The organism is Cupriavidus sp. FW306-1B-F12B (assembly GCF_058781795.1).
The window spans coordinates 112140-222589 of record NZ_JBYSXC010000010.1; the positions used below are offsets into that span (position 1 = coordinate 112140).

The 110450-nt window shown below is 67.2% G+C and carries 105 protein-coding genes, 1 tRNA gene and 4 pseudogenes (2 of these 110 cut by a window edge); 71 read left to right on the forward strand and 39 right to left on the reverse strand.

The features are described from left to right. From dapA to AC3WLE_RS18105, 3 genes are all read left to right on the forward strand, one after another. Positions 1-319: the 3' portion of a 4-hydroxy-tetrahydrodipicolinate synthase gene (gene dapA, locus AC3WLE_RS18095; protein ID WP_010808980.1), read on the forward strand. Its footprint begins 566 nt before the window's first position; the window shows 319 of its 885 coding nt (coding positions 567-885); the start codon falls outside the window, past its left edge; its stop codon occupies positions 317-319. Between the two features lie 48 nt (positions 320-367). Continuing rightward, positions 368-1600 (forward strand): NlpB/DapX family lipoprotein, encoded by a 1233-nt coding sequence (gene bamC, locus AC3WLE_RS18100; RefSeq protein ID WP_492320820.1) that lies wholly within the window; start codon positions 368-370, stop codon positions 1598-1600. A 67-nt stretch (positions 1601-1667) separates the two neighbouring features. Further along, positions 1668-2456 carry an MBL fold metallo-hydrolase gene (locus AC3WLE_RS18105; protein WP_492320819.1) on the forward strand — a complete coding sequence of 263 codons (789 nt, stop codon included), beginning with the start codon at positions 1668-1670 and terminating at the stop codon, positions 2454-2456. Positions 2457-2549: 93 nt separating this feature from the next. Here AC3WLE_RS18105 and AC3WLE_RS18110 read toward each other — a convergent pair whose 3' ends face one another. Together AC3WLE_RS18110 and AC3WLE_RS18115 are read right to left on the reverse strand one after the other, a co-directional pair. Continuing rightward, a complete protein-coding gene (locus AC3WLE_RS18110; RefSeq protein WP_037024358.1) occupies positions 2550-2786 on the reverse strand; it encodes a hypothetical protein in 237 nt (78 codons plus the stop codon). Positions 2787-2985: 199 nt separating this feature from the next. Next, on the reverse strand, positions 2986-4191 hold the full coding sequence (locus tag AC3WLE_RS18115; protein ID WP_492320818.1) for a JmjC domain-containing protein: 1206 nt from the start codon (positions 4189-4191) through the stop codon (positions 2986-2988). An 11-nt stretch (positions 4192-4202) separates the two neighbouring features. Between AC3WLE_RS18115 and AC3WLE_RS18120 the strand changes: the two genes are divergently transcribed. Further along, positions 4203-4730: an FKBP-type peptidyl-prolyl cis-trans isomerase gene (locus AC3WLE_RS18120; RefSeq protein WP_026201125.1), complete on the forward strand. Its 528-nt coding sequence runs from the start codon at positions 4203-4205 to the stop codon at positions 4728-4730. 68 nt (positions 4731-4798) lie between these two features. Here AC3WLE_RS18120 and AC3WLE_RS18125 read toward each other — a convergent pair whose 3' ends face one another. The 6 genes from AC3WLE_RS18125 to AC3WLE_RS18150 all read right to left on the reverse strand — a co-directional run bounded on the left by AC3WLE_RS18125 (position 4799) and on the right by AC3WLE_RS18150 (position 11650). Continuing rightward, positions 4799-5848: a hypothetical protein gene (locus tag AC3WLE_RS18125; protein WP_492320976.1), complete on the reverse strand. Its 1050-nt coding sequence runs from the start codon at positions 5846-5848 to the stop codon at positions 4799-4801. Further along, a complete protein-coding gene (gene mutS, locus AC3WLE_RS18130; protein ID WP_492320977.1) occupies positions 5845-8544 on the reverse strand; it encodes a DNA mismatch repair protein MutS in 2700 nt (899 codons plus the stop codon). The genes AC3WLE_RS18125 and mutS overlap by 4 nt, the downstream gene beginning before the upstream one ends. Before the next feature lie 234 nt (positions 8545-8778). After that, on the reverse strand, positions 8779-9213 hold the full coding sequence (locus AC3WLE_RS18135; protein WP_010808973.1) for a universal stress protein: 435 nt from the start codon (positions 9211-9213) through the stop codon (positions 8779-8781). A 53-nt stretch (positions 9214-9266) separates the two neighbouring features. Then, on the reverse strand, positions 9267-10379 hold the full coding sequence (gene ppk2, locus AC3WLE_RS18140; RefSeq protein ID WP_492353406.1) for a polyphosphate kinase 2: 1113 nt from the start codon (positions 10377-10379) through the stop codon (positions 9267-9269). 13 nt (positions 10380-10392) lie between these two features. Beyond that, entirely contained in the window at positions 10393-10608 is a 216-nt protein-coding gene (locus tag AC3WLE_RS18145) for an HP1242/YdcH family protein (RefSeq protein ID WP_492320979.1), read from the reverse strand. Between the two features lie 223 nt (positions 10609-10831). Next, entirely contained in the window at positions 10832-11650 is an 819-nt protein-coding gene (locus AC3WLE_RS18150) for an inositol monophosphatase family protein (protein WP_010808970.1), read from the reverse strand. 191 nt (positions 11651-11841) lie between these two features. Here AC3WLE_RS18150 and AC3WLE_RS18155 point away from each other — a divergent pair, with 191 nt between their 5' ends. Both AC3WLE_RS18155 and cysE read left to right on the forward strand, forming a co-directional pair. After that, a complete protein-coding gene (locus AC3WLE_RS18155; protein WP_492353325.1) occupies positions 11842-12672 on the forward strand; it encodes an RNA methyltransferase in 831 nt (276 codons plus the stop codon). Positions 12673-12977: 305 nt separating this feature from the next. Then, on the forward strand, positions 12978-13721 hold the full coding sequence (gene cysE, locus AC3WLE_RS18160) for a serine O-acetyltransferase (protein WP_492353324.1): 744 nt from the start codon (positions 12978-12980) through the stop codon (positions 13719-13721). Between the two features lie 30 nt (positions 13722-13751). On the opposite strand, the gene AC3WLE_RS18165 is transcribed toward cysE, so the two are convergent. From AC3WLE_RS18165 to AC3WLE_RS18180, 4 genes are all read right to left on the reverse strand, one after another. Next, positions 13752-14549 carry a UDP-2,3-diacylglucosamine diphosphatase gene (locus AC3WLE_RS18165; protein ID WP_492320981.1) on the reverse strand — a complete coding sequence of 266 codons (798 nt, stop codon included), beginning with the start codon at positions 14547-14549 and terminating at the stop codon, positions 13752-13754. A gap of 66 nt (positions 14550-14615) precedes the next feature. Next, complete coding sequence (locus tag AC3WLE_RS18170; RefSeq protein WP_010808966.1) at positions 14616-15116, reverse strand: peptidylprolyl isomerase; 501 nt, start codon at positions 15114-15116, stop codon at positions 14616-14618. 23 nt (positions 15117-15139) lie between these two features. After that, the gene (locus AC3WLE_RS18175) at positions 15140-15724 is read right to left on the reverse strand and encodes a peptidylprolyl isomerase (RefSeq protein WP_492353323.1); all 585 of its coding nucleotides are present in this window, start codon (positions 15722-15724) and stop codon (positions 15140-15142) included. A gap of 74 nt (positions 15725-15798) precedes the next feature. Then, positions 15799-16509, reverse strand: coding sequence for a tetratricopeptide repeat protein (locus tag AC3WLE_RS18180; protein WP_492357057.1), 711 nt, complete (start codon positions 16507-16509; stop codon positions 15799-15801). Between the two features lie 285 nt (positions 16510-16794). On the opposite strand from AC3WLE_RS18180, the gene cysS reads away from it, so the two are divergent. From cysS to AC3WLE_RS18210, 6 genes are all read left to right on the forward strand, one after another. Then, positions 16795-18183 (forward strand): cysteine--tRNA ligase, encoded by a 1389-nt coding sequence (gene cysS / locus AC3WLE_RS18185; RefSeq protein ID WP_492357056.1) that lies wholly within the window; start codon positions 16795-16797, stop codon positions 18181-18183. Continuing rightward, complete coding sequence (locus tag AC3WLE_RS18190) at positions 18180-19007, forward strand: DNA-3-methyladenine glycosylase family protein (protein ID WP_492320984.1); 828 nt, start codon at positions 18180-18182, stop codon at positions 19005-19007. The genes cysS and AC3WLE_RS18190 overlap by 4 nt, the downstream gene beginning before the upstream one ends. A 115-nt stretch (positions 19008-19122) precedes the next feature. Further along, entirely contained in the window at positions 19123-20094 is a 972-nt protein-coding gene (locus AC3WLE_RS18195) for an acetyl-CoA carboxylase carboxyltransferase subunit alpha (RefSeq protein ID WP_492357055.1), read from the forward strand. Next, positions 20060-21511 (forward strand): tRNA lysidine(34) synthetase TilS, encoded by a 1452-nt coding sequence (tilS, locus tag AC3WLE_RS18200; RefSeq protein ID WP_492357054.1) that lies wholly within the window; start codon positions 20060-20062, stop codon positions 21509-21511. Before AC3WLE_RS18195 ends, tilS begins: the two co-directional genes overlap by 35 nt. A 123-nt stretch (positions 21512-21634) precedes the next feature. Next, on the forward strand, positions 21635-22885 hold the full coding sequence (locus tag AC3WLE_RS18205) for an aspartate kinase (RefSeq protein WP_492320986.1): 1251 nt from the start codon (positions 21635-21637) through the stop codon (positions 22883-22885). A gap of 129 nt (positions 22886-23014) precedes the next feature. After that, positions 23015-23108, forward strand: a tRNA-Ser gene (locus tag AC3WLE_RS18210). A 139-nt stretch (positions 23109-23247) separates the two neighbouring features. Here AC3WLE_RS18210 and AC3WLE_RS18215 read toward each other — a convergent pair. Further along, complete coding sequence (locus tag AC3WLE_RS18215) at positions 23248-23898, reverse strand: TetR/AcrR family transcriptional regulator (RefSeq protein ID WP_492357053.1); 651 nt, start codon at positions 23896-23898, stop codon at positions 23248-23250. A 256-nt stretch (positions 23899-24154) separates the two neighbouring features. On the opposite strand from AC3WLE_RS18215, the gene AC3WLE_RS18220 reads away from it, so the two are divergent. The 4 genes from AC3WLE_RS18220 (at position 24155) to AC3WLE_RS18235 (ending at position 27888) form a co-directional block, all read left to right on the forward strand. After that, positions 24155-24448, forward strand: coding sequence for a hypothetical protein (locus AC3WLE_RS18220; RefSeq protein ID WP_492320988.1), 294 nt, complete (start codon positions 24155-24157; stop codon positions 24446-24448). A gap of 140 nt (positions 24449-24588) precedes the next feature. After that, positions 24589-25377 (forward strand): citryl-CoA lyase, encoded by a 789-nt coding sequence (locus tag AC3WLE_RS18225; RefSeq protein WP_492320989.1) that lies wholly within the window; start codon positions 24589-24591, stop codon positions 25375-25377. Next, the gene (locus AC3WLE_RS18230; RefSeq protein ID WP_492320990.1) at positions 25374-27026 is read left to right on the forward strand and encodes a class I adenylate-forming enzyme family protein; all 1653 of its coding nucleotides are present in this window, start codon (positions 25374-25376) and stop codon (positions 27024-27026) included. The genes AC3WLE_RS18225 and AC3WLE_RS18230 overlap by 4 nt, the downstream gene beginning before the upstream one ends. 22 nt (positions 27027-27048) lie before the next feature. Further along, positions 27049-27888 carry a dioxygenase family protein gene (locus tag AC3WLE_RS18235; protein WP_492357052.1) on the forward strand — a complete coding sequence of 280 codons (840 nt, stop codon included), beginning with the start codon at positions 27049-27051 and terminating at the stop codon, positions 27886-27888. A gap of 18 nt (positions 27889-27906) precedes the next feature. Here AC3WLE_RS18235 and AC3WLE_RS18240 read toward each other — a convergent pair whose 3' ends face one another. Beyond that, the gene (locus tag AC3WLE_RS18240; protein ID WP_492320992.1) at positions 27907-28761 is read right to left on the reverse strand and encodes an IclR family transcriptional regulator domain-containing protein; all 855 of its coding nucleotides are present in this window, start codon (positions 28759-28761) and stop codon (positions 27907-27909) included. An 83-nt stretch (positions 28762-28844) separates the two neighbouring features. On the opposite strand from AC3WLE_RS18240, the gene AC3WLE_RS18245 reads away from it, so the two are divergent. The 15 genes from AC3WLE_RS18245 to AC3WLE_RS18315 all read left to right on the forward strand — a co-directional run bounded on the left by AC3WLE_RS18245 (position 28845) and on the right by AC3WLE_RS18315 (position 41711). Continuing rightward, complete coding sequence (locus AC3WLE_RS18245) at positions 28845-29732, forward strand: LysR family transcriptional regulator (RefSeq protein ID WP_010808952.1); 888 nt, start codon at positions 28845-28847, stop codon at positions 29730-29732. 121 nt (positions 29733-29853) lie between these two features. Continuing rightward, complete coding sequence (locus AC3WLE_RS18250) at positions 29854-31065, forward strand: CaiB/BaiF CoA transferase family protein (RefSeq protein WP_492320994.1); 1212 nt, start codon at positions 29854-29856, stop codon at positions 31063-31065. Positions 31066-31103: 38 nt separating this feature from the next. Next, entirely contained in the window at positions 31104-32048 is a 945-nt protein-coding gene (locus AC3WLE_RS18255) for a hydroxymethylglutaryl-CoA lyase (RefSeq protein WP_492357051.1), read from the forward strand. Positions 32049-32085: 37 nt separating this feature from the next. Then, entirely contained in the window at positions 32086-33501 is a 1416-nt protein-coding gene (gene leuC / locus AC3WLE_RS18260) for a 3-isopropylmalate dehydratase large subunit (RefSeq protein ID WP_492320996.1), read from the forward strand. Between the two features lie 21 nt (positions 33502-33522). After that, positions 33523-34161: a 3-isopropylmalate dehydratase small subunit gene (gene leuD, locus AC3WLE_RS18265; RefSeq protein WP_011614948.1), complete on the forward strand. Its 639-nt coding sequence runs from the start codon at positions 33523-33525 to the stop codon at positions 34159-34161. A gap of 67 nt (positions 34162-34228) precedes the next feature. After that, positions 34229-35221 (forward strand): Bug family tripartite tricarboxylate transporter substrate binding protein, encoded by a 993-nt coding sequence (locus AC3WLE_RS18270; RefSeq protein WP_492320998.1) that lies wholly within the window; start codon positions 34229-34231, stop codon positions 35219-35221. 10 nt (positions 35222-35231) lie between these two features. Beyond that, entirely contained in the window at positions 35232-36149 is a 918-nt protein-coding gene (locus AC3WLE_RS18275) for an NAD(P)-dependent oxidoreductase (RefSeq protein ID WP_492351775.1), read from the forward strand. A gap of 37 nt (positions 36150-36186) precedes the next feature. After that, positions 36187-37341 carry an ABC transporter substrate-binding protein gene (locus AC3WLE_RS18280; protein ID WP_492357050.1) on the forward strand — a complete coding sequence of 385 codons (1155 nt, stop codon included), beginning with the start codon at positions 36187-36189 and terminating at the stop codon, positions 37339-37341. A 29-nt stretch (positions 37342-37370) separates the two neighbouring features. Continuing rightward, positions 37371-38258 carry a branched-chain amino acid ABC transporter permease gene (locus AC3WLE_RS18285; protein ID WP_492357049.1) on the forward strand — a complete coding sequence of 296 codons (888 nt, stop codon included), beginning with the start codon at positions 37371-37373 and terminating at the stop codon, positions 38256-38258. Positions 38259-38260: 2 nt separating this feature from the next. Further along, complete coding sequence (locus AC3WLE_RS18290) at positions 38261-39208, forward strand: branched-chain amino acid ABC transporter permease (protein ID WP_492321002.1); 948 nt, start codon at positions 38261-38263, stop codon at positions 39206-39208. Beyond that, positions 39205-40011: an ABC transporter ATP-binding protein gene (locus tag AC3WLE_RS18295; protein ID WP_492321003.1), complete on the forward strand. Its 807-nt coding sequence runs from the start codon at positions 39205-39207 to the stop codon at positions 40009-40011. The genes AC3WLE_RS18290 and AC3WLE_RS18295 overlap by 4 nt, the downstream gene beginning before the upstream one ends. 2 nt (positions 40012-40013) lie before the next feature. Further along, positions 40014-40733: an ABC transporter ATP-binding protein gene (locus AC3WLE_RS18300; RefSeq protein ID WP_492321004.1), complete on the forward strand. Its 720-nt coding sequence runs from the start codon at positions 40014-40016 to the stop codon at positions 40731-40733. Then, positions 40726-41166, forward strand: coding sequence for a nuclear transport factor 2 family protein (locus AC3WLE_RS18305; protein ID WP_492357048.1), 441 nt, complete (start codon positions 40726-40728; stop codon positions 41164-41166). The genes AC3WLE_RS18300 and AC3WLE_RS18305 overlap by 8 nt, the downstream gene beginning before the upstream one ends. 23 nt (positions 41167-41189) lie before the next feature. Next, positions 41190-41498: a YciI family protein gene (locus AC3WLE_RS18310; protein WP_492321006.1), complete on the forward strand. Its 309-nt coding sequence runs from the start codon at positions 41190-41192 to the stop codon at positions 41496-41498. Positions 41499-41528: 30 nt separating this feature from the next. Next, positions 41529-41711 (forward strand): hypothetical protein, encoded by a 183-nt coding sequence (locus AC3WLE_RS18315; protein ID WP_492321054.1) that lies wholly within the window; start codon positions 41529-41531, stop codon positions 41709-41711. Positions 41712-42031: 320 nt separating this feature from the next. Here the strand turns inward: AC3WLE_RS18315 and AC3WLE_RS18320 are convergent, their stop codons facing one another. Next, on the reverse strand, positions 42032-42961 hold the full coding sequence (locus tag AC3WLE_RS18320; protein WP_492351777.1) for a LysR family transcriptional regulator: 930 nt from the start codon (positions 42959-42961) through the stop codon (positions 42032-42034). Positions 42962-43187: 226 nt separating this feature from the next. Here AC3WLE_RS18320 and AC3WLE_RS18325 point away from each other — a divergent pair, with 226 nt between their 5' ends. The 12 genes from AC3WLE_RS18325 (at position 43188) to AC3WLE_RS18380 (ending at position 53093) form a co-directional block, all read left to right on the forward strand. Further along, positions 43188-43583, forward strand: coding sequence for a nuclear transport factor 2 family protein (locus AC3WLE_RS18325; protein ID WP_492351778.1), 396 nt, complete (start codon positions 43188-43190; stop codon positions 43581-43583). 78 nt (positions 43584-43661) lie between these two features. Beyond that, on the forward strand, positions 43662-43961 hold the full coding sequence (locus AC3WLE_RS18330) for a putative quinol monooxygenase (protein WP_492351779.1): 300 nt from the start codon (positions 43662-43664) through the stop codon (positions 43959-43961). A gap of 90 nt (positions 43962-44051) precedes the next feature. Continuing rightward, positions 44052-44354 (forward strand): putative quinol monooxygenase, encoded by a 303-nt coding sequence (locus tag AC3WLE_RS18335; protein ID WP_492351780.1) that lies wholly within the window; start codon positions 44052-44054, stop codon positions 44352-44354. A gap of 147 nt (positions 44355-44501) precedes the next feature. Continuing rightward, positions 44502-45860, forward strand: coding sequence for an MFS transporter (locus AC3WLE_RS18340; protein ID WP_492357047.1), 1359 nt, complete (start codon positions 44502-44504; stop codon positions 45858-45860). Between the two features lie 101 nt (positions 45861-45961). Continuing rightward, positions 45962-46357: a nuclear transport factor 2 family protein gene (locus AC3WLE_RS18345; protein ID WP_492351782.1), complete on the forward strand. Its 396-nt coding sequence runs from the start codon at positions 45962-45964 to the stop codon at positions 46355-46357. A gap of 12 nt (positions 46358-46369) precedes the next feature. Next, complete coding sequence (locus tag AC3WLE_RS18350; protein ID WP_492351783.1) at positions 46370-47326, forward strand: fumarylacetoacetate hydrolase family protein; 957 nt, start codon at positions 46370-46372, stop codon at positions 47324-47326. 72 nt (positions 47327-47398) lie between these two features. After that, positions 47399-47797, forward strand: coding sequence for a cupin domain-containing protein (locus AC3WLE_RS18355; RefSeq protein WP_436226092.1), 399 nt, complete (start codon positions 47399-47401; stop codon positions 47795-47797). A 55-nt stretch (positions 47798-47852) separates the two neighbouring features. Beyond that, on the forward strand, positions 47853-48791 hold the full coding sequence (locus AC3WLE_RS18360) for a VOC family protein (protein WP_492351784.1): 939 nt from the start codon (positions 47853-47855) through the stop codon (positions 48789-48791). 67 nt (positions 48792-48858) lie between these two features. Further along, the gene (locus tag AC3WLE_RS18365; RefSeq protein WP_492357045.1) at positions 48859-49530 is read left to right on the forward strand and encodes a fumarylacetoacetate hydrolase family protein; all 672 of its coding nucleotides are present in this window, start codon (positions 48859-48861) and stop codon (positions 49528-49530) included. A gap of 84 nt (positions 49531-49614) precedes the next feature. Further along, the gene (locus AC3WLE_RS18370; RefSeq protein ID WP_492357044.1) at positions 49615-51414 is read left to right on the forward strand and encodes an amidohydrolase family protein; all 1800 of its coding nucleotides are present in this window, start codon (positions 49615-49617) and stop codon (positions 51412-51414) included. A gap of 225 nt (positions 51415-51639) precedes the next feature. Continuing rightward, positions 51640-52065: a hypothetical protein gene (locus AC3WLE_RS18375; protein WP_492357043.1), complete on the forward strand. Its 426-nt coding sequence runs from the start codon at positions 51640-51642 to the stop codon at positions 52063-52065. 110 nt (positions 52066-52175) lie between these two features. Beyond that, positions 52176-53093 (forward strand): porin, encoded by a 918-nt coding sequence (locus AC3WLE_RS18380; protein WP_492351787.1) that lies wholly within the window; start codon positions 52176-52178, stop codon positions 53091-53093. Positions 53094-53125: 32 nt separating this feature from the next. Here the strand turns inward: AC3WLE_RS18380 and AC3WLE_RS18385 are convergent, their stop codons facing one another. Next, positions 53126-53857 (reverse strand): GntR family transcriptional regulator, encoded by a 732-nt coding sequence (locus tag AC3WLE_RS18385; protein ID WP_492351788.1) that lies wholly within the window; start codon positions 53855-53857, stop codon positions 53126-53128. 297 nt (positions 53858-54154) lie between these two features. Between AC3WLE_RS18385 and AC3WLE_RS18390 the strand changes: the two genes are divergently transcribed. From AC3WLE_RS18390 to AC3WLE_RS18405, 4 genes are all read left to right on the forward strand, one after another. Then, positions 54155-54457: a putative quinol monooxygenase gene (locus AC3WLE_RS18390; protein ID WP_492351789.1), complete on the forward strand. Its 303-nt coding sequence runs from the start codon at positions 54155-54157 to the stop codon at positions 54455-54457. 206 nt (positions 54458-54663) lie between these two features. Beyond that, positions 54664-57126 (forward strand): SagB family peptide dehydrogenase, encoded by a 2463-nt coding sequence (locus AC3WLE_RS18395; protein WP_492357042.1) that lies wholly within the window; start codon positions 54664-54666, stop codon positions 57124-57126. A gap of 180 nt (positions 57127-57306) precedes the next feature. Next, positions 57307-60714, forward strand: a complete 3408-nt coding sequence (locus AC3WLE_RS18400; RefSeq protein ID WP_492357041.1) for a bifunctional diguanylate cyclase/phosphodiesterase — start codon at positions 57307-57309, stop codon at positions 60712-60714. Between the two features lie 53 nt (positions 60715-60767). After that, on the forward strand, positions 60768-61559 hold the full coding sequence (locus AC3WLE_RS18405; protein ID WP_492357040.1) for a glycine-rich domain-containing protein: 792 nt from the start codon (positions 60768-60770) through the stop codon (positions 61557-61559). Between the two features lie 127 nt (positions 61560-61686). Here the strand turns inward: AC3WLE_RS18405 and AC3WLE_RS18410 are convergent, their stop codons facing one another. Further along, the gene (locus AC3WLE_RS18410) at positions 61687-61983 is read right to left on the reverse strand and encodes a hypothetical protein (protein ID WP_492321011.1); all 297 of its coding nucleotides are present in this window, start codon (positions 61981-61983) and stop codon (positions 61687-61689) included. Between the two features lie 200 nt (positions 61984-62183). On the opposite strand from AC3WLE_RS18410, the gene AC3WLE_RS18415 reads away from it, so the two are divergent. Further along, entirely contained in the window at positions 62184-65687 is a 3504-nt protein-coding gene (locus tag AC3WLE_RS18415; RefSeq protein WP_492357039.1) for a pyruvate carboxylase, read from the forward strand. An 85-nt stretch (positions 65688-65772) separates the two neighbouring features. Here the strand turns inward: AC3WLE_RS18415 and AC3WLE_RS18420 are convergent, their stop codons facing one another. Continuing rightward, the gene (locus tag AC3WLE_RS18420; RefSeq protein WP_010808933.1) at positions 65773-66120 is read right to left on the reverse strand and encodes a hypothetical protein; all 348 of its coding nucleotides are present in this window, start codon (positions 66118-66120) and stop codon (positions 65773-65775) included. A 295-nt stretch (positions 66121-66415) separates the two neighbouring features. On the opposite strand from AC3WLE_RS18420, the gene AC3WLE_RS18425 reads away from it, so the two are divergent. Then, entirely contained in the window at positions 66416-68146 is a 1731-nt protein-coding gene (locus tag AC3WLE_RS18425) for a SulP family inorganic anion transporter (protein ID WP_492321013.1), read from the forward strand. A 36-nt stretch (positions 68147-68182) separates the two neighbouring features. Here AC3WLE_RS18425 and AC3WLE_RS18430 read toward each other — a convergent pair whose 3' ends face one another. Next, a complete protein-coding gene (locus AC3WLE_RS18430; protein WP_492357038.1) occupies positions 68183-68794 on the reverse strand; it encodes a tripartite tricarboxylate transporter substrate-binding protein in 612 nt (203 codons plus the stop codon). Positions 68795-68796: 2 nt separating this feature from the next. Between AC3WLE_RS18430 and AC3WLE_RS18435 the strand changes: the two are divergent. The 5 genes and pseudogenes from AC3WLE_RS18435 to AC3WLE_RS18455 form a co-directional block, all read left to right on the forward strand. Next, positions 68797-69303: pseudogene (locus AC3WLE_RS18435) on the forward strand (zinc-binding dehydrogenase); the annotation flags it as partial. Between the two features lie 38 nt (positions 69304-69341). After that, positions 69342-69757 (forward strand): annotated as a pseudogene (locus AC3WLE_RS18440) (TauD/TfdA dioxygenase family protein); the annotation flags it as partial. A gap of 10 nt (positions 69758-69767) precedes the next feature. Beyond that, positions 69768-70049, forward strand: a pseudogene (locus AC3WLE_RS18445) (phosphotransferase family protein); the annotation flags it as partial. 193 nt (positions 70050-70242) lie between these two features. After that, a complete protein-coding gene (locus tag AC3WLE_RS18450) occupies positions 70243-70497 on the forward strand; it encodes a hypothetical protein (protein ID WP_010808930.1) in 255 nt (84 codons plus the stop codon). Positions 70498-70580: 83 nt separating this feature from the next. Next, positions 70581-70982, forward strand: coding sequence for a hypothetical protein (locus AC3WLE_RS18455; RefSeq protein WP_492321015.1), 402 nt, complete (start codon positions 70581-70583; stop codon positions 70980-70982). Here AC3WLE_RS18455 and ppk2 (AC3WLE_RS18460) read toward each other — a convergent pair whose 3' ends face one another. After that, complete coding sequence (ppk2, locus tag AC3WLE_RS18460; protein WP_492321016.1) at positions 70983-71867, reverse strand: polyphosphate kinase 2; 885 nt, start codon at positions 71865-71867, stop codon at positions 70983-70985. Between the two features lie 340 nt (positions 71868-72207). Between ppk2 (AC3WLE_RS18460) and AC3WLE_RS18465 the strand changes: the two genes are divergently transcribed. From AC3WLE_RS18465 to AC3WLE_RS18475, 3 genes are read left to right on the forward strand one after another with little or no spacing between them, the layout of a single operon-like run. After that, positions 72208-73614, forward strand: a complete 1407-nt coding sequence (locus AC3WLE_RS18465) for a DUF3300 domain-containing protein (protein WP_492357037.1) — start codon at positions 72208-72210, stop codon at positions 73612-73614. A 20-nt stretch (positions 73615-73634) separates the two neighbouring features. Further along, positions 73635-74552 carry a DUF2950 domain-containing protein gene (locus AC3WLE_RS18470; protein ID WP_492321018.1) on the forward strand — a complete coding sequence of 306 codons (918 nt, stop codon included), beginning with the start codon at positions 73635-73637 and terminating at the stop codon, positions 74550-74552. Next, positions 74549-74917, forward strand: coding sequence for a hypothetical protein (locus AC3WLE_RS18475; protein WP_018315177.1), 369 nt, complete (start codon positions 74549-74551; stop codon positions 74915-74917). The genes AC3WLE_RS18470 and AC3WLE_RS18475 overlap by 4 nt, the downstream gene beginning before the upstream one ends. Before the next feature lie 48 nt (positions 74918-74965). Here the strand turns inward: AC3WLE_RS18475 and AC3WLE_RS18480 are convergent. From AC3WLE_RS18480 to AC3WLE_RS18505, 6 genes and pseudogenes are all read right to left on the reverse strand, one after another. After that, a pseudogene (locus AC3WLE_RS18480) lies at positions 74966-75208 on the reverse strand (DUF255 domain-containing protein); the annotation flags it as partial. 21 nt (positions 75209-75229) lie between these two features. After that, positions 75230-75523: a hypothetical protein gene (locus AC3WLE_RS18485; RefSeq protein WP_492351822.1), complete on the reverse strand. Its 294-nt coding sequence runs from the start codon at positions 75521-75523 to the stop codon at positions 75230-75232. A 400-nt stretch (positions 75524-75923) separates the two neighbouring features. Then, positions 75924-76211 (reverse strand): GYD domain-containing protein, encoded by a 288-nt coding sequence (locus tag AC3WLE_RS18490; protein WP_492321031.1) that lies wholly within the window; start codon positions 76209-76211, stop codon positions 75924-75926. A 111-nt stretch (positions 76212-76322) separates the two neighbouring features. Continuing rightward, positions 76323-77351, reverse strand: coding sequence for a TGS domain-containing protein (locus tag AC3WLE_RS18495; protein WP_492321032.1), 1029 nt, complete (start codon positions 77349-77351; stop codon positions 76323-76325). An 87-nt stretch (positions 77352-77438) separates the two neighbouring features. Beyond that, complete coding sequence (locus AC3WLE_RS18500; RefSeq protein ID WP_492363586.1) at positions 77439-78794, reverse strand: MFS transporter; 1356 nt, start codon at positions 78792-78794, stop codon at positions 77439-77441. A gap of 38 nt (positions 78795-78832) precedes the next feature. Continuing rightward, a complete protein-coding gene (locus tag AC3WLE_RS18505) occupies positions 78833-79627 on the reverse strand; it encodes a hypothetical protein (RefSeq protein ID WP_492357035.1) in 795 nt (264 codons plus the stop codon). A 235-nt stretch (positions 79628-79862) separates the two neighbouring features. On the opposite strand from AC3WLE_RS18505, the gene AC3WLE_RS18510 reads away from it, so the two are divergent. Both AC3WLE_RS18510 and AC3WLE_RS18515 read left to right on the forward strand, forming a co-directional pair. After that, positions 79863-80441 carry an acyloxyacyl hydrolase gene (locus AC3WLE_RS18510; protein ID WP_492357034.1) on the forward strand — a complete coding sequence of 193 codons (579 nt, stop codon included), beginning with the start codon at positions 79863-79865 and terminating at the stop codon, positions 80439-80441. Positions 80442-80581: 140 nt separating this feature from the next. Next, positions 80582-81457: a pirin family protein gene (locus AC3WLE_RS18515; protein WP_492321036.1), complete on the forward strand. Its 876-nt coding sequence runs from the start codon at positions 80582-80584 to the stop codon at positions 81455-81457. Between the two features lie 50 nt (positions 81458-81507). Here the strand turns inward: AC3WLE_RS18515 and AC3WLE_RS18520 are convergent, their stop codons facing one another. The 7 genes from AC3WLE_RS18520 to AC3WLE_RS18550 form a co-directional block, all read right to left on the reverse strand. Further along, positions 81508-82656 carry a porin gene (locus AC3WLE_RS18520; protein WP_492357033.1) on the reverse strand — a complete coding sequence of 383 codons (1149 nt, stop codon included), beginning with the start codon at positions 82654-82656 and terminating at the stop codon, positions 81508-81510. Positions 82657-82954: 298 nt separating this feature from the next. After that, positions 82955-83779, reverse strand: coding sequence for an SDR family NAD(P)-dependent oxidoreductase (locus tag AC3WLE_RS18525; protein WP_492321038.1), 825 nt, complete (start codon positions 83777-83779; stop codon positions 82955-82957). Positions 83780-83805: 26 nt separating this feature from the next. Then, a complete protein-coding gene (locus AC3WLE_RS18530; protein WP_492357032.1) occupies positions 83806-84222 on the reverse strand; it encodes a MaoC family dehydratase in 417 nt (138 codons plus the stop codon). 14 nt (positions 84223-84236) lie between these two features. After that, entirely contained in the window at positions 84237-84677 is a 441-nt protein-coding gene (locus tag AC3WLE_RS18535; protein ID WP_492357031.1) for a MaoC family dehydratase N-terminal domain-containing protein, read from the reverse strand. A gap of 26 nt (positions 84678-84703) precedes the next feature. Beyond that, entirely contained in the window at positions 84704-85891 is a 1188-nt protein-coding gene (locus tag AC3WLE_RS18540) for a lipid-transfer protein (RefSeq protein WP_492357030.1), read from the reverse strand. Between the two features lie 37 nt (positions 85892-85928). Next, positions 85929-87068 carry an acyl-CoA dehydrogenase family protein gene (locus AC3WLE_RS18545; protein WP_492321042.1) on the reverse strand — a complete coding sequence of 380 codons (1140 nt, stop codon included), beginning with the start codon at positions 87066-87068 and terminating at the stop codon, positions 85929-85931. A 204-nt stretch (positions 87069-87272) separates the two neighbouring features. Continuing rightward, positions 87273-90140: a winged helix-turn-helix domain-containing protein gene (locus AC3WLE_RS18550; protein ID WP_492357299.1), complete on the reverse strand. Its 2868-nt coding sequence runs from the start codon at positions 90138-90140 to the stop codon at positions 87273-87275. A 313-nt stretch (positions 90141-90453) separates the two neighbouring features. On the opposite strand from AC3WLE_RS18550, the gene AC3WLE_RS18555 reads away from it, so the two are divergent. After that, the gene (locus tag AC3WLE_RS18555) at positions 90454-93222 is read left to right on the forward strand and encodes a winged helix-turn-helix domain-containing protein (protein ID WP_492357300.1); all 2769 of its coding nucleotides are present in this window, start codon (positions 90454-90456) and stop codon (positions 93220-93222) included. Positions 93223-93252: 30 nt separating this feature from the next. On the opposite strand, the gene AC3WLE_RS18560 is transcribed toward AC3WLE_RS18555, so the two are convergent. Both AC3WLE_RS18560 and AC3WLE_RS18565 read right to left on the reverse strand, forming a co-directional pair. Continuing rightward, positions 93253-94221, reverse strand: coding sequence for a Bug family tripartite tricarboxylate transporter substrate binding protein (locus tag AC3WLE_RS18560; protein ID WP_492357301.1), 969 nt, complete (start codon positions 94219-94221; stop codon positions 93253-93255). A gap of 251 nt (positions 94222-94472) precedes the next feature. Next, positions 94473-95636 (reverse strand): CaiB/BaiF CoA transferase family protein, encoded by a 1164-nt coding sequence (locus AC3WLE_RS18565; RefSeq protein WP_492357302.1) that lies wholly within the window; start codon positions 95634-95636, stop codon positions 94473-94475. A gap of 220 nt (positions 95637-95856) precedes the next feature. Here AC3WLE_RS18565 and AC3WLE_RS18570 point away from each other — a divergent pair, with 220 nt between their 5' ends. Continuing rightward, entirely contained in the window at positions 95857-96576 is a 720-nt protein-coding gene (locus AC3WLE_RS18570) for a hypothetical protein (protein ID WP_492321047.1), read from the forward strand. A 92-nt stretch (positions 96577-96668) separates the two neighbouring features. Here the strand turns inward: AC3WLE_RS18570 and AC3WLE_RS18575 are convergent, their stop codons facing one another. The 3 genes from AC3WLE_RS18575 to AC3WLE_RS18585 form a co-directional block, all read right to left on the reverse strand. After that, on the reverse strand, positions 96669-98408 hold the full coding sequence (locus AC3WLE_RS18575; protein ID WP_492357303.1) for a long-chain fatty acid--CoA ligase: 1740 nt from the start codon (positions 98406-98408) through the stop codon (positions 96669-96671). Between the two features lie 65 nt (positions 98409-98473). Further along, complete coding sequence (locus AC3WLE_RS18580; protein ID WP_492357304.1) at positions 98474-98872, reverse strand: Zn-ribbon domain-containing OB-fold protein; 399 nt, start codon at positions 98870-98872, stop codon at positions 98474-98476. Between the two features lie 17 nt (positions 98873-98889). Continuing rightward, positions 98890-100056: a thiolase family protein gene (locus AC3WLE_RS18585; protein WP_492357305.1), complete on the reverse strand. Its 1167-nt coding sequence runs from the start codon at positions 100054-100056 to the stop codon at positions 98890-98892. Here AC3WLE_RS18585 and AC3WLE_RS18590 point away from each other — a divergent pair. The 10 genes from AC3WLE_RS18590 (at position 100046) to AC3WLE_RS18635 (ending at position 110315) form a co-directional block, all read left to right on the forward strand. After that, positions 100046-100519 carry a hypothetical protein gene (locus tag AC3WLE_RS18590; protein ID WP_492363587.1) on the forward strand — a complete coding sequence of 158 codons (474 nt, stop codon included), beginning with the start codon at positions 100046-100048 and terminating at the stop codon, positions 100517-100519. The genes AC3WLE_RS18585 and AC3WLE_RS18590 overlap by 11 nt on opposite strands. Before the next feature lie 85 nt (positions 100520-100604). Next, positions 100605-101396 (forward strand): GntR family transcriptional regulator, encoded by a 792-nt coding sequence (locus AC3WLE_RS18595; RefSeq protein ID WP_492357307.1) that lies wholly within the window; start codon positions 100605-100607, stop codon positions 101394-101396. 346 nt (positions 101397-101742) lie between these two features. Continuing rightward, positions 101743-102501, forward strand: coding sequence for an IclR family transcriptional regulator (locus AC3WLE_RS18600; protein ID WP_492320458.1), 759 nt, complete (start codon positions 101743-101745; stop codon positions 102499-102501). Between the two features lie 192 nt (positions 102502-102693). Then, a complete protein-coding gene (locus tag AC3WLE_RS18605) occupies positions 102694-104319 on the forward strand; it encodes an ABC transporter substrate-binding protein (RefSeq protein WP_492357308.1) in 1626 nt (541 codons plus the stop codon). A 33-nt stretch (positions 104320-104352) separates the two neighbouring features. Further along, positions 104353-105324, forward strand: a complete 972-nt coding sequence (locus AC3WLE_RS18610; protein WP_492320460.1) for an ABC transporter permease — start codon at positions 104353-104355, stop codon at positions 105322-105324. A 51-nt stretch (positions 105325-105375) separates the two neighbouring features. Beyond that, complete coding sequence (locus AC3WLE_RS18615; RefSeq protein WP_492351689.1) at positions 105376-106332, forward strand: ABC transporter permease; 957 nt, start codon at positions 105376-105378, stop codon at positions 106330-106332. A 10-nt stretch (positions 106333-106342) separates the two neighbouring features. Further along, positions 106343-107305 carry an ABC transporter ATP-binding protein gene (locus tag AC3WLE_RS18620; RefSeq protein ID WP_492320462.1) on the forward strand — a complete coding sequence of 321 codons (963 nt, stop codon included), beginning with the start codon at positions 106343-106345 and terminating at the stop codon, positions 107303-107305. Then, positions 107302-108261 carry an ABC transporter ATP-binding protein gene (locus AC3WLE_RS18625; protein WP_492320463.1) on the forward strand — a complete coding sequence of 320 codons (960 nt, stop codon included), beginning with the start codon at positions 107302-107304 and terminating at the stop codon, positions 108259-108261. Before AC3WLE_RS18620 ends, AC3WLE_RS18625 begins: the two co-directional genes overlap by 4 nt. Positions 108262-108426: 165 nt before the next feature. Then, positions 108427-109464, forward strand: a complete 1038-nt coding sequence (locus tag AC3WLE_RS18630) for a porin (protein WP_492320464.1) — start codon at positions 108427-108429, stop codon at positions 109462-109464. A gap of 2 nt (positions 109465-109466) precedes the next feature. Then, a complete protein-coding gene (locus tag AC3WLE_RS18635; protein ID WP_492320465.1) occupies positions 109467-110315 on the forward strand; it encodes an N-formylglutamate amidohydrolase in 849 nt (282 codons plus the stop codon). A 13-nt stretch (positions 110316-110328) separates the two neighbouring features. On the opposite strand, the gene AC3WLE_RS18640 is transcribed toward AC3WLE_RS18635, so the two are convergent. Beyond that, positions 110329-110450: the end of an FAD-binding oxidoreductase gene (locus AC3WLE_RS18640; protein ID WP_492320466.1), read on the reverse strand. It continues 1297 nt past the right edge of the window; the window shows 122 of its 1419 coding nt (coding positions 1298-1419); its start codon lies beyond the right edge, outside the window — the gene reads right to left on this strand; its stop codon occupies positions 110329-110331.

A 110450-nucleotide genomic window follows, 5' to 3' on the forward strand; every position in this document is an offset into this window, starting at 1 on the left:
CGACCCCACCGCGGTTGCGCTGATCCTGCTGGGCGGCCACGGTAATATCTCGGTCACCGCCAACGTGGCACCGCGCAAGATGCACGAGATGTGCGTTGCGGCGCTCAAGGGCGACGTCGTCACCGCGCGCCGCCTGCACATGGAGCTGATCGGGCTGAACAAGGCCATGTTCATCGAGGCCAACCCGATCCCGGTCAAGTGGGCGCTCCAGCAGATGGGCAGGATGGAAGGCGGTATCCGCCTGCCGCTGACCCCTCTGTCCGAGGCCAACCACGACTATGTACGCAAGGCACTGGCCGCCGCCGGCCTGCTGGCCTGATCTTTCGCGGCGTCCTGCTGTCGCACCACCTACTAGGATTGCGTGTCAATGAAACTGAAGCTTAACCGCCGCGGCGCGACGCAAGTCCGCCGCGCCGCCCTGGTTGTGCCCGTGCTCGCCGCTGGCGTGATCACCGGCTGCAGCAGCATCAACGAAGCGATGCAGCCGGACAAGATCGACTACAAGTCGTCGGCCTCGAAGCGCACGCCTACGCTGGATATCCCGCCCGACCTGACCAAGCTGGAGGGCGATCGCCGCTATTCGGTGCCCGATGCGAACGGCACCTCGACGCTGTCGACGTACAGCCAGGCCACCAAGGTGCGCGAGCAATCCCCGAGCGAGAACGTGCTGCCCTCCGCCCAGGGCATCCGCATGGAGCGCGACGGCAACCAGCGCTGGCTGGTGATCAGCAACGGCATGCGCGGCGACCAGCTGTGGCAGCAGCTGCGCGGCTTCTGGCAGGAAAGCGGTTTCCTGCTGGTGCAGGACTCGCCCGAGACCGGCATCATGGAAACCGACTGGGCCGAGAACCGCGCCAAGATCCCGCAGGACATCATCCGCAACACCATCGGCAAGGTCTTCGACGGCCTGTACTCGACCTCGGAGCGCGACAAGTTCCGCACCCGCGTCGAGCGTTCGCAGAACGGCACGCTGGAGGTCTTCATCAGCCACCGCGGTGCGCAGGAGCAGCTGACCGGCATCGACAAGTCGAGCACGGTCTGGACTCCGCGTCCGGCCGATCCAGAGCTGGAAGCCGAATTCCTGTCGCGCCTGGCCCAGCGGCTGGGCGTGCAGAAGGAACAGGCCGACCGCATGGCCAAGAACCCGGCGGCGGCGGGCAATACCGCAGCCGCTTCGGGCACGGCCGCCGCTGCCGGCACCGCGGCCGCCGCTGGTGCCGATGGCGCCGCGCCGGCCAAGTCGTACCTGGCCCAGGTCAACGGCGCCCCGGCGCTGCAGCTGCCCGAGCCGTTCGACCGCGCCTGGCGCTCGGTCGGCCTGTCGCTGGACCGCGTGAACTTCACGGTTGAAGACCGCGACCGCGGCCAGGGCCTGTACTACGTGCGCTATGTCGACCCGCGCACCGTTGCCGACAGCCGTGGCTTCTTCTCCAAGCTGTTCACCAAGCCGGAAGATTCCAAGACCGCCAAGAAGTATCGCGTGTCGCTCAAGGGCACGGGCAGCGGCACGCTGGTGACGGTGCTCAACGATGCCGGCCAGCCTGAGAACGGCGAAATCGGCAAGCGCATCCTGTCGCTGATCGACGAGCAACTGCACTGAGCCGGCGCATGACTGCTGGCATGCCAGCCGGCCGTCCTGGCCGGTGCCTGGCGGGGAGGGCGCGGCCATGATGCGCTTCGCCTTCCTCGGCAGCGGCAGCGAGGGCAACTCGCTGCTGATCGAATCCCGCGAAGGCACCACCACCACGCGCGTGCTGCTCGACTGCGGCTTCGGCATCCGCGAGACCGCCCGGCGCCTGGAGCGCCTGGGCGTCGCGCCGGACCAGCTCGACGCCGTGCTGGTGACGCACGAGCATGGCGACCACGTCGGCTCGGCCTACGCCTTTGCTGCCCGCCACCGCCTGGCGGTGTACACCAGCCACGGCACCTGGCTGGCGACCTCGCACCTGCGCGGCGCCGATGCGGCCGACGTGCGCGTCTGCGGCGCCGACCATGCCTTTGCCATCGCCGGACTGCAGGTGCTGCCGTACACCGTGCCGCACGATGCGCGCGAGCCGCTGCAGTTCGTCTTGTCGGACGGGCAGGCAAGGCTAGGCGTGTTGACCGATGCAGGCATGGAGACGCCTTACGTGACGGCGCGCCTGGCAGGCGTGGATGCGCTGGTGCTGGAATGCAACCATGACCGCGAGATGCTGCGCAATTCGGTCTATCCGGCTTCGCTGAAGCGGCGCATCGGCGGGGACTTCGGCCACCTGGCCAATGAAGTGGCGGCCAGTATCCTGGCGCAAGTTGCCCATACCGGCCTGAACCGCGTGGTCGCGGCCCACCTCAGCAAGCAGAACAATACGCGTGACCTGGCAACGGGGGCGCTGGCAATGGCATTGGGTGCGTTGCCGTCCGAGGTGCTGGTGGCAGACCAGGACGAGGGCCTGGACTGGCAGGCGGTGCGCGCCTGAGGGATGCGTGGATTCAGCAGGGCGCAGTGCGGTAGCGGCGCCCAAATAAAAAAACCGGCCCGAAGGCCGGTTTTTTCATCGGTCAGGAACCGATTACTGCTTGGCAGCCGGAGCCGAAGCGTCAGCAGCCGGAGCCGAAGCGTCAGCAGCCGGAGCGGCAGCAGCCGGAGCGGCCGGGGCTTCAGCAGCGGGAGCCGAAGCTTCAGCAGCCGGAGCGGCAGCGGCCGGAGCAGCCGTGTCAGCGGCCGGAGCGGCAGCTTCTTCCTTCTTGCCGCAAGCGGCGAGAGCAACAGCGGCCAGCAGCGATGCGATCAGGAGAGACTTCTTCATTTTTCGTCCTTTAACTTGTAATAACGGAAAACAGGCGATGAATAATTACCGGTAATTATCGCTCTTGAACTGCAAAATAGAGGCCCTCCCGGGTCCCGACATATGCAATGGTCCACAGTACTAGCCAGCCAACGATTATATCCGCGTTTTCCCGGCTTGTGTAGCGCCGAAATTTACTGATTCGCAATGTTACGCATTATTACAGCCGCGGACCCAATTGCAGCCATCCTTCCAGCGTCCAGTGATGGAAAGTTTCCATCAGATCGGGTAGGCCCGCGCAAGCCGCAACATCTTCGCTACTAAGCTGCCGATAATCGGCCAACTTTTTCAGCCACTGCATCAGTTCGGCCGGCGGCTCGTAGGCTTCTCCATTGAGGAAGAAATTCGCGCGGTCGTAAAGCGCAATCGATGCCGATGGCAGTACTACACCATGGCGGGCCGCCAGTGTCGCATAACGGCGCAACGGCATGTCAGGTATCTCTGCAAATTCAACGCCAGGTTTGGGTTCGGACAGATGGCTGCCGAGGAATTCAGACACCATCTGGCTATTCCATTGCAACGCCTTGAGCCGCTCGGCGACTGCCTTGGTCATGCCGGCCGGCAACTGCGCGGGCCGCGTGGCGGCGCGCTCGCCGGCGTCGGCATAACGGCCGCCGAGGTCTTCGTTGTCTTCAACCGTTTCAGACAGCCAGGCCAGGAAATGCCCGGCCAGCTCGCGGTAGGCCGGCGCGCGGAAGCCGATCGAGCAGGTCATGCATTCACCCTCGGCAATGCCATCGTGCGCATATTGCGGCGGCAGGTAGAGCATGTCGCCGGGTTCGAGCACCCATTCCTGTTCCGCGTTGAAGTCGGCGAGGATCTTCAGCGGCATGTCCGGGATCAGCTCAAGGCTGGTCTGCGACGAAATGCGCCAGCGGCGCCGGCCCGAGACTTGCAGCAGGAACACATCGTAGGAGTCGAAATGCGGGCCCACGCCGCCGCCGTCGGTGGCGTAGCTGATCATCAGGTCGTCCAGGCGCGCGTCGGGCACGAAACGGAAGCGGCCCATCAGTTCCGCCGCGGCGGCGTCGTGCAGATTTACCCCTTGCACCAGCAGGGTCCACTGGCGGGCCTTGACGCCGGGCAGGTTTTCGCGCGCAAATGGGCCATGCGCGAGTTTCCAGCGGTTACGGAAGTGCGTCACCAGGCGCGATTCGACGTCATCGCTGTCGGCCAGGTCGAAAAGAGCCTCGCGCGACACAGGCGGCACGATTCCGGGTACTGCCTGTCGAATCAGCAGGGGCTTGCGATGCCAGATATCCCGCATGAATGCAGCAGGCGTCATGCCACCAAGCAGGTCGAGCGGAGTGTCTGGATCGACGGGGCCAGGGGGCAGGGCCTGCGCGTATAATGCGGAATCGTTCATGGAGTCAAGAATTGAAAATCGCTAAGAATACTGTGGTGTCCGTGATGTACAAGCTGTCGGACGCGCAAGGCAATCTGATCGAGGAGTCAGATGAAGCCATGGTTTATTTGCACGGCGGGTATGATGGCACGTTCCCCAAGATCGAGGAAGCGCTCGACGGTCATGACGCGGGCTTCGAGACCCAACTGCAGCTGGAGCCGGAAGACGCGTTCGGCGACTATGACGCCGATATGGTGAAGGTCGAGCCGCGCAACCGCTTCCCCGAGCCGCTGGAAGTCGGCATGCAGTTCGAAGGCATGCCCGAAGATGGCGACGAAGAGGACTCCGTCATCTACACCGTGACCGACGTGGCCGAGGACAAGGTCGTGCTGGATGGCAACCATCCGCTGGCCGGCATGGCGCTGCGCTTCTGGCTGAAGGTCTCCGAAGTCCGCGAGGCCACCGCCGAGGAAATCGAGCACGGCCACGCCCATGGCGCCTCGGGCGTTGAAGTCGTCGATGAGGACGAGGACGACGACACGCCGCGCACGCTGCACTGATCGTATTTCCGCACCCGAAGAAAAAGCCGGCCGCAGCCGGCTTTTTCGTTGTCGGCCGGCAAGCGGTCTCAGCGCGGTGCCGGTGCGTCCCTGAGCATGACCGCGAACGGTGAGGCCGCGCCAGGCGTGATCACCAGCTCGGCCCATTGCGAGACCGTGTTGGCGGGCAGTGACACGCGCGTGAAGTTCTGCATGACCTTGCCGGCCGCATCGCGCAGCGGCTTGTCGATGCCGAAGCCGTTGTCGGCCCCGTTGGCCCCGTTTCCGCCCGCATGCACCAGCAGCACCTGGCCGCGGAAACGACCGGCCAGCTCGCGCAGCTGGCGCTTGAATTCCAGGTAGCCATCGCGGGTGCGGTGGCGCATGAAGCCGTCCAGCAGCGTCGGGCGGCCTTTCTTCTCCCAGCCGTTGGCAAAATGCGGGTCGGCGTGGACCACCACCACGATGCCGTTCAGGTCGCGTTGCCGCGCCACCGAGAACGCGCGCGCCAGCCACTGGCGGTTGGCTTCGCGCCGGTCCTCGAACTCGCCGTTGCGCCCGCCTTCGTTGCGGTAGTGGTTGTTGTCGCCAGGCAGGTTCATGCCGACGAGCAGGATATCGCCCACCTCCATGCGCATGTTCTCGCGGAAGCTGCGGAACAGCGCCTGGTCCGATTGCCGCAGCAGCGGCCGCGGATGCCGGCCGAGCGTGGCGTCCTCGGGGAAGAACAGCTCACGCAGCCGGTTCAGGCGCTCGACCGCGTCAAAGCCGCCGTTGACCGGCAGCCGGCATTCGGACCAGTCGGTCTCGCCGGGCACGTAGACCAGCGGCAGCGGCGACTGGTCCAGCAGTTGCTGGCGGTTGCCCAGCACCACATCGCTGCACGATTCCGTATCGCCCTTGATGCCGCCGGCATGAATGACCAGGTCCAGCTTGCGCTCGCCGAAGTAGTCGAGCAGCGCTGCCGCGTTGGCCTCCGCGGCCGGCCACTGGGGCAGGTCGGCGATCAGCGCGATGCGCGTCAGCTTTGGCCTGGCCGGTGTCTTGCTGGCGCGGCCCGCGGGCGCGGCCGATGCCATGCCGGCCGTGCAAAGCAGCGGCAGCAGCATGGCAAGCAGGGCACGGCGTGCAGCGTTCATGCGGCGTCGAGCGCCTCGCCTGCCAGTGCCTTGAGCCGGTACAGCGCCTCCAGCGCGGCGCGCGGCGTCAGGGTGTCGGGGTCCAGGTCGGCCAGCGCATCGACCAGCGCGGCCTGTTCGGGTGCCAGCGCGGGCGCCAGCGGCGCGGGCACGGCCGCCGGGGCGGCGCCGAAGTCGTCCTCGTCGTCCTCCGGCGTTGGCGGTGCCGCGAACAGGTCCAGCTGCGGCGTCGGCGTGGCGTCGGCCGATTGCTGCTCCAGCCAGGCCAGGTGCTTGCGCGCGGCGCGGATCACCGGCTGCGGCACGCCGGCCAGCTGCGCTACCTGCAGGCCGTAGCTCTGGCTGGCGGGGCCGTCCTGCACCGCGTGCAGGAAGACAATGCCATCGCCATGCTCGACCGCCGACAGGTGCACGTTGGCTGCCTGCGGGAACTCTTGCGGCAGTTGCGTCAGCTCGAAGTAATGCGTGGCGAAGAGGGTGTGGCTGCGGTTGTGCGACAGCAGGTGGCGCGCGATCGCCCAGGCCAGCGCCAGCCCGTCGAAGGTCGACGTGCCGCGCCCGATCTCGTCCATCAGCACCAGTGAAGCCGGGGTCGCGTGGTGCAGGATGCCGGCGGCCTCGGTCATCTCGACCATGAAGGTGGAGCGGCCGCCCGCGAGGTCATCGGCGGCGCCGATGCGGGTAAAGATGCGGTCGATCGGCCCGATCACCGCGCGCCGCGCCGGCACGTAGGCGCCCACGCAGGCCAGCAGCACGATCAGCGCGGTCTGGCGCATGAAGGTCGACTTGCCGCCCATGTTCGGGCCGGTGATCAGCAAGAGCTTGCGCGCTTCATTGAGCTGGCAGTCGTTGGCGATGAAAGCCACCGACTCGGCCGCGAGCTGGCCTTCGACCACCGGGTGGCGGCCCTGCACGATGTCGACCACGTTCTCGGCGACGCGCTCAGGCGCGGACCAGTCCAGCGTCTGCGCGCGCTCGGCCAGCGCCGTCAGCACGTCCAGGCGCGCCAGCGCGGCGGCCACCCGCTGCAGCTCGCCGATATGCGGCAGCAGCGCCTGCAGCAGGCCGTCGTAGAGCTGCTTTTCGCGCGCGAGCGCGCGATCCTGTGCCGACAGCGCCTTGTCCTCGAAGGCCTTCAGCTCAGGCGTGATGTAGCGCTCGGCATTCTTCAGCGTCTGGCGGCGGCGGTAGTCGTCGGGCACCTTGTCGGCCTGGCCGTTGGTGACCTCGATATAGAAGCCATGCACGCGGTTGAACTCGACGCGCAGGTTGGCAATGCCGGTGCGGGCGCGTTCGCGCGTTTCGAGGTCGATCAGGAACTGGCCGCAGTTCTCGGAGATGTCGCGCAGTTCATCCAGTCCGGCATCGTAGCCGCGCGCGATCACGCCGCCGTCGCGCACCACGGTGGCCGGCTCTTCGGCCACGGCGCGCACCAGCAGGTCCAGGCAGTCCTGCGGCACGGCCAGGTCGTGCAGGGTCTGCGCCAGCAAGGTGCTGCCCTGGTCATCGCGGATGCAGGCCTGCACGTCCGGCAGCGCGCGCAAGGTGTCGCGCAGCGAGGACAGGTCGCGCGGCCGCGCATTGAGCAGCGCCAGCCGCGAGGTGATGCGCTCGACGTCGGCCAGCCGGCGCAGCGCCGTGCGCAGGGCATCGGTGCCCTGGTCGATCAGCACGCCGATGGCCTGCTGGCGTGCCTGCGGCAGCGCCGGGTCGCGCAGCGGGTGGTGCAGCCAGTGGCGCAGCGCGCGGCTGCCCATCGCCGTGCAGCAGGTGTCCAGCAGCGAGAACAGTGTCGGCGACTCGCCGCCGCGCAGGGTCTCGGTCAGTTCCAGGTTGCGCCGCGTGGCGGAATCCAGGCCGACGTACTCCGATTCGCGCTCGACCTTCACGCCCTGCACATGGCGCAGCGACTGGCCCTGCGTGGTCGCGGCGTAGTTCAGCAGCGCGCCGGCCGCGCCCAGCGCGGCACCCAGCCCGGCACAGCCGAACGGGTCCAGGCTGGCCACGCCCAGCTGCTCGCGCAGCCGGCGCGTGCCGGCGTCCTGGTCGAAATGCCATTCGGGCAGGCGGGTCCGCGCGCACGCCAGCGCGGGCAACTCGATGCCATCGGCATACAGCAGCTCGGCCGGGCGGATGCGCTCCAGCTCGCGACCCAGTTGTGCCGCTTCGCATTCCATCAGGCGCAGCTCGCCGCTGGCCAGGTTCAGCCACGCCAGCCCGGTCTTGCTGACGCCGCGGCGCGTGGTCTGCTGGTGCACCGCCATCAGGAAGGTATCGGCCTTGTCCGGCAGCAGCGCGGCATCGGTCAGCGTGCCCGGGGTGACGATGCGCACCACCTTGCGTTCCACCGGCCCCTTGCTGGTGGCCGGGTCGCCGATCTGCTCGCAGATCGCCACGGATTCGCCCAGCTTCACCAGGCGCGCCAGGTACTGGTCCGCGGAATGGAAGGGAATGCCGGCCATGCGGATCGGCACCCCGTTGGAGGCGCCGCGCGCGGTCAGCGTGATGTCGAGCAGGCGCGCGGCCTTTTCGGCATCGTCGTGGAAGAGTTCGTAGAAGTCACCCATGCGGTAGAACAGCAGGGTGTCGGGGTGGTCTGCCTTGATGCGGAGATATTGTTGCATCATGGGCGTGTGGCGGCTCGCGGACGAATCTGCCTGTGCCTGTTCCGGGTCGGTTTTTTTCTGCAATCCCATTGCCATTTAGCCTGTCTGGCGGTGGGCCTGCGTGATGCCGCCCGCTCCGCTCGGATCGCCGCCTTGCGCAAGCCGGATGGCGGCCGCGCGGGGCGTCCGGGCGGTCATCCGGCGGCCTGGGGCCGGGGCGCGAAGGGGCGTTTTCGAATATGGGCGATATGGTACAGCACGGGGCAGCGGTTGCCGCGCCGCGCGGGCCGGATCTGGCCCGGCGGCGGGGTCAGCGGCGTGCCGTCAGCGGAACACCAGCACCGGCACGTCGCTGTGGGTCAGCACCTTCTGCGTCTCGCTGCCCAGCAGCAGGCCGCTGATGCCCTTGCGGCCGTGCGAGGCCATGAAGATGACATCGCAACCGAGGTCCCGGGCAGCGTTGATGATGCCGTGATACGGGGCGCTGGCGGCCGAGACGTGGCCCGCGCACGGGACGCCGGCCATTGCCGCCGCGGCCTCGATCTTGACCAGTTCCTGGCGCGCCAGTGCTTCCACGCGTTGCTGGAATACCTCGCGCCTCTCATGGGTGCTGTCGCTGCCCACCATGTAGGGATAGGTCTCCACGCACATGTAGGGCGTCAGGCGCGCGGAGGCGGTGCGGGCAAACTGGATGGCGGCGGACACGGCCTTGTGGGAAAGCTCGGAACCGTCGACGGGCAGCAGGATGTGCTTGAACATAGGGGCCTTGGTAAAGGGGAAAACGGAAGAAGTGCGGGAGTAGGGGGCGAGGTTCAGTTGGCCAGCGCGCGTCCCACGATCAGCGGGTCGGGCTGCCCGATGGCAGTGGTGTCCCGGTTGCCGTAGGGGAAGCGCGACAGGATGGCACGCAGCGCATTGAGCCGCGCGCGCTTCTTGCAGTCCGAGCGGATGACCGTCCACGGCGCATCGGCGGTGTCGGTGTGGGCGAACATGGCCTCCTTGGCCTGGGTGTATTCGTCCCATTTGTCCAGCGAGGCAAGGTCGACCGGGCTCAGCTTCCATTGCTTGAGCGGGTGGATCTCGCGCTCGCGGAAGCGCCGGCGCTGTTCCTTCTGGCTGACCGAGAACCAGAACTTGAACAGGTGGATGCCGCTGCGCACCAGATGCCGCTCGAAGTCCGGCGCCTGCTGCAGGAAGTCCTGGTATTCGCGCTGCGAGCAGAAGCCCATCACGTGCTCCACGCCGGCGCGGTTGTACCAGGAGCGGTCGAACAGCACGATCTCGCCGGCCGACGGCAGGTGCTGCACATAGCGCTGGAAGTACCATTGCCCGCGCTCGGCCTCGGTGGGTTTTTCCAGCGCCACCACGCGCGCGCCGCGCGGGTTCATGTGTTCCATGAAGCGTTTGATGGTGCCGCCCTTGCCGGCGGCGTCGCGCCCTTCGAATACGATTACCACGCGCTGGCCGGTCTCGCGCACCCAGGCCTGGAACTTGAGCAGCTCCACCTGCAGGCGGTACTTCTGCTTTTCATAATTGCGCCGCGACATCAGGTTCTGGTACGGGTACGCGCCTTCGCGCCAGCCCGCGGACAGCTCGTCGTCCGGATGGCGCTTGCGGCCGGCCTGCCACGCGGCGGGATCGCCTTCGAGGATCAGGCTGCGCAGCTGCGCAGCCTCGTCGGGCGCCAGGCCGTCAAGCAGCGTGCGCATGGCGTCGAGCATGTCGGCGCCGTTGCCTGCGCGGCTGGCCAGGATGTCCTGCATGCTGCTGGCCGCCAGCTGCACCGAGGCGTCGACGGCGCTCTCGACCTCATTGCGCTGGGCTGACAGCGCCGAGTTGGTGGGCAGCACGTCGCCCCTGGCCGTGGCGCGGGCACGTGGCGCGGTGGCGGTGTGGGAGGATTGGATGGTGTCGCGATCTGTCATCTGCGGTCCTCCGTCAGGCTGGGGTGTTGCGCAGGATCGCGTAGAGCTGGTCCTTGAGCAGGAGTTTCTCTTTCTTCAGCCGCTCGATCTCGAAGGTGGAGGCCGGCACCAGCCCCGACTCCATGTTGTGGATTTCCTGGTCCAGCGCGTTGTGGCGGTGGAACAGGCGCGCGAAGCGGGCATCCTGGGTCTTCAGGGTGGTGATCTGGTCGCGGTATTCGGGAAACATGCTGGCTCTCCTGCTGGATCCGCGCGCACGGGGCGTGGCGCATGGTTTCATTTTGGGGAGGGCAGGGTGGGGCGACCTTGACGAGGATCATGGCCGTCCGGGGAATGAGAAAGGTCTGCAGTGCAGGGCGCGCTGGCAGGCGCGGCGCACCATGCAAAACGCCCGCCGGGGTGCGGCGGGCGTCGGGGTGTGGCTGATCTGGCCGTCAGGCCATGTGCCGGTGTCAGGCGGCGGGCTTGGCGTTGTCCAGCGAGAACGGCGACAGCAGGCGCACCATCTGGGCGAATGCCTTGGGGTTGCCGGCCAGCACTTCGCCCTGTTCCATCTGGCGCGGTTCGCCGGCGTAGTTGCCGACCAGGCCGCCCGATTCGGTGATCAGCAGCATGCCTGCAGCCATGTCCCAAGGCTGCAGGCCGCGCTCGAAGAAGCCGTCCAGGCGGCCGCAGGCCACATAGGCCAGGTCCAGCGCGGCGGCGCCCGGCCGGCGCAGGCCGGCGCAGTTGCGGGTCATCAGCGCGAACAATTCCATGTATTCGTCCAGGCCTTCCAGGTCGCGGAACGGGAAGCCGGTGCCGATCAGGCAGTCGGCCAGCTTGTCGCGGCGCGTGACGCGGATGCGGCGGTTGTTCAGGAAGGCGCCGGCGCCCTTGCTGGCGGTGAAGAGCTCGTCGCGGGTCGGGTCGTAGACCACGGCCTGCACGGGCGTGCCGCGGTGCAACTGGGCGATCGAGACCGCGTATTGCGGGAAGCCGTGGATGAAGTTGGTGGTGCCGTCCAGCGGGTCGATGACCCAGGTGTACTCGTGGGAGTCTTCACCCTCGGCCCAGGACTGGCCGGATTCTTCCGCTAGAATGCCGTGTTCCGGGTAGGCCGTGCGCAGGATCTCGATGACCGCGGCTTCGGCGGCGCGGTCCACCTCGGTGACAAAATCGTTGTGTTGCTTGCGCGAGACGCGCACCAGATCGACGTCGAGCGACGCGCGGTTGATGATGGATCCCGCTTTGCGGGCCGCCTTGATGGCGATATTGAGCATCGGATGCATGAATCTCTCCAGGCCGGCCACGACGAGGCGGCGGGGCGCAAAAGCGCCGCACGCCCGCTCATGGGCAGCTGACAACACAACGGATTGTAGAAGAACGTCGGGCGTCGCCGGTTCTGCTGCAAATGTGCCGCGAGAGTCTCGCGAGCAAGCAAAAACCTGGCGCCGCGCCAAAGAAGAACCCCGAATTGTATATGAACCCGGCAATTGATACGAGCCAGCCCGCTGCCGATGGCAACAGCGGTGATACCGGCGGCAACGCTTTCGGCCGCGTGCGCTTCGTGCTGGTCGAAACCAGCCACCCGGGCAACGTGGGCTCGGTGGCGCGCGCGATCAAGACCATGGGCTTCGGCAGCCTGGTGCTGGTCTCGCCACGCGAGCCGGATGTGCTGCGGCACCCCGACGCCATCGCCATGGCCAGCGGTGCCGACGATGTGCTGGCGGGCGCGCTCATCGTCGACCAGGTCGACGCGGCGCTGGCCGGCGCCGCGCTGACCGTGGCGATGACCGCGCGCCACCGCGAATTCGGCCCGCCGCGGCTGCTGCCGCGCGCCGCCGCGGAACGCGCGCGCCAGACGCTGTCTGGCAGCGGCGGCGTTGCCTTCGTGTTCGGCAACGAGCGCTATGGTTTGCCCAATGAAGTGGTCGAGCGCTGCAACACAGTCACCCATATCCCCGCCAATCCCGCCTATACCTCGCTCAACCTGGCGCAGGCGGTGCAGCTCATCGCCTACGAGATGCGGCTGTCGCTGCTGGAGGCGGCCCCGGACGCCGGCGCCAATATCGGCTATGCTGGTGAGCCGGCCACGGCCGAGCAGGTCGAGGCCATGTTCGGCCATCTGCAGACGGGCCTGGAGGCAATCGGCTTTCTCGATCCGTCCAACCCGCGCAGGCTGATGACCCGGCTGCGCCGGCTGCTGGCGCGCAGCGGCCTGGAGCGCGAGGAAGTGAATATCCTGCGCGGCATCGCCAAGCATATGCTGATCGCCGCGCAGAACCAGCCGGGCCCGCGCAAGGACCGGTGACAGGAGCGAGGACAGTGGCAGCAAACCGGAGCGATTCGATGCAGGGCGACGCAGGCACGCGCGGCAATCGCGCGCGCTGTCGCCTTGCGGCTGCGGGTTTGCGCAGGCCCGGGCGATGTTGACCGCAGCATCGCCGCAATGTCCCTGACGGATCAGGGGCCAAACACCGGCACCCCAAGCGGGTCCGGCAAATCACTTACACTCCCTGATCCCGTCCCCACCGGCCACTGACCTCGCCGGCGACCCTGCCCCGGGCACCAGCCCGCGTGGCGCGGCGCACGGCGCGGCAACACGACACGACCAAGATGTTCTCTCGCCTGAAGGAAGATATCGACACCATCATGCTGCGCGATCCCGCCGCGCGCAGCCGCCTGGAAGTGCTGACCTGCTACCCCGGCCTGCATGCCGTGATGTTCCACCGCTTTGCGCATCGATGCTGGAACGCGGGCTTCCACTGGCTGGGGCGCTGGATCTCGCACTGGGCGCGGTTTTTTACCGGCATCGAAATCCATCCGGCGGTCAAGCTGGGCCGGCGCGTCTTCATCGACCACGGCATGGGTGTGGTGATCGGCGAGACCGCCGAGATCGGCGATGACTGCACCATCTACCAGGGCGTGACGCTGGGTGGCACCTCGCTGTACAAGGGCCAGAAGCGGCATCCCACGCTGGGCGCCAACGTGGTGGTGAGCGCGGGCGCCAAGGTGCTGGGCGGATTCGTGGTGGGCGACGGCGCGCGCGTGGGCTCCAACGCGGTGGTGCTAAAGCCGGTGCCGCCGGGCGCGACCGCCGTGGGCATCCCCGCCCGCATCATCCTGCCGGATGCGCCATCGGCGCAGCAGGGTGCCAAGCAGGAGTTCTCGGCCTATGGCATCACGCCCAATGCGGACGATCCGGTGTCGCTGGCGCTCAAGAGCCTGATCGACAATGCGGGGCGCCAGCACGACCGCATCGAGGCGGTGCTGGCCGCGCTCGACCGGCTTGGCGAACACCTGGAGAACACGCCGAACGATCCCTTCGACGCGAGCGAACTGCGCAGGCTGATGAAGTGAGCGGGGCAGGGGCCGGGCCGGCGCTGCCGCTCAGTCGGTCTGCGGCAACAGGCGGAAGCCGTCGCGATCCAGTTGCAGCACCGCGGCGCGCGGATGGGCGCCGTCCAGGTCCCAGTCAGTAAGCACCCAGCGCACGCCGGCGGCGTCTTCATGCCGTGCCGGGCGGTGCGTGTGTCCATGCACCAGCAGCGACGCACCGGCGGCGCCGAGCAACTCGGCCGCGGCCGCGGGCGCCACATCACCATAAATCACCGGCACGGCCGCTCCCGCGCTCAATTGCCTGGCACGGTTGCCTTCACTGTCTGCCCGCAGCTTGCGGGCGATCGACAGACGCGCGCTCAGCGGCAGTGCCAGGAACACGCGTTGCACCCAGCGCTTGCGGGTCCAGCGGCGGAAGCGGTTATAGCGTTCATCGTCGATGCACAGCATGTCGCCGTGGCTCAGCACCACGCGCTGGCCGGCACAGTGGATCACGGCGGGGTCGGGCAGCAGGCGGGCACCGGCCGCGCTGGCGAAGCGCTGGCCCAGCAGGAAGTCGCGGTTGCCGTGCATCAGGTACACGGCCACGCCGCGCGCGGCCAGTGCGCGCAGGGCGCCGGTCACGCGCTGCGCGAAGGGCGAGTCGGTTTCTTCGTCGCCGATCCAGAATTCAAAGAAGTCGCCCAGGATGAACAGCGTGCGCGCGTGCTGTGCGGCGCGCTCGAGCGTGCGCTCGAAGGCCGCCAGCGTGCGGGGCATGCCGGGCGTCAGGTGCAGGTCTGAAATGAACCACGCCGGCGCCTGTGCCTCGAAGGGACCGGCCACCGGCGTGTGGGGGATCGCGGTCATGCGCGGTGTCGGAAGGGGAATGCCGGCACGTGGATGCGCACGGAACCGCAATCGTCAGGCATCGGCTTACTCGACGATGACGGCCTTCTCGATCACCACGTCTTCCAGCGGCACGTCCTGGTGGAAGCCCGAGCTGCCGGTGCGCACGCCCTTGATCTGGTCGACCACGTCGGTGCCTTCCACGACCTTGCCGAACACGGCATAGCCGAAGCCCTGCGGCGTGGGCGAGGAGAAGTTCAGGAAGTCGTTGTCGACCACGTTGATGAAGAACTGCGCGGTGGCCGAGTGCGGGGCGTTGGTGCGCGCCATGGCCACGGTGTAGCGGTCATTCTTCAGGCCGTTGCCGGCTTCGTTCTCGATCGGGGCGTCGGTGCCCTTTTGCTTCATGCCGGGCTCGAAGCCGCCGCCCTGGATCATGAAGTTCTTGATCACGCGGTGGAAGATGGTGTTGTCGTAGTGGCCCTTGCGCACGTATGACAGGAAGTTCTCGACCGACTTCGGGGCCTTCTCGGCGTCGAGTTCAATGGTGATGACACCCTGGTTGGTGTGGAGCTGGACCTTGGACATGGGATTTCCTCTGTTCGGTAGTGTTATTTGACGACGGTGGCCGACTCGATCACGATCGGCGCGGCCGGCACATTGCGCATGGGGCCGTAGGCCGTGGTCGGCACGCTCTTGATCTTGTCGATCGTCTCCATGCCTTCCACCACCTTGCCGAACACTGCGTAGCCGTTGCCGTCCGGCTGCGGGTAGTCGAGATTCGGATTATCCACCACATTGACGAAGAACTGCGCGGTGGCCGAGTTGGGGTCGCTGGTGCGTGCCATGGCCACCATGCCGGCCTTGTTCTTCAGACCGCCGCGGGCTTCCAGCGGGATCGGCGCACGGGTGGGCTTTTCCTTCATGTCGCGGTCGAAGCCGCCGCCCTGCACCATGAAGCCATTGATTACGCGATGGAAGATGGTGCCACTGTAGAAGCCGCTTTTCACATATTCCAGGAAGTTCGCGACGGTCTTGGGCGCGGCCTCGGGGTAGAGCTCGACGGTGAACTTGCCGGCACTGGTGATGAACTGGACGCGCTCGGCGGCCTTTTGCTGAGCCATTGCGTTGAACGAGGACAGTGCCAGGGCGCCTGCGGTCAGGCCGGCCAGGACGATGCGACGGGAACGGATCATGAAGGAACTCCGGTAAGTCTGGATGATGCACATGGTCCGGGCGCGCCGCGCCCGGGCCTTGGGATGGGTGGCCGTCAGTTCGCGGCAGGGGCGCTGGCAGGTGCCTGGCGCTGCGCTGGCGTTGCCTTGCGGCCGGTGCCGGCGGGCGCCGCCGGCTTGACCGGCGCCGCGGCATCAGGGTTCAGCTGGCGCAGGCCGGCGCTGGCGCGGGCATCGCCCGGATTGCGGCGCAGCGCTTCGGCGTAGGCCTGCTCGGCCAGGCGGCGGTAGACGTCGCCCAGGTTGGTATAGCCGATGGCAAAGCCCGGCTTGACTTCGGTGGCCAGCAGCAACTCGGCCTCGGCGCGCTTCAGGTCGCCGCGCTTGGCGTAGAGCAGCGCCAGGTTGTTGTGGGGCTCGGGCAGTTCCGGGAACTCCTGCGCCATTTCGGCAAAGGCCTGGATGGCGGCGTCTTCGCGGCCGGACTGGGCCAGGGCCCAGGCGCGCTGGAAGCGTGCCTGCGCATTGCGCGGGTTGGCGGTCAGCACGCGGTCGAAGCCCTTGATGGCTTCGTCGTAGCGGCGCGCGTTGGCGGCCTGCTGGGCCTCGCTCATGCCAGGATCGGTCGACTGGATGCCGCCGACCGGCGTCGTCGGCGCGGCCAGCGACAGCGGGCCGTTCTGCGCGTAGGCAGGGGCCGCCAGCGCGGCGGCCAGGGCCAGCAGGGGCAGTACGGCGCGATGGCCGCGTCGGCGCGCGGGGGCGGCGAACATGGCAGAAGACGGGGAGGGCAGCGGCAGGCTCATTGAGGACAGGTCCGTTATACTCCGCGGCATTCTAGCAAAGCGGCAAGTCCGGCACGAAGGGCGATGACATCGGGGCAGCGGGCGCGGCATCTCGCGCGGCGCTGGCGGCGCCGTGCCGGAGGCAACCAGCGCAGCGCCTTCCGGTAAGATATGGGGCGCGACGGAATTGCGCCAGTGGCCCGCGTTGCCACCGGCGGCCTGCCAGGCGCCGGGCAACCGGCGCCACGGCCCGCGCTGCCTGCTGTGCGAACCGCGGCAGTCTCCTCTCACCACTCACTTCGTTTCATGCAGCTTCTGAACATCTACAACACGCTCGCGCGTGAGAAACAGCCATTCGTGCCAATCGAACCCGGCAAGGTCCGCATGTATGTGTGCGGCATGACGGTGTACGACTATTGTCACGTTGGCCACGCTCGCGTGATGGTGGTGTTCGACATGGTGCACCGCTGGCTGCGTGCCGCCGGCTACGAGGTGACGTATGTGCAGAACATCACCGACATCGACGACAAGATCATCCGCCGCGCGGCCGAGAACGGCGAGACCATCGGCGAGCTGACCGCGCGCTTCATCCAGTACATGCACGAGGATGCCGCCGCGCTGGGCGTGATCCGCCCCGACCACGAGCCGCGCGCCACCGACTACGTGCCGCAGATGCTCGACATGATCGGCAAGCTGGAAGCCAAGGGCCTGGCCTACCAGGCCAGCGACGGCGACGTGAACTATTCGGTGCGCAAGTTCGCCGGCTACGGCAAGCTCTCGGGCAAGTCGCTGGAAGACCTGCGCGCCGGCGAGCGTGTCAGCGCCAACGACGCCAAGCAGGACCCGCTCGACTTCGTGCTTTGGAAGTCCGCCAAGGCCAGCGAGCCGCCCGAGAGCAAGTGGGACTCGAAGTGGGGCGCCGGCCGCCCGGGCTGGCACATTGAATGCTCCGCCATGAGCTGCACGCTGCTGGGCGAGCATTTCGACATCCATGGCGGCGGGGCTGACCTGCAGTTCCCGCACCACGAGAACGAGATTGCGCAGTCTGAAGGCGCCAGCGGCAAGCCCTTCGTCAACATGTGGATGCACAACGGCTTCGTGCGCATCAACGACGAAAAAATGTCCAAGTCGCTTGGCAATTTCTTCACCATCCGCGAGGTCCTGAAGTCGTACGACGCCGAGGTCGTGCGCTTCTTCATCCTGCGCGCGCACTACCGCAGCCCGCTGAACTACAGCGACGCGCACCTGGACGATGCGCGCCACGCCCTGACACGCCTGTACACGGCGCTCAAGGACAGCCAGCCGGGCGGCTGCGCGGTGGACTGGGACGAGCCGCACGCCAGGCGCTTTGCCGAGGCCATGGGCGACGACTTCAACACGCCGATCGCGATGTCGGTACTGTTCGACCTGGCCAGCGAGATCAACCGCACCGGCTCGACCGCGGCCGCGCGCCAGCTCAAGGGGCTGGCGGGCACGCTGGGCCTGCTCGAGCGCGACCCACATACTTTCCTGCAAGGCGGCAGGTCCGACGACGGCATCTCGCCGGAACAGATCGAGACCCTGATCGCCGCGCGCAAGACCGCCAAGGTGGAGCGCAACTTTGCCGAAGCGGACCGCATCCGCGCGCAACTGCTGGAAGCTGGCATCGTGCTGGAAGACAAGCCGGGCGGTGCCACCGAGTGGAGGCGTGCTTGAACGCTGCCGCGCGCAAGCCAGCCATCGCCACGCCTCCCGCCACGAGGGGCCGGGTGAAGGCGGCCGGTCCGCGCCCGGGCAAGGCTGGCGCCAAGGAGGCGCCGCTGCCTGACGGCAAGGACACGGCCAGGGGCACGCGCAATGCCAAGGCCGTGCTGCCCGAGGCGGATGCGGTGCCGCTGCCGGTCGAAACCGTCATCGACGCGGTGCGCCCCGCCTACTGGGACGAGGCCTGCGCCGACCTGATGAAGCGCGACCGCATCCTGCGCAAGATGATCCCGACCTACGGCCCGGCGCACCTGGTGTCGCGCGGGGATCCGTTCGTCACGCTGGCGCGCGCGGTGGTGGGCCAGCAGATCTCGGTCAAGGCGGCACAGTCGGTGTGGGAGCGGCTGCATGCCCTGTGCCCCAGGCTGACCCCGGCACAGTTCCTGCGCGCCGGTCCCGAGAAGCTGGCCGGTTGCGGCCTGTCCAAGCGCAAGGGGGAATACCTGGTCGACCTGGCCGACCACTTCAAGGCGGGCACGGTGCATGTCGGCGAATGGGCGCAGATGGACGACGAAGCAGTAATTGCGGAGCTGACGCAGATCCGCGGCATCGGCCGCTGGACCGCCGAGATGTTCCTGATGTTCAACCTGATGCGGCCCAACGTGCTGCCGCTCGATGACATCGGCCTGATCAACGCGATCTCCGCCAATTACTTCAGTGGCGAGCCGGTCACGCGCAGCGAGGCGCGCGAGGTGGCGGCCAACTGGGAGCCATGGCGAACTGTGGCCACGTGGTATATGTGGCGCAGTCTCGACCCGCTGCCAGTGACGTATTAGGCATCACAGCAAGAAAATTTAGTGGCAGGTGCAGTCCGGGCTATCTGGCAGGCGCTAAGATAGCGACCAAATTCCGGTAGAATGCGCCCCTTCACAGACAGGTACGTGTGATTTTATGAAAACCACCTTCCTGGATTTTGAGCAGCCCATTGCCGAACTCGAGGCAAAGATCGAAGAACTGCGCTTTGTGCAGGACGATTCGGCTGTTGATATTTCCGAAGAAATTTCGCGGCTGGCCGGCAAGAGCCAGCAGCTGACCAAAGACATCTACGCCAACCTGACCCCGTGGCAGGTTGCGCAAATCGCCCGCCACCCCCAGCGTCCCTATACGCTGGACTACGTGCGCGAGATCTTTACCGATTTCCACGAGCTGCACGGCGACCGCACCTTTGCCGACGATCTTTCGATCATCGGCGGCCTGGCGCGCTTCAACGGCCAGGCGTGCATGGTCATCGGCCACCAGAAGGGCCGTGACACGAAAGAGCGCGCCATGCGCAATTTCGGCATGCCCAAGCCCGAGGGCTACCGCAAGGCCAAGCGCCTGATGGAGCTGGCGGACAAGTTCGGCCTGCCGATTTTCACTTTCGTTGACACCCCGGGCGCATTCCCCGGCATCGACGCCGAAGAGCGCGGCCAGTCCGAAGCCATCGGCCACAACCTGTACGTGATGGCCGGCCTGAAGGTGCCCCTGATCGCCACCATCATCGGTGAAGGCGGTTCGGGCGGCGCGCTGGCGATTGCCGTGGGCGACGTGGTGCAGATGCTGCAGTTCGCCACCTACGCGGTGATTTCGCCGGAAGGCTGCGCCTCGATCCTGTGGAAGACCGCCGAGAAGGCACCGGAAGCCGCCGAGGCGCTCGGCCTGACCGCGCACCGCCTGAAGGCGCTGGGCCTGATCGACAAGATCGTGAGCGAGCCCCTGGGCGGCGCGCACCGTGACTACAAGGGCATGGCGGCGATGCTCAAGCGCTCGCTGGCCGAGTCGCTGCGTCAGTTCCAGGGCATGAGCGTGAAGGAGCTGCAGGCTCGCCGCTATGAGCGCCTGCTCGCCTATGGCAAGTTCAAGGACACCGGCACCCAGGACTGACCCGTCCGCCCGGCTGACCGACAAGGTCGCACAGGCCCTCCAGGCCGGTGCGGCCTTTGTTGTTTCTGGCGGCGGCACGGGCGCGGCGACGATCGCGGTGGCCCTGTCGGGCGGGCGCGATTCGGTCGCGCTGCTGCATGCCGCCCGCGCGGCCGCGGCGGAGTGGGGCGTTGGCGCGCGCGTGGTGGCGCTGCATGTCCACCACGGCCTGCAGGCGGATGCCGACGACTGGGACCGTTTCTGCGCCGCGCAGTGCGCGCAGTGGCAGGTCGGCTATTTCGTGCGGCGGGTGTCGGTGCAGCCCGAAGCGGGCGAGGGCGTGGAAGCGGCCGCGCGCCGCGCGCGCTATGCCGCGCTGGCGGCGATGTGCGCCGACAGCGGCGCGCGCCTGCTGCTGTTCGCCCACCACCAGGACGACCAGGTCGAGACCGTGCTGCTGCGGCTGTTCCGCGGCGCCGGCGTGGCCGGCATGGCTGGCATGCCAGCGCTGCGCCCGCTCGACGAGCGCAGCGGCGTGACGCTGCTGCGCCCCTGGCTGGACGTGGCCCGCGCCGAGATCGAGGCCTACTGCGCGGCCAACGCGCTGCAATGGGTCGACGACCCGTCCAATGCCGATGAACGCTATGCGCGCAATGCCTTGCGCGCGCACCTGCCGGCGCTGGTCGCGGCCTTCCCGGCGTTGTCGGCCAACGTGGTGCAGGCGGCAGCGCATTTCGCCCAGGCAGGCGCACTGATCGATGAACTGGCAGCCGCCTCGCTGGCGGCGCTGGCACGCCCCGGCCGCGATGCCGACACGCTTGCCGAACTCGACCTGGCAGGGCTGCGCGCCTTGCCCGTGGCACATGCCGATGCCGTGCTGCGCTTCTGGCTGCGCGACCTCGGCGTGCGCGCGCCTTCCACTGCCAGGCTGGCGGCGATGCGCGAGCAACTGGTCGCCCACGCTGGCGGCGAGCCCGCGATCGCGCATGAGGGGCTGGTCCTGCGCCGCTTCCGCGACCGCGTGCTGGCCTGCACGCCGCCACCGATCGCCGCGCCGGCACCCGTGACGCTGGACTGGCGCGGCGAGGCCCGTATCGTCGTGCCTGCCTGGCGCGGCGAACTCCATTTCTTCCGTGATGACACCTTCGGCGTGCCCGAAGCGGCGCTGCGCCAGCCCTTGCGCCTGGCCGCCCGCAGCGGCGGCGAGCGTATCGTGCTGCGCCCGGGCGGCCCGGCCCGGGCCCTGAAGCAAGCCTGCCAGGAAGCCGGCATCCCGGCCTGGCGCCGCGCCTGGCTGCCGCTGCTGTGGTCTGGCGATACCCTGGTGCTGGCCGCCGGCCTGGGCATGCACCGCCGCTGGCCGGACGCCCCGGCGGCGCCGCGCTGGCGCGTCGAATGGCATCCGCGGCCGCCGGCAGTGGCGATGCCGACGCACTGAAGCCTCCGGATCGCCGCCGGCATCACTTCCGATCTGCAGCCAGAACCCCGCTCCCGCCTTGCCTGACAGGGCTTGTTCGTGTATTTTCAAGGGCTTTGCACAATCGCTGGCGTCGACAAGAAGATGGCTCTCATCGTTCACAAATACGGCGGCACTTCGATGGGTTCCACGGAACGCATCAAGAATGTCGCCAAGCGCGTGGCCAAGTGGCACCGCGCCGGTCACCGCGTAGTCGTGGTGCCTTCGGCCATGTCGGGCGAGACCAATCGCCTGCTGGGACTCGCCAAGGAAATTTCGCCGCAGCCCAATCCGCGTGAACTGGACATGCTCGCCTCCACCGGCGAACAGGCCAGCGTGGCACTGCTGGCCATCGCGCTGCACGGCCAAGACATCGACGCGGTCAGCTACACCGGCTGGCAAGTGCCGGTGAAGACCGACTCGGCCTATACCAAGGCCCGTATCGAATCGATCGACGACGAGCGCATCCTCGGCGACCTCGACGCCGGCCGCGTGGTCGTGATCACCGGCTTCCAGGGCATCGACGACGACGGCAACATCACCACGCTCGGCCGTGGCGGCTCGGACACCTCGGCCGTGGCCATTGCCGCCGCGATCGAAGCCGACGAGTGCCTGATCTACACCGACGTCGACGGCGTGTACACCACCGACCCGCGCGTGGTCGAAGACGCCCGCCGCCTGGACCAGATCACCTTCGAAGAAATGCTGGAAATGGCCAGCCTCGGCTCCAAGGTGCTGCAGATCCGCTCCGTGGAGTTCGCCGGCAAGTACCGCGTGAAGACCCGCGTGCTGTCGTCGCTGACCGACCCGCTTATGCCGCTCGAGCAGGAAATGCACTCGGGCACGCTGATCACTTTTGAGGAAGACTCCACCATGGAAGCAGCCGTCATCTCCGGCATCGCCTTTGCCCGTGACGAAGCCAAGATCACCGTTCTGGGCGTGCCGGACAAGCCGGGCATCGCCTACCAGATCCTGGGCCCGGTCGCCGACGCCAACATCGACGTCGACATGATCATCCAGAACCAGTCCGTCGACGGCAAGACCGACTTCACCTTCACCGTGCCGCGCGGCGAGTACCAGCGCGCCCTGGCCATCCTGAACGACGGCGTCAAGTCGCATATCGGCGCCGGCAGCGTGTCGGGCGACCCGAAGGTGTCGAAGGTGTCGGTGGTGGGCGTGGGCATGCGCTCGCACGTTGGCATCGCCAGCAAGATGTTCCGCACCCTGTCGGAAGAGGGCATCAACATCCAGATGATCTCCACCTCGGAAATCAAGATCTCGGTGCTGATCGACGAGAAGTACATGGAACTGGCCGTGCGCGCGCTGCACAAGGCTTTCGAACTGGAACAGGCGTGATCCGTTCGTGAACACTTCTGGCGGGGTCGCGATTTTTGTGTTGAGTGATCGATTTTTCGTTGACCAACACGTGCGGCGCCGCTAGAATACGCGCTTCGTTGTGTGGCTCCCTCACACAACGCAAGTTTGGGAGACGTGGCCGAGAGGTCGAAGGCACTCCCCTGCTAAGGGAGCATCCGGGCCAAAACCTGGATCGAGGGTTCGAATCCCTCCGTCTCCGCCAGTCATGGCGGCGAAACCCCGGAAGATCGCGGTCTTCCGGGGTTTTTGTTTTTCTGGCCCATCAGATGCCTTGTGTCAGAGGATGGCGCATTCAAGGCATCTCGGACATCCCGGCGCGATGAGCGATCCGCGCTGCGATTTCAGTCCTTCGGCACGATCACCGCGATGGCGTTGTTGACCAGCGCACCGGTCTCGCTTTCGTCCGGCCGCATGCCGGTGGCCAGCGTCCGGTGCAGCACGCTGGCCAGCACCATGCCGTGGAAGAGCCGGGCGCTGGCCTCGGGACTTGCCGCAAGACGGATGCCGTTGGCCTGGTGCGCGGACAGGAAGGCCGCGATATAGGCGCACGTTGCCTCCGGGCCGCGCGTGTACCAGGCATTGCCCAGCGCCGGAAAGCGCCGCGACTCCGCAAAGATCAGCCGCAGGAACGCCAGGTGCCGTTCTTCCAGCAGCGAATGCAGGAAGCTGTGGGCAATCCTGTGCAGGCCCTGCGCGGCGTTGCAGCGCGACAGGTCCAGTCCTTTCTCTGTCTTCTCCAGGAAGCGGTCGCATAGCCGCTCCACCACCGCGACGAAGAGTCCATCCTTGCCGCCGAAATAGCTGTACACGTTGGTCTTGGAGCCGCCGCACGCCTTGACGATGTCATCCAGGCTGACGCCGTCATAGCCATGTTCCAGGAACATGTCCGCGGCGGTGCTGAGGATCAGCGCGCGTTTCTCTTCGCCGCGGCGCGTGATGCGCACGGGCGGGTGGTGGACCACAGGGGGGGAAGCGCTTTCTGGAGAGCTCATCTGGTGCAGGCATGGCGTCGCGCCCCATGCCGGGGGAGACCCTGCGCAGTCTACCAAAAGCCGGCAGGCTGCTGCGTTTCCCAATGTGACAGGCTCATGGCTTCAAAAAATCAGAACGACTCATTTCGAATTGGAAAATACCGTACGGTACGGTTTTAACTATATTTGCTCACCATGAGCGACGCACTGAAGGACTGGAACCCAGACCCCGGCCAGAACCGGCGCTCTTCTCTTCGATGCTTAACAGGAGCAAGTGATGAAAACGGCAATGTTTGGCGCAGCAGTCGTGCTGGTGATGGCTTCGGCGGCCCAGGCCGCGGTGCGGTCGCCCGATGTCTATGCCGATGGTGCGCGTGCGGAACATGGCTCGATCCCCTCGGCCGCGTCGGCGCAGCGTTCGCAGCCGGGCCGGCTGGTGGACGAGCAGTTCCGCAAGGTCGCAGCGCGCAAGGTCGATCCGTATCTGGACGGCGCGGTACGCGAAGTCGATCCCTTCACCGATGGCGCGCTCGCCCGGATCGGGGAGACCGATCCGTCGGACCGTGCCTGATGATGTGCCGGCGCTGCGTCTGGCGCAGTGCCGGCTGGCTCCCGGTGCAGGTATTCCCGACCTTGCAATGCATCGTGGCACGCCCTAAAATAATTCGTATACCGCATTAGATTGCGCGTAGCGCAAAAATAGGAGACAACGTGACGGATGCCAAACGCACCGGCCACACCGCCATTGCCCATGTGAATCTCCACGGGGTGTCGGTGCATGGCAAGGATCTCAGCCAGGAACTGATCGGCAAGATCGGCTTTACGGCCTACTTTCTGTTCCTGCTTACCGGCCGCCAGCCGGACGAAAAGCTGGTGGCCATCACCGATGCCTGCCTGGTCGCCATTGCCGAACACGGACTGGTGCCGTCGGTGCAGGCCGCGCGCATGACGCTCGCCGCCGCCCCCGACGCCCTGCAGGGCGCGGTGGCCGCGGGCGTGCTGGGCTGCGGCTCGGTCATCCTGGGGGCCTCGGAAACCGCCGGGCAGATGCTGGCGCAAGTGCTGGCCGGCCGCGACGCCGGCACGCTGGCAGACAGCGCGCACGCGGTGGTGCGGGCCTTGCGGCAGGCACGGCAGCCGCTGCCGGGCTTTGGCCACCCCACGCACAAGCAGGGCGATCCGCGTGCGCACCGCCTGCTGGCGTTCGCGCGTGAACTCGGCATCGCGGGCGACCACGTCGCCGCGCTCGAGGCGGTGGCCGCGGCGGTTCCCGAGCACTACAGCAAGGCCTTGCCGCTCAATGTGTCGGGCGCGATCCCCGCGGTGCTGCTCGATGCCGGCTATCCCGCCAGCGCGCTCAAGGGTGTGCCGATGCTGGCCCGCGTGGCGAGCCTGATCGCCCACCTGCAGGAAGAGCGTGCGCAACCCATCGGCTTTATCCTGGCCGACGCCGCCGAACACGCCATCACTTACAGCGCCGCGCCGGCGCAAGCATCATGAAGCCGCCCGCACTCCCTGCCGGCGACGCGCTGGTGGCGCCGCTCGATGTGCTCAGGCAGTACCGCGCCCACGATGCCACACTCACTGGTTTCCTTGCCGCCCGCGTGGCGGCGCACCCGGCCAAGCCGGCGCTTGTGTTCGAGGGCGAGACCTGGAGCTATCGCCAGCTCGACCAACGGATCGCCCTCACCGCGGACTGGCTGGCGCAGGCGATGCAAGTCCGCCCCGGCGACCGTGTCGGCGTGCTCTCGACCAACCATCCGTCCACCGTGGTGCTGATGTTCGCGCTGGCCCGTATCGGCGCGACCATGGTGCCGGCCAATCCCGAATACCGGCTCGACGAGGCGCTGTACGTATTCCGGCACGCGCAGGTCTGCGGCCTGGTCTGCGCGCCCGGCACGCTCGCAACCGGCGCGGCCGTGGCCGCGGACCTGGGCGGTGACGTCTGGCTGCGCGCCAACGAGGATGGCGATCACGGCGTGCCGACGCTGGCCGCGTCGATCGCGGCGCATGCGGTGCAGCCGGCCAACGCTGCGCCGGGCGTCGACAGCGACCGCAGCACCGCCCTGATCATCTACACCTCAGGCACCACCGGCTTTCCCAAGGGCGCCATGCACAGCCATCGCGGCTACGTGCTGACGGCCGAGGCCTTTGTCGGCCGCCTGCACTTGCAGCCGGACGAGCGCGTGATGTGCGTGATGCCGCTGTTCCATATCAATGCATTGATGTATTCGGTGGGCGGGGCGCTGGCCTGCGGCGGCTGCCTGGTGCTGATGCGCCGCTTCTCGGCGTCGTCGTTCTGGCGCTTCGCGGCCGAGAGCGGCGCGACCGAGGTCAATCTGGTGGCTGCTGCCGGCAGCATCCTGGCGCGGCGCCCGCGCGCGGAATTCGTGCCGGGCCATCGCATCACCAAGATGTTCATTGCGCCGCAGACCCAGGAGATGGTGCGGGTGATGAAGCAGGAATTCCACGTGCCGCGCCTGATCGAGTGCTACGGCATGACGGAAATCCCCGGCGTCATCGCCAATCCGTTCAACGGCCCGCACAAGCTCGGCACCATGGGACTGATCTCGCCGCACCCGGACCCGGCCGTGCCGGTGCCCGAGGCGCGCATCGTCGACGACGACGGCCACGACGTGGCACCCGGCGCCGCGGGCGAACTGCTGATCCGCACCCCGACGCTGATGCAGGGCTACTACCGCGACGCCGCGCAGACCGAGGCCGCGTTCCGCGACGGCTGGTTTGCCACCGGCGACCTGGTGCGCCAGGACAGTGATGGCTACTACGTCTTCGTCGCACGCAAGAAGGACGTGATCCGCCGCAAGGGCGAGAACGTGTCCGGCGCCGAGCTCGACCGGATCTTCGGCGAGCACCCCGCAGTCGAGGAAGCGGCGGCCATCGGCGTGCCGGCGGACCTGGGCGAAGAAGAGATCCTGCTGGCGGTGCAGTTCCGTCCGGGGCAGTCGGTCGAGCCGGGCGAGTTGCTCGCCTGGGCTCGGGACCGGCTGGCCGTGCACAAGCTGCCGCGCTATGTCGTCGCCGTGGATGCCATTCCGCACACCCCGACGCACAAGCCGGCCAAGCACAAGCTGAAAGCGGATGGAACCCTGTTCGCCCGCGCCATCGACATGGCCGCCGCCGGCCACTGACACAGAATCACCGGAGACAACGATGAACAACCCCGACAACTACACCCTGCAACGCGCCTTCGATGCCATGTGCAGCGATGCGCCCGGCGCGGACCCGGTCCTGCAGGCGCAGTTCCGCGTGGCGCTGAAGCACTTCCACGCCATGCTGGACGAACTCAAGCTGACCGACCAGCAGCTCTACCGGATCGCCACCTGGATGGGCAAGGTGGCCCAGCAGGATGAGCTGATCATGCTGTGCGACATGATGGGGCTGACCATGCGCGCGCTGGACCTGGCACGCACCGATGACCACGCCACGCCGCAGAACGTGACCGGCCCGTTCCCCAAGGACGAGATCGCCGAAGGCTCCAACCCGTGCCATATCGCCACCGACGACGAGCCTGGCCAGCGGCTAGAGGTGCGCGGCCGCGTGCTGGATGCCGCCACCGGCACGCCGGTACCGGGCGCGATGATGATCGTATGGCAGCCCAACCAGTTCGGCCGCTATGAGAACGAAGACGACTCGCAGTCCGAAGACAACCTGCGCGGCAAGCTGCGTTGCGAGGCGGATGGCAGCTTCCAGGTGTTCACCATCCGCCCGGGTGGCTACATCATCGGGCGCGAGGATACCGAAGTGGGCGTGTTGATGAAGCGGCTGGGCCGCAACCGGCAGCGCGCGCCGCACATCCACTACCGGGTGATGCAGCCGGGCTACCGGACGCTGACGTCGCAGCTGTATTTCGCCGGTGATCCGGCCAATCCGGTCGACTGCATCTTCTCGACCATCGACGACCACATCGTCGACGCGCTGCCGCACCCGGAGCGCGACGGCTACCAGCTGGTCAACCTGGATATCGTGCTGCAGCCTGAAGCGGCGCAGTAAGCCGGCGCGCGAGGCGGTTCAGGAGGCGGCGGTAATGGAGTGCGCCAGCGCCGGCGCGCGCCGGATCGCCGCCTCGATCGACGCGGCGGCTTCGCGCAGCGCCGGCAGCCGGGTGGCGACCAGTTCGTCGGGGCTGGTGCGCTCGGTTTCGGTGGAGCAGTTGATGGCGGCGATCACGCGCTGTTGCGGGTCGCGCACCGGCACGGCGATCGACAGCACGCCCAGCTCCAGCTGGCTGTCCTGGATGGCATAGCCCTGCTCGAGCGCGCGTGCCAGCGCCGCGCGCAGCGCGTCGGCATCGCTGAGCGTCAGCGGGGTGAATTTCTGGAATGGCGCCTTGTCGAGGATCTTGTTCTGCTGGGCCTTGGGCGCGTGCGCCAGCAAGGCCAGGCCAAGGGAGGTGCAATGGACCGGCAGCCGGTAACCCACCGAAGCGCGGAAGGCGATGCGCCTGCGGCTGGGCACATGTGCCAGGTAGACCACGCTGTCGCCGTCGAGGATGGCAAGCGAGACCGAATCGCGGAAGCGCTCGGCCACCTCCTGCAGGAACGGCTGCACGATGTCGCGCAGGTTCATCGAGCTGAGGAAGGCGGCGCCCAGCGACAGCACCTTGGGCAGCAGCACGAAGCGGCGGCCGTTGGCGCCGATATAGCCCAGCGCCTGCAGCGTCAGCAGCGCGCGGCGTGCGGTCGCGGGCGTCATGCCGGTGGCCTGCGCCACTTCGCTCAGCGTCAGTTCCGGCGTGGTCTCGGTAAAGGCCTGGATCACCGCCAGGCCCCGCGCCAGCGCCGCGACGTAGTCGCGGTGGCCTTCCTCGAGCTTCGGCGGAGTGTCGTTGTCGACGGGGGCGGATGGTTTGGCGGCGGAGGTCATGACCGCATTTTAGCTGCAACAGACCGCCTGCAACACAAGGACCGGGGCCACCGCAGGCCACCGGATCCGGGAGACACCGCATCATGAGACTCGACCCCACTTCGCTGCGCCTGTTTGTCGCCGTGGCCGAAACCGGCTCCATCGCCGCGGCGGCGGAGCACGCGCACCTCGCCGCGGCCGCGGTCAGCAAGCGCGTGAGCGAACTGGAGCAGGGGCTGGGCACGGCCTTGCTGATGCGCAGCAACAAGGGCGTGCAGCCGACCATGGCCGGGATGGAGCTGGCGCACCTGGCGCGCGGCGTGCTGCACAACCTGGATGACATCCTGGTGCGCATGCGCGACTACGGCGGCGGCTTGCGCGGGCAGGTGAGGGTGATGGCCAATATCTCGGCCATCACGCAGTTCCTGCCGGCGCAGCTCAAGTCGTTCCTGGCCGAGTACCCGCTGATCGACGTGCACCTGGAAGAGCGCGTCAGCACCGCCATCGTGCGCGCGGTGGCCGAGAATGCCGCGGACATCGGCATCTTCACCGCGGGTGCGGTGGGTGCGGAACTGGAGACGTTCCCCTACCGGCGCGACGAACTGGTCGTGGTGGTGCCCGGCGCGCATCCGCTGGCCGGGCGGCACTCGGTGACCATCCGCGAGGCCTTCGACTACGACTTTGTCAGCCTGCACGCAGGCAGCCAGATCCACCTGCAGCTGGCCAAGGCCGCCAGCGAGGCGGGCCGCGTGTTCAAGCCGCGCATCCACGTGCCCGGCTACGACGCGCTGTGCCTGATGGTGCAGGCGGGACTGGGCCTGGGGATCCTGCCCAGGTCCAGCGCCGGGCCTTACCAGCAGACCCTTGGCATCCGCACCGTCGCGCTCGATGAAGCGTGGGCCGCGCGCCAGCTGGTGATCGGCGTGCGTGCGTATGAGGGCCTGTCCGCGGTGGCGCGGCTGCTGGTGGACCGGCTGCGCGAGGACGAATAGCGCGCCAGCGCTGCCATCGTTTTTCGCGATGGCGGGCTCGCCAATGGTTGCTTTACCGTGCGCGCGGGTTCTTCCAATCTTGCATCACAGACCACCGTATCCACAGGAGCAGCAAACCGCCATGGCTAACGAAGCGAACAACGGAACGATGCCGCTGCAGGGCGTCCGCGTGATCGAACTCGGCTCGCTGATCGCAGGCCCGTATGCGGGCGGACTGCTCGCGCAGTTCGGCGCCGAAGTGCTGAAGATCGAATCGCCCAAGGACGGCGACCCGCTGCGCAAGTGGCGCAAGCTGTATGAAGGCACCTCGCTCTGGTGGTATAGCCAGAGCCGCAACAAGAAGTCGCTGACGCTGGACCTGCGTTCGGCGCAGGGCCAGGAGATCGTGCGCAAGCTGGTCACCGAAGCCGATATCGTGATCGAGAACTTCCGCCCCGGCACGCTCGAGAAATGGGGCCTGGGCTGGGAAGACCTGCGCAAGGTGAACCCCGCGCTGGTCATGGTGCGCATCTCCGGCTACGGCCAGACCGGTCCCTACAAGGACCGCCCCGGCTTTGCCGCGATTGCCGAATCGATGGGCGGGCTGCGCTATGTCAGCGGCTATCCCGACCGGCCGCCGGTGCGCTCGGGCGTGAGCATCGGCGACACCCTGGCGTCGCTGTATGGCGTCATCGGCGCCTTGCTGGCCATGCACCACCTGCGCGCCAACCAGGGCGAAGGGCAGTTTGTCGACGTGGCGCTCTATGAGTCGGTGTTTGCCGTGATGGAGAGCCTGGTGCCGGAGTACGCCAAGTTCGGCCACGTGCGCGAGCGTTCGGGCGCCAGCCTGCCGGGCATCTCGCCGTCGAATACCTATCCGTGCCAGGACGGCCAGTACGTGATCATCGCCGGCAACGGCGACGCCATCTTCCGGCGCTTCATGGCCGCCATCGGCCGCGACGACCTGGGCCAAGACCCGCGCCTGGCGCACAACGACGGGCGCGTGCAGCACAACGCCATGCTCGACGACGCCATCACCGCGTGGACTTCCGCGCATGACCTCGACACGGTGCTGGCAACGCTGGAAGCCGCGGCCGTGCCCTGCGGAAAGATCTACACCGCGGCGGAGATCAGCAGCGACGCGCACTACCGCGCGCGCGACATGATCGAGCCGCACCAGTTGCCCGATGGCTCGCCGCTGGAGCTGTCCGGCATCGTGCCCAAGCTCAGCGCAACGCCTGGGCGCACCAGGTGGATCGGCCCCGAACTGGGCCAGCACACCGAAGAGATCCTGGCGGGCATCGGCATTGCCGGCGATGAGTTGCGCGCGCTGCGCGCCGCCGGCGTGGTCTGAGGCCCGCCCCCTACGAAAAGGAAAGAAAGGAAAGAACCATGTGGCTTCCTAATGCCCCCCGGCGCGTGCGCATCAATGAAGTGTCCGTGCGCGACGGCTTCCAGATCGAGCCTGAATTCGTCCCCACCGAACAGAAGATCGCGCTGATCGACTGCCTCTCGGAAACCGGCCTGGCCAGGATCGAGATCACCTCCTTTGTCTCGCCCAAGGCGATCCCGAACCTGCGCGATGCCGAGGCGGTCGCGAAAGGCATCCGCCGCCATCCGGGCGTGGTCTACACCGCGCTGGTGCCCAATGCGCGCGGCTGCGAGCGCGCACTGGAGTGCGATCTCGACGAGATCAACCTGGTGATGTCGGCCAGCGAGACGCACAACCTGGCCAATATGCGCATGACCTGCGAACAGTCGCTTGAGCAGTTCCGCGGCGTGATGCAGCTGGCTCAGTCGGCCGATCTGGCTGTCAGCGGCTGCGTGGCGACCGCGTTCGGCTGCCCGTTCGAAGGCGAGATCGCGCCGGAACGGGTGAAGTGGGCCGCGGGCCGCTACCTGGAACTGGGCATGGACAGCATCACGCTGGCCGATACCACCGGCATGGCCGACCCGCGCCAGGTGAGCAAGCTGGTCGAGGCGTTCCTGCGCTGGTTCCCGGGCGTGCCGCTGACACTGCATTTCCACAACACGCGCGGCATGGGCCTGGCCAATGTGCTGGCCGGTCTGGCGGCGGGCGTGGACAGTTTCGATGCGTCGCTGGGCGGGCTGGGCGGCTGCCCCTTTGCGCCGGGCGCGACCGGCAATATCTGCACGGAAGACCTGGTGCACATGCTGGAGTCTTCCGGCATCGACACCGGTGTCGACCTGGACCGGCTGCTTGGCGCGGCGCGCGAGCTGCCGGCGCTGGTCGGACACGATATTTCCGGGCAGGTGGTCAAGGCCGGCAAGAGCACCGAGCTGCATCCGGTGCCTGAGTGGGTGGGCGCAAGGTAACCCGCATCCGCCACGAGAAATACAAGGAGAGACCCCCATGACTGAACCCGACCGCCCGGCGAGCCTGCTCGACAAGCTCTGGGCCAGCCACGTGATCCACCAGGAGCCGGACGGACCCGCGCTGATCTATATCGACCGCCACCTGGTCAACGAGGTGACCAGCCCGCAGGCCTTCGAAGGCCTGCGCCTGAACGCGCGCAAGGTGTGGCGCGCCGCTTCCGTGCTGGCAACGGCCGACCACAACGTGCCGACCACCGCGCGCAAGCTGGGCATTGCCGATCCCGTCAGCCGCGCGCAGGTCGAGGCCCTGGACCAGAACTGCGCAGACACCGGCATCGTCAACTTCGGCATGGACGATCCGCGCCAGGGCATCCTGCACGTGGTCGGTCCGGAGCGCGGCGCCACCTTGCCCGGCATGAGCATTGCCTGCGGCGACTCGCACACGTCCACGCACGGCGCGTTCGCGGCATTCGCTTTCGGCATCGGCACCTCTGAAGTCGAGCAGGTGCTGGCTGCGCAATGCCTGTGGATGAAGAAGCCCAGGTCGATGCTGGTGCGGGTGGAGGGCGAGCTGCCCCGTGGCGTGTCCGCCAAGGACATCGCGCTGGCGCTGATCGGCCGCATCGGCACCGCCGGCGCCACCGGTCACGTGATCGAGTTTGCCGGCAGCACGATCCGCGGCCTCAGCATGGAGGCGCGCATGACCGTGTGCAACATGGCGATCGAAGCGGGCGCGCGCGCCGGCATGGTGGCGGTGGATGAAACCACGCTGGCCTACCTGGACGGTCGCCCGCAGGCACCGGCCGGTGCGATGTGGGACGCCGCCACCGGCTACTGGCGCACGCTGCGCAGCGATCCGGGCGCCGCCTTCGATGCCGTGGTGGAGCTGGATGCCACCGCGATCCGCCCGCATGTGACCTGGGGCACCTCGCCGGAAATGGTGGTGGCCGTCGGCGAGCGCATTCCCGATCCGCGCGACGAGCGCGACCCGGTGCGGCGCAAGAGCATCGAGCAGGCGCTGGACTACATGGGCCTGCTGCCGAATACGCCGATCGAGGCGGTCGCGCTGGACAAGGTATTCATCGGCTCATGCACCAATGCGCGCCTGGAAGACCTGCGCGCCGCGGCGGCGGTGCTGCGCGGGCGCCATGTCTCGCCGCGCATCAGGCAGGCGCTGGTGGTGCCGGGCTCCGGGCTGGTCAAGTCGCAGGCCGAGGCCGAGGGGCTGGACCAGGTGTTCATCGCCGCCGGCTTCGAATGGCGCGAACCGGGCTGTTCGATGTGCCTGGGCATGAACGATGACCGCCTGGCGGCCGGCGAGCGCTGCGCTTCCACTTCTAACCGCAACTTCGAAGGCAGGCAGGGGCCGGGCGGGCGCACCCACCTGGTCAGCCCGCAGATGGCGGCCGCGGCCGCGGTGGCGGGCCACTTCATCGATGTGCGTTCGCTGTAGACCACCGGAGGAAACCGAGCAATGAGAGCCTTTACCACGCTGGACGGCCTGGTGGCGCCGCTGGACCGAGCCAATGTCGATACCGACGCCATCCTGCCCAAGCAGTTCCTGAAGTCGATCCGGCGCAGCGGCTTCGGCCCCTACCTGTTCGACGACTGGCGCTACCTCGACCACGGCGAGCCCGGACAGGACTGCAGCAGCCGGCCCCTCAACCCGGATTTCGTGCTGAACCAGCCGCGCTACCGCGGCGCCTCGATCCTGCTGGCGCGCGAGAACTTCGGTTGCGGCTCATCGCGCGAACATGCGCCGTGGGCGCTGGAGGACTTCGGCCTGCGCGCGCTGATCGCGCCCAGCTTTGCTGACATCTTCTACAACAACTGCCTGAAGAACGGCCTGCTGCCGATCGTCGCGGCGCCGGACGTGGTCGAGCGCCTGTTCGCCGAGACCGCGGCCACGCCGGGCTACCGGCTGCAGGTGGACCTCGCCGCGCTGCAGGTGGTGACGCCGTCGGGTGAGGCCATTGCCTTCACGCTGGATCCGTTCAAGCAGCACTGCCTGCTGAACGGCCTGGACGATATCGCGCTGGCGCTGCGCCATGCCGGGCAGATCCGGGATTACGAACAGGCGCGGCGGCAATTGGAGCCCTGGCTCTTTGACTGAATGATCCCCTGACGGCAGCCGGCCGTCCGAGCCGGCACCGTCGACACAGACAATGGATGGAGACCTTATGTCCTGGCAATTTCATACGATTCACGCGCTGCGTGCCGCAGCCTTCGGCCTGGCCTGCCTGGCAGGCACGGGCGCCGCACTGGCGCAGACCTATCCCACGCAGCCGATCCGCATGGTGGTGCCTTACGCACCGGGCGGAACCACCGACATCATCGCCAGGCAACTGGCGCAGCGCATGTCTGAGAAGCTGGGCCAGCCGGTGGTGGTGGAAAACAAGAGCGGTGCCAATACCGTGATCGGCGCCGACGCGGTGGCCAAGGCGCAGCCCGACGGCTACACGCTGCTGCTCACCAACGATGCCACCTTCGTGCTCAACCCGGTGGTGCTGCCGTCGGTGTCGTACAACGTCGCGCGCGACTTTGCCCCGGTGGCAACGATCGGCTACGTGCCGCTGGTCATGGCCGTCTCGGGCAGCCTGCCGGTGGACAGCGTCAAGGACCTGGCCGCGTATGCCAAGGGCCGCCCGCAAGCCCTCAGCTACGGCTCGTTCGGCAGCGGCAGCCAGCCGCACCTGATGGGCGCGCTGTTCAACAAGCTGGCCGGCACCGACCTGGTCCACGTGCCGTACAAGGGCTCGGCGCCGGCGGTGGCAGACGTCGTCGGCGGCCAGATCCTGATGACCTTCCCGGCGCTGCCGACGATCCAGAGCTTTGTTGCGGCAAAGAAGCTCAAGGTGCTCGCCGTCAGCGGCGACAAGCGCACGCGCGCGCTGCCGCAGGTGCCGACCTTTGCCGAAGCCGGCTACAAGGACATGGATATCTCGGCCGTCTACGGCGTGCTGGCCCCGGCCAAGGTGCCGCGCGCAGTGGTCGACAAGCTGAATGCCACCATCCGCGAGATCCTGGACGACAAGGACTTCGTCGAGAAGCACTTCGCCGCGCAGGGGATGGTGCCGATGAAGCTGAGCCCGGCGCAGTTCTCGCAGTACATCGAGACGCAGACCCGCCAGACCCGCAAGCTGGTCGAGCTGTCCGGCGTCAGGGTCGAGTAGGGGGCGGGCCATGACCAACACAAGCAACGCACACACGGTGCAATCACCGCGGCTTGGATGGATCGGCGTTGGCGCCATGGGCCGGCCGATGTGCCTGAACCTGCTGAAAGCCGGCTACCTGCTCAAGGTCTTCGACCGTGTGCCGGCGCAGTGCGAGGCGGTGGCCGCTGCCGGGGCCGCGGTGGCGCCGTCCGCGCAGGCACTGGTGGCGGAATCCGATGTGGTGTTCTCGACGATCTTCGACGATGGCGGGCTGCGCGACCTGTTCCTGGCCCCTGGCGGCGTTGCCGGGGCCGCAACGGCGGACAAGGTCTTTGTCGACATGAGCACGGTCTCGCCCGACGCCTCGGCCGAGGTGGCCGCCGCGCTCGTGCAGCGCGGCGCCGCTTTTCTGCGCGCGCCGGTGTCGGGCACGGTATCGCTGGCGGCCAGCGCGCAGCTGAGCTGCTTCGTGTCCGGGCCGCGGCCGGCCTTCGACGCGGTGCAACCCATTCTGGCGTGCCTGACCGCGCGCCAGTCCTACGTGGGCGGCGCGGACGAGGCCCGCGTCATCAAGCTGATGATCAACATGATGGTGTTCATGAGCACCGCGGTGATCGGCGAAGGGCTGGCATTCGGCGCGCGCGCCGGGCTGGACCGCGCGCTGATGGTCGATGCGATCAACGACAGCATCGTCGGCAGCGCCCACTACCGCACCAAGGCAGAGCAGCTCAAGCAGCGCGACTACGCCGCCGTCGGCCCGATCTCGCTGGTGGTGAAGGACCTCGACCTGGCATTGGCGGTGGCCCGCGACAACGCGGTCGCGCTGCCGATGTCGTCGCTGGTGCGGCAATACCTGGCGCTGATGCAGCAGCGCCGGCAGGACCATCTCGACATCGCCGCGCTGGCCGATGTGCTCGAGTGGGCAGGCGAGCCCGGCGCAGTGTAATCGGGCCAACCCGATAGCTATAAAGAAGGATGGAGACATGAAACACAACCCGATCACCCGGGCGCCACGCGCCCTGTTCGTCGCCGCCGGGCTTGCCCTGGCCCTGGCGATGCCGCCGGTGCTGGCCCAGGGCAAGCCCGGCGCCGAACCGGTCCGCATCGGCGGCCTGTTCTCGATCACCGGCGGCCTTGCCGCCGTGGGCCAGGCCGAGCGCGAAGGCGCGCTGCTGGCGCAGAAGGTCGTCAATGCCCGTGGGGGCATTGGCGGGCGGCCGCTGGAAATGATTGTCGAAGACGACGGCTCCAGCCCGGATTCCGCCGTCGCCAAGGCGAACGCGCTGCTCCATACGCACAAGGTTCGCGCCATCGTCGGGCCATCGGGCATTGCACAGACGGTTGCAATCGGCAGCATCACACAGGCGCAGAAGGTGCCCCTGTTCTCGTTCTCGGGACTGGGGCCCGCGGTGGAGCGTGAACGCCACTGTGTGTTCCACCTGACGCCGTCGCAGGAGCTCAACGCGCGTGCCGTGCTGGCCTATGCGCGCGACAACGGCTTGAAGCGCGTCGGCGTGCTGCATGACTCGGGCTACGGGCAGGTGGTATGGACCAGCCTGAAGACGCTGGACCGCGAGTACGGCGTCAGCTTCATACAGGTGGAGAAGTTCGAGATCGCCGCCACCGATGTCACCACCCAGGCGGCCAAGATCAAGGCGGCCACGCCGGATGCGATCATCGTCATCTCGACCTCGCCCGCGCCGTTCCGCAACGTGCGCCAGCTGAAGGTCGGCGTTCCCATCATCTCCGTGCATGGCACGGCTACCTACGAGACCGTCAAGGCCATGGGCGAGGCCGCGGACAACATCATCCATCCCGAGTTCATCGTGTCCGAAGACCCGCTGCCCGGGCAGAAGGAATTTGTCGAGACCTTCCGCAAGGAGTACGGCAAGCTGCCCAAGCATTTCTCGGCGGTGGGCTGGGATGCGGTCATGGCCCTGGCCGCGGGCCTGAAGGCGGCCGGTGCCGATGCGCCGGGCGACAAGCTGTGCAGCGCGTTGCGCCGGCCTTACCAGGGCGTCACCAGCGGCTACGACTTCGCCGCGCCCGATATGGGCGGCATGACGCTGGCCGGCTTCACGTACTCGAAGCTGCAGAAGGGCCAGTTCGAGCGGCTGCCCTACAAGGCCAAACCATAGCCTGCGACGGTCGCGGGAAAGGAGCTGGTATGTCCACCACCCTCGTATTCCAGGCGATCCTGTCCGGGATCACCAATGGCTTTGTCTACGCGCTGATCGGCGTGGGCATGGCCATCATCTTCAAGGGCACGCGCATCGTCAATGCGATGCAGGGCGAGTTCGCGGTGATCGGCGCGCTGGTGGCGGTGTTCGCGCTGAAGGCGCTGGGCCTGCCATATGCGTTGGCGATTGCCGGCGGCATTGCCGCCGGTGCCGCCAGCGGCCTGGCCATCGACGTGCTGTTCGTGCGGCCGATGCTGCACCGCGGCGCCGGCGAAGAGAGCTTCCTGCTGCTGACCATTGGCCTGGCCTTTGCGCTGTCGGCCGCGGCGCTCTACTTCGGCGGCCGGGATTCGCACCTGCTGCCGGCGATTGGCGGGGAGGGGGTGGTGGAGCTGTTCGGCGCCACCACGCCCGTGCATGCGCTGGCGCTGACCGGCATTGCGGTGCTGCTGGTCGGTGCGCTGCGCCTGTTCTACACCAGGACCCTGGCGGGCCTGGCCATGACCGCTGCCTCGCTCGATCCGGATGGCGCCACCACCACCGGCATCAACGTGCGCCGCATGCGCACGTACACGTTCCTGCTCGGCGGCGGGTTCGGCGCGATCGCCGGCGTGCTGGTCACGCCGCTGCTGTCGATGAACTACCAGATGGGCATCGGCCTCACGCTGAAGGGCTTCGCCGCGGCCATTCTCGGCGGCCTGGGCAATCCGCTCGGGGCCGTGGCGGGCGGCCTGCTGCTCGGCCTGGCCGAATCGCTGGCGGTGGTGGGTTTCCCGTCTGGCTATCGCGACGTGATCGCGCTGTCGATCCTGATCGTCATCATGATTCTGCTGCCCAACGGCGTGCTGGGCCGGGCCGGGCGCAAGGGAGGATAACCATGAACCCGTCACGCGCGTTCATCCTGGCTGGCGTGTTGCTGTGGGTGGCGGCCGGGCAGCTGCTGTCGCGGCATCACGTCGATCTGCTCAACTTCGCCGCCATCCTGGCCGTGGGCGGCCTTGGCGTGGGCCTGCTGCTGGGGCAGTGCGGCATCGTCAATCTGGCGCAGGCCTCGTTCTACGGCATCGGCGCATACGCCTCGGCGTACTGCACCACGGCGCTTGGCTGGCCGGCGTTGGCCGGTGCGGCTGCCGGACTGGTCATCAGCGCCGCGCTGGCTGCGGCCATCGGCGTGCCGGTGCTGCGCCTGGGCGGCTTCTTCCTGGCGCTGGCGACGCTGGCGGTGGGAAGCATCGCCAACGTGCTGTTCTTCGAGTGGGACTGGCTGACCGGCGGCACGCTGGGAATCGGCGGCATTCCCAAGCTGTCCTGGTTCGGCTATGTGCTGGACACCCCGGAGCGCTACTACTACTTCGTCTGGCCGCTGCTCGCGGTGCTGCTGTGGCTGGTCGACAACCTGGTCAAGGGCCGCCCGGGCCTGGCCATGCGGGCGATGCGCGATGCCGCGCCGGCGGCGCAGGTGCTGGGCGTGGACATGCACCGGCTGAAGACCTCGATGTTCGTGCTGTCGGCCATGCTGGGCTCGCTGGCCGGAACCTTGTTTGCCCACTACGTGTCGTTCGTCAGCGTGCAGAGCTTTACGGCGGAGCGTTCCATCGTGTTCCTGCTGGTGCCGGTGGTGGCGGGGGCCCGCTCGACCTATGGCGTGATCCTTGGCGCGCTGTTCGTCTCGCTCGTACCGGAACTGCTGAGCGGGCTGGGGGATTTCCACCAGGTGCTGTTCGGCACGGTGCTGGTGCTGGTGGTCACGCTGATGCCCGGCGGGATGATGGGCGGCATCGCTGGTGCGCTGCAGCGCATGCTTGGACTGAAGGAGGCAAGATGAACCATCCCGTTCCTGCTTTTGGCACGGCGCCACAAGCCGTGCGCCCGGCGCAGGCATTGCTGCGCCTCGACGCGGTCGCGCACAGCTTCGGCGGGCTGGAGGTGCTGCGCAATGTCAGCTTCGACGTGCCGGCCGGCCATATCGTCGGCCTGATCGGCCCGAACGGCAGCGGCAAGACCACCTGCTTCAATATCGTCTCCGGCTTCCTGCGCCCGAAGGGGGGCAAGGTGTCGCTCGCGGGGCGGGACATCACCGCCGACACCGTCCAGCAGCGCAGCCGCGCCGGCCTGGTGCGCACCTTCCAGACGCCGCAGGTGTTCGAGCACATGACCGTGCTCGAGAACCTGATGGCAGGCTGCCACAAGGCCACCCACGCGGGCGTGCTGCAGGCGATGCTGCGCACGCCGGCGTCGCGCCGCGAGCTGGCGGCCATGCACGATGCGGCGCTGGCATGTGCCGGGAAATTCGGGCTGGAGCGCTTGCTGCAGCTCCGGGCCGGCACCCTCCCGGCCGGCCAGCGGCGCATCGTCGAACTGGCGCGTGCCTGTATCGGCAATCCGGGACTGCTGTTGCTGGACGAGCCGTCGTCGGGGCTGAACAGCGAAGAGATCGAACTGCTGCGCGCATGGATCGTGCGCCTGCACCAGGAGGGCATGACCATCCTGCTGGTCTCGCACGACATGGGGCTGATGACGATCTGCGGCACGGCCCATGTCCTCTATTACGGTGAAATCATCGCCAGCGGGGCGCTGCACGAGGTGCAGGCCGATCCGCGCGTGCGTGAAGCCTATCTGGGAGTCTGACCATGCTGAACGTGAAAGGCCTGCGCGCCGGTTACGGCGCGGTGCCGGTGCTGCACGATGTCGACATGACGGTCGCGCCGGGCGAGGCGGTGGCGGTGGTGGGCGCCAACGGCGCCGGCAAGACCGCGCTGGTGCGCACGCTGGCCGGCCTGATCCGGCCGATGGCCGGCAGCATCGTCAAGGATGGGGCGGAGATCGGCCATGTCCCCGGGCATCGCCGCTTCAGGCATGGCATCGGCGTAGTGCTGGAAAACCGCAACCTGTTCGCCGAGCTGTCGGTGCGCGACAACCTGCGCCTGGCCGAGCATGCCGGCAAGCGCGCCCGCGGCGGCGCGCTGCGCTACACCTATGACGATGTATGCGATCTGTTTGCGCTGCTGCGCGAACGTGCCGACAGCGCGGTCGGGCTGCTGTCCGGCGGGCAGCAGCAGATGGTGGCGATCGCGCGCGCACTGTTGCTCCAGCCCGACCTGCTGATCATGGATGAACTCACCACCGGCCTGGCGCCCCGCATCGTCAAGGAGATTCTGGCGGTGCTGAACCAGCTGCGCGCGCGTGGGCTGAGCATCTTGCTGGTCGAACAAAGCGTGGCGATCGCCGCGGACATGACGGATCGCGCCTACGTGCTGTCAGTGGGGCGCGTGATCCATGAAGTCCGGCGCGGCGAATGGCAGGCGCTGCTGAACGACAAGACCCTGGTGAAGGCTTACCTTCATGGCTGACCTGGAGACCACGACGATGGCATTGGGCGAACCCGCGGACCTTGCCGCACTCACGCAAGCCGATCAGGCGCGGTATCGCGCCATGCTGTCCGGCGACCTGGCTGCGCTCGATGCCCTGCTGGCTGACGAGCTTTCCTATACGCACTCCTCGGCATTGCGCGAGAGCAAGGCGGAGTACCTTGGCTCGATCCGCAGCGGGCGGGTGCGCTACCTGCATGCGAGCCTGGCGGAGGTGGGGCAGGCGATCTACGGCGACCTGGCCGTGATGCAGGGCAAGGCCCTGCTCAGGGCCGTGGTGGACGGGGCGGAGCGCACGCTCGACAACCGCTTTCTCAGCGTGTGGAGGCGCCATCAGGGCGCATGGCAGATGCTGGCCTGGGCCTCGACGCCGATGCCGGCCGCGAGCGCGCCGCCCGTGCCAGGAGCCTCCTGATGGCAGCATGCGGAGCAGCACCGATGGACCCGGACGACACGTACTTCATCATCCATTGCCTGGACCATGCCGACGCGCTGCCGCGCCGGCTGGCAAGCCATGACGCGCACCGTGCCTACCTGGCCGCGGCGCCTGTCGAATGCGTGCTGCGCGGCCCGCTGATGTCCGACGGGGGTGAGCACATGATCGGTAGCTTGTTCCTGGTCCGGGCAAGGAGCAAGGAGGACGTGATCGCCTTTAACCGGTCCGATCCGTTCTATCAGGCCGGCGTCTGGCAGACGATTCATATCCACCGGTTCCAGCCGAGGTCGGACGTCCTGGATCCGGCTTGAAGCCCGGGCGCGCCTGGCGTGATGCGGGGCATGGATCATGCGGTGAATGGCGACAAGGCCGGCATCCTGGCGCGGCGGACGATGGAATGCATCGACGCCGACCACCAGACCTCGACGTCGAGGGACGGCGCCTGTGTGCGCGAGCACTTCTTCAACACCCGCGAGCTGAAGGCATTGGCCGCGGCTGGTCCGACGACGACATCCAAGCGCTGAACCGCGCTGTCCTGGTGCGGCGATCCGGCCTTCTTGCCAAATCGTCCCTGACATACCGGATTGCGTCGCGGCGCCCGGTATCACGTTAACTGATCCTTCAGATCAGCAAGTTGAATTTCACCTTCGATGAGTATCAGTTCTAACATCATGACCACTGATCCACCGAAGCGAATGCCTTGCATTTTTCGATGACAAATCCAGGTCCGAACCTCTTGCCAGGCAGGCCAGGAGTGTCTGGATCATTACGGAGGCGCCGCCGGCCAATCCGTTCGCGATCCGCTGGCACCCCGTGAGCAGCCGCGATGCCATGGCGATTTTTTTTACGCGCCGATCCATGTCGCACCGCGCCAGATGCCGTCCTGCACCAGGCGCTTCATCAGCGACACGAGCGCGGCGGTCGCACAGGAGGCGGCGGTGGATTGGGTGCGCGTGGCAAGCCGCGCAAGAAGGATGCGGCGAGACAGGGCCGGCGAGGCAATGGGCGCGGCGGCCAGGGTGCCACGCGCCAGGTCGTCGGAGATGGCGGAACTTGGCAGGATGGTATGGGCGAAGCCTTTCGCTACCAGCGACTTCTGCACGCTGAGCGAATTGGTTTCGGCGGCAATAACGAGGTCAATACCGGAAACGGCATAAGCATGCTCCACCACATTGCGAAGGCCATGCGGCGGATTCGGCAGCACCAGCGCCAGTCCCTCCAGGTCCATGACGGAAAGCGGCCCGGCCTGTGGCAGCGTGCCTGGCCGCCCCACCAGGTACAGCTGCTCGTCGAGCAGGGCCTGCACCTGCAGGCCCGTGACCGACTTGTCGTCATACATCAGCGCGGCATCCACCTCGCCCGACTCGAGCCACTGCCGCAAATGCCCGGCATAGCCTACCGTCAGGCGGACGCCCAGCTGCGGATGCCGGTCCCTTAGCGTGGCAACCAGCTCCGGCGCCAGGAGTTCGCCGCAACTGGGAAGGAGGCCAATGTCCGCCGTGCCTGAGACCAGGCCCGCGGCGGGCTGGATCTCAGCCCTGGCGCGATCCAGTTCGCGCAGCGCACGCCGGCCGTACTCCGCGAGGGTCTTGCCGGCATCGGTCAGCAGCATGCCGTGCCGTTCGCGCTCGAACAGTTCGACGCCCAGCTCCTCCTCGAGAAGCCGGATGTGGCGGGAGACGGCGGGCTGGACGATGTGCAGGCGTTCCGCCGCCTTGGTCGTGCTGCCGGTCTCTGCGACGGCCAGCAATGCACGGAGTTGCTTGATATCCATGAGAATTGACGAGGTGGCTGTATCGAAGTTGTTGATTCGCGAGCGCTGGCCGTCGAATTTCAGTTGCCGGGCGAGGCGAATATGTGAGGCTCGCGCCGCCCGAGACCGGGTCGCGCGGGGAATCCCTGATTGATCTTGTCTCATAAGAGTATATAAATATTATCATTAGTTTTGAGGCTCCGAAGATTGTCCGGGGCAACCCTGAAAACTCGAAAAGGTGGTGGAGATGAACGAGAAGATGAGCGCCGACATTGCGGCGGTGATGGCGGCGGATGACGCGCGATATGCGGCCATGCTGGCCGGCGACGTGGCCGCGCTGGATGCGTTGCTTGCGGATTCCCTGGTCTACACGCATGCGACTGCGCGTACGGAAGACAAGGCTGCCTATCTCAAGGCGGTATCGAGCGGCCTCGTCAAATACGTCGAGCTGAAGCGGTCGGAGGCAGTCGTGCAGGTCTATGGGCCGACCGCCGTCATGCACGGACAGCTTTCACTCAGTGTGTTGCGCGAGGGCAGCCGCAAGGGCATGACCGGCCTGTTCCAGAGCGTCTGGGTCAGGTCGGACAAGCAATGGCAAATGGCGGCCTGGGCCTCTGTGCCGCAAGCGTTTACGTCCGCGTGATGGATGTTCGTGCCTGGCCGCGCCTGCGCCAGGCAGTACGGTCTGCGAGCAGATCAATCTACTGAAGGGGAAGAAGCGATGAGCGAAAGGAACGTGGTCCTGGCAGTGAGCTGCCGGATCCGGAGCGACAAGGTGAAGGAACTGATGGCGGAGTTGCTGGCGAATGCGGAAGCCTCCCGCGCGGAGCCGGGCTGCCTGCATTTCGACGTCAGCGTCGACAAGGACGATCCGACCAAGATCATGTACTACGAGGTCTACCGGGACCAGGCGGCGATCGATTCACACGCGCAGACCGCTCACCACAAGCGATGGGTGACCGAAGGCGCACCGCTTCTCGAAGTGCGGCAGCCGGTGCGGCTGTCACGCACGGCACCGTGACCGGGCGCGGCTGAGGCGGTTCGGCCGGCACGCGACAGGTCGCCCGCCCGGCGCAGCGAAGCAATACACAACAAGCAAGAGGGGAGACTGATGAGCGAGAGAAAGCAAGTGGTGGTGGTGGCCTGCCAGGCGCAGGCCGGCAAGCGGCAGCAACTGCTGGATGAGCTGGAGAAGAACCGCATGGCGGCACTGCAGACCGAAGCAGGTTGCCTGCAGTTCGATGTGACGACCGCCGAGGACGGCGACGAGCGCATTGTCGTCTACGAAGTCTACCGGGATCTGGCGGCGCTGCAGGCGCATCAGCAGACGCCGCATTTCAAGAGATTCCTGCAGGAAGGCATCCCGTTGTTCGCCGAGCACGACCTGGCGATCTACGAGCGCGTCGCGCCCTGAGGCGGAGGCTGTCCCGGGGCTGGCATGCCGGTCTTTGGGTCTTGCCACGCGATTCACCGTCCCTTGCCGGCGTCTCGGCAAGGGCTGGCTCATCCAGAAAGAGAAGGGTTCACCATGATCAATTCTGATTCGACTATCAGGACAAGCTTGCCGGCGGAGATCGGCAAGGAAGAAGAGGACAAGGTATTCCGGCGCGTGACGCGAGGCATCCTGCCGCTGCTGTTCATTTGTTCGATGATTGCGCTGTTCGACCGTTTCATTGTCGGCTTCGCCAAGTTGCAGATCACCGAGGCCTTCGGCCTGTCAGCCGCGGCCTACGGTTTTGGGGCCGGGATCTTCTCGCTCGGCTACCTGCTGTTCGAAGTGCCGAGCAACGTCATCCTGGCGCGCGTGGGTGCGAAGAAATGGATTGCCAGGATCATGGTGAGCTGGGGCATCGTCACGGTCGGGACGATCCTGGTGCGCACGCCGGAGCAGTTCTATATGGCCCGGTTCCTGCTGGGCCTCATGGAGGCTGGCTTCTACCCCGGCATCGTCTATTACCTGTCCGGCTGGTTCCCGCGGGCGCGCTTTGGCCGGGTCATGGCATTGCTGCTGCTGGTGTTCCCGATCAGCAACCTGTTCATTGGCCCGTTGTCCGGCTGGATCCTGGAGTCGATGTCCGGCACGGCCGGGCTGGCCGGGTGGCAATGGCTGTTTGTGGTCATGGGCATCCCGGCGATCCTGATGGGCTTCGTGTTCTTCCTGCTGGTCGCGGACAAGCCCCAGGACGCAAAGTGGCTCAGCCCACATGAGAAGCGCGTCGTCCTCGACGCAATCGCAAGGGATCGTGCCTCCAGGCATGAGTCGGGCGGCTGGTTCCTGGCGTTCAAGGACTGGCGCGCGTGGGCACTCGGCGCAATCATGGCGGGCGGCTATCTCGGCCTGTACGGCATCGTCTTCTGGCTGCCCACGATGGTGCAGTCGGCCGGCGTCAGCGGCTTCCGCAACATCGGCCTGATCGCCTCCATTCCCTGGATTGGCACCGTGCTGGTGACGCTGCTGCTCGGCTACTCGTCCGACTATTTCCAGGAGCGTCGCGGACATTTCTGTTTCGCAGTCCTCCTGGGAGCGCTGGGCTTCGTGATCAGCGTCCAGGCAAGCACCAACATCTACGTCACCATAGCCGGTCTCAGCGTTGCCTGCGCCTTCCTGTTCGCGTGCTTTCCGCCCGCCTGGGCGCTGGCGTCCACGCTGCTGGTCGGGCAGAGCGCCGCGTGCGGGTTGGCCCTGGTCAACACGGTTGCGTCGTTCGGTTCCTTCATCGGGCCTTACCTGATGGGGATCGGCCAGGAGCGGACCGGAAGCCTGACGGCGCCGCTGATGGTGATGGCTGCCATCTGCTCGATCTCTGCGCTCGCCATCTGGCTGATTCCTGCCCATGCCCCCGGCCAGTCAGGCGCCGGCAGCCGCGCGTTGAAGGATCCGAAGACAGGCGGATCGGTGGCGGATTCCATGGCGCAATGACGCGATAACCGGCGGCCATGGTCCGCACATTAAATCTATTGATATAAGCAAAAAATAGCCATCGGATGTCAGCCTTCATCCGATGGCCTGGAAGAATCGATATGAAAGACGAAACCAAAAGCAAGATCACCTCGGTCCTCAATGCCGACGACCAGCGGCATGCCGCGATGATCGGCGGTGACATGGCAGGCCTGGACCGCCTGCTGGGCGGCGACCTGGTCTACATCCACGGCAGCGCGAGGCAGGACGACAAGCAGCAATACCTCGCCTCCATCGCGAGCGGGGCGGTGAAGTACCTCGACATCAAGCGCACGGCGGCAGCGGTCCAGGTGTACGGGGATACCGCGGTGGTTCATGGCCACATTGCGATCCAGGGCATGTCCAGTGGCGAGAAGCGGCTGATCGACAGCCTCTTCCAGAGCGTATGGGTGTTGGCTTCCTTCGGCTGGCAGATGGTTGGGTGGGCGTCCATACCGACTGGCAAGGCGCAGGCATAAGGAGACAGCAAGATGAAATTCGTGACTATCGACTGTGGGGAAAAGGGCCATCCCGGCCTGCTGATGAGCGATGGGAATATCCTCGACCTGATCTTGCTGCGCCGGCATCTTGGTGTGGCGAGGCTTATCCCTGCGGATGTGCGCGGCATTCTCGAAGGCGGCGCTCCCGCACTGGCGCTGGCCGATCAGTGCCGGCGTGCCGTCGAGGAAATGAGCGACCACGCGAGTGCCCAGCTCAGCGAAACTGGGGCACTGGTGTCGTTCCATGGCACGCCGCTGCTGGCCCCGATCCCGGAGCCGCGTTTGTTGTTGGCGGCGTCCGGCAACTACGGTCGCCATATGCGCGAGTATCCGGACGTGCCGCTGCCGGAAAATCCTACCGCCTTCATCAAGCCTGCCGACACATTGACGGGCCACGAGAAGCCAATCCTGATTCCGCCGCAGTTTCCGGACCAGGTCGACTTCGAAGGCGAGTTCGCCTTCGTGTTCGGACGGACCTGCCATAACGTCGACGAAGCGTCGGCGATGCAGTATGTCGCCGGCTACACCATCGTCAACGACGTGTCGGCGCGCAACTGGGTAGCCGAGGTGTTCTCCTCGACCGAGCGCTTCCAGTCCATCCGCGCATGGGACCGGAACATCCTCGGCAAGAACCTGCCCAGCTTTTCGCCATGCGGTCCAGTCCTGACTACCGCTGACGAGATCGCGGATCCCCACGACCTGGCGATCACCACGCGCGTGAACGGCAAGGTCATGCAGGACAGCGGCACCAGCGATCTCATCTGCCGGATTCCCAGGCTTATCTCGTATTTCTCGAAATGGTACCGGTTCCAGCCGGGCGACATTTTCAGCACCGGCACCCCGGAAGGCGTTGGCGCCGGCCGCACGCCGCCGGTCTATCTCAAGCGAGGGGACCGCATCGAAATCGAGATCGCCGGACTTGGCACGCTGGCCAATCCGGTGGCATAGCGCCGGGCGGGCTGCGGGTCCGGCACGGCAACCCGCACGGGCGCAAATCTTCTGGAAACTGGACAAGGAGACATGATGGAAGACGTGGAGAAACTGACGATCCTCAGAGGCGAGGATCTGAACTGGGAAAGCGATGGAAGGCGGGGCTTCTTCGAGTATTGCGATCTCGGCATGCGCAAGGCGACCAGCGGCCGCTACCTGGTGCACCTGATTCGTGCCACCGCGTCGATGGAGTCGCCCATCGGCGGTCACCGGCACATCGTAGACCTGCAGGTCGTCTACATGCTCAAGGGATGGATGAAGCTCTGGCACGAGGGCCACGGCGAAGTCACGCTCAAGGCCGGCGACTGCATGTACCAGCCTGGCGGCCTGACGCACGGCGCGCTGGACTGGTCGGCCGATTTCGAATGCCTCGAGGTCATTTCGCCGGGCAATTTCAGCACGCTCGAAGCCGAGACCGAGGCGGCTTAGCAACAATCGGCACAAGGCTCGGCCGCCCACGAGCGGCCAGCCAATACCTGGAGACATGATGAGCATCATCAAGGCAACCGGCGTTGCATACGGGCGGCTGCGCGCACCGGATCTGGACAGGATGGAGGCATTCCTGCTCGATTTCGGCATGGTGCGCGTCGCGCGCAACGAGAATACGTTGTACATGCGCGGCACCGGGCCCGCGCAATACATCCATGTGACGGAAAAGGGCAGCCCTGCCTTCCTGGGCATGGCCTACCGCGCGGGCAGCGAGGCAGACCTGGAGAAGCTGACGCGGGTGCCTGGCGCCTCCGCGGTGGGGCCGATCGACGCGCCCGGTGGCGGCAAGCGCGTGCGCCTGCGCGACCCCGACGGCTACCTGATCGAAGTCGTCCACGGCATCGCGCCGCTGCCTGAGCTTCCGATTACGCATCGCCATCCGGAGCAAGGCCGGACGGTCGGGGTACTGGACCGGATCCACATGGGGCCCGCCCGGGTCAGGAGCTTCGGCCATGCCGTCATCTTCACCCCCCGGTTGCAGGAGACGCTGGAATGGTACTGGCATGTGCTGGGCCTGCTGCCGTCAGAGGAGGTGTACGAGGGCAGCCCGGACAACGTGCTGGGGTCGTTCAACCGCTGCGACTGCGGCGACGAGTTCGTCGACCACCACGTGGCGATGTTCTTCAGCAATGCCACCGCGGGCCTGAACCATCTCGCCTTCGAGGTGGTTGACCTCGACGACGTCTTCACCGGCCACGAGCACCTGCAAGCGAAGGGAAGGTACGAGCCGCTTTATGGCGTTGGACGCCACCTGCTCGGAAACCAGGTGTTCGACTACTGGGGCGGCCCCTGGGGGATGGTTCACGAACACTACGCGCATGGCGACCTGCTGAACGCAAGCTCGGGACGCAAGCGCGTTGACATCGCCCAGGGCTTTGTCTCGCCGTGGGGCGGGGAGCCTTCCGAGGCACTGCTGAATCGCGTCGTCCCCTGAGCCGCCGCTTAACACCACTATCAAGCCGAACAAGAACACCTCACTTGAATTCGACCCGCAAAGCCTGGTGCTGCCGCGTGTGCCCATTCGTGGCAGCGCCCAGCCTTACCATGTGCGCCGCATCTTCTGCGTCGCGCTGAACTATGCCGACCATGCCAGGGAGATGGGCAGGGAAGTCTCGCCTGAGCCGCCCTTCTATTTCACCAAGAGTCCCTTCGCCATCACGCACACGGACTCGGTCGTTCCGTATCCGCCGGCCACTGCCAACTATCACCACGAGATCGAACTGGTTGCCGCGATCGGAAAGCCTGCGTTCAGGGTGTCGCCCGCCGAGGCCTGGGACTGCGTGTTCGGATACGCATGCGGGCTCGACATGACGCGGCGCGACCTGCAGCTCGCCGCGCGCGACAAGGGCCGGCCGTGGGAGGTGGGCAAGGATTTCGAGGAGTCCGCGATCGTCTCGGAGATCGTGCCGGTTTCGGAAATCGGTCACCCGCAAAGCGGCAGGATTGCGGTCTCGGTGAATGGCGAGACGAAGCAGGACAGCGATATCTCGATGTTTATCTGGAACGTGGCGGAGCTGGTATCCGATCTCTCCAAATACTATCGCCTCGGGCCGGGCGACCTGATCTATACGGGAACGCCCCACGGCGTCGGGCCGGTGCGTGCCGGCGACAGCCTGCACGGCGTGGTCGCAGGCGTCGCCAGCATTGACCTGCGCATTGGGCCTGCAGCCTAGCCAGGCGTCAGTCGCATGCAGGCATGGCGCCAGGTCCAGGCGCCAGCCACAGGGAAATATTTCCTTCATATCTGGAGTCGGAGCATGAATGAGCAAGGCGAATCCGGGCGAGTCGGTAAATGGCCGCCGGCGGATGCAGCAGGGCAGGAGAATCGAGCCGACAACGCGGTCAGCGAGGCATCGGCTCGCAGCGCATACAGCCAGGCGTATCGGAGCCCGGAAGTCGGCGGGAACCGCGGCGCGCGCCTGCTGCTGAAAGGCGGCACGGTCCTCACGCTTGACGAGAAGGTAGGAGACTTCGAACAGGCGGATGTCCTGGTCGAGGGCAAGAAGATCGTGGCCATTGCCCCGCATCTGGAAGCGACCGACGCGCAGGTCATCGATTGCAGCGGAACCATCGTGATGCCCGGCTTCATCAGCACGCACCAGCATCAGTACCAGACGCTGATGCGCAGTGCGTTGTCCGATGGCATCCATATCCGCGCCATACCGGCCAATAGCCAGCAGCCGGTCGCCAAATGGCCGGGCGAGTTCTATACCACCACCATCCAGGAGGTCTGGACGCCGGGATTCATGCCGAATCCGCCCGTTCCGGGCCAGCCGCCCATCTGGGATCTCGGGCGCCCGCCCATGGACCCGGAGGACTGCTACATCGCCGAGCTGGTGTCGTCCCTCAGCCAGATCACCCAGGGCGTCACCACGATCACGGATACCTCGCAGTCATCGCACACGCCGGACCATACCGACGCAATGATCCAGGCGCTCTTCGATTCGGGCCAACGCGCGGTCTACGCTTACGGATGGGGCAATGACCGCTCGGCGCAGTTCCCGGAGCAGTCCTATGAATACCCCGGCCGCAGCGGCGATACGTCATTCGGGCTGGGCCGGCTGGCCAAGACGTACTTCAACTCGAAGGACCAGCTGGTGACGCTGGGCGCGATGCTGGACTGGCACCCGGTGGTCGATCCGCGCACGCGCGAGAAGCAGAACTACACGGGCTGGCAACTCGCGCGGGAGTTCGGCGCCTGGATCAACAACCACGCGGCGCACGGCGCAGTCGTCGAGGGCATTGCGCAGGATCCGCGCAACGGCGCCGACTGGTCCGATGTCACGCTGGTTCACTGCACGCTGTGGCAGGACGAGCCGGTCGCCCAGATCGGCGTGGATAACGTCAGGTCGCGCGCCTGGCAATTGGTTGCCGACCGGGGCGCGCACGTTTCGATCTCGCCGCTGGTGGAAATGCAGATGCGCCACGGCATGCCGCCGTTCCAGCTTGCGCTGAACTACGGCATCCTGCCCAGCCTGAGCCCGGACACGGAAACCAACATGACGACCAACCCGTTCTCGATGATGCGTTCCGCATTCACGCTGCAACGGGCATTGGCGAACGAGCTGGTGTTCCCGCTGAGCGACCCGCAGGGGCTGAAGGCGCCGCAGCTGGTGACCAGCCGGCAAGTGATCGAGATGATGACCATTGCCGGCGCCGCGGGCTCAGGACTGCTTCACAAGGTCGGCACGCTGACACCGGGAAAAGAGGCCGACATCGTCGTGCTCGACGCCAATACGCTCAACACCGCACCCATGAACAACGTTCCCGGCACCGTGGTCACGCTGATGGAGTCGCGCAACGTGCGCGACGTGGTCATTGCCGGAAAGATCGTGTACCGCGATAGGAAACTGGTCGGCTGGGACGTGCAGAAGCTGCTCAGGGACGTGACCCGGGCGAGGGATCGCGTGCTGGCGCGCATCAACGGCCCGGCGCTGGTCGGCACCCTGCCGGCGGGCCTGAACAGCCATGCCGAACCGTATCGGCCCAATTTCCTGGGATCGACTTCCTATATCGGGCAGAACGCCACCGCGCCGGCTTACGTGCTCAGGCCGTAGGTTGGGCGCCTGACGGCATCAGCGGCGCAGGCAGGGCCTGCGCCGTCAGCCTCTGTCTGCGGGAATTCCTGTTCCCCATTTGCCCCGTGGATTCATCCCGGGGATTCCTCACCCCTCTGGGAATCGCTGATGAAAAAGGAAATAGACCGATTGAGTGCGCTCGGCGGTTTTCTGGCAAGTGCCGGTGCCGCGCTTGCATTGGCCGGTTGCGCCGCTGCGCCGACCATGGTTGAACTGCAGGAGGTGCGCGGCATTTCCGCGCAGACGCTGCAGGCCAGGATAGGAGAACCCACCGACAAGGTTCGGCTGCATGACGGGCGCAGCCGCTGGCTGTACTCGGGCCAGCCGCTCGGACTCTTCGTCTATGCCGCGGATTTCGATACGGATGGCGCTCTGGTCGACTATCGCCAGATGCTGACGATGGAGGGGCTGCAGCAGGCCAGGCCGGGCGCGTGGGCCAAGCAGGATGTGGTGGCGCGTTTCGGCAAGCCCCGCTTGCCGATCCAGTACTACGCGCTGCAGAAGCGTGAAATCTGGTCCTACCGCTTCCAGTATGTGACGCAGATCGCGGTATTTCATTTCCAGTTCGACGCCGGCGGTGTTCTGCGCGGCACGCAGATGTCCATCAATTCCTTTGAAGACATGATGTGAGGGACCACCCGGCGGTGTAGCGAGGAGGCTGTCCCGCCCAATAGATTTATAAATATTCTTAATAAATATGCCTGAAGTGCCAAAGGCAACAGATGGGGGAGCGTGGTCCGATGAAATTGTTAGTCTCTTTCCTGCTTTTCGTCCTCTGCAGTACCGCGTGGGGACAATCGCTGACGTTGTATGGCGTGATCGATATTGCGATCGCAAAGAACCCGGGCAAGGGCGCCTGGGCAATGCAGAACGGATCGGGCAACCGCTTTGGTCTGCGGGGCACCGAGGACCTGGGGGGCGGCATGCAGGCCTTCTTCAATGTGGAGAACCGCTTTGCCGGGGACACGGGTGCCATGCGGGATCCGACCCGGCTGTTCAATGACCGCTCGATGGTGGGCATTCTCGGCCGGTTCGGGCGGTTCTGGGTCGGGCGGGAATACACGCCAGCGAGCTGGAACGTGCAGATTCCCGCGGACCCGCTCTACAACAGCACGTTGATGTCGATGTTCCTGATCAGCACCGGCGGCATCGGTAGAGTATACAACGACAAATCCGTTAACTATCAGTTTGATGTCGACGGCTTGACGTTCTCTGGCCAGGTCGCGGAGGCCGAGGGCAACAAGGTGCCGCATCGTCCGGTTTCCTTCTCCGTTTCCTACCGGGCCGGTTCCGTCCTCGCAGCCTATGGATACGACCGGCCTGGCGGCGACAGGGCCATCTGGCACATGGTCACCGGCGTCTATGAAACGCAGGCATTTACGCTGCGCGCCTCGATGGGCGGCGGCATGACCGATACGGGGAACCGGCGCGTGTCCCTGATCCTGGGCGCCACGATTCCGATCCGGAACAGCCAGATCCACATTTCCCACGGCAAGCTCAGGGATACCACTTCTGATCGGACGCTGATGGAAAAGACCGGTATCGCCTACTACTACTCGCTATCGAAGCGCACCTCGCTGTATGCCGACATCGTGCACGACAGCAATGCCAGGCCGAAACACTTCGGCGGCGAGATCGGCATCAAGCACAGATTCTGAGAGCGGGCGCGCCGGCCGCGCATGCGCGGCCGCTATGACATGTCGATCGAGATATCGAAGGAGAACTTGCCCGCGGGACAATAGATCCGCCCGACATCGACCACGCGCTCCGTATGATCGAAGACCGTCGCCACCAGATTCAGGATTGCACTTTTCGGCGGCACCCGGAGGTGGCTCGCAATATCGGCGGAGGCTTCCATTGCGCTGGCGCTGTAGTCGATGCGCATGACATTGACATTGAACTTGTCCCGCAGGATCCGCGGAATCGGCATCTTCTGCATATCCGCCTCGGTGATGTTCTCACCGAACTCGGGAAGCATGTAATTGACCGCGTAGTTGATCGGGCCGTTCTTGTCATGGCGCAGGCGGCGCATATAGGTCAGGTGCGTCGCGTCGCGGAAGGTCGCTTTCAGGTCCTCGGGGGTGACGACCAGAAGCTTCTCAAGCAGGTCGAGTTCCGCAGCCGAGTCGTGATTGAACACTGTCGCCAGTGTTCCCAGGACCTTCATCTCCTTCCTTGGCTGCGCTTCGAGTGGATTGATGACGGTGCCACGGCGGCGAGTCCGCGTGATCAGGCCCTCGCTCTCCAGTACCGTCAATGCCTGCCGGACGGTGATCAGGCTGACGCCATGCTCTTCTGCAAGTTGGCTCTCGGGCGGGAGGCGGAGTTCGCTGGAACGCAGCCGGCTGTAGATCTCCGCGCGGATCGACTCACAAGCCTGGTACCAGAGCGGAAGCTTGCGGCTGAAATGACTGGTTTCCATGGGTAGGATATTCCTGCCGGCGGCGAACGGCTGTTGCATTGAACATAATGAAAATATTATACAACATAACGATCACTGGCGCGCACAGGAGACTAGATCGCCTCTCCTTGTTGGTTCGTGCGCTGCAACGATAGTCGATTGCCGCGAAGTTGGCTTGCTGTGCTGGTCTATATAAGTATAATGATAATAGCATTAGGATCGTAGCACTGTGTGCGGTCCGGGATGCTGCCATGACCCACAACAAACGCCGTTCGAGCCGAAGTGCGGATCAGCGGCGGTGACTAAGGAGAGAGATTCATGAGTGAAGGAAACGTCGTATTGGTGGTCAATTGCCGCATCAAGCCGGGCAAGGTGGAGGAACTGATGGCAGCGCTGAACGCGAATGCCGAAGCGGCAAGAACGACCGAGCCGGGTTGCCTGCAGTTCGACGTGCTGGTCGACCCGGAAGATCCCACCCGAATCATGTACTACGAAGTCTATCGGGACCAGGCCGCCATCGAAGCGCATGCGCAGACAGCGCATCACAAGACGTGGTACACCGTGGGGCCGCCGATGCTCGAGGTGCGGGAGCGTTCGGATTTCATCCGCGTAGCGCCGTAATATAAAGTCCCGCTGTCGCAAGCTGCGTCCGGACGACCGCTCGGGCTCCGGGCGGGCTTGCCTGCCACATTGTCGGCGCGGAGATCTGTCGGATGAGACCAATGGCCAGTTCAGGGACACAGGGCGCTAGCGCCGGTAGTCGGAGCGTATCGAAAAACCAGGACATCCGCGCGTGGTATCCGGCCGCGTGCGAGCGGGCGCAGCAAATGCTGCAGGCGCAGAACTGGGATCATGCCCGGCAATTGTTCGAGGCCATCGAAGCCCGGCTGCCGCAGGCGCGCGCTTTCGAGCGCGCTGTCGTCCTCGAGCGGATTGGACAGTGCCTGCTTGGGGCGTCACGCTTCGACGCGGCGATGTCGCAGCTGCACGCCGCGCTCACGCTGGCGCAACGGCTCGCACCCGCGCGGGCCGTTGGCCGGCTTGTCTACATGCTGCATGCCGCGCTAGGGGACGGGTTCCGCGCCTCGGGCGACATTGAGCAGGCAAGACAGTCCTATGAAGCCGCGCTGGCCGCCGCGAGGAACGCGGGCGATGCGGGATTTGTGGCCCAGGCCTGGCATCGGCTTGGCAAGTTCGACGCATCGCTGCAGCGTGACGCCGATGCGAGCCTGTCTTATGCGCAGGCGGCAAGCGCGTTCCGTGCGCTGGGCGATTGCGCGCGGGCAGCGCAGGTCCTCGGCGAGAAGGGCGCATGTCTCGCGCGCGCCGCCAGGCCAGCCGAGGCGATCGCATGCTATCGAGAGGCACTCGAGCTCGATGTGCGCGCCGTCCCGTCGCGGCGCCGGCTTCAGCACACATGTGCGCTGGCACGGCTCCTGGTCGGGTCGGCACCGGCGGCGGATATCCGCCGCCTGGTGCAGCATGCCCTGGACGCTGCCGTTGCACTTGATCCGGATGCGCCCGAGATCTGGCATGCCTTTGGTGTCCTGGCAGACGTGGCTGGCATGCAGGCCGACGCCGCGAGCGACGCTGCGACGGCATCCGCGCCGCGGGCGGAGTATCTGCTCTTCCACGGACTGCACCTGCGTGTTCCACAACTGTTCGCCACGCTGGCCTCGCTGGGCCAGGGAGAGTCCTTCGGCGCCGCCGTCGTGCTCGGCCGGCTCGGGCACTCACTGCGGCTGGCGCATCGGCTCGAGCAGTCGGTCCGTTTCCTTGAGCAGGCCCTTGGGACGCTTGCACAGGCGCCGGAGGGCGCCAGCCGCATGGGGCTGGCGGCCATGCTGCAACGCGACCTGGGCGACGCGCTGCTGGCGCTCGATCGGCCGGCGCCGGCCTGCCAAGCTTACGAGGCCGGTCTGGCCGCCTGCAAGGCAACGCGGGACCTAGCCGGTCAGACGGTGTTGCGTGACCGGCTCGCCGACGCGACACGGCGCGCCGGCGCGACAGTAGCGACAGTAGCGACAGTAGCGACAGCAGCCACAGCAGCCACAGCAGAGGCCGCCGTGCCGGCGCCTGGCCCAATGCCTGAATCCGCCGGCTTCAGGTTGACCATGTTTGATGAGACGGCGGTCTCGTATGTCTTCGATTCTGGCCTGCTGATAGACGGGGTGCCTGAAAGGCGGCAGACCACCTGGACGCCAGCCGGCGGAGCAAACGTCGGCGCCCTATGCCCGACGCTTGTTCCCTTTGCACGCAGCTGGGCCGACGCAGACAGCACCACGCGCTTCGCCCTGCGTTGCGAGGAGCCGGCATTTGAGCCACAGCCGGGCTGCGTGTTGATGCGCGCCACACGGCGCGAAGTCGCCGTGGCTGGTGCGGCCGCGGTGCTGGCTGGCCTGTTACGCGCCATGGACGGCGGGCACACTGTCGCACAGCTGCTGGACCGGCTATCCCCTCCCGACCGCGGCGTCGGGGATGCCCTGCTGCGCGCGCTGGCCGACGCCGGCGTGATCGACCTCTCGGGCAGGGCCGCCGGCCGGCTGTTGCATACCCTCACAAAAAAGGGTGTGCTTGCCGGCGGCGGCCTGGACCGCGATGCCGTCCTGCATCTGGCAACTGACGGTGGGCATCGCGCTTATCCTGGCGCGCCAAGAACGACGCTCGGGCGATCCGTCCCCGCAGAGCTCGAGGCCTTCCATGCCATCACGCGGGCCCGGCGTTCGCAGCGCGCCTATACCGGCCTGCCGGTTTCCCGCCAGCCGTTCGACGCGCTGCTCCAGATCGCTTGTGGCGCGACCGGCATCCTGAGCGGAGCCTCGCGCGACGCCACGCTACGCGCCTATCCGTCAAGCGGAGGGCTCTACGCGGTCGAAATCTACCCGGTCATACTCAATGTGGAAGGGCTCCCCCCAGCCATCTATCACCTCTGCCCGGATGAGGGGGAACTGGAATGCGTGCGGCCGCTGCCCCGCGAGCGCCTGATCGAAGCCATGTTGCCGGCGGAACGGGAAATGATCTCGGGCTGTGCCGCGCTGATCTGCCTGACCGGGTACTTTCCCCGGCACGAGTACAAGTATGGCGAGGGGGGCTATCGCATGCTGGTGGCTGAGTCCGGCCATCTGTCGCAGAACCTGATTCTTGCCGCCACCGCGCTGGGGCTGAGCGCGCGCCCGTTCGGCGGCGTCTTCGACACGCTTCTGAACGACGTCCTCGGGCTTGATCCATCGCAGGAGCAGTTCCTGCTGGCGGTGGCGCTGGGCCACGCCGTGCCGCAGCCGTCGTCCTGATCCGCATCTCGCAAAACTGCAACCCCACTTAAGTCGGGTGTTTACGTCGCGATAATCAGGGCCCGTTTTTCCCCGCTTGTTATAGATTGTTAAGACATATAAGAGCGCGGGTTTCGAATAGAAACCCCAGCCAATAAGTGCACTATTAGCATCAGTCGTTGGTGACGGACGTTCGGCCGCATGGTTGCCATCGACATCCGGGGGGAAACAATCTTGCGCCAGACGCTTGCGCGCGCGCTGCGCCCGCTTGGACGGCTTGGGTCGCGCACCATCACCGCGGGCACCTTGCTGCTTGGCTTGATGACGACGGCTGTCGTCTATGCGTTCTGCACCGACCTGCTTGAGAAGGACGTCCGCCTGCGTTTTGAGAACGATACCGGCGACGTGATCCAGCAGATCGATACACGGATCCGCCTCTATACCGATGTACTGGTGACCATGCAGGCGCTGTTCGGCGCCAGCGACCATGTCTCGCGCGGCGAGTTTCGCGATTTCGTCAGCGGCTTGAACCTGCCGCAGCGCTATCCCGGTTTCCAGACGCTGAACTACGCGCCCTACGTGCCGGCGGCCGAGATCGACGCCTTTGTCGCCCGGCAGCGCAGCGATCCGATCCTGCGCGAGGCGGGCGTGACGTTCAACGTCCGCCCTCCCGGCCAGCGGCCGGGGCATTTCGTGCTGACCTATGTCGAACCGCTCGCCCTCAACCTGGCGTCGATCGGCATCGACATGGGCGCCGAGCCACGCCGCCTGGCCGCGCTGGAACGCGCGCGCGATACCGGGCAGTCAGTCAGCAGCGGGCGCCTGATCTTCAGCGAGGCAAAGAACCCGCATGTGGGCATCGCCCTGCGCCTGCCGGTGTACCGCAAGGTGCCCGAGCTGGATTCCGTGGAAGCGCGCCGGCGCGCCTATGTCGGCTCGGTTGGCGCGGGGATCCGGGTGGATGACCTGCTGAAGGACCTGGTCAGCAATGAGAACCTGCGCCGGATCCGGTTCCGCGTGCATGATGCCGGAGACTTCGCGCAGGCTGCGGTTCCGCCTTCCGCAGCCAACCTGCTCTATGACAGCGTGACCGGCCTGGCGGCCAGGGAACGCAGCCGGGTTGCCGGCGGCAGCGCCGTCCACGCCAGTGCCGCGCATGGCGCGACAGTACTGGCGGACGGCCAGGCGGCCCCGGGCCAGCATGACCTGGCCAAGAGCGTGGTGCGGAATTTCGGCGGACGGCGCTGGGTGATTGCATTTGCTGCCGATGCCAAGGCCATCAGTGGTCCGCAGCGCTACCTGCCGGGGCTGGTGGTGATTTCCGGCGCGATCATCAGCGTGCTGCTGGGGTGGCTGGCCTACGCGTTGTCGAGTTCGCGCGCTCGCGCCGTGGCCGTGGCCGACCAGATGACGCACAGCCTGCGCGACAGCCAGGCCGCGCTTGCCGAGGCACAGCAGATTGCCCACCTGGGCGACTGGCGCATCGACCTGGACCAGGACAGCGCGCACTTTTCCCAGGAGATGGCGCGCCTGCTAGGCTTGCGCGGCGACAAGCCGACTCCGGAAGCGCTGTTCCAGGCGATCGACGCCGGCCATCGCGCCGTGCTGCGGGAAAGGATGCGGACAGCCCTGCAGGATCGCCAGCCGTTCGAGTTCGAGTGCCCCTACCGGTCGCGGCGCGGACGCCGGGGCTGGCTGCACCTGATCGGCCACGCGCATGGGGCGGCGGACAGCGCCGTGCTGCGGGGCACCGCGCAGGACATCAGCCAGCGCAGGTCCGCCGAGCAGGCCAGGACGCAGGAACACCAGATTGCCCTGCACCTGGCCACCGCCACCAGCGAGATCGAGGTGCTGGAGGAGATCGTCCACACGCTGCTCGAAGGCATGGACTGGGAGGCCGGTGCCTTCTGGCCTGGCGATGACAGCCAGGGGCTGAAGCTGCCGCCGGTCTACCTGGCCCGCGTCAAGACGCTGCAGCCCTGGCTCGCCGAGCGCCCCGCATTGCCGGCCGGCGCCGTGGTCTTGCAGGCGCCGCAATGGTATGCAAGCCGGAGCGCGATGGCCCGGCATCCGCAAGCCAGGTGGCTCGACGCCGGCGGCATCCGGACGGTGTTCGCCTTCCCGCTGAGCCGGGGCCACGTGACGCTCGGCGTGGTCGAACTTTATTCCCGCAGCAAGCGCAGCCCCGATACGCATGCGCTCGCGATGGCGAGCGGCATTGCCAATCAGACCGGGCATTTCCTGTTGCGGCGCCAGGCCGAGGAAAACCTGCGCTTCATCGCCAATCACGATGCCCTTACCGGGCTGCCCAACCGCCTCATGTTCAAGGCCGAGTTCGAGCAGGCGCTGACCCGTGCCCGCGCCAGCGGCCAGGCCCTGCATGTCATTTTCGTGGACCTGGACGAATTCAAGGTCGTGAACGACACCATCGGCCACAACGCCGGCGACATCGTGCTGCGCGAGATGGCCGACCGCTTGCGCGGCAGCCTGGAGGAGGTGGAGCTGATCACCCGCTTCGGCGGCGATGAATTCGTCGTGCTGCTGGACCCCAAGGGAGATTCGACGATCCTGGACCGGACCATCGCCCGGATCCAGGCTGCGCTCGCGCCAGGCTTCGTCGTCAACGAGTCGGAACTGCGCATGACGGCAAGCATCGGCATCAGCTCCTTCCCCGAGGACGGCAGCGACTGGCAGACCCTGCTCAAGCATGCCGACCTGGCCATGTACGGTGCCAAGCAGCTCGGCAAGAACGGCTACCAGTTCTACTGCCGGGGCATGAGCGCGTCGCTGCAGCGGCGCATCGACATGGAGTCGCACCTGCACCGCGCGCTCGAACAGGACGAATTCATCCTCTACTACCAGCCGCGCATTGCGCTCGCGTCGGGGGCGTGCACGGCGGTCGAGGCACTGATCCGCTGGCGCCACCCGGAACTCGGCCTGGTCATGCCCGGAGATTTCATTCCCTTCGCGGAGCAGAGCGGCGCCATTGTCGAGATCGGTGCCTGGGCCCTGCGCGAAGCGTGCCGGCAGAATGCCGCATGGCGCGCGCAGGGACTGCCGCCGGTGCGTGTTTCAGTCAATCTTTCGGCACGGCAGTTCGCCGACAAGTCGCTCAGGCTGACCATCATCGATGCCCTGCGGCAAGCCGGGCTGCCCGGCAACCTGCTGGAGCTTGAACTCACCGAGAGCATGGTCATGCGCGATGCCGAACAGGCGTCCAGCTGGCTCTCGCGCCTGAAGCGCACCGGTGTCCGGCTGGCAATCGACGACTTCGGCACCGGCTACTCCTCGCTCGCGTACCTGAGCCGCTTCCCGATCGATACGGTCAAGATCGACGGCAGCTTCGTCCGCTACATACCGGAAAGCCGCAGCGACACGCAGATTACCAGCGCGGTGATCGGCCTTGGCCACCGGCTTGGCCTCGAAGTGGTCGCCGAAGGCGTGGAGAACGAGGTGCAACTCGAATTCCTGCGCCGCGAAGGCTGCGACGAAGTGCAGGGCTACTACTTCAGCCATCCGCTGCCGCCAGCGAAGATCACTGCCTTCCTGGCCAGCCGCATGGAGAACGGTCCCGCTCTCGAGCATGGACCGCAACCGATGCGCGCCTGACTGCCCGTCAGTCCGGTGCGTGCTTAAGCAGTCCAATAACAGGGAGCTAGATCATGCAGGACCGTACTATTGAAATCATGTGGCAGGCCATCGACGCCCTGGACTTTTCCAGGATGAAGGCCAAGCTGCTGCATCAGAAGCATGCGCATTGGTCGCCGGAATCGCTGGAGCAGGCGGAGAGCGGCTATCGGCAATTCCTCAAGCTGGCGGCGAAGCATCCGGACACGCCCGCCGTCCCCAGCGAGCAGGTGGATGCCTTCTGGCATGCCCACATCCTGGACACCAGGCGCTATGCCAGCGATTGCGAGCGCATCTTCGGCTATGTCCTTCACCACGACCCCTACGTCGGCATCGACGGTCCGGAAGACGAGGCCCGCCTCCTGCAAATGGCCGCTGCGAGCGATGCGCTGAGCATGCGCGAATTCGGCAGCCCGCTGACGTCTGCGGCATATTGCGCCCGGGCGGCGGCCGACGAGGCCGCTTACTGCGCACGCATGGCCAAGGCGGAAGAGGCCGCGTACTGCGCACGCATCGCCAGGACCGAGGAGCCGGCATACTGCGCACGCATGGGCAAGGCGGAAGAGGCCGCGTACTGTGCACGCATCGCCAGGACGGAGGAGCCGGCATACTGCGCACGCATGGCCAAGGCGGAAGAGGCCGCGTACTGTGCGCGCATCGCCAGGACGGACGAGCCCGCGTACTGCGCGCGCATGGCCAGGGCGGAAGAGCCCGCGTATTGCGCACGCATCGCCAGGACGGAAGAACCGGCGTACTGTGCCCGCCTTGCCACGGCCGGCGCCCCCGCATACTGCGCACTGGCGGCGCCCCAGGCCGCTGCCTGCTGAAGGCCTGCATTCGTGGCCGGGCGGGCGTCGTCAGCCTGGCCACGTTGCCCACGCCGGCACTCCCGGTTGCCGCGCGCCACAGGTGCTGCATCGCGCATTGGCCGCGGCATCCATGAAATGAAAAATTTCATTTCTGAAATTCGTTAGGCCGGCCTCGGAAGAAAATCCTCCGCCAAATCAATGGGATGGTGCCTGAACCGGCCGTGGCCCGGTTCTTGCGGCAGCAGGACGGGACGGGCGCGTATTTCATCGTGCCTGCAAACCTGCCGTCGCCCTGCATCGCGCTGCGTCGTGGGCAGGCGAACCTGGTCTTGATGAGGAAGGCACCACGATGTACTACGGAAGAATCGGAGCCCGCGCGCACAGCCGCGAGCTTGCCGGGGACGGCGATCAGCCACTTGCCGGCCAGAACCGAAGCGAGCATGGCGATCGGAACCAGCCATTGCCAAAGCGTGCCAACTGGGCGTGGGCCGCTGCATCGGCGCACTATGACTGGATGGACTCGCACGCCCCATTTGCCCAATACGACTAGCAGCCCGGGCAAGCCTTGCGCCCGTGCTGCATCCCCGATCACCTGACCCTGCCGCGGCGGTTGCGCGCGGCTGGTTCGCTTCCCTGCATCCCATGGACTACGCCCCTATCCGCTCCCTGCTGATTGCCAACCGTTCCGAGATCGCGATCCGCGTGATGCGCGCGGCCGCCGAGATGAACGTGCGCACGGTGGCAATCTATTCGAAGGAAGACCGCCTCGCGCTCCATCGCTTCAAGGCCGATGAGAGCTACCTGGTCGGCGAGGGCAAGAAGCCGCTGGCGGCTTACCTCGACATCGACGATATCCTGCGCATTGCCAGGCAGGCGAAGGTCGATGCCATTCATCCGGGCTATGGCTTCCTTTCAGAGAACCCGGACTTCGCGCAGGCCGTGATCGACGCGGGTATCCGCTGGATCGGCCCGTCGCCCGAGGTCATGCGCAAGCTTGGCAACAAGGTGGCGGCGCGCAACGCGGCAATCGACGCGGGCGTGCCGGTGATGCCGGCAACCGATCCGCTGCCGCATGACCTGGAAACGTGCAAACGCCTGGCTGCCGGCATCGGCTATCCGCTGATGCTCAAGGCAAGCTGGGGCGGTGGCGGCCGCGGCATGCGGGTCCTGGAACGCGAGCAGGACCTTGAGGGGGCGCTGGCCGCGGCGCGGCGCGAGGCGCTGGCTGCGTTCGGCAACGACGAGGTGTATGTCGAGAAGCTGGTGCGCAACGCGCGCCATGTCGAAGTGCAGGTGCTCGGCGACACGCACGGCAACCTCGTGCATCTCTATGAGCGCGACTGTACCGTGCAGCGGCGCAACCAGAAGGTGGTGGAGCGGGCGCCCGCGCCATACCTCGACGATGCCGGCCGGGCCGCGCTGTGCGAATCGGCCCTGCGGCTGATGCGCGCAGTCGGCTACACCCATGCCGGTACGGTCGAGTTCCTGATGGATGCCGACTCCGGCCAGTTCTACTTCATCGAGGTCAATCCGCGCATCCAGGTCGAACACACGGTCACGGAGATGGTCACCGGGATCGATATCGTCAAGGCGCAGATCCGCGTGACCGAAGGCGGCCATATCGGCATGACCGAGAACACGCGCAATGAAAACGGCGAGATCGTCGTGCGCGCCGCGGGCGTGCCGGTGCAGGAAGCGATTTCGCTCAACGGTCATGCGCTGCAATGCCGGATCACCACCGAGGACCCGGAGAACGGTTTCCTGCCGGACTATGGCCGCCTCACCGCCTACCGCAGCGCGGCCGGCTTCGGCGTGCGCCTGGACGCCGGCACCGCCTACGGCGGCGCGGTGATCACGCCGTACTACGATTCGCTGCTGGTCAAGGTCACCACCTGGGCGCCGACCGCGCCCGAATCGATCCGGCGCATGGACCGTGCGCTGCGCGAGTTCCGCATCCGCGGCGTCGCGTCCAACCTGCAGTTCCTCGAGAACGTCATCAACCATCCCGCGTTCCGGTCCGGCGACGTCACCACGCGCTTTATCGACCTGACGCCGGAACTGCTGGCGTTCACCAAGCGCCTGGATCGCGCCACCAAGCTGCTGCGCTACCTGGGCGAGGTCAGCGTCAACGGGCACCCGGAGATGAGCGGCCGCACGCTGCCATCGCTGCCGCTGCCCGCACCGGTCCTGCCCGCCTTCGACACCAGCGGCGCGCTGCCCTACGGTACGCGCGACCGGCTGCGCGAGCTGGGCGCGGAGAAGTTCTCGCGCTGGATGCTGGAGCAGAAGCAGGTGCTGCTGACCGACACCACCATGCGCGACGCGCACCAGTCGCTGTTCGCCACGCGCATGCGCACCGCCGACATGCTGCCGATCGCGGCGTTCTATGCGCGCGAACTGTCGCAGCTGTTCTCGCTGGAGTGCTGGGGTGGCGCCACCTTCGACGTGGCGCTGCGCTTCCTCAAGGAAGACCCGTGGCAGCGCCTTGAGCAACTGCGCGAGCGCGTTCCCAACGTGCTGTTCCAGATGCTGCTGCGCGGCTCCAACGCGGTCGGCTACACCAATTATGCGGACAACGTGGTGCGCTTCTTCGTGCGCCAGGCGGCCAGTGCCGGCGTGGATGTGTTCCGCGTGTTCGATTCGCTGAACTGGGTGCGCAACATGCGCGTGGCGATCGATGCCGTTGGCGAGAGCGGTGCGCTGTGCGAGGGCGCGATCTGCTATACCGGCGACCTGTTCGACAAGTCGCGTGCCAAGTACGACCTGAAGTATTACGTCGGCATCGCGCGCGAGCTGAAGCAGGCCGGCGTGCATGTGCTGGGCATCAAGGACATGGCCGGCATCTGCCGTCCGCAGGCCGCGGCGGCACTGGTCAGGGCGCTCAAGGAAGAGACCGGGCTGCCGGTCCATTTCCATACCCACGACACCAGCGGCATCTCGGCCGCTTCGGCGCTGGCCGCGATCGAGGCCGGCTGCGATGCGGTCGACGGCGCGCTCGACGCCATGAGCGGGCTGACCTCGCAACCCAACCTGTCGAGCATCGCCGCGGCCCTGGCCGGCAGCGAGCGCGATCCCGGCCTCAGCCTGGAGCGCCTGCACGAAGCGTCGATGTACTGGGAAGGGGTGCGCCGCTACTACGCGCCGTTCGAATCCGAAATCCGCGCCGGCACCGCCGACGTGTACCGCCACGAGATGCCCGGCGGCCAGTACACCAACCTGCGCGAGCAGGCGCGCTCGCTCGGCATCGAGCATCGCTGGACCGAGGTGTCGCGCGCCTATGCCGAGGTCAACCAGATGTTCGGCGACATCGTCAAGGTGACGCCGACGTCCAAGGTGGTCGGCGACCTGGCACTGATGATGGTGGCCAACGACCTGAGCGCCGCCGATGTGTGCGATCCCGCCAAGGAAACCGCCTTCCCTGAATCGGTGGTGTCGCTGTTCAAGGGCGAGCTGGGCTTTCCGCCCGACGGCTTCCCCGCGGAACTGTCGCGCAAGGTGCTGCGCGGCGAGCCGCCGGTGCCATACCGGCCCGGCGACCAGATCCCGCCGGTCGACCTCGACGCGGCGCGCGCCGCGGCCGAAGCGGCGTGCGAGCAGCCGCTCGACGACCGCCAGCTGGCTTCGTACCTGATGTATCCGAAGCAGGCCGGCGAGTACCACGCGCATGTGCGCAACTACAGCGACACCTCGGTGGTACCCACGCCGGCATACCTGTACGGCCTGCAGCCGCAGGAAGAAGTGGCGATCGACATCGCCGCCGGCAAGACCCTGCTGGTCTCGCTGCAAGGCACGCACCCCGATGCCGAAGAGGGTGTCATCAAGGTCCAGTTCGAGCTGAACGGGCAGTCGCGCACCACGCTGGTCGAGCAGCGCAGCGCCACGCAAGCGGCGGCAGCGCGCCATAGCCGTCCGGTTGCCGAGCCCGACAACCCGCTGCATGTGGCCGCGCCTATGCCCGGCTCGATCGTGACGGTGGCGGTGCAGCCGGGGCAGCGCGTGGCCGCGGGCACGACGCTGCTGGCGCTGGAGGCGATGAAGATGGAGACCCATATCGCGGCCGAGCGGGACTGCGAAATCGCCGCAGTCCATGTTCAGCAGGGGGATCGCGTGGCGGCGAAGGATCTGCTGATCGAACTGAAGGGCTGACGTTGGCCGGCAGGGCGCAGGCTCCGATTTGCATCCTGCAGCGAACCGTCCGCCACTTCCACCACGCCGTTCAGACAGATCCAGGCTAGGTGCAATTGTCGCGGTACGCCTGCTGCAGTTGCTTGCGCGTCTTGTCGCGTTCGATCTTGGGGATGGTCCGGCCCTGCGCGTTCTGCGTGCCCGGGGCGGAATGGTACGAACGCCTTTTTGATGTGGCGTTGTACTGCTCCTTCAGCTCCTCGCACTTCGCGCGTGCGGCCTCTTCGGGATCCTGGGTGGCGGCCGACGGGGGGCGATAGGGATTGGTCCCGCCCTGAACGGCATCCGATATGGCGCTCGCGGCACCCTCGGTCGATGCGCGCTGCGCCAGCGCCGCCGAGGCGCAGCCCAGTGCCACCAGGCCGGCTACCAGGCATCTCTTGGATATCGGCATCGTTCTCTCCCCGGTGATGGATAAACGGGGCATGCCCGCCAGACAACCATCATATGTGCCCGTCGCGGGATTGTCAGAAACTGATGGTTGTCGACAGCGCGGAGACCTGCGCAGGCAGCATGGCAGCACGAGGAGGTGTTGCGATGCAGCATCGGAGCGGCTCGCGGGGGCCTCGGCCTGGCGCCGCCAGCGCAATCCAAAATCCTTTTTTTCTTTGCTTCGACGCACATTTGTCGAAGCGCGACCTCCTATAGTCGATGCATACTCCTTGCCTGCCCAGGGCAGAACTCGACCCATGCAGCCCCAGAACCTGACCCCCGCCGCGCAGCGCGAAGTCGACAAGGCACCCGGATGGTTGCGCTGGCTCCCGGGACTGCTGGTGTTGAAGAACTATCAGCCGGCCTGGCTGCCGAAAGACCTCGCCGCCGGTCTGGTGCTCACGACCATGCTGGTGCCGGTCGGCATCGCCTACGCCGAGGCTTCCGGCGTGCCCGGTGTCTACGGGCTCTACGCCACCATGGTCCCGCTGCTGGTGTATGCCCTGCTTGGCCCGAGCCGGATCCTCGTGCTGGGGCCGGATTCGGCGCTGGCGGCGCCAATCCTGGCGGTGGTGTTGCAGGTCTCCGGCGGCGATCCGGGGCGCGCGGTCATGGTGGCCAGCATGATGGCGATCGTGTCGGGCGTGGTCTGCATCGTGATGGGGCTGTTGCGGCTGGGATTCATTACCGAATTGCTGTCCAAGCCGATCCGCTACGGCTATATGAACGGGATCGCGCTCACGGTGCTGGTCAGCCAGTTGCCCAAGCTGTTCGCCATCTCGATCGAAGACGCCGGCCCGCTGCGGGAGATGGTCAGCCTCGGCCAGGCGATCCTGGCCGGCGAGACCAACTGGTACAGCTTTGCGGTCGGCGCGGGCAGCCTGGTGCTGATCCTGTTGCTGAAGCGCTTCGAGCGCGTGCCCGGCATCCTGATTGCCGTGATCGTCGCGACGCTGGCCGTCAGCATGTTCGATCTCGACCAGCACGGGGTGAAAGTGCTGGGCAAGACCCCGCAAGGGCTGCCGGGCTTTGTCGTACCCTGGGTCAGTGGCGCGGACCTGGTTGCGATCCTGCTGGGAAGCATTGCTGTCGCGCTGATCTCGTTCGCCGATACCAGCGTGCTGTCGCGCACCTTTGCCGCGCGCACCAACACCCGCGTCGACCCGAACCAGGAGATGGTCGGCCTGGGCGCCGCCAACCTGGCTGCGGGATTCTTCCAGGGCTTTCCGATCAGCAGCAGCGCATCGCGCACGCCGGTGGCCGAAGCCGCGGGCGCGAAGACCCAGCTCACCGGTGTGGTCGGCGCGCTGGCCGTGGCGGTGCTGCTGATGTTCGCGCCCAACCTGCTGCAGTACCTGCCCAACAGCGCGCTGGCTGCGGTCGTGATCGCAGCGGCGATCGGCCTGTTCGAGTTCGCGGACCTGAAGCGCATCTACCGCATCCAGCAGTGGGAGTTCTGGCTGTCGATGGTCTGCTTTGCCGCGGTCGCCGTGTTCGGGGCGATCCCGGGGATCATCCTGGCGGTGGTCCTTGCAGTGATCGAATTCCTGTGGGACGGCTGGCGGCCGCACTATGCCGTGCTCGGCCGTGTCGAGGGCCTGCGCGGCTACCACGACACCAAGCGCTACCCGGATGCCGAGCGCATCGACGGGCTGCTGCTGTTCCGCTGGGATGCGCCGCTGTTCTTCGCCAATGCCGAGCTGTTCCAGGCGCGCCTGATGGAAGCGATCGACGAATCGCCGACACCCGTGCGCAGGGTGGTGGTGGCGGCCGAACCGGTGACCAGCGTCGACGTCACCTCGGCCGACATGCTGCGTGAACTGAGCGGCATCCTGCGCGAGCGCGGCATCGCGCTGCATTTTGCCGAGATGAAGGACCCGGTGCGCGACAAGCTCAAGCGCTTCGAGCTGATGGAGGCGATTGGCGACAAGAACTTCCACCCCACGGTGGGCAGTGCGGTGGATGATTACGTCGGCAAGCCAGCCTGAACCGTTACGGTCCAGGCTGGTTGCGCCGCGCGCCGGCTACTCCAGCCGGAACCCGGTCTGCTTGATGGCGAGCGCCCATTTCTTCAGCTCTGCCGCCATGAACGTCGCAAGCTGGTCCGGAGAACTCTGGCTGGCTGGCTCATAGCCCTTGCTGGCAAGCTGCTGGCGCACACCTGGCGCATTCAGCGCCTTGTCGATTTCCTTGCTCAGCAGCGCAACGATCTCCCTGGGCGTGCCGGCAGGCGCGACCAGGCCATACCATTCGCTGGCCTCGATGCCCGGAAAGCCTGCTTCCGCCATGGTCGGCACATCGGGGAACAACGGCAGCCGCTGCTTGCCGGCCACGGCGATGCCCTTGAGCTGGCCGCCCTTGACGAACGGCATCACCGCCGGCACGCCGTGGAACATCATGTGGATATGGCCGCCCACCATGTCGGTCAGCGCCTGGGGTCCGCCCTTGTACGGCGCGTGCACGACGTTGATATGCGCGGTTTCCTTGAACACCTCGCTGATCACGTTCTGCTGGGTGCCCGGGCCGGGCGAGGCATAGCTGAGCTTGCCGGGCTCCGCCTTGGCCCGTGCCACCAGTTCCTTGACCGAGCCGCCCACGGACGGGTTGACCACCAGCATGTACGGCGAGCTTGCCATCAGCCCCGCTGATGGGCGCCAGGCCCGTGATCGCGTCCTCGCGCTCGGCGGCCAAGCTGGACAAGATCAGCCAGTTCGGCGTGGATGTCGGCATCGATGCCTCGCGGGACGACCAGGTCGAGGCGGTCTTGCAGGCCACCGACAACAAGGGCGTCGACATCATCATCGATACCGTCGGCGGCCCGGTGTTCGAGGCCAACATGAAGAGCCTCGCGGTCAAGGGCCGCCTGGTGAATATCGCGCGGCTGGGCTCGGCGACCGCCCAGATCGACCTGGCGCAGCTCTGGCTCAAGCGCCTGCAGCTGATCGGCGTGATCTTCCGCACCCGCACGGAACAGGAGCGGCTGGAATGCATCCAGGCCTGCGCGCGCGACATGCTGCCCTTTTTGCGCGCGGGCCGCGTGCGGCTGCCGATCGACCGGACCTTTGCCATGACCGACATCGACGCCGCGCATGCGTACATGAAGCAAGACCAGCACGTCGGCAAGATCGTGTTGCTGGTCGACTGATTCCACAGAGAAGCGATAGATAAGAGGAGACATGATGAATGACAATCCAGATCAAGCCGCTGACCGGCTCCGTGGCCGCAGCCGTGACCGGTGTCGACCTGAACCAGCCGCTCGACGATGCCAGCTTCGAGATCCTGCACCGGGCATTCCTGGAGCATGGCGTGCTGGTGTTCCGCGGCCAGCAGCTACAGCCGGCTGCACAGGTCGCGTTCGCCCGGCGCTGGGGCAAGCCGGTGCAGGGCAACCCGCTGCTCAGGGGCCTGACCGAGTTCCCGGAACTGGCTCAGGTCACCAGGATCCCGAACCGCCTCGACCGAGGCCTGGCATTCCGACTCGATCTATACCGAGGTGCCGCCGAAGATCTCGATCCTGTCGGCGGTCACCATCCCCACCGGCGGTGACACCATGTGGTGCAACCAGTACGTCTCGTACGACCGCCTGTCGCCGGCGATCCCACCGAGCCCCGCGTCATCGGCGTGCTCGACCTGCAGGCGCTGGGCATTCCCGACGAGGCAACCTACCTGCGCTGGTACGGCGAGACCAACGGCACGCACGCGCTCGAGCACTGGGACTTTTACCTTGCCTACAACTTCTTCCGGCTCGCGGCGATCATGCACGGCATCGGGCAGCGTGCCAGGAGCGGCAACGCCGCCGCGGCAGATGCCGTGGAGACAGGCAGGAAGGCGGTGCCGCTGGCCGAACTGGGGTGGCAATTCGCGATGCGCTACCGCGCGGCAGGGCGCTAGCGTCGGCGCGGTCCGGCGCCAGCCGGATCGAATCCGCCGCAGGTGACGGAATCTGCCCTGGACTCCTTATCGGGAATCAAAGTTTGCCTTCCGATCCGGCCTGGCTTAAAGATAGGAAGGGGAGATGGGTCCGCGGATTCATGGCCGCATCGGAACCGGGCTGTCTGGCATCCCGAGACTTCAGGAGACGTCAATGAGTGTGCTGATGCTTGTGAATATCGATACGGCGACAACCGACGAGGAAATCCAGGAGTTCATCGGTCGCTACGGCTTCCCGGCCTGCGATGAGATCGAACGCGTTCCGGGAGACGGCACCCGCCCGGCGGTGTCGCTGCATTTCAATTCGGTCGATGGGGCCGCGCTGCGGCTGCTGCAGCCGCGCATCAACCACCTGTTCTGGAAGCAGCGCAAGGTGGACGCGATGGTGCTGACCGAGCGCTTCGAATAGGCCGCTGCCGCGGCTGGCGGGCATGTGGATCCGGTGCTTCCGCGCTTGCCCGATTGGGGGCGTGCCATGGCGGAGGAGGCAAGATGAGCAGGCGATACACGATCCTGCACGCGCTGGCATGCAGTGCCGCAATGCTGGCGGGTGCAATGTCGGCGGGGCCGGCCGTTGCCTATTTTGACCACTACCTGGGCGGCACCATCGTCGGCACGCTTACCCAGGACCAGCTCACGGCGTTGACGGCTGTCTTCCGCAGGACCCTGGAGCAGGGCGCCGACGGCGCCCGCATGACGTTCAGGCTGCCGCCCGACACGCGCGAGCGGCAGGTCGAAGGTTCCTTCACGCCATTGCAGTCCCGGCGCGACCACGGCGACCGCTGCCGGCAACTGCGCAGTGAATTCCGCCGGGCCGGCGAAACCGAAGCCTGGACCGGGTGGTACTGCAAGGAGAAGGACGGCAACTGGAGGTCGCGCAAGCTGCCGAAGTAGCTAGTACCGCTCTTCGACGTACCGATAGGGATAGTCGGGCTCCCGGTATCCACCCGCCTTCTGCCTGGCAGGCAGCTTGACTGGCTTGCGTTCGATCGCCTGGTACGGGATCTGTGCCAGCAGGTGCGTGATGATGTTCAGGCGCGCCCGGCGCTTGTCATTGGAATTGGCCACATGCCATGGGGCATAGTCGGTATCGGATGCGGCAAACATGGCGTCGCGCGCGCGTGAATAGTCGTACCAGCGGCTGTACGAACGCAAGTCCATGTCAGTGAGCTTCCAGAGCTTGCGGCCGTCCTTGATGCGTCCCTGCAGGCGGCGGGTCTGCTCCTCCGGGCTGACCTCGAGCCAGTACTTGATCAGGATGATGCCGGAATGCACGATGGCGCGTTCGACCAGTGGGACGGCGCGCAGAAACTCGTCGGCCTGCGCTTCGGAGCAGAATCCCATCACGCGTTCGACGCCGGCGCGGTTGTACCAGCTCCGGTCGAAGATGACGATTTCTCCCGCGGCGGGCAGGTGCGGCAGGTAGCGCTGCACGTACATCTGGCTCTTTTCGCGGTCGGTCGGAGCGGGCAGGGCGATCACGCGGAAAATGCGCGGGCTGACGCGTTCCGTGATGGCCTTGATGGCGCCGCCCTTGCCGGCACCGTCGCGCCCTTCGAACACCACGCAGACCTTGCTGCCGCTGGCCTGCACCCATTGCTGAAGTTTGACCAGCTCGACATGAAGGGTGAAGAGCGCCTTCTGGTATTCCTTCTCCGACATGCGCTCGCGCTGCTGCTGGTCCGGATTTTCATCGAGGCGTTCAGCCGGGCCTGGTTCGCGCGGCGGCTCCGCCTGGCTCCCGTTGTCGCCGTGGCGCTTCCCTTTTCGCTTGGCCATGATCTTCCTCCACTGACGTACCGGTGCCTTGAGGGTCCGGTCATGCACCTTCAAACCTGGGCGTACCGCTTGCATGCGCGCTGGCGGCTCGTTTCTACGATAGGAACAAAATCGGGGGAAATCCTCATGCCGGTCCGTTTTCCTGTCGCAACCCTTGCCGGGCGGCGACCGGAATTCGGTTGAATTTCAATGTCTTCCGTACTACCTTCGTAGCGCGTATGGAGCAATATCCGCTCCGTATGCCGGCTGGCAATGGCGCGCGGCTGGAGAACATCCTCCAGCCCGGCGCGCTGCCCCAGTACGCCTCGGATGGTTCCGTCACCGGCTGCGAGGAGGGAACATGGCCTTTCTGGTCAGGCGGCTGCTCAGGTCCGGCTGCGCATGGCTGTTGGTCGCGCTGGTAGCGGGAGCGGGCGGCGCCGCTGCCCAAGACTTACAGAACCCGCCACCCACCTTCAAGCCCGAAGAGCTAGAGGCGCTGGTCGCACCGATCGCGCTCTATCCCGATTCCGTGTTGTCGCAGGTGCTGATGGCCTCCACCTATCCGCTGGAGATCGTGCACGCGGCACGCTGGGTCAAGGCCAATCCCAAGGTCAAGGGCGACGCCGCGGTCAAGGCCGTGGCCGACCAGCCCTGGGATGTCAGCGTGAAGTCGCTGGTGGCCTTCCCGCAGGTGCTTGAGCCGATGAACGACAAGCTCGACTGGACGCAGAAGCTGGGCGATGCCTTCCTGGCTCAGGAGAAAGACGTGCTGGCCGCGGTCCAGCGGCTGCGCAACAAGGCCCAGCAATCCGGCAACCTCAAGACCACCGAACAGCAGAAGGTCATTGTCGAGCCCGCGACCACGGCGGCGCCGGGCGTGCAGACCGTGGTGCGCATCGAACCGGCCGACCCGCAGGTCATCTACGTCCCGGCCTACAACCCCACCGTGGTCTACGGTTCCTGGGGTTATCCGTCCTACCCGCCGTACTACTGGCCGCCTTATCCCGCCTACTACCCGGGCGCCGCGCTGGCCACGGGCTTTGCCTGGGGCATCGGGCTGGCCGCCGCCGGGGCGATCTTCGGCAACTGCAACTGGGGCGGCGGCGACGTGAACATCAATGTCAACCGGGCCACCAATATCGACCGCAACTTCGACCGCACCAAGGTACAGGCGGGCGGGCGCTGGCAGCACGACGCCAGTCACCGCCAGGGCGTGGCCTACCGCGACAATGCCACCCGCGAGAAATTCTCGCGCGATGTGCCAGGCGGGGACCGGCGCAATGAGTTCCGCGGCCGCGAGGGCGGTGCCGGCGTGTCCGACCGCGCGGCGCGCGACCGGGCAGGCGGGCAGGACCGGCCGGGTGCCGGGGATCGGGCCGGAGATCGGGCGGGAGACCGGGCCGGTGATCGCGCTGGCGAACGGGGCGGTGATCGGGCCGGGGTCTCTGACCGGGCCGGAGTCTCCGATCGAGGCGGCGTATCTGACCGGGCCGGTGCATCGGACCGCGCGGGGGCCGCCGACCGGTCGCGGGGCGGCGGTGAACGGGCCACCACCGTAGCCGACCGCGGCGGCGGTGGCGGGCGGGACAACGCCTTCCAGGGCGTAGGCGGCGGCGCGGCGTCGCAGCGCGACTTTGATCGCGGACGCGCCAGCATGCAATCGGCCGGAGGCCGCGCAGGCGGCGGCTTCAGCGGCGGCGGGGGCCGTGGTGGCGGCGGCTTCGGCGGCGGCCGTGGCGGTGGCGGACGCGGTGGCAGGCGCTAGCGGACCAGGGAGTCTCGATCATGACGTCACCACTAAGCCTTGCCCGATCCCTGCCTGGCCGCCCGGCCTGCGCGGTGGCGCTTGCGCTCGCGCTGACCGTTGCCGGCATGCACGCCGCGCACGCGCAGAAGCCCTTCAAAACCCCCGAGGCCGCCATGAACGCCTTTGGCGAGGCAGTCGCCGCCAGCGACGACGATGCCATGAAGGTGCTGCTGGGCGCCAAATTCCACGACCTGATCCCGCCAGTCGGCGCCGACATCCGCTACCGCTTTCTCGAGGCCTGGCGGATCTCGCATGCGGTCAAGCCAGAGGGCGACAGCCATGCCCGCATCGCCGTAGGCAATGACGGCTGGACCCTGCCAGTGCCGCTGGTGAAGACATCGAAGGGCTGGCAGTTCGATACGCGTGCCGGGGTCGACGAGATGCGCATACGCCGCATCGGCCGCAATGAACTCTCGGTGATCCAGACCATGCTGGCGATCTACGACGCCCAGCGCGAATACGCCCGGACCGACCATGACGGCGACGGCCTGCTGGCCTACGCAGGCAAGCTTGCGAGTACGCCGGGCAAGCAGGACGGGCTGTACTGGCCGACATCGGATGGCGCACCGCCCAGCCCGCTCGGGGCCGCATTCCTGACGGCCGGCAAGCGCAATCCGGGGCAGGGCGGCTATTACGGCTATCACTACAAGCTGCTGACGGCCCAGGGCCCCAACGCACCCGGCGGCGCGTACAACTATGTCGTCAATGGCAAGCTGTTCGGCGGCTTCGCCGTGCTGGCCTGGCCGGTGCGGTATGGCGATACCGGCGTGAAGAGCTTCATGGTCAGCCACGATGGCCAGGTCTATGAACGCGACCTGGGCACCGACAGCGCCGGCAAGGCCGCGGCGACCAAGACCTTCGATCCCGGCCCTGGCTGGAGCAAGGTGACGCCATGAAGCATGGGCTCGGGCTCCTGGCGGGCGTTGCCGTGTTCGCCGCAGTGCCGGTGCTGACGGCATGCTATCCCTACCCTTACCCCGCCGAGGTGGTCCCGACCACCTACCCGGGGCTGCAGCCCAGCCGCTACGACCGCGCCTTTGCCGCGGCCGCCGGCGCCATGCGCGACCAGGGCGTGGCGATCAGCACCGAGGATGCCGTGGCCGGCACGGTGGAAGGAACCCGCAACAACCTGCCGGTGAGGGCCAGCGTGCGCCGCCAGGCCGACGGCACAGTGCGGGTGCAGTTCGACGGCACCGACCCGTCGGATCCGCGTCTGCTCGAGCGCATCTCACGCAGCTACGATGCGCGCATGGGCCGCTGAGGTCTGGGGGATCTTCTGGTAAATGTCGTCGAGGTCGGGTCGCTCCTACCGGTCGACCTTGATGCTGATGGACCGTTCGTTCATCAGGCCGGCGATCCGGGGATTCTCGAACGATTCGTGCGCCATGACGTGGCACCAGTGGCAGGTGGCGTAGCCAATCGAAAGCAGAACCGGCTTGTCGTCGTCGCGCGCGCGGCGAAACGCCTGTTCGCACCAGGAATACCAGTCGACAGGATTCTCCGCGTGTTGCCGGAGGTAAGGCGAGGTTTCTGTGGCGAGCCGGTTTGTCATCATGGTCTCTGGCTTCCGGCATCAGGCCACCCCAACCCCTTGGGACCAGCACTGGTATCGCCAGGTAAAGCCATCGCGCGGTGGCATGGCGCTGGCGGGTGCCCCACCGCCACGATAGGCAAAGGTGTACAGCAGCAGCGCCGTGCGCCGCGAAGAATACCGGTCCCGCAGGGGCATGGCCTCCCTTGCTGGCCACCAGCGCGGTGCAAGCAGCGCGCCGCTGACATAGGCCAGGCCGCAGTGCCCCCAGCCGGCGGCAGACAGCTGCCACAGCCAGCGGTAGCCGGCGTTCGGAGGGCGTGAGCGGGCGCGCATGCGACTCCTTGTTTCAGTTCGGATCAGGTACGGCTCAGATCCGATCCGTCCACTTTTGCATTACCCGATCGCTCGATGGCGGCGCACGCGAGGCGAGTGGTCAACATCGCCCCATGCCACCAATAAAAAGAGCACCTTCTGCAGGTGCCCAGCGCTTCAATCGGGGTGCGTCCGAACCGGGTCAGCAACTTATGATCCGGTCCGGACTTGCAGGCATATGTCGCCTGCACGATCACGCTTCATCCGGCAGATCAGCCAGGAAACATGATCGTTTCGCCGACCTACCTTCGCTTTACTCAAGCGTGTCTCAGTCAGCACTTTCAGTATAGGGCAGCCGACGGTCAGGTCAACCTGAATCTGGCTGCGCCGCCGCGCGCGCGGCCTGGTCCGTCGATCGGCGCTACAGGGCCGCGATGAACTCGTCCCACGGCGTTGCTTGCAGCGTCTCGGTCGCGGCGTGTCCATAGCCGCGGATGATCAACGCCGCACGCTCGAGCTGCTTCAGGTCGTCCGTCTCGACAATGTCCACCACGTCAAAGCGCCCGAGTGTCAGATAGCTGTCCTTCCAGGTGACGGCAGGGCATTCGGCCTTGATTTTCTCGGCCACCGTGGCGGCGAGCTGCTTCATGTCCCTGGGATCCGTGAACGCATCAGGAGCGAGACGGCTGAGGATGACGTATGTAGTCATGGCATACCTCCGTGCAAGAAATTGCTCCACAAACCGGCACGGCAGTCATGCGGGAACAACCGGCCGCAGGTCTTTCAGTCTATGCCATCGGCGCTCGCGCCATGGCTTTGGTCAGCCATGCGCCTGCGAATGCAGTTCCACCACGTCATGATCGGCTACCGGATGATCGGCGCCCACCTGCTGGCCGCTGAACTTGCCACTGCCCCAGATGCGGGCGAACTTGAATGTACGCGCGAGATCGGGGTGCACGCGCAAGGCGACATCGAGCACGGTGTCGCCGCGGCGCATCGTAAAAGGCCGACGCTGGTCGACGGGTTTCCCGGGTGCCTTGGTGTAGACACGCACGATCCCCAGGGCCTTGAAAAGGAACGGACCGACCGCGGCCAGTCCGCGCCCGTCGGTTGCCGAGGTTGCGAGCGCCGGAAAGCGTACACCGAGCAGGTCTTCGAGCACGGCCGCGTCTTCCGGGTTGGCGAGATCAGTCTTGTTGGCCAGCAGCAGCGCGGGGAGGTGAACACTGAACGGGTCAGCCACCGGTTCCGCCGTCGTCCCAGGGCTGTCGGCCTGACCCGGCCAGCGCTCCGACAGGATGATCTTCGCCTCGGCGAGCCGCCGCAGAATCAATGCCAACTGTTCTGTACAGTCTGGCGCGCTCAGGTCGACCACCAGCAGTACGCCGTCTGTCGCGCGCAATATGTCAGTGAGCCCGGGTTGCATGAAGTCGACGGATACCGGTGGCAGATCCACCAGCTGAAAAGCAATGTCGTCGAGCGGCAACATGGCGGGGACCGGCACCTGCGTAGAGTGGGGGTAGGGCCCGGCCCCGCTGCCCGATCCTGTCAGCCTCGCGTGCAGGCTGGATTTTCCCGCGCCGGGCGGGCCGATCAGGCAGAGCTGGGCCGCGCCTTCGGGATGCACCGCATGTGCCGGCCCTCTGTGCGCGCCCTTCCCGTGGCCCGCAGATGCCTGGGTGAGTTCCCTGATCCGCGACTTGATATCGGCCTGCAGATGCTCCGTCCCCTTGTGTTTCGGGATGACACGGAGCATTTCCTTCAGGCATTCGAGCTGCTCGCGCGGCTGGCGTGCCTGCCGATAGGCTTGTTCGGCCTGCTTGTACTCTGGGGTGAGGTTTGCTGGCATGGGCTGTCGCCAGAGTTTCAGCGTCCGGAAGCCGAAAGGGCGATCCAATCGCCAAAGGGCAGTTGCATTAGCCTATCATCCGCGCTGCTAATGGCAAGCAGGGCTGGCAGTGGCGGCGCCGTACCCGGTCTCGAGCCTGACCATGCGCTCGGCGCGCAAGGCAGTCCGCCGGCCCCGCACGGTGTTGACCCCGCACAGCAGGCCCAGCCCGACCACGAAGTAGCTGCCGGTGACCAGCAGCGCCTGCCGGTGATCGCCGCCCGTCAGCCAGCTTGCCATGCCATAGGTCAGCGGCCCGGCGATCGAGGCCAGCTTGACCGCCAGGCCCCACAGACCGAAGAACTCGGCCGCGCGCGAGGGCGGGGCCAGCAGCCCCACCATGGCCCGTCCCGCGGACTGGGCGGCGCCCAGGCACAGGCCGGCCACGTTGGCGGCAAGCCAGAACAGCGGCGCTTCGCGCGCGGCGTGCGCCAGCAGGATGGTCAGGATCCAGCCCAGCAGCGTCAGGGCAATGGCGCGCACGTGTCCGATGCGGTCCTGCACCGGGCCGAACAGGAAGGCGCCGGCCGCCGCCGTCAGGTTGACCACCAGCACCAGGATCAGGGTCTGCTGCATGGTGAAGCCCATGGCCTGGTTGGCGTAGATTGCGGTCAGCGTGATCACCGCCTGGATGCCGGCCTGGTAGAACAGGGTGCACAGCAGGAAGCGGCGCAGGTCCCTGAACTGGCGCAGCTGGCCCAGGCGTTGCCATACCCTGGCCCAGGCCGTGCCGCGGACCGGTTCGCCAGCCGGCGCGGACGCAGCGATCCGTGGCGCGCCGCGGTCGCGCAGCAGCAGGAAGGTCGGCAGGCTCGCCAGGGCAAAGATGGCCGCCGTGATCAGCATGGTGACGGGAACGAACTGGCTGGCGACGTGGCCGCGTGCGCTGGCCCAGTTGACATAGAGCAGGCATGCGCCCAGCGTGACCAGGCCACCGATATAGCCAAGGCTCCAGCCCCATCCCGATACCCTGCCCAGGGCGCGGGAGGTGGAGAGCGACGGCAGGAAGGCCGCGATCAGGTTTTCGCCGCTGCCGAAGAAGAAGTTGGACAGGACCACGCACAGGATGGCCAGGCCAAGGGTGCCGGGCTGCGCAAAATAGAGCAGGGCGGTGAACACCACGCAACCCGCCGTCGTCACCGCAAGCAGCGGCTTCTTGGCTGCGCGCAGGTCGGCGTAGGCACCGACCAGCGGCGCGCTGAGCACCACCAGCGCATAGGAGAGCGAAAGCGCCGCGGTCCACGCCAGCGTGGCCCAGGGCGCATCGCCGGCCACCACGGCGACGAAGTAGGCATTGAACAGCGCGGTGATGACCACCGTGGTGTAGCCGGAGTTGGCAAAGTCGTACATGGCCCATGCCCACACTTCGCGTGGCCGTACATCGACGCCCAGGGCAGAGGGCATGCGGGGCGCGCGAGCGTGGCTACCCGGTTGGGGCACGGTCATGTTCCTTCCTCCACGATGCGGCGCCGCTTCAGCCGAAGCAGGACGCCATAGACGGCCAGTGCCGCGAACACGTGCTTGAGCGTGTGCCCGCTGACCAGCCCGGTGAGCGCGGCGACCTGGTGGTCCAGCACATCGCAAGCCAGGGCCAGCACATAGCAGCCGGTGATGGCCAGCACCTCCCGGTCGCCAGTGTAGCGCGGCGCATAGAGGCAGAGCAGCAGCGGCACCACCAGCATGGCCCATGCCTGAACCAGCAGGTAAGGACGCAGGTCGCCGATGCCGCGGGTTTCGCTCCAGGCCCAGTAGCCGACGCTGGCCGGCCCCGCGATCAGCAGCAGCGGCAGCAGCCGCAAGCCGGCCCTGAGGCTGACCCGCTCGCACACATTGGCGCCCAGCCAGCACATCAGCGCGAACGCAAGCGGGGCCCTGTCCCATACCAGCCGCTGGTTGTCCGGTGCAAGGTGGTAATAGGCGGAGCCCAGGCCCACCAGGAAGACGGCGAAGAAAAGCAGCCGGTAAGGCCAGGCCTCCGCTGGCGCGATAAAGGCGCGGCTGGCGGCCGTGGTGCCCAGATAGCGCAGGCCGGCCGCGCCCGCGAGCAGGAACAGCAGATTGGAGCCGATGTCGAGGCAGTGGGGCGCGCCGAAGCAGACGTAAGGGTCGGCATAACGATGGTATTGCGGCGGCTGCGCGATGCGCGGCAGCAGCCAGGCCGCGGTGGCCATGGCCGCCACCAGCAGCCAGACTGCGGCGGCTTTGGCGGCAGGGCGGGCTTGTCGGCAGGCGCGCATGATGGCTTCCTTCCGCTGGTGGGCGGCCCTGTGACCGCCGCGTACTACCAAGTTTCGACAATTGTGCGTGGCTTTGCCAATTCTTTAGCCGTGACTGCGCATTGTTCCGGCATTGGAACACTGTGTTTGCTTCTGGCAGGCTTCCGCAAATCTGAAGGGCTGCTATCTTCGAGCGCCGTGACCAGAACAAAGTGGCAGCGCCGCGATACACGCCGACGCTGCCCGAAATCCGCGGATGTCAGTGAAGAAGGCAATCTCATCAAGCCGGCTGGCGCACGTTGCTGCCGCCGTTCCCTTTGCGGCCTGGCTGTGCGCGCTGCCGGCCGCAGCCGACGCGGCAACCTTCTCGATGCAGGGCGGCTATGGCCGCGACAACCGCCACGGTGTTGAAAAATACGAAGTGGCCGCGCGCTGGGACGATATCGTGCAGTGGCAGTGGTCCAGCCGCCTTGCGCTGTCCCTGGACGGCGAGGTCAATGTCGCGAACTGGCGGGCGCTGTCGTCCCGGCCGTCGAGCCAGTTGACTGAGTTCGGCGTGTCACCGATCTTCCGCCTCAGCTATGCGGGCGAATACGCGACGCCGTTTGTTGAAGCCTCAGTGGGTTTGCGCGTGCTCAGCCATACCGAGATCGCCGACGGCCATCGCATGGGCTCGGCTTTCCAGTTTTCCGACATGGTTGGCGTTGGCATTGCCTTCGGCAAGGCGCAGCGGCTCGCCATCGGCTACCGCTTCCAGCACCTGTCCAATGCCGGCATCAAGCACCCCAATCCCGGCACCAACTTCAGCATGGGCTACGTGCGCTACCGCTTCTGACGGGGGGGCGGCCGGGCATCGTTCCAGCCGCAGGACACTGCATCGCAATCCCACCGCCTACCGCGCATCGTCTGTGCCACCTATCATTGCTCCATGGATCATTGCCTGTCACTATCGGCCGGCATACTCGGAGATCAGACATGAAGCGCATTCTGGGTGTCTACAGCGCACCGCGTCAGCACTGGGTCGGAGATGGCTTTCCGGTGCGCTCGATGTTTTCGTACATGAGCCACGGCAAGCAGCTGAGCCCGTTTCTGCTGCTGGACTACGCCGGGCCGGCCGATTTCACGCCGACGCAGCGCCCGCGCGGGGTTGGCCAGCATCCGCACCGCGGTTTCGAGACCGTGACCATCGTCTACAAGGGCGAGGTCGCGCATCGCGACTCGACCGGGCAGGGCGGCGTGATCGGTCCCGGCGACGTGCAGTGGATGACGGCGGGCGCCGGCATCCTGCATGAGGAATTCCACTCGCCGGCCTTTACGCAAAGCGGCGGCGCGCTGGAAATGGTGCAGCTGTGGGTCAACCTGCCGGCGCGCGACAAGATGACCACGCCCGGCTACCAGGCCATCGTCGACCGCGATATCCCGGTGGTGCCGATGCCCGATGGCGCCGGCACGGCGCGCGTGATCGCCGGCGAGTACGCGGGCAAGGCCGGTCCGGCGCGCACCTTCACGCCGATGCATGTGTGGGATATGCGCCTGAACCAGGGGGCCAGCACGCGGCTGGCGCTGCCGGAGGGCTGGCATACCGCGCTGGTGGTGCTGCGCGGCAAGATCACCGTCAACGCGGAGGCGACGGTGCGGGATGCCGAGATGGTGGTGCTGGACGGTGCCGGCGAGGATGTGAACATCGAAGCCAGCACCGACGCGGTGGTGCTGCTGCTCAGCGGCGAGCCGATCGACGAGCCGATCGTCGGCCATGGCCCGTTCGTGATGAACACTGAAGAGCAGATCGCCGATGCCTTCCGCGACTTCAGCAGCGGCCACTTCGGCAGCATCGCGGCGGGCGGCCGCTAGGCGCCTGCTGCAGCAACGGGGCGAGCCTTGCGGCTCGCCCCGTTCCGGCATCAGAAGATCTGCCGGATCCCCACGGTCACGCCCACCATGCTCTTTTGCCCGGCCATGTTCGGGTACCTGAAGGCAAAGGCGGTGGCCGCGCCGTCGAAGCTCAGGCCGCCGTTGCGAGCATAGCCGGCCGACAGGTACACGTCGGTGCGCTTGCTGAAGTTGTAGTCGGCGATGAAGCTGACCTGCTGCATGTTGGACGGGTTGGTTTCGGCGGCCGTGGCGGTGGCGCGCGCGCCCTTCACGTCGGCGTAGTAGTAGGCCAGCGACAGGCCCAGCGCGGGCGTGGCCTGGTAGTTGACGCCAGCCCACCAGTAGTCGTCGCGCAGCAGCGTGTCGCCGCTGGCGAACTCTGCCTTGTTGTAGCGGTAACCGAGCGTGAACTTGAATGGGCCGGTGTTATACAGCGCGGCCGCGCCCAGCTTGGTCATGGTCCCGGGCTGGCCGGTGACCGCGGCAGGGCGCCAGACGTCGGCACCGATCGAGGCGCCGAAGCCGCTGCTGTTCAGGTACATCAGCGAGCCGCCATAGGCGATGTTGTCGCTGAAGTGCCCCGGCACCTCGCCCGCGCCGCCGTTGGCCAGCAGGATGGCGGCATTCTGCACCGCCACGCCGGCGCCGAACGAGAAGTGCGCCACCGCCTGCAGCGGACCGAACTGGCCGGTGTACTTGACCATGTTGTCTTCGCGGTAGTTCAGGCCCATCCACCAGATGCCCGGCTCATAGGTGGCGGCAAAGCGCATCGGCGCGAAGTTGGCCATGCCGTCGAAGAACGACGTGTACTGGCGCCCGAAGGTCAGCTTGCCGATGCTCTTGTTCTGCAGCCCGACATAGGACTGGCGATTGAACAGCGGCGCGCTCTGCAGGTTGCCGCTGTCCCACTGGAAGCCGCTTTCCAGCACGAACAGCGCCTGGTTGTCGGCGCCAAGGTCTTCCACGCCGCGCAGGCCCCAGCGCGAGGCGGACAGGCCGCCGATCTGCGGCATCCCGATGCGCTTGCCGCCCTGCGTGGGCGTGGCGGCGGATGCGGCCACGCGGTTGACATACTCGATCGATCCGTCGATGACCCCATACAGCGTCACGCCGGACTGTGCATTGGCGCTGCCTGCAGCCGCGCCCAGTACAGCCAGCGTGATTATCGATTTCTTCATGCTAAGTTGTCTCCTGTCGGTTTTTTATGGAAGGCGCTGGCCGGTTGCTACGCCCGGCTCTGTTCCATTAGACCTTTGCGCGTGGTGTCAGGCCCCCTCCTAAAAGGAGTGAATCGGGGGCCGGGTGTTGCAATGCCGCACGGTTGATGGCAGGAGGAGAGCCCCTATTGACTTGGAATGCGTTTCAGCATGAAAGCGGGACGCGTTCAAGCGAGGCGCGGCGCAGGCACGCTGCCCGCGAAGCACAAAAGAAAACGGGGGCTCGCCAATGCGAGCCCCCGTTCCGGTGCGGCTGGATTTACTGCACGTTGCCGGCGACCGCGATCACCTGGCCGGTGATGTAGTTGGAATCCGGCGAGCAGAACAGGTACACGCCGCCCGCGGCTTCTTCCGGGGTGCCCCCGCGGCCAAGCGGATTGCGCTGGGCGTGCGACTTCAGCATCTCGGGATTCAGCCCGACGCGGATTTCACGGCCTTCGATATTGACCGTGGCGCCGGCCTTGGCGTCGGCCGAGGTCATGCGGGTGTGGATCAGCCCGAACGCGACCGCATTCACGTTGACGTTGAAGCGGCCCCACTCGCGCGCCATGGCGCGGGTCATGCCGATCACGCCGGCCTTGGCGCCGGAGTAGTTGATCTGGCCGGCATTGCCGTTCAGGCCCGAGGTCGACGAGATATTGACGATCTTGCGGTACACCTCGCGGCCGGCTTCCTTGTCGGCGGCGGCCAGTGCCTTGATGTGCGGATAAGCGGCGCGCAGGATGCGGAACGGCGCGGTCATGTGGCAGTCCAGGATGGCGTACCACTGCTCGTCGCTCATCTTCTGCACCACGTCGTCCCAGGTAAAGCCGGCGTTGTTGACGATGATGTCGATGCTCTTGAAGTTGCTCATCGCGGTGTTGATGAAGCGGTCGGCAAAGTCCGGTGCGGACACATTGCCCACGCAGGCCACGGCTTCAACGCCTATTGCCTTCAGTTCCTCGACGGTCTGTTGCGCCGGCTCGGCGTCCAGGTCATTGATGACCAGGCGCGCGCCTTCGCGTGCCAGACGCATGGCGATGGCGTTGCCGATGCCGCGGCCCGAACCGGTGACCAGTGCCACCTTGCCTTCAAGTGCTCCCATTTCAGACTCCTTGTGCTTGATTGGATTTACAGGGCAACGACGGCGTCGCCGAGGATCTTGCTTTCGCCATACTGGTTGGCGGTCTGGATTTCCAGCTTGACGCGCTTCTCGCCGTCGACTTCCAGCTTGTCCACCACGCGGCCGGTGCAGGTGATGCGATGGCCCAGGTGGGTGATGCCGACAAAGCGCACGCCGAACTGGCGCAGCTGGCGCTGGTCCACCCACAGCGTCAGCAGGCGGCCCAGGTAGGCCATCGACAACATGCCGTGCGCGAACACGTCGGGCATGCCGGCCTTGCGCGCGTAGTCGGTGTCGATATGGATGGCGTTGTGGTCGTTCGACGCGCCGGCGAACAGCGCCAGCGTAGTGCGGTTGATCGGCTCCAGTGTCAGCGGGGGCAGGGTGTCGCCGACCTTGACCTGGTCGAAGCTCAGTTTGCTCATGCGGGTTCTCCGGTTCAGCCGTTGCGTTGCACCAGCACGCTGCGCAGGTCCGCCACGTGCTCGCCGTCCTGGTTGGTCACGCGGGTCTCGCGCACCAGGAACTCCAGCGCGCCGCCCTTCTTGTCGTAGATGTCGGCGATGGTGGTGGTGAAGTGCAGCGTGTCGCCGGCGTAGGCCATGCGGTGGTAGATGAAAGATTCCTCGCCATGCAGGATGCGCGAGGGCACGATACCGACCTCATCGCGCCACGCGGTGGACGGTTGCGTCAGTTCCAGCGAGAACAGGAAGGTCGGCGGCAGCGGCAGGCCCGGGTGGCCGGCGTCGCGCGCCGCGGCTTCGTCGATATAGACCGGATCGGTCTGGCCGGTGGCCTTGGCGAAGAAGCGCAGCTGGCTGGCGGGGGCAGAGGTGCGGAAGTCCGCGATCACTTTGCCGATGTGTTTCTTGTCGATCATGGATGGGCTCCTGTGTCGGCGTGTGCTCAGGCGTGCTTCTGGTACAGCGTGACCACGCAGGCGCCGCCCAGGCCCAGGTTGTGCGTCAGCGCCAGCTTCGCGCCCTGCACCTGGCGCTGGTCGGCGGTGCCGCGCAGTTGCTGGACCATCTCGTAGCATTGCGCCAGGCCGGTGGCGCCCAGCGGATGGCCCTTGGACAGCAGGCCGCCCGACGGGTTGACCACCCACTTGCCGCCATAGGTGTTGTCGCCGTCGTTGACCAGCTTCTCGGCGCCGCCTTCCGGGCACAGGCCGAGGCCTTCATAGGTCAGCAGCTCGTTCTGCGCGAAGCAGTCGTGCAGCTCGATCACGTCGATGTCCTGCGGGCCGACACCGGCCTGCTCATACACCTGCTGCGCGCCTTCGCGCGTCATGTCGAAGCCGACCACGCGGATCATGTCGCGAGCGTCGTAGGTGCTGGGGCGGTCGGTGGTCAGCGCCTGGCCGGCGATCAGCACGTCGGTCTTCAGGCCCTTCTTGCGGGCGAATTCCTCCGACACCACGATGGCGGCGGCTGCGCCGCAGGTCGGCGGGCAGGCCATCAGGCGCGTCAGCACGCCTTCCCACAGTGCCGGCGCGGCCAGCACGTCCTCGGTGGTCAGCACGTTGCGGAACACGGCCAGCGGGTTGTTGGCGGCGTGGCGGCTGGCCTTGGCGCGAATCCTGGCGAAGGTTTCCAGCCTGGTGCCGTATTTGTCCATATGGGCCTTGCCGGCGCCGGAGAACTGGCGGATGGCATTGGGCAGGTCCTTGCGGTCGACGAGGTCGTCCACCAGGTTGAGGGCGTGCTCCAGCGCTGGGGCGCGGTCGTCCCAGCGCGACTTGAGCGCGCCGGGCTGCATGAACTCGAAGCCGACGGCGAGCGCGCAGTCCACCGCGCCGCTCTGCACCGCCTGGCGCGCCAGGAACAGCGCCGACGAGCCGGTGGCGCAGTTGTTGTTCACGTTGATGACGGGGATGCCGGTCATGCCGACCTGGTACAGCGCCTTCTGGCCGCAGGTCGAATCGCCATACACGTAGCCGGCGTAGGCCTGCTGCACGTCCTCATAGCCGAGGCCGGCGTCTTCCAGCGCCTGGCGCACGGCCGTTGCGCCCATCACGTCATAGGTGTCGCTGCTGCCCGGCTTCTTGAACGGGATCATGCCGGCGCCGGCGACGAATACCTTGCGAGTCATGTGTGTGCTCCGAAGAATGTCTGTGGGTGGGCGGTGCTTACAGCTTGCGGGCGATTAGTTCGCGCATCACTTCGCTGGTGCCGCCGTAGATGCGGGTCACGCGCATGTCGGCAAAGGCGCGCGCCACCGGGTACTCCATCATGTAGCCGTAGCCACCGTGCAACTGCACCATCTGATCCAGCGCGATGCCCAGCACTTCGGTCGAATGCAGCTTGGCGATGGCGGCTTCTTCCAGCGTCAGCCGGCGGCGGACGTGCTCGCCGATGTAGTGGTCGATCATCAGGCGCACGGAGATGGCCTGCGTCTTGATGTCGGCCAGCTTGAACTTGGTGTTCTGGAAGTCCCACACGGTCTGGTTGAAGGCTTTGCGGTCCTTGACGTAGGCCAGCGTGTGCTCCAGGCAGACCTCCAGCTTGGCGGCGGCGCTGACGGCGATCGACAGCCGCTCCTGCGGCAGCTCGGTCATCAGGTAGGCAAAGCCCTTGCCTTCCTCGCCCAGCAGGTTGGCCACCGGCACGCGCACGTTGTCGAAGAACAGCTCGGCGGTGTCCTGCGCGTGCTGGCCGACCTTGTCCAGCTTGCGGCCGCGGCGGAAGCCTTCGCGGTCGGCTTCCACCACGATCAGGCTGACGCCGCGCGCGCCGGCGGCGGGGTCGGTCTTGCAGACCATGATGATCAGGTCGGCGTTGAGCCCGTTGCTGATGAAGGTCTTGCTGCCGTTGATCACGTATTCGTCACCGTCGCGGGTAGCGGTGGTGCGGATCGCCTTGAGGTCGCTGCCGGTGCCCGGCTCGGTCATGCCGATGGCCAGGATGTATTCGCCGGAGCAGACCTTGGGCAGCCAGCGTTGCTTCTGCTCTTCATTGCCGAGGCGGGCGATGTATGGCGCGATGATGTCCGAGTGCACGCCGAAGCCGACGCCGCTCAGGCCGACGCGGGCGTATTCCTCGGCGAACACCGCGCAGTGGCCGAAGTCACCGCCGCCGCCGCCGTACTCGGTCGGCAGCGTCACGCACAGCAGGCCTTCGCGGCCGGCCTTGAGCCAGGTCTCGCGGTCGACCTTGCCGGCCTTGTCCCATTCGGCTTGCCTGGGCAGGCATTCGCGTTCCAGGAAGCGGCGTACGGTGGTACGGAACATCTCGTGGTCGTCACGATAGATGGTGCGGTTGATTTCCATTGGGTGACTCCGGATATCGGTCTGCGGGAGGTTGCCTCGGCCAAGGTATGCGGCCACTGGTATGGCGCTAAGGTACCGGGGAGGAGGGGGCCGCGAACACCACCCGCGTCAGGTGGCCGGAGACAGCAAAGAGGGGGGTGCCGCGCATGGGTTGCGCGGCGTTGGGGAGGGGGAGCGGGGGAGGGAGAGGGAGAGGGCGCGCCGTCAGTGCGGCGCTTCAGGCGGCTGGGCGCCGCCGGCCTGGTCCAGTTCGCGGTCGCGGGCGCGGGCCACGGCCTCGTCGCGGCTGCTGACGCCCAGCTTGCGGAAGATGTTGCGCAAGTGCCATTTCACCGTCTCCGGCGACAGGCCCAGGGTGCGCGCGATCTTCTTGTTGGGCAGGGCCTGGCCGAGCAGGCGCACGACATCGGCTTCGCGATCGCTCAGTTCCTCAAAGCGCGCGTCGGCCTTGGCGGTGCCACCGGCGGTTGCGACGGCGGCGGTGCATCCGGCCGCGCCCGCTGCGTCGGCACGTGGCGGCACGGCGGCCTGCAGGCGTTCGACATAGAAGGCCAGCACCGGATCCAGCGTGGGGTCGGCGGCCGCGCCGGCGATCTGGGCGAGCGCGCCCGGGCAGGCGTCGATCAGGCTGCGCATCAGGCCGAGGCGGTGGCCCCGGCGCAAGCCTTCCAGCACATGCGCGCGTGCCGGCCCGGTCTCGCCGCGCCGCGATGCCACCACCGCCGCCAGCATATGCAGCTGCGCCACATGGCGTTGCCAGCCGCGCGCCTCGCAGTAGGCGATCAGCGGCGCCATGCGGGCCGCGGCCCCGCGCATGTCGTCATGCGCCAGGCTGAGCAGCACGTGGGCGCGCTCGGTCACCATGTGGATCGCGTCCAGCGAACCGCGCGGCGCGTTGCGATGGCGTGCGGCAATGGCGTCCAGGCGGGCCAGCACGGCCTCGGCGGCGGCAATGTCGCCGCCGGCCAGGTGCAGCCGGAACTGGTTGGCCAGGCTCTGCGCGACCAGGCGGTCCAGGTGCAGCTGCGTGCCGTAGTCCTCCAGCCGCTCCAGCTGGGCGAAGGCATCAAGCCGGTGGCCGCTGAGCCAGTGCGCGGCCGCGAGCACGGTGTGCACCCGCAGCACCGAATCGGGGATCGATACCCGTTCGAGCACGTCGACGCGGTCTTCCAGCAGCCGGCGCGCAGCGTCCAGGTCGTTCTGTTCATACAGCACTTCGCCGAGCAGCGCCGCGGCAAAGTATTCCGGCTCGGCGCCGGCGCCGGCGCCGCCGTGGCCCACCTGTTCGACTTCACGCAGCACGTCGCGGGCGACGCGCTCGGCCTGGATCACGTTGCCTTCCAGCGCATGGCTGAAGCCGATCATGCAGCGGCCGTTGAGCATGCCGCTGGCGGTGCCCAGCAGCGGCGCGCCGTCGATCAACAGGGGCGGCGCCTCGGTCTGGATGCGGCGGGCGCGCTCGTAGTCGCCCAGGTGCATGTAGAGCCACGACAGCAGGTTGTTGCGCGAGCCGATGAAGAGGGCCGCAAGGTCGGGGGGCGCTGCCTCGATCTGCGGCAGCAGCGCCAGGGCGCTCTGGGTATCGTCGCGCAGCACCGCCAGTGAAAAGCGCAGCAGCGACAGCCGGTAGCGCAGCGAGCTGTCGCCAGGCGGGATATCGGCCTCCAGCCGGTTGGCGGCCGCGGCGCATTGGTCGAGGTCGCGCGAGAACATCTGCATGCGCAGCGCCAGCAGGCGCAGTTCGGGGCGCGCCTGCACCTGATCGGCGGGGATGGCGCGCAGCAGGCCGAGCGCCTTGCGCACCTCGCCGCGCATCATCAGGGTGTCGGCAAAGCGCTGCACCAGGTCGGCCGCGGTGTCGGCATCGCCCGCCAGCACCGCATGGCGCACGGCCTCTTCCAGCATGCGATGGTCGCGGAACCAGCGCCATGCCGCCGCGTGCACAGCGCGCTGCTGCGACTCGCTGCGCGAGCGGAACCGCTGCGCCAGTGTTTCGCGCAGCAGCGGATGCAGGCGGTACCAGGCTTCGCGTTCGGGCCCCTGCGCGGGCGTGATGAACAGGTTCTCCTGTTCCAGCCGTGTCAGCAGCGCCAGGATCTCGCCTTCGCCGCCCATTGCCTGCTCGCCCAGCGCCTCGCACAGCGATGCGGTGAAGCGTTCGCACGAGGCGGCGCGCACCAGCAGCTCGGCTTCGTCCGGCGCCAGGCGCGACAGCACCTCGCGTTCGAAATACTCGGCGAAGGCGCCGGCATCCTGCACGCTGGCCTGCACGAAGCCGGTGGCAAAGGTGAGGCCGCTGGCGTTGGCCTTCTTGCGCTTCCAGTGCGCGGCAAAGAGCTGCAGGCCGGCCACCCAGCCGTCGGTCAGCTCGTGCAGCATGCGCGCATCGCGCGGGCTGATGTCGCCCAGCTGGGCGCGCAGGAAATGCTGCGATTCAGCCAGCGTGAAGCGCAGGTCGCGCTGGTCCAGCTCCAGCAGCATGCCCTGGTCGCGCAGGCGCCCGAGCGACAGCGGCAGCGCTACGCGCGAGGCCAGCACCACGTGGAAATTGGCCGGGGCATAGTCGAGCAGCCACTGCAGCGGCTCCAGCACGCGCGCCGTCAGGTGGTGCACGTCGTCGAGCACCAGCGTCACGTCGCGCGGATGGGCGGCAATGCCGCGCACCAGCGTGATGATGGCGCGCTCGACGGCTTCGTCGTCGGTGCCGCGGTCGGCCAGCACCATGGCTTCGCGCGTCAGCGCGGGGCTGACCTCGGACAGGCAGCCGAGCAGGCGGTCGAGCCAGCGCTGGCGCTCGTTGTCGGCCGGCTCCAGCGTCAGCGCGGCCATGTCGAAGCCGAGCGCGAGCAGGTCCAGCCGCCACGCGGTCAGCAGCGCGGTCTTGCCGTAGCCGGCCGGGCCCTGCAGCACGATGCAGCGCCGGCGCCGTGCCTCGGTCAGCTGCGCCAGCAGGCGCTCGCGCGCGACCACGCGCGCCGCGCTGCGCAGCGACGCCGGCCGGGACGGCTGCGAGACTGGCGCGGCGGGCTGGCTACGGGGAGCGGCTGGCGGATTGGCTGGCGTCTGGGGCATGGACGAGGCAGGACGGTGCAGGTGAGGTGCGGAGGAAATGCGGGTGGGGCAGCGCGATGCCGGGCAAAGGCGGCACGTTGTCGCAATTGTACTGGCAGACGCGGCCAGGCCGGCTGTCCGGGTGGCCCGGGTGAGACGCGCACAGCACCCGCGGGCCACCCGGAACAGGTGGGGAAGGGTTTGCCGGATGTCCGGTCACAGGGCGTCGCCTTATATTCGCGCAGCGGCAAGCCCGCTGGCGAAGCGCGTGCCTGTTCATGCCTTCGCTCCTTCGTCCCTTTGCCCCGCTTCGATTGCGCACCGCTGGACGCCCATGGAAACCATACATGCTGCCGTCGCGACCCGCCTCGTGCCGCCGCGCCAGAACCGGCGCTCGATTGCGCGCGAGGTCCTGCTGCAGCGCCTGCACCATGCCCGGCATGGCCGGCTGATATTGCTGACTGCGCCTGCCGGCTACGGCAAGACCACGGTCATGGCGCAGTGGCGCCACCGCCTGATGGCCGGCGGCGCGCGCGTGGCCTGGCTCACGATCGCGCCGGAAGACGACGACCTGGGCCAGTTCTGCGCCAGCCTCGATGCCAGCCTGCGGCAGGCCGGCATCCGGCTGTGCCGCCCCGGCCAGGAATTTGGCAGCGACCCGGCGCACCCCGCCGCCTTGCTGCCTGCCTTCGTCGCGCTGCTGGACGGCGTGCCCGGCGAGGTCTACCTGATGCTGGACGGTCTCGACCGCCTGCGGCACCCGGCCACGCTGGCCTTCCTGCAGGGCGTGCTGTGCGCGCGCCTGCCGCACCTGCATATCGTCGCCGCGGCGCGCGGCGAGGCCGGGCTGGCCCTGGCCCGGCTGCGCGCCGGCCGGGAGCTGGCCGAAGCCGGCCGCGCCGAGCTGGCCTTCAGCGTTGCCGAAACCCTGGCCTTCGTGGGCCAGCGCGTGGAAGGACGCACCGCGCGCCGGGAGAACTCGCAAGCCGCGATCGACATGGCGGTGGCGCTGCAGGAAGTCACCGAAGGCTGGCCCGCCGGCGTGGAGCTGGTTGCCGCATCGCTGCGCATGGGCCAGGAGCCGGCGTGGCCGCATGCGCAATCCGCTGCCCTGCATGCCTACTGGCAGGAGGAAGTGACCGCCGGATTGCCGCCGGCGCTGCTGGACTTCATGCGCTGTCTTGCGGTGCCGCGCCGCATCCATGCCGATCTTGCCGCGCTGCTTGCCGGCTGCGCGCAGGCGCCGGCGCGCCTTGCCGAGATCGCCGCGCGCGGCCTGTTCCTGGAGCCAGCCCCGCCCGAGCCGGATGAGGTTGCCGATGGGAGCGGGCAGGGCTGGTACCGTTTCCACCCGTTGTTGCGGGCGCACCTGCTGCATGAGCTGGAGCACGGCACGGGCCCCGGGCCGCATGGACTGCCTGAGCTGCAGCGGCTGCACGGGCTTGCGTCCGCGTGGCTGGACCATTGCGGCAAGCCGGCGGAGGCCATCGGACACGCGCTGCGCAGCGGCGACTTTGGCCGCGTGCTGGCGCTGGTGGAGGCAACCGCGGCCCACTTGCCCGGCGTCAGTCCGCTGCGCGACTTCCTGCAGTGGGCCGACGGCATTGCACCCGCGCGGCTGGCGTTGCACCCGGCGCTGCTGCTGGCCTCGGCCTGGGCATGCGTGGTATCGGTGCGGCCGCAGCACGCCGAGCACTGGATCCGGCGCTGGGAAGCCAGTGCCGGGCCCGGCGTGGATACCGTCGTGCACGCCACGGTGATGCGCGCGACCATTGCCGCGCAGCAGGACGACCACGCGCGGGTGCAGTCGCTGCTCGACAGCCTGCAGGGCAGGCCGCCGGGCAATCCCGCGCTCGAGCAGATCCGCATGAGCCTGGCGTTGCGCTACGGCACCCTGCTGGGCTGCCAGCCCCGTTCGCGTGCGCCATACCGCTGCGCGGCGCAGCCCGGCGACACCGAGATTGCGCTGATGGGTGCCGGCACGATGGCGCTGATGGCCTGGGTCGAGGGCAATGCCTACGAGACGCTGCGGCTCGGCACGGACGTGCTGGCGGCCGCGCAGCATGCCTATGGGCGCCGCTCGATCGCGGCCAGCCTGTGCGCAGTGCCGGTGGCTGCCGCGCTGTACGAGCAGGACCGCATTGCCGAAGCCAGCGAAGTGCTGGCGGGCCGGCTGCAGACGCTGCGTACCGGCACCCCGGACGTGCTGATCGAAGCGGCGCTGTGCCATGCCCGGCTGCAATGGCTGGCCGGCGCTCGCCATGAAGCCCTGGCGGAACTGGTGGAAGCCGAAGCCATGTTCCACCGCCGTGGCCTGCCGCGCGGGGTGGCGCGCGTGGCGGCCGAGCGCCAGCGCCTGGCGCTGCTGGGCAAGGACCTGCGCCACGCGCAGCGGCTGCAGGCCTCGCTGGAGGAACTCGGCCGGCACGATCCGGGCGCTACGCCGCGCGGCCAGGAAATCGCCGCCGTGGCGGCGCTGGCCCGCGCCCGGCTGGCGCTGGCGCAAGGCGAGCCCGCGCAGGCGCTTGCCGCGCTTGGCACCGTGCGTGGCCTGTACGTGGCTTCGGTGCGGGAACCGCTGCTTGTGACGGTCGACCTGCTGCAGGCCACCGCGCTCGACGACCTCTATCGTCCCGATGAAGCGGCACCGTACCTCGAAGCCGCGCTGGCGGCGGGCGAGCGGCTGGGGCTGGTGCGCACCATCCTCGACGAAGGCGAACGTACCTTCGGCTTGCTGGCAGGCATGGCTGGCAGGGAGGACGGTGGCGCGGCGGGGCGCGGAGCATACCTGGCGCGCCTGTGCGAGGCCGCCGCGATGCCGGCGCCGCCGCCCGGGCCGGCCGAGCCCGGCGCCGAGCCCGCCGCCGCGCCGGCCGCGTTGCCGCCGGCCGACGTCGGCAAGGGCCGGCTGCTGACCCCGCGCGAGCGCGAGATCCTGGCGCTGCTGGAGCAGTCGATGTCGAACAAGCGCATTGCGCTGGTGCTCAACCTGAGCGTCGACACCGTCAAGTGGAACCTGCGGCAGATCTACGGCAAGCTCAACGTGTCGCGCCGCTACGATGCCATCCTGGTGGCGCGCAGCGCGTTGCAGCGGCCGGGCTGACCGCACTGGCCAGCCGGCTGTGCGCTTGCATTATTCCGCGGTGGCGCCGCTGGTCTTGATCATCCGGGCGACCACGGGCTCGGTCGCGTCGAACTCGCGCCGGAACTCCGCCGGCGAGTTGCCCACCGGATCCATGGCCAGCGCCTCGAGCCGCGCGCGCATGGCCGGCGACTGGATCGACGCCCGCGCTTGCGCTTCCAGCCGCGACAGGACCGCCGCCGGCGTGCCGGCGCGCGCAAACAGGCCAAGCCAGGCGGGCGAGCGCAGTTCCTGCTCTTTCAGCCCGGCCTCGGCCAAGGTCGGTACGTCGGGCAGTTCCTTGATGCGCTTGTCGCCCATCACGGCGAGGGCGGCAAGCCGGCCGCTCTTGATATGCGGGCCGAGCGTGCTCATCGAGCCGATCGCCCAGGCGACGTTGCCGGAGATCAGGTCCTGCGCCATCGGTGCTTCGCCCTTGTAGGCCACGTGCGCCATGTCCAGGCCGCGCACCTGGTTCAGGTGCGCACCGACAAGGTGGGGGAAGGTGCCGACGCCGTAGGAGCCGTAGCTGACCTTGCCCTTGTTCTTCGCGGCCCAGTCCAGGAACTGCTGCACGTTTTTCGCCGGCACGTCCCGGTTCACGGCCAGCACGATCTTGCCGACGCACACCTCGGTGATGAAGGCCAGGTCCCGGCGCACGTCGTATGGCACGTTGCGGTACAGATGCGGCGTGTTGATCAGCGGCGAGGAGTGGGTGAGCAGGATCGTGTAGCCATCCGGCGCGCCGCGCGTGATGGCCTGCACCGCGATCACGCCCGCGCCGCCGGGCTTGTTGTCGACGATGATGGTTTGTCCGAGGCGCTTGCCCATGTCCTCGGCCAGCGCGCGCGCCACGGTGTCGGTGGCGCCGCCGGGCGGGCCCGGGACAACAAAGGTGATGGGGCGCGACGGGTAGCTCTGGGCACCGCTGGCGGCGCTCCACGCCATCGCTGCCATCGCGATCAGGGACTTCATGCGCATGATGTGATACCTCGGGAAAGGGAGTAGGGGGCGGCGCAGCAAGGAAGCTGCATGTGGGAAGTTATAGGATGCCCGGCACCTTGCATGCCCCCCATATCGGCTGGGCGGGATTGCCCTAGTTGGCGGCCAGTCAGCGTGGCAGCCAGGAAAAGAAAGCTCCGGCATGAGGCCGGAGCGAAGCACGCGGCCGGACGATGCCGGCCAGGTGGAGATTGGGTTGTACGGCGCGGCGCCTGCCGCGCGTGTGCGCCTTAGCGCGCTGCTATCAGCCCCAGGCCCTGTGCCTGCAGCTGGGCCACGCCATCAGCATCGAAGCCCCAGTCGCGCAGCGCGGCGGCGCCATGCTCGCCGCGCGCCGGCGCGGGCCCGGAGATCCCGGAGGGCGTGCCAAGGAAGCGCGGCGCCGGTGCCGGCTGCACCACGCCCGCGATTTCGACAAAGCTGCCGCGCGCGCGGTGATGGGGGTGGTTGGGCGCTTCGCTGAATTCCAGCACGGGTGCGATGCAGGCATCGCTGCCTTCGAACACGGCGCACCATTCGTCGCGCGTGCGGGTCAGGAAGACGGCCTCGAACTGCTTGCGCAGCGCGGGCCAGCCGTTGCGGTCGTACTGGGCCGGCAGATCCTTGCCGGCAAGGCCCAGCTTGTCCAGCAGCTCGGCGTAGAAGCGGCCCTCGACCGGGCCGATCGACATGTACTTGCCGTCGCGCGTGCGGTAGCTGTCATACCAGGGCGCGCCGCCGTCGAGCACGTTGGCCTGGCGCTGTTCGCGCCAGTTGCCCGAGGCCAGCATGCCCCAGAACACCGCGCCCAGTTGCGCGGCACCTTCGGTCATGGCCGCGTCGACCACCTGGCCCTTGCCGCCGCGCTGCACATTGAGCAGCGCCGCCACCACGCCGAGCGCCAGCAGCATGCCGCCGCCGCCATAGTCCCCGACCAGGTTCAGCGGCGGTACCGGTGCCTGCCCGGCGCGGCCGATACCCGACAACACGCCGGACAGCGCGACATAGTTCAGGTCATGGCCGGCACGGTCGGCCAGCGGGCCGGTCTGTCCCCAGCCGGTCATGCGCGCATAGACCAGCTTGGGGTTGAGCGCCAGCGCGGTGTCGGGCCCCAGGCCCAGGCGTTCCATGGTGCCCGGGCGAAAGCCTTCGATCACCACGTCGGCGCGTTCGACCAGCGCCAGCGCCGCGCGCTGCGCTTGCGGCTGCTTCAGGTCCAGCGTGACCGAACGGCGGCCGCGTCCGGTGATATCCACGCGTTTGCCGGTGGCCGACTTGGGCCCCAGGTCGGCCGGCGCCGCCGGGCGGTCGACGCGCAGCACGTCGGCGCCCATGTCGGCCAGCAGCATTGTGCCGAACGGGCCCGGCCCGATGGCTTCGAATTCCAGTACGCGGATTCCGCTCAGTACACCCATGGTGGTTCTCCTCATGCCCTCCTGTTTGCATGGGATGCACCCATGCCCTTGATTGCGCTTTTGCAGGTTGCAAGTAGACCAAAAGCCGGCACACCCTAGCCCCACCCGTATCAGGTAGGAGGCCGCCCACCCTTCCTGCGCTGCACAAAGGCGCTCCTATAATCGGTTCACCATGCGGCCGCCAGTGCGGGCCGGAAGACGAAGTGAGCCGGAGCCAGAAGTGAGCAATACCCAGCGCGCAATTGCAGCGCCAACGCGGACACGGCAGGCCGCACGCCTGTTGCCGGTCCTGAGCGAGCTCAGGCAGGAGGTGCGCTCGCTGAGCCGGCGTGCGCATCGTCTCGCGCTCGCGCAGGCCGACGGTGATGACGACGCCTGCCGCCATCGGCTGGCGCAGTTGTTCGAGCGCTGGATCGAAGACGGCTCGCCGCGCGCGCAGGTGGTCTGCTTTGCCTCGGCCGCCGAGTTCGGCCTGCCGCTGCACCGGCATGCCGAGCGCTGCCGCGCCGCGGCGATGTGCGACGGCTCCGATGCGGTGCGCGCGTTGTACTGGGCGGCGCTGCACCGCACGCGCAGCCGCGTCGGCATGACCGCGCGGATGGAAGATGCGCAGGCCGCAGTGCTGCCCGTGGTGGCGCCGCCACCGGCTGCCGCGCAGCTGCGGGTGCTGCCCGCCGCATCGGTGCGGCCGCCGTGCCGCCGCTGCGAGCGCCTGCGCCTGGATGCGCGCTGTGCCAACGGCCACGGTGCCTTGCGTCCGCTGGGCGACATGCAGTGGCGCAGCCTGGCCGCCGGCGTGCAATGCCAGACGCGCGAGCACCAGTGCGATACCTGCAGCACGCGCTGGACCCAGCACCGCAGCGCGGCGGATCCCTTTACCGCCTGGACCATCAGCCGGCGCGGCAACGCCATGTCGGCAAGGGATGCATTGACAGCCTGAAAGCGATGCGACGGCCATGCTGCAGTGGCCGGCAAGAACAGAACAGCGCGCCGGACCTTGCGGACCGGCGCGCCGTTTTACTTGCGGCTGTGCTAGGCCTTATGGTTCGGCAGCGGAGCGCCCTGCATCTCCTGCTCCTGCAGTTCGCGCCATGCGATCTTGCCGGTGGCGGAGCGCGGCAGGCGCTCGACAAACTGCACGATGCGCGGCGCCTTGTAGGTCGCCATGCTGGTGCGGCACCACGCCAGCAACTCTTCCTCGGAAACGCCGGCGCCGTCACGCCGCACGATCACGGCCTTCACGGTCTCGCCCCGGTGCGGATCGCGCGCGGCGATCACACAGGCTTCCAGGATGGCAGGGTGGGTATGCAGGATCGCTTCCACCTCGGCCGGCCACACCTTGTAGCCCGAGGCGTTGACCATGCGCTTGAGGCGGTCGCGCATGACGAAGTAGCCGTCGGCATCGACGCTGGCAAGGTCGCCGGTACGGAAGAAGCGCTTGCCGTCGATCGTGATAAAGCTCTCGGCATTGGCGGCGGGCTGGTTCCAGTAGCCCAGCATCACCTGCGCGCCGTGCACCACGATCTCGCCGACTTCGCCGCGCGGCACTTCGGCCAGCGTGGCGGGATCGATGACGCGCGCGTCGACGCCGTAGGTCGGCACGCCCAGGTGCCCGGAGCGCGGCGCGGCGAGCGGGTTGGCGATGATGAACGAGGCGGTCTCCGTCAGGCCGTAGCCTTCGACGAACTGCAGTCCGTAGCGCTCCTTCATCACCCGCGCGGTGCTGTCGGGCACCGCCGCGCCGCCCCCGACCACGCAGGCCAGGCTGCCCAGGTCAAATGATTCGACATCCGGCTGCGCGAAGAACTCCACCAGCATCGGCGGCGGCGCCGCCCAGAACGTGACGCGATGGCGCGCTACCAGCTGCGCCGCGGTGCGCCGGTCCCAGCGCGGCAGCAGCACGATGGTGCCGCCCATGTAGACCGGCGCGTTGACGCCGTTCTGCAGCCCGAGCAGGTGGAACATCGGCGCCACCGCCAGGAAGGTCGATTCGGCGTGCGAGCGCCGCCACAGCTGCGAGCCCGCCACCGACACCATCACCGTGCGGTGGGTGTGCATGCAGGCCTTGGGCGCCCCGGTGGTGCCCGAGGTATAGGGCAGCATGCACAGGTCGTCCACGCCTGCGGCGCGCGGCGATGGCGTGATGCCGGCGGCCATGGCCTGCTGCCAGTGGACGGCGCCGGCCGGCAACGCCGCGCCCGACGAGCGCTGCTGCACCCAGTCCGGAATCGCGAGGCTGTCGTCGGGCTGCGCGGGCAGGGCATCGCCATAGTGATGCACGATCACGTGGCGCAGCGGCGTGGTGCCGACCAGCGGCGCCACCTGGCCGACCAGTTCGGTTGCGGCAAACGCGGCCACCGCGCCGCTGTCGGTGACGATATGGCGCAGCTCGTCTTCCAGCAGCATGGCGTTGGCCGGCACCACCACGGCATCGGCGCGCAGGATCGCGTGGTAGGCCACGATGAACTGCGGGCTGTTCTGGCTGAGCAGCACCACGCGGTCGCCTCGGCGCACGCCGCATGCCTGCTGCAGGTAGCCGGCCATGCGCTCCACCTGCGCCAGCAGTTCGGCATAGGTGGTGGCGCCGTGGTAGAACTGGACCGCGACCTTGTCGGGGAAGCGCCGGGCCGAGATCTCAAGGTTCTCCGCCAGGGTGGTGTGCGGCATATGGAAGACGCGCGGCACGTCGCCGAGCGCCACTGCGGCATCCACCGCAAGCGGGTCCGTGGGGGCGGCGGCGACGCCTGCATCGGGCAGATAGTTGTGGGTCATGGTTGTCTTTACTGTCATGTTGCAGTTGCCGTCAGAGCGCGGTATCGCCCATCCAGCAGCCGGCCTCAGGCCAGCCTGAACGTCGGTACCGGTGCGCCGCCATCGCTGGGCGAGAACTTCACCTGTACCTTCTGTCCGATCCGCACCGTGTCGAGGTCGCAGTCGACAATATGGGTCATCATGGTCACGCCTTCGTCCAGCTTCACGTAGGCGATGCAGAACGGATTGGGGCCGGCGCGGCGCGTCACGCTGACGCTGTAGATGGTGCCGCGGCCGCTGGCTGGCTTCCATGAGGTGGTGCCCATGCAGAACGGGCACAGCACGCGCGGATACCAGTGAGGCTTGCCGCAGTCGTCGCAGACCTTGACCAGCAATTGCCCTTCGCGCGCGGCCTGCCAGAAGGGAAGGTTGTCGGGCTGCTCGTCCGGTGCCTTGTAGGCAAAGGGGGTATGTGGGGTCGTCATGTCATTGCTCCCGCGCATTATTCACGTTCAAGGATCAGGGTGGCGCTGCCGTGGCGCGAGCCCAGGTAGCCGCCGGTGCCTTGTGCCAGCGCCAGGTCGCAGTTGGCGACCTGCACCGCCGGGTGGGCTTCGCCGCGCAGCTGGCGCACGGCTTCGATGACCTTGGTGATGCCGCCGCGGTTGGCCGGGTGGTTGTTGCACAGGCCGCCGCCGTCGGTGTTGAAGGGCAGCTTTCCGACGCCCGAGATCAGGTTGCCGTCGGCGACGAACCTGCCGCCTTCGCCTTTCTTGCAGAAGCCCAGGTCTTCCAGCTGCATCAGCACGGTGATGGTGAAGCTGTCGTAGATCGACGCGTACTTGATGTCGGCCGGCGTGACGCCCGCCTCGGAAAATGCCGTCGCGCCCGAGAAGCGCGCGCCGGACCAGCTCAGGTCGACTTCGCCACCGAGCTGGCCCTTGATGTATTCGCCGGCGCCGCGGATCCTCACCTTGGGCCGTTTCAGCGTGGCGGCGATTTCCGGGCGCGCCACGATCAGTGCACCGCCGCCGTCCGATACCACGCAGCAGTCGAGCTTGTGCAGCGGATCGGAAATCATCGGCGAGTTCAGCACGTCTTCGACCGTGACCACGTCGCGCAGCATGGCATGGGGGTTGTGCTGCGCGTGGTGCGACGCGGCCACCTTGACCCAGGCGAGCTGCTCGGCAGTGGTACCGTACTCGTGCATATGGCGCATGGCCGCCATCGCGTACAGGTTGACTGTGACCGGGCTGAAGGGGCTCTCGAACGGCGCGTCGGGCAGGTTGGCGCCCCAGTTGCGCGCCTGCGTGCCGCTGGAGCCTTCCGAGCGCGGGCGCCCCGCCAGCGTGATCAGGGCCACGTTGCACTTGCCGGCCGCGATGGCCTGTGCCGCATGCGAGACATGGACCAGGTAGGCGGAGCCGCCGGTGTCGGTGGAGTCGACATGGCGCACCTTGAGGCCGAGATAGTCGACCATGTTGACCGCCCCCAGCCCCGGCGCGTCGCCGGCGCAGAAGTAGCCGTCCACGTCGGCCAGCGTCAGGCCAGCGTCCTGCAGCGCGCCCTTGGCGCTTTCAGCGTGCAGCTGCGCCACCGACTTGTCCGGTGCCTTGCGGGTCGGGTGCTCATAGGCCCCGACGATATAGGCCTTGCCCTTGATGCTCATCTTTTCTCCTCTGGTGCGTCAAATGGTGCTACGCATGGATATTGCAGGCGGTTTCCGGTCCGAACGGCACCCTGCCGCCGAGGCACTGTGCGATCTCTTCCTTGGTGCGCACCCTGCTGAAAGACTCGATGGCGTCGATCACCTGCTGCGCATTGCGCACGCGCCCGGCCGTTCGTCGGCCAGTTTTTGCACGTTGCGCTCCTTTGGTCGATCCCTGCGACGTCCGGCATCCGACTTTATGTACGTACATAGTAAGAGATCAGTGCGGTTCGGTGGCAAGTCAAGGCGCCGGCCCACCCGTATCGGGTGGGTGAATTTCCGCCAAGATTTCCTGGATATCCCGATCATTGACATAGTTTGGTCCGCCATCCACTATGTACGGACATTGTCACGGCGGGAGACGAGGTCTTGCGCCAGCATGACGGTGCCGGCCGAAGCGGACCGGCGCTTCTTCGAGGCCTGAGCGGCGCGGCTCCGGGTGCCGCTGCCGCTTGTCTTAGAATGCGCGGACCCATTTTTCATGCATCGGCCCGGGACATCTCATTGCCATGCGCAACCAACTGAACGACAAGCGTGCGGAAGCACCGGCGGCGCCGGGTGCGACCGCCTCGACCCGCTATGCCGAGCTGGCCAGCACCCTGGTCCGGGATATCATCGAGGGCCGCCGCGTGGTCGGCAGCCTGCTGCCGACCGAGCATGAGCTGGCCGGGCAGCATGGGGTCAGCCGCCATACGGTGCGCGCGGCGCTCAAGCTGCTGCAGGACTGGGGCTATATCTCGCGCAAGAAGGCGGTGGGGACCATCGTCGAGAGCGCCAGTCCCGACGCCTCGTACACTCAGTCGTTCGGCACCGCCGAAGATCTGGTGCGGGTGGCAGCCACCGAGATCCGCAGCATCGAGGCGGTGCACAGCGTCACGCTGGACCGCGCCGAGGCCCGCCTGCTGGAGGCGCCGATCGGCAGCGAATGGCTGCGTTTTTCCGGCACGCGGGTCGATGCACGCAAGGGCAGCACGCCGGTTGCGCACGCCGACATCTACATCGACGCCTCGCTGGCGCACCTGGCCGATACCATCCGCAACAACCCCAAGCTGCTGGTCAGCGCGCTGATCGAACGCGATTGCGGCGTGGCCATCGCCGAGATCCGGCAGGTCATCCACGGCGTGCTGATCGATGGGCGGCTGGCAAGGGCGTTGGGCGCCGAGCCGGGTTCGCCCGGCCTGCGGCTGATCCGCCATTACAAGGACGCGCAGGGCAGGATCCTGGAGATCACCGACACGATCTATCCGGCGGACCGGGTGACCGTGGCGTTCCAGCTCAAGCGCAGCCGGGTGCAGGTCTAGGCCGCGTTGCGGGACGCTGGTGATTGCCTCGGGCGCGCGGCCTCATGCGCGCCAGAATGCGGCATTGCCTGGCAGAACTCCACCGTCTGGCGGTCAGAGTACAGCGCCCGGCTGCATGCCGAGCGCTTGCAGCGCGCGGGTACTGCCGATCAAAAGCCGGGGCTTGCGTCCGAAATTCCCAGTTGGGGGATTCGCAGGTGATGCGCTCATCGCCGGAGGCTGCCGGATTCATCTTCCTTCGCGGCGCTCCTGAATCGCCTGTCCGTGTGACGCAGTGCATACCGCATGCTTGCGGCGACCGCTACAATCCGCGATGGGACATTTATGAACATGGCAAGAAGGATCGATGACTTACATCGTTGAAGCGGTGGACGAAGCGCTGGGTTTGCTGATGCTGGTGGCCGAGCATCCGTCGCTGGGCGTGACCGAGCTGGCCAGGCGCGCCGGACTGACCAAGGCGCGCGCCTTCCGCCTGCTGACCACGCTGGAGCACCGCGGCCTGATCGCGCGCGAGTCGCCGGCGGCGGTCTACAAGCTCAGCTACAACGCGCTGCTGGTGGGCAATGCCGCGCGCGAGCAGTTCGACCTGGTCAAGCTGGTGGCGCCGCGGCTGGCGGCGATCGGCGCGGCCTGCGGCGAGAACGTGATCGTGCGCGTGCGCGACGGGCTGGAGTCGGTGTGTGTGGCGCGGCATGAGTCGACCCAATCGGTGCGCGTGCATACCGAGATCGGCAACCGCCGGCCGCTGCATGTGGGGGCCTCCGGCAAGCTGCTGCTTGCCTTCGCCGCGCCCGAGGTGCTGGACGCCGTGCTGGCGCACCAGCTGGAACGTTTCACCGCCAAGACCATCATCGAGCCGCAGTCCCTGCGCGACGAGCTTGCGGCGATCCGCGCCGCCGGCTATGCCGTATCGCTCGGCGAGCGCGATGCCGATGCTGTCTCTGCCGCCGCGCCGCTGCGCGACCACAGCGGCGCGGCAGTGGCGTCGCTGAGCATCGCCAGCCCGGCCAGCCGGACCACGCAGGAGGCGCTGGACCGGCATGTGGCGATGGTGGTGGCGGAGGCCGCCGCGCTGTCACGCGCGCTCGGCCATACCGGCGGCTGAATCCGGCTGGGCGCGGGGCAAGACCGCGCAAATCCCCGATATCTCAAAAGCGGCGCTTCGGCGCCGCTTTTTCTTTGCCCGCGCGAATCACAGGGGGTAAACCCTGCTTATCGACAGTGGCCTCGATGTCTTATTCTTCGATACGCGGTATCACTGAATGAAACAATGTTTCGACAAACAAACCAGATCCCCATGTCTCAGCTTGCTGTCCACCTGGCGTCACGTATTGCGGCTGCCCTGGCCACCCTCGCGCTGCTCGCGGCCGGCCACGCCGCGCATGCCGCCGACCTGCGCATCGGCTACAAGGCCGAGATCAGCGCCGCCGATCCCCATGTGCTGGACGCCGCCGGCCGCAACCTGTGGGGCCACGTGTACGAGACCCTGGTCGGACTGGACAATGCGCTGCGCCCGGTGCCCCAGCTGGCCACGGCATGGCGCCAGCTGGACGATCGCAACTGGGAATTCCAGCTGCGCCCGGACGTGCGCTTCAGCAATGGTGAGCCGTTCACTGCCGAGGACGCACGCTATTCGATCGAGCGCGCCATGAAGCTGCCCGGCGCGCGTACCTTCCGCACCTACCTGAAGTCCGTCGCGGCGGTGGAGGTGACGGGGCCGCTGACGCTGCGCGTGCGCACGCGCTCGCCCAACCCGGTGCTGCCGCAGAACATCGGCATGGTGGCGATGCTGCCGCGCTCGCTGGGCAAGGCCGTGCGCGAGGCCGACTTTGCCCATGGCAGTGCCAGCATCGGCACCGGCCCTTACCGGCTGGTGGCCTGGGAGCACGGCCAGCAGCTGACGCTGGCGCGCAATCCGGGCTACTGGGGCGCACCGCAGCCTTGGCAGCGGGTGGTGTTCCAGTTCATCCCGAAGGAGCCGGCGCGGGCCTCGGCGCTGCTGTCGGGGCAGGTGGATGTGATCGACGCCTCGTCGGCCAGCATCGCCGAAGCCTTTGCGCGCACCAACGGCCGTATCCGCACCGTATCGGCGACCTCGTACATGCTGAATTACCTGCAGCTGGACCAGGCGCGCGCGGTGTCGCCTTATGTGCAGGACAACGCGGGCCAGCCGCTGGCGGCCAATCCGTTGCGCGATGCCCGGGTGCGCCAGGCCATCAGCCTGGCCATCGACCGCGACCTGATCGCGGCGCGCGTGACCAGGGGCGATTCCGTGCCGGCCGGGCAGATGGTGCCGCAGGGCTTCTTCGGCTTTGCCCCGGCGGTGCCGGCGCCGCGTGCCGATGCCGCGCGGGTGCGCCGCCTGCTGGCCGAGGCCGGCTATCCCGAGGGCTTCCGCCTGACGCTGCATTGCCCCAACGACCGCTACCTGAACGACGCCAAGACCTGCGAGGCGGTGGGGCAGATGCTGACCCGCGCCGGCATCCGCACCGAGGTGCGCACGCTGCCGTATTCGGTCTACATCACCCGCGCCACCTCGGGCGGCGAGGGCGGCAAGCCTGAGTTCAGCGCCTTCCTGCTGGGCATCGGCGCGGTCAGCGGCGATTCACTGGAGCCGCTGGTGGCGGTGGCGCATGCGCAGGACAAGGCCGCCGGGCTGGGCGCCAACAACCGCAGCGGCTATGCCAACGCGGCAGTGGATGCGCTGATCGAGGAATCGATGCATACCATGGCGCCGGCGCCGCGCGACCAGGTGCAGCAGCGCGCGGCCGAGCAGCTGGCCGCCGACGCGGGCATCGTGCCGCTGCATCACCTGCGCGCCGCGTGGGCCTATCGCGACGGGCTCGCGGTGCAGCCGCGCAGCGACGGTTTCACCTATGCCAGCAATATCCGCCCGGCGCCGCCCGCCGCCCCGCAACGCTGACCCGCGCCACGGACTCTCCCGCCCTTAACCATCATGTTCGAAACCCTTCTCAAACGGCTGCTGCAGAGCCTTGCGGTGCTGTGGATCATGTCGGTGCTGACCTTCTGCGCGGTCAACCTGATCGGCGACCCGGTGCACCTGCTGGTCAGCCCCACCGCCACCGAGCAGGAAATCACCGAGGCGCGCCACGCGCTCGGCCTGGACCTGCCCATGCCGCAGCAATACCTGCGCTTCCTGCAGGGCGCCCTGCACGGCGACCTGGGCGATTCCTTCATCTACAACCGGCCGGCGATCGAGCTGATCGTCAGCCGCGTGCCGGCCACGCTGGAACTGGCCGTGACGGCGCTGCTGCTGTCGCTGGGCATCGGCATCCCGATGGGCGTGTTTGCGGGCCTCAAGCCGCATAGCCGGCTGGCGCGGATGCTGATGGCGTGCTCGCTCGGCGGCGTGATCATGCCGACCTTCTGGATCGGCATGATCGGCATCCTGGTGTTCTCGGTGAACCTGGGCTGGCTGCCTTCGGGCGGGCGCGGGCCGGTCAGCACGGTGCTGGGCGTGCCGCTGTCGGTGACCAGTTGGGAAGGCATGCGCTTTCTGCTGCTGCCGGCGCTGACGCTGTCGCTGTTCAAGATCTCGCTGGTCGCGCGCCTCACCGAGGCCGGCACGCGCGAAGTGGCCGGCCAGGAGTACATCAAGTTTGCCCGCGCCAAGGGCGTGGGCGGCGCGCGGCTGGTGCTGCGCCACGTGGTGCCCAATGTGCTGATCCCGATCGTCACCGTGGTCGGCCTGGAGTTCGGCCACCTGATCGCGTTCTCGGTGGTGACCGAGTCGGTGTTCTCCTGGCCCGGCATGGGCAAGCTGATCATCGATTCGGTGCTGGCGCTGGACCGCCCGGTGGTGGTGGCCTACCTGCTGGTCACGCTGGTGCTGTTCGTGGTGCTGAACCTGGTGGTCGACCTGCTCTACGTGGTGCTGGACCCGCGCCTGCGGCACAAGCCGGCCTAGACCCCGCCTCCGCTGCCGCTTTTCTCCCTCCAAAATAACGAGACTGAACCGATGTCCCTGCCTGTATCTGAAGCCGACACCGCCGTGCCCGCGCTTGCGCCGGCCGCGGCGGAACCGGCGCCTGCCGCCGCACCGCCTGCGGCACGGCCCTCGCTGCTGCGGCGCTTTTGCGCCAAGCGCGTCTCTGCCGCCGCGCTGGCATTGCTGGTGGCGCTGCTGCTGGTGGCCGCGCTGGCCCACGTGATCAGCCCGCAGAATCCCTATGACCTCGCCACGGTTTCGGTGATCGATTCCGAACTGCCGCCGGGCAGCATCGGCTACGAAGGCCAGCCGCACTACTGGCTGGGCACCGACGGCGCCGGGCGCGACCTGCTCAGCGCCATCTTCTATGGCATCCGCATCAGCGTGGGCGTGGGCGTGATCAGCGCGATGGTGGCGCTGATGGTGGGTAGCGCCGTGGGCCTGGCCGCGGCGTACTTCGGCGGGGTGGCGGATGCCGCCATCATGCGCGTGGTCGACCTGCAGCTGAGCCTGCCCGCGGTGCTGGTGGCGCTGATCCTGCTGGCGGTGCTGGGGCAGGGCGTGGACAAGACCCTGCTGGCGCTGGTGATCGTGCAGTGGGCCTACTTTGCCCGCACCGTGCGCGGCGCGGCGCAGGTGGAGCGGCGCAAGGAATATGTCGAGGCCGCGCTTGGCCAGGGGCTGCCGGCGCTGCGCGTGATGTTCCGCCATATCCTGCCCAACTGCATGGCGCCGCTGGTGGTGACCGGCACGCTGCAGATCGCGCATGCGATCACGCTGGAGGCCACCATGAGCTTCCTCGGCATCGGGCTGCCGCGCACGCAGCCGTCGCTGGGCATGCTGATCGCCAATGGCTTCGAATACATGCTGTCGAACAAGTACTGGATCAGCATCTTCCCGGGCGTGGCCCTGGTGCTGCTGATCGGCTCGATCAACCTGGTGGGCGACCGCCTGCGCCGCGTGCTCAATCCGCGGCTGGAAGGGTAAGGAGCCCGGCATGGCACTACTGGAAGTTACCGGCCTGAGCACCAGCTTCGCGTTCGCGCGCGGGGCGGTGAAGGCGGTGGATGGCGTGTCGTTCGCGCTGGAGCCGGGCGAAATTCTCGGCATCGTCGGCGAGTCCGGCTCGGGCAAGTCGGTGACGGCGTTTTCGCTGATGAACCTGCTGGACCCGCCCGGGCGCGTCACTGGCGGTTCGGTGCGCTTCAAGGGGCAGCAGCTGCTGGCGTGTTCGCCGCGCCAGTGGCAGGCGCTGCGCGGCGACCGCATCGCGATGGTGTTCCAGGACCCGATGATGTCGCTCAACCCGGTGATGCGCGTGGGCGACCAACTGGTCGAGACCGTGCTGGTGCATCACCGCCGCACCCGCGCGCAAGCGCACGCGCAGGCAGTCGACGCGCTCACGCGCGTGGGCATCCCGGCGCCGGAGGAGCGCATGCGCGCCTATCCGCATGAGCTGTCGGGAGGCATGCGCCAGCGCGTGGCAATCGCCAATGCGCTGATCAACCGCCCGGACCTGATCATTGCCGATGAGCCCACCACCGCGCTGGACGTCACCATCCAGGCGCAGATCCTCTACGAGATGAAGCAGCTGGTGCGCGAGACCGGTGCCGCCGCGATCTGGATCAGCCATGACCTGGCCGTGGTCAAGGACCTGGTCGACCGCGTCTGCGTGATGTACGCGGGCAGGGTGGTGGAGCAGGGCCCGGTCGCCGACCTGATCGAGCGGCCGCTGCATCCGTACACGCGCGGGCTGCTGGATTCGCTGCCCACGCCGGAGATGCGCGGCGCAACCCTGCGCGCGATTCCGGGCGCGGCACCGGCGCTGGCCGCGCTGCCACCGGGCTGCGCCTTTGCGCCGCGCTGCCAGCGCGCGCAGGACGCATGCCGCCAGGCGCCCGCCGAAACCACTGTGCGCGGCCGGACGCTGCGCTGCTTTTATCCCCTGGAGGTGGCATGACAGTCATGCTCGAAGCGCGCAACCTGCAGAAACGCTTCTCCATGAAGCCCGGCCTGCTGGGACGCATGGCCGGAAAGCCAGTGCAGGCGGTGCATGCCGTCAATGATGTCTCGCTGCAGGTGAAGAAGGGCGAGGTGCTGGGCGTTGTCGGCGAGTCCGGCTGCGGCAAGTCGACGCTGGGCCGCATGCTGGCGGGGCTGCTGCCGCAGACGGGCGGCGAGATTGCGTGGGAAGGCAAGCGCGCCGATATCGCGTCCGCCGGCTATCACCGCGCCGTGCAGATGGTGTTTCAGAACCCCTATGCCTCGCTCAACCCACGGCTGCGTATCGGCCAGGCCATTACCGAAGGCGCGGTCTATCACGGCATGGTCAAGCGTGCGCGCGCGGCGTCGTTCGCCGGCGATCTGCTGCAGCAGGTGGGGCTTGATCCCAGCTATGCCGAGCGCTTTCCGCATGAATTCTCCGGCGGCCAGCGCCAGCGCGTGGCCATTGCCCGCGCACTGGCGCTGCGCCCGCGCCTGCTGATCTGCGACGAGGCCGTGTCCGCGCTCGACGTCTCGGTGCAGGCGCAGATCATCAACCTGTTCATGCAGCTGCGGCGCGAGCACGAACTGACCTATGTCTTCATCAGCCACAACCTGGCGGTGGTGGAGCATATGTCGGACCGCGTGGTGATCATGTACCTGGGCCGCATCGTCGAGAGCGGCGCTGCGCGCGACGTGTTCGCTGCGCCCAACCATCCCTATACCCGTGCCCTGCTGGCCGACGCGCCGCGCCTGGGCGCCAGCCCGCCCGCGCACCAGCCGATCCGCGGCGAACTGCCCAGCCCGCTGGCGCCGCCCACGGGCTGTGCCTTCCATCCGCGCTGCCCGCATGCGAGCGCGCGTTGCGCGGCCGAAGTGCCGGTGCTGCGCGATATCGGTGGGCGGCTGTCCGCCTGCCACTTGAATGACTAGATAGCCGCCGCCCGGCCGGCCCACGCTCCCCCTGTGCATCGATGCCATCCCGCCGCGCGCGCGGCGGGCGGGGAGCGTGCGCGCTGCGCGGACAGACAACGCGGCAGTTGGGATCACCCGAGGGGGAATTGTGCGTTGGCACACAACAAGAGAGGGAGCAGAAGCATGAAGGGTATCCAGACCAAGAGCGCGCTCGCACGCGCCTGCATCGGCGGCGCGCTGGCGCTGCTGTCGGCGGCGGCCGACGCATCGGTGACGCTGTATGGCCGCCTCGACACCGATATCGAATACCAGAAGGGGCCGGACGGCCGCGCCACGCAGATGGTCGACAACGCCTCGCGCTGGGGCATGCGCGGCAGCGAAGACCTGGGCGGGGGCTTGCGCGCCGCGTTCGGGCTGGAGCAGGGCTTTGCCGCCGACAGCGGTACGGCCACCAACCCGCAGTTTCGCAATGCCTTTGTCGGACTGCAGGGAGGCTTCGGAGCGATCGCGATGGGGCGGCTGGATTCTGCCACCATCGTCGGATCGCCGATCTATTCGCAGGTGACGCAGAACATCGACTTCGTCATCCATGATGCGGGCGCCACCGCCATCGGCACCAAGGTGCTGAACGCGCGCAACCGTGTGTCGAACGCGCTGGGCTATATGACGCCGGAGTTCGGCGGCTTTTCAGTGCGGGCGCGCGTGAACCTGGCGGGACCCGATCCGGCCACGCCCAACGCCAGGTCGCCGGTGCAGGCCGAGGATGACTTCCGCCAGTACGACCTTGGCCTCAACTACGCTGCCGGCAACTTTGCCGCGGGCGTGGGCTATTCGCGCGATGCCAAGACCGGCGGGCTGGTGGCCAATGATTTCCGCGACAAGGTGCAGGCCGCGGCGTCGTACGACTTTACCGTGGTCAATATCTACGGCATCTATGGGCGCGACCGCTACGCGGGCACTGCCGCCACTCGCACCGACGTGCCTTACTGGCTGGTCGGCTTCACCGTGCCCTATGGCGCCCACAAGCTCACCGTGAACTACATGGAGCGCGCGGTACAGCGCGACCCGCAAGGCCGGCTCAAGAAGGTGCAGGCCGGCTATGGCTACAGCCTGAGCAAACGCACCATGCCCTATGTCTTCTTCGATCGCGAGGATCCCAACTCGCACAAGCCCGGTGACACCGTGACCACGGTCGGCATCGGCATTCAGCACAAATTCTGATAATGGCCCTTCCTTATTCGCTGACTGAACCGGCCGGCGCGGCGCTGCCGCTGGTGGTGGACTCCCCGCACAGCGGGCTGGTGCATGCCGAGACCCTGCCGCTGGCGGCGCCCGCCGAAGCCCTGCTGACGGGCTGGGACGCCTATGTCGACCAGTTGTTCGCGCATGCGCCGATGGTGGGCGGCACGCTGCTGTGCGCGGGCTTTCCGCGCTGGATGGTGGATGTCAACCGCGCCCGCGACGACATCGATCCGGCGCTGATCGACGGCGCCATGCCCTATGCGGTGCAGCCCAGCGACAAGTCCGGGCGCGGCATGGGCGTGCTGCGCCGGCTGGCGCTGCCGGGCGTGCCGGTGTACGCCGCGCGGCTGTCGCCGGACATGGCGGAATACCTGCTGAAGACCTACTACGATCCCTACCACGCAGCACTGTCCGGCCTGCTGGCGCAGCATCATGCGCGCTCGGGCGCGGTGTGGCATATCGACTGCCATTCGATGAAATCGCGCGGCAATGCGATGAACGTGGACAATGGCGCGGAGCGGCCTGACTTTGTGATCAGCAACGGCGACGGCGCCACCTGCTCGCCGGTGTTTATAGAGCTGGTGGCGCAGTGCCTGCGCGGCTACGGCTACCGGGTGGGCATCAACTGGCCATACAAGGGCGCGGAGCTGATCCGCGCCTATGCCGACCCGGCGCGCGGCTGCCACAGCCTGCAGATCGAAATCAACCGCGCGCTCTATATGGACGAGGCAAGGTTCGCGCAGCACGGCGGCTTCGCCGTGCTGCGCGGCCATCTCGACCAGTTGCTGGAGGCGGTGGCGGCATATATCCGCGAGGCACTGGTGCGATGATGGCGCGGCGCGCTCAGATCACCTTGCCCGGATTCATCAGCCCCTGCGGATCGAGTGCGCCCTTGATCGCGCGCATCATCGCCAGCTCGACCTCGCTCTTGTAAAGCCGGTTTTCCTCGCGCTTGAGCTGGCCCA

What these genes read in the sequence shown, in the direction of transcription:
- bamC (WP_492320820.1), top strand. Translation starts at nt 368, where the DNA reads ATGAAACTGAAGCTTAACCGCCGCGGCGCGACGCAAGTCCGCCGCGCC.
- AC3WLE_RS18105 (WP_492320819.1), top strand. Translation starts at nt 1,668, where the DNA reads ATGATGCGCTTCGCCTTCCTCGGCAGCGGCAGCGAGGGCAACTCGCTG.
- AC3WLE_RS18110 (WP_037024358.1), bottom strand. Translation starts at nt 2,786, where the DNA reads ATGAAGAAGTCTCTCCTGATCGCATCGCTGCTGGCCGCTGTTGCTCTC.
- AC3WLE_RS18115 (WP_492320818.1), bottom strand. Translation starts at nt 4,191, where the DNA reads ATGAACGATTCCGCATTATACGCGCAGGCCCTGCCCCCTGGCCCCGTC.
- AC3WLE_RS18125 (WP_492320976.1), bottom strand. Translation starts at nt 5,848, where the DNA reads ATGAACGCTGCACGCCGTGCCCTGCTTGCCATGCTGCTGCCGCTGCTT.
- mutS (WP_492320977.1), bottom strand. Translation starts at nt 8,544, where the DNA reads ATGGGATTGCAGAAAAAAACCGACCCGGAACAGGCACAGGCAGATTCG.
- AC3WLE_RS18135 (WP_010808973.1), bottom strand. Translation starts at nt 9,213, where the DNA reads ATGTTCAAGCACATCCTGCTGCCCGTCGACGGTTCCGAGCTTTCCCAC.
- ppk2 (WP_492353406.1), bottom strand. Translation starts at nt 10,379, where the DNA reads ATGACAGATCGCGACACCATCCAATCCTCCCACACCGCCACCGCGCCA.
- AC3WLE_RS18145 (WP_492320979.1), bottom strand. Translation starts at nt 10,608, where the DNA reads ATGTTTCCCGAATACCGCGACCAGATCACCACCCTGAAGACCCAGGAT.
- AC3WLE_RS18150 (WP_010808970.1), bottom strand. Translation starts at nt 11,650, where the DNA reads ATGCATCCGATGCTCAATATCGCCATCAAGGCGGCCCGCAAAGCGGGA.
- AC3WLE_RS18155 (WP_492353325.1), top strand. Translation starts at nt 11,842, where the DNA reads ATGAACCCGGCAATTGATACGAGCCAGCCCGCTGCCGATGGCAACAGC.
- cysE (WP_492353324.1), top strand. Translation starts at nt 12,978, where the DNA reads ATGTTCTCTCGCCTGAAGGAAGATATCGACACCATCATGCTGCGCGAT.
- AC3WLE_RS18165 (WP_492320981.1), bottom strand. Translation starts at nt 14,549, where the DNA reads ATGACCGCGATCCCCCACACGCCGGTGGCCGGTCCCTTCGAGGCACAG.
- AC3WLE_RS18170 (WP_010808966.1), bottom strand. Translation starts at nt 15,116, where the DNA reads ATGTCCAAGGTCCAGCTCCACACCAACCAGGGTGTCATCACCATTGAA.
- AC3WLE_RS18175 (WP_492353323.1), bottom strand. Translation starts at nt 15,724, where the DNA reads ATGATCCGTTCCCGTCGCATCGTCCTGGCCGGCCTGACCGCAGGCGCC.
- AC3WLE_RS18180 (WP_492357057.1), bottom strand. Translation starts at nt 16,509, where the DNA reads ATGAGCCTGCCGCTGCCCTCCCCGTCTTCTGCCATGTTCGCCGCCCCC.
- cysS (WP_492357056.1), top strand. Translation starts at nt 16,795, where the DNA reads ATGCAGCTTCTGAACATCTACAACACGCTCGCGCGTGAGAAACAGCCA.
- AC3WLE_RS18195 (WP_492357055.1), top strand. Translation starts at nt 19,123, where the DNA reads ATGAAAACCACCTTCCTGGATTTTGAGCAGCCCATTGCCGAACTCGAG.
- tilS (WP_492357054.1), top strand. Translation starts at nt 20,060, where the DNA reads ATGGCAAGTTCAAGGACACCGGCACCCAGGACTGACCCGTCCGCCCGG.
- AC3WLE_RS18205 (WP_492320986.1), top strand. Translation starts at nt 21,635, where the DNA reads ATGGCTCTCATCGTTCACAAATACGGCGGCACTTCGATGGGTTCCACG.
- AC3WLE_RS18215 (WP_492357053.1), bottom strand. Translation starts at nt 23,898, where the DNA reads ATGAGCTCTCCAGAAAGCGCTTCCCCCCCTGTGGTCCACCACCCGCCC.
- AC3WLE_RS18220 (WP_492320988.1), top strand. Translation starts at nt 24,155, where the DNA reads ATGAAAACGGCAATGTTTGGCGCAGCAGTCGTGCTGGTGATGGCTTCG.
- AC3WLE_RS18230 (WP_492320990.1), top strand. Translation starts at nt 25,374, where the DNA reads ATGAAGCCGCCCGCACTCCCTGCCGGCGACGCGCTGGTGGCGCCGCTC.
- AC3WLE_RS18235 (WP_492357052.1), top strand. Translation starts at nt 27,049, where the DNA reads ATGAACAACCCCGACAACTACACCCTGCAACGCGCCTTCGATGCCATG.
- AC3WLE_RS18240 (WP_492320992.1), bottom strand. Translation starts at nt 28,761, where the DNA reads ATGACCTCCGCCGCCAAACCATCCGCCCCCGTCGACAACGACACTCCG.
- AC3WLE_RS18245 (WP_010808952.1), top strand. Translation starts at nt 28,845, where the DNA reads ATGAGACTCGACCCCACTTCGCTGCGCCTGTTTGTCGCCGTGGCCGAA.
- AC3WLE_RS18250 (WP_492320994.1), top strand. Translation starts at nt 29,854, where the DNA reads ATGGCTAACGAAGCGAACAACGGAACGATGCCGCTGCAGGGCGTCCGC.
- AC3WLE_RS18255 (WP_492357051.1), top strand. Translation starts at nt 31,104, where the DNA reads ATGTGGCTTCCTAATGCCCCCCGGCGCGTGCGCATCAATGAAGTGTCC.
- leuC (WP_492320996.1), top strand. Translation starts at nt 32,086, where the DNA reads ATGACTGAACCCGACCGCCCGGCGAGCCTGCTCGACAAGCTCTGGGCC.
- leuD (WP_011614948.1), top strand. Translation starts at nt 33,523, where the DNA reads ATGAGAGCCTTTACCACGCTGGACGGCCTGGTGGCGCCGCTGGACCGA.
- AC3WLE_RS18270 (WP_492320998.1), top strand. Translation starts at nt 34,229, where the DNA reads ATGTCCTGGCAATTTCATACGATTCACGCGCTGCGTGCCGCAGCCTTC.
- AC3WLE_RS18275 (WP_492351775.1), top strand. Translation starts at nt 35,232, where the DNA reads ATGACCAACACAAGCAACGCACACACGGTGCAATCACCGCGGCTTGGA.
- AC3WLE_RS18280 (WP_492357050.1), top strand. Translation starts at nt 36,187, where the DNA reads ATGAAACACAACCCGATCACCCGGGCGCCACGCGCCCTGTTCGTCGCC.
- AC3WLE_RS18285 (WP_492357049.1), top strand. Translation starts at nt 37,371, where the DNA reads ATGTCCACCACCCTCGTATTCCAGGCGATCCTGTCCGGGATCACCAAT.
- AC3WLE_RS18290 (WP_492321002.1), top strand. Translation starts at nt 38,261, where the DNA reads ATGAACCCGTCACGCGCGTTCATCCTGGCTGGCGTGTTGCTGTGGGTG.
- AC3WLE_RS18295 (WP_492321003.1), top strand. Translation starts at nt 39,205, where the DNA reads ATGAACCATCCCGTTCCTGCTTTTGGCACGGCGCCACAAGCCGTGCGC.
- AC3WLE_RS18300 (WP_492321004.1), top strand. Translation starts at nt 40,014, where the DNA reads ATGCTGAACGTGAAAGGCCTGCGCGCCGGTTACGGCGCGGTGCCGGTG.
- AC3WLE_RS18305 (WP_492357048.1), top strand. Translation starts at nt 40,726, where the DNA reads ATGGCTGACCTGGAGACCACGACGATGGCATTGGGCGAACCCGCGGAC.
- AC3WLE_RS18310 (WP_492321006.1), top strand. Translation starts at nt 41,190, where the DNA reads ATGGACCCGGACGACACGTACTTCATCATCCATTGCCTGGACCATGCC.
- AC3WLE_RS18315 (WP_492321054.1), top strand. Translation starts at nt 41,529, where the DNA reads ATGGATCATGCGGTGAATGGCGACAAGGCCGGCATCCTGGCGCGGCGG.
- AC3WLE_RS18320 (WP_492351777.1), bottom strand. Translation starts at nt 42,961, where the DNA reads ATGGATATCAAGCAACTCCGTGCATTGCTGGCCGTCGCAGAGACCGGC.
- AC3WLE_RS18325 (WP_492351778.1), top strand. Translation starts at nt 43,188, where the DNA reads ATGAACGAGAAGATGAGCGCCGACATTGCGGCGGTGATGGCGGCGGAT.
- AC3WLE_RS18330 (WP_492351779.1), top strand. Translation starts at nt 43,662, where the DNA reads ATGAGCGAAAGGAACGTGGTCCTGGCAGTGAGCTGCCGGATCCGGAGC.
- AC3WLE_RS18335 (WP_492351780.1), top strand. Translation starts at nt 44,052, where the DNA reads ATGAGCGAGAGAAAGCAAGTGGTGGTGGTGGCCTGCCAGGCGCAGGCC.
- AC3WLE_RS18345 (WP_492351782.1), top strand. Translation starts at nt 45,962, where the DNA reads ATGAAAGACGAAACCAAAAGCAAGATCACCTCGGTCCTCAATGCCGAC.
- AC3WLE_RS18350 (WP_492351783.1), top strand. Translation starts at nt 46,370, where the DNA reads ATGAAATTCGTGACTATCGACTGTGGGGAAAAGGGCCATCCCGGCCTG.
- AC3WLE_RS18355 (WP_436226092.1), top strand. Translation starts at nt 47,399, where the DNA reads ATGATGGAAGACGTGGAGAAACTGACGATCCTCAGAGGCGAGGATCTG.
- AC3WLE_RS18360 (WP_492351784.1), top strand. Translation starts at nt 47,853, where the DNA reads ATGATGAGCATCATCAAGGCAACCGGCGTTGCATACGGGCGGCTGCGC.
- AC3WLE_RS18370 (WP_492357044.1), top strand. Translation starts at nt 49,615, where the DNA reads ATGAATGAGCAAGGCGAATCCGGGCGAGTCGGTAAATGGCCGCCGGCG.
- AC3WLE_RS18375 (WP_492357043.1), top strand. Translation starts at nt 51,640, where the DNA reads ATGGTTGAACTGCAGGAGGTGCGCGGCATTTCCGCGCAGACGCTGCAG.
- AC3WLE_RS18380 (WP_492351787.1), top strand. Translation starts at nt 52,176, where the DNA reads ATGAAATTGTTAGTCTCTTTCCTGCTTTTCGTCCTCTGCAGTACCGCG.
- AC3WLE_RS18385 (WP_492351788.1), bottom strand. Translation starts at nt 53,857, where the DNA reads ATGGAAACCAGTCATTTCAGCCGCAAGCTTCCGCTCTGGTACCAGGCT.
- AC3WLE_RS18390 (WP_492351789.1), top strand. Translation starts at nt 54,155, where the DNA reads ATGAGTGAAGGAAACGTCGTATTGGTGGTCAATTGCCGCATCAAGCCG.
- AC3WLE_RS18395 (WP_492357042.1), top strand. Translation starts at nt 54,664, where the DNA reads ATGCTGCAGGCGCAGAACTGGGATCATGCCCGGCAATTGTTCGAGGCC.
- AC3WLE_RS18400 (WP_492357041.1), top strand. Translation starts at nt 57,307, where the DNA reads ATGGTTGCCATCGACATCCGGGGGGAAACAATCTTGCGCCAGACGCTT.
- AC3WLE_RS18405 (WP_492357040.1), top strand. Translation starts at nt 60,768, where the DNA reads ATGCAGGACCGTACTATTGAAATCATGTGGCAGGCCATCGACGCCCTG.
- AC3WLE_RS18410 (WP_492321011.1), bottom strand. Translation starts at nt 61,983, where the DNA reads ATGCTCGCTTCGGTTCTGGCCGGCAAGTGGCTGATCGCCGTCCCCGGC.
- AC3WLE_RS18415 (WP_492357039.1), top strand. Translation starts at nt 62,184, where the DNA reads ATGGACTACGCCCCTATCCGCTCCCTGCTGATTGCCAACCGTTCCGAG.
- AC3WLE_RS18420 (WP_010808933.1), bottom strand. Translation starts at nt 66,120, where the DNA reads ATGCCGATATCCAAGAGATGCCTGGTAGCCGGCCTGGTGGCACTGGGC.
- AC3WLE_RS18425 (WP_492321013.1), top strand. Translation starts at nt 66,416, where the DNA reads ATGCAGCCCCAGAACCTGACCCCCGCCGCGCAGCGCGAAGTCGACAAG.
- AC3WLE_RS18430 (WP_492357038.1), bottom strand. Translation starts at nt 68,794, where the DNA reads ATGGCAAGCTCGCCGTACATGCTGGTGGTCAACCCGTCCGTGGGCGGC.
- AC3WLE_RS18450 (WP_010808930.1), top strand. Translation starts at nt 70,243, where the DNA reads ATGAGTGTGCTGATGCTTGTGAATATCGATACGGCGACAACCGACGAG.
- AC3WLE_RS18455 (WP_492321015.1), top strand. Translation starts at nt 70,581, where the DNA reads ATGAGCAGGCGATACACGATCCTGCACGCGCTGGCATGCAGTGCCGCA.
- ppk2 (WP_492321016.1), bottom strand. Translation starts at nt 71,867, where the DNA reads ATGGCCAAGCGAAAAGGGAAGCGCCACGGCGACAACGGGAGCCAGGCG.
- AC3WLE_RS18465 (WP_492357037.1), top strand. Translation starts at nt 72,208, where the DNA reads ATGGCCTTTCTGGTCAGGCGGCTGCTCAGGTCCGGCTGCGCATGGCTG.
- AC3WLE_RS18470 (WP_492321018.1), top strand. Translation starts at nt 73,635, where the DNA reads ATGACGTCACCACTAAGCCTTGCCCGATCCCTGCCTGGCCGCCCGGCC.
- AC3WLE_RS18475 (WP_018315177.1), top strand. Translation starts at nt 74,549, where the DNA reads ATGAAGCATGGGCTCGGGCTCCTGGCGGGCGTTGCCGTGTTCGCCGCA.
- AC3WLE_RS18485 (WP_492351822.1), bottom strand. Translation starts at nt 75,523, where the DNA reads ATGCGCGCCCGCTCACGCCCTCCGAACGCCGGCTACCGCTGGCTGTGG.
- AC3WLE_RS18490 (WP_492321031.1), bottom strand. Translation starts at nt 76,211, where the DNA reads ATGACTACATACGTCATCCTCAGCCGTCTCGCTCCTGATGCGTTCACG.
- AC3WLE_RS18495 (WP_492321032.1), bottom strand. Translation starts at nt 77,351, where the DNA reads ATGCCAGCAAACCTCACCCCAGAGTACAAGCAGGCCGAACAAGCCTAT.
- AC3WLE_RS18500 (WP_492363586.1), bottom strand. Translation starts at nt 78,794, where the DNA reads ATGCCCTCTGCCCTGGGCGTCGATGTACGGCCACGCGAAGTGTGGGCA.
- AC3WLE_RS18505 (WP_492357035.1), bottom strand. Translation starts at nt 79,627, where the DNA reads ATGCGCGCCTGCCGACAAGCCCGCCCTGCCGCCAAAGCCGCCGCAGTC.
- AC3WLE_RS18510 (WP_492357034.1), top strand. Translation starts at nt 79,863, where the DNA reads ATGTCAGTGAAGAAGGCAATCTCATCAAGCCGGCTGGCGCACGTTGCT.
- AC3WLE_RS18515 (WP_492321036.1), top strand. Translation starts at nt 80,582, where the DNA reads ATGAAGCGCATTCTGGGTGTCTACAGCGCACCGCGTCAGCACTGGGTC.
- AC3WLE_RS18520 (WP_492357033.1), bottom strand. Translation starts at nt 82,656, where the DNA reads ATGAAGAAATCGATAATCACGCTGGCTGTACTGGGCGCGGCTGCAGGC.
- AC3WLE_RS18525 (WP_492321038.1), bottom strand. Translation starts at nt 83,779, where the DNA reads ATGGGAGCACTTGAAGGCAAGGTGGCACTGGTCACCGGTTCGGGCCGC.
- AC3WLE_RS18530 (WP_492357032.1), bottom strand. Translation starts at nt 84,222, where the DNA reads ATGAGCAAACTGAGCTTCGACCAGGTCAAGGTCGGCGACACCCTGCCC.
- AC3WLE_RS18535 (WP_492357031.1), bottom strand. Translation starts at nt 84,677, where the DNA reads ATGATCGACAAGAAACACATCGGCAAAGTGATCGCGGACTTCCGCACC.
- AC3WLE_RS18540 (WP_492357030.1), bottom strand. Translation starts at nt 85,891, where the DNA reads ATGACTCGCAAGGTATTCGTCGCCGGCGCCGGCATGATCCCGTTCAAG.
- AC3WLE_RS18545 (WP_492321042.1), bottom strand. Translation starts at nt 87,068, where the DNA reads ATGGAAATCAACCGCACCATCTATCGTGACGACCACGAGATGTTCCGT.
- AC3WLE_RS18550 (WP_492357299.1), bottom strand. Translation starts at nt 90,140, where the DNA reads ATGCCCCAGACGCCAGCCAATCCGCCAGCCGCTCCCCGTAGCCAGCCC.
- AC3WLE_RS18555 (WP_492357300.1), top strand. Translation starts at nt 90,454, where the DNA reads ATGGAAACCATACATGCTGCCGTCGCGACCCGCCTCGTGCCGCCGCGC.
- AC3WLE_RS18560 (WP_492357301.1), bottom strand. Translation starts at nt 94,221, where the DNA reads ATGCGCATGAAGTCCCTGATCGCGATGGCAGCGATGGCGTGGAGCGCC.
- AC3WLE_RS18565 (WP_492357302.1), bottom strand. Translation starts at nt 95,636, where the DNA reads ATGGGTGTACTGAGCGGAATCCGCGTACTGGAATTCGAAGCCATCGGG.
- AC3WLE_RS18575 (WP_492357303.1), bottom strand. Translation starts at nt 98,408, where the DNA reads ATGACCCACAACTATCTGCCCGATGCAGGCGTCGCCGCCGCCCCCACG.
- AC3WLE_RS18580 (WP_492357304.1), bottom strand. Translation starts at nt 98,872, where the DNA reads ATGACGACCCCACATACCCCCTTTGCCTACAAGGCACCGGACGAGCAG.
- AC3WLE_RS18585 (WP_492357305.1), bottom strand. Translation starts at nt 100,056, where the DNA reads ATGAGCATCAAGGGCAAGGCCTATATCGTCGGGGCCTATGAGCACCCG.
- AC3WLE_RS18595 (WP_492357307.1), top strand. Translation starts at nt 100,605, where the DNA reads ATGCGCAACCAACTGAACGACAAGCGTGCGGAAGCACCGGCGGCGCCG.
- AC3WLE_RS18600 (WP_492320458.1), top strand. Translation starts at nt 101,743, where the DNA reads ATGACTTACATCGTTGAAGCGGTGGACGAAGCGCTGGGTTTGCTGATG.
- AC3WLE_RS18605 (WP_492357308.1), top strand. Translation starts at nt 102,694, where the DNA reads ATGTCTCAGCTTGCTGTCCACCTGGCGTCACGTATTGCGGCTGCCCTG.
- AC3WLE_RS18610 (WP_492320460.1), top strand. Translation starts at nt 104,353, where the DNA reads ATGTTCGAAACCCTTCTCAAACGGCTGCTGCAGAGCCTTGCGGTGCTG.
- AC3WLE_RS18615 (WP_492351689.1), top strand. Translation starts at nt 105,376, where the DNA reads ATGTCCCTGCCTGTATCTGAAGCCGACACCGCCGTGCCCGCGCTTGCG.
- AC3WLE_RS18620 (WP_492320462.1), top strand. Translation starts at nt 106,343, where the DNA reads ATGGCACTACTGGAAGTTACCGGCCTGAGCACCAGCTTCGCGTTCGCG.
- AC3WLE_RS18625 (WP_492320463.1), top strand. Translation starts at nt 107,302, where the DNA reads ATGACAGTCATGCTCGAAGCGCGCAACCTGCAGAAACGCTTCTCCATG.
- AC3WLE_RS18630 (WP_492320464.1), top strand. Translation starts at nt 108,427, where the DNA reads ATGAAGGGTATCCAGACCAAGAGCGCGCTCGCACGCGCCTGCATCGGC.
- AC3WLE_RS18635 (WP_492320465.1), top strand. Translation starts at nt 109,467, where the DNA reads ATGGCCCTTCCTTATTCGCTGACTGAACCGGCCGGCGCGGCGCTGCCG.